At 69.0% G+C, this 113,525-nt stretch carries 106 protein-coding genes and 2 riboswitches (1 of these 108 only partly in view); of the genes, 58 read left to right on the forward strand and 48 right to left on the reverse strand.

What is annotated here, in order from left to right; genetic code table 11:
* Positions 1-94 precede the first annotated feature (94 nt).
* Positions 95-1,264 (forward strand): globin domain-containing protein, encoded by a 1,170-nt coding sequence (locus ACWEOI_RS06820; RefSeq protein ID WP_433669140.1) that lies wholly within the window; start codon positions 95-97, stop codon positions 1,262-1,264.
* Positions 1,265-1,285: 21 nt separating this feature from the next.
* Here the strand turns inward: ACWEOI_RS06820 and ACWEOI_RS06825 are convergent, their stop codons facing one another.
* The 3 genes from ACWEOI_RS06825 to ACWEOI_RS06835 all read right to left on the reverse strand — a co-directional run bounded on the left by ACWEOI_RS06825 (position 1,286) and on the right by ACWEOI_RS06835 (position 4,551).
* Positions 1,286-2,071, reverse strand: coding sequence for an FAD-binding oxidoreductase (locus tag ACWEOI_RS06825; protein WP_433669139.1), 786 nt, complete (start codon positions 2,069-2,071; stop codon positions 1,286-1,288).
* A 210-nt stretch (positions 2,072-2,281) separates the two neighbouring features.
* Entirely contained in the window at positions 2,282-3,442 is a 1,161-nt protein-coding gene (locus ACWEOI_RS06830) for a globin domain-containing protein (protein ID WP_357094304.1), read from the reverse strand.
* Positions 3,443-3,573: 131 nt separating this feature from the next.
* Positions 3,574-4,551, reverse strand: a complete 978-nt coding sequence (locus ACWEOI_RS06835; protein ID WP_452359127.1) for an NADP-dependent oxidoreductase — start codon at positions 4,549-4,551, stop codon at positions 3,574-3,576.
* 214 nt (positions 4,552-4,765) lie between these two features.
* On the opposite strand from ACWEOI_RS06835, the gene clpB reads away from it, so the two are divergent.
* From clpB to ACWEOI_RS06870, 7 genes are all read left to right on the forward strand, one after another.
* Positions 4,766-7,321, forward strand: coding sequence for an ATP-dependent chaperone ClpB (gene clpB, locus ACWEOI_RS06840; protein WP_433669135.1), 2,556 nt, complete (start codon positions 4,766-4,768; stop codon positions 7,319-7,321).
* 115 nt (positions 7,322-7,436) lie between these two features.
* Positions 7,437-8,315 (forward strand): DUF5666 domain-containing protein, encoded by an 879-nt coding sequence (locus tag ACWEOI_RS06845; RefSeq protein WP_433669134.1) that lies wholly within the window; start codon positions 7,437-7,439, stop codon positions 8,313-8,315.
* Positions 8,316-8,374: 59 nt separating this feature from the next.
* A complete protein-coding gene (locus ACWEOI_RS06850) occupies positions 8,375-9,484 on the forward strand; it encodes a hypothetical protein (RefSeq protein WP_433669132.1) in 1,110 nt (369 codons plus the stop codon).
* Between the two features lie 146 nt (positions 9,485-9,630).
* Complete coding sequence (locus ACWEOI_RS06855; protein ID WP_433669131.1) at positions 9,631-10,446, forward strand: SDR family NAD(P)-dependent oxidoreductase; 816 nt, start codon at positions 9,631-9,633, stop codon at positions 10,444-10,446.
* An 8-nt stretch (positions 10,447-10,454) separates the two neighbouring features.
* Complete coding sequence (gene pyrE / locus ACWEOI_RS06860; RefSeq protein ID WP_433669129.1) at positions 10,455-11,000, forward strand: orotate phosphoribosyltransferase; 546 nt, start codon at positions 10,455-10,457, stop codon at positions 10,998-11,000.
* Positions 11,001-11,154: 154 nt separating this feature from the next.
* Complete coding sequence (locus ACWEOI_RS06865) at positions 11,155-12,213, forward strand: beta-ketoacyl-ACP synthase 3 (protein ID WP_452359128.1); 1,059 nt, start codon at positions 11,155-11,157, stop codon at positions 12,211-12,213.
* Positions 12,213-12,899 (forward strand): lysoplasmalogenase, encoded by a 687-nt coding sequence (locus ACWEOI_RS06870; protein WP_433669126.1) that lies wholly within the window; start codon positions 12,213-12,215, stop codon positions 12,897-12,899. The genes ACWEOI_RS06865 and ACWEOI_RS06870 overlap by 1 nt, the downstream gene beginning before the upstream one ends.
* A 110-nt stretch (positions 12,900-13,009) precedes the next feature.
* Here ACWEOI_RS06870 and ACWEOI_RS06875 read toward each other — a convergent pair whose 3' ends face one another.
* From ACWEOI_RS06875 to ACWEOI_RS06900, 6 genes are all read right to left on the reverse strand, one after another.
* A complete protein-coding gene (locus ACWEOI_RS06875) occupies positions 13,010-13,498 on the reverse strand; it encodes a hypothetical protein (RefSeq protein ID WP_433669124.1) in 489 nt (162 codons plus the stop codon).
* A 192-nt stretch (positions 13,499-13,690) separates the two neighbouring features.
* On the reverse strand, positions 13,691-15,139 hold the full coding sequence (locus ACWEOI_RS06880) for a DUF1254 domain-containing protein (protein WP_452359129.1): 1,449 nt from the start codon (positions 15,137-15,139) through the stop codon (positions 13,691-13,693).
* 171 nt (positions 15,140-15,310) lie between these two features.
* Positions 15,311-16,390: a phosphotransferase enzyme family protein gene (locus ACWEOI_RS06885; RefSeq protein ID WP_452359130.1), complete on the reverse strand. Its 1,080-nt coding sequence runs from the start codon at positions 16,388-16,390 to the stop codon at positions 15,311-15,313.
* Entirely contained in the window at positions 16,387-17,706 is a 1,320-nt protein-coding gene (locus ACWEOI_RS06890) for a cytosine permease (RefSeq protein ID WP_433669119.1), read from the reverse strand. The genes ACWEOI_RS06885 and ACWEOI_RS06890 overlap by 4 nt, the downstream gene beginning before the upstream one ends.
* Positions 17,707-17,860: 154 nt before the next feature.
* A complete protein-coding gene (locus ACWEOI_RS06895; RefSeq protein ID WP_379276880.1) occupies positions 17,861-18,307 on the reverse strand; it encodes a hypothetical protein in 447 nt (148 codons plus the stop codon).
* A gap of 112 nt (positions 18,308-18,419) precedes the next feature.
* Positions 18,420-19,031 (reverse strand): Uma2 family endonuclease, encoded by a 612-nt coding sequence (locus tag ACWEOI_RS06900; protein WP_433669117.1) that lies wholly within the window; start codon positions 19,029-19,031, stop codon positions 18,420-18,422.
* A gap of 105 nt (positions 19,032-19,136) precedes the next feature.
* On the opposite strand from ACWEOI_RS06900, the gene ACWEOI_RS06905 reads away from it, so the two are divergent.
* The 3 genes from ACWEOI_RS06905 to ACWEOI_RS06915 all read left to right on the forward strand — a co-directional run bounded on the left by ACWEOI_RS06905 (position 19,137) and on the right by ACWEOI_RS06915 (position 21,457).
* Positions 19,137-19,538, forward strand: coding sequence for a DUF4190 domain-containing protein (locus ACWEOI_RS06905; protein ID WP_433669115.1), 402 nt, complete (start codon positions 19,137-19,139; stop codon positions 19,536-19,538).
* Positions 19,539-19,566: 28 nt separating this feature from the next.
* Entirely contained in the window at positions 19,567-20,250 is a 684-nt protein-coding gene (locus ACWEOI_RS06910) for a TrmH family RNA methyltransferase (protein ID WP_433669113.1), read from the forward strand.
* Positions 20,251-20,314: 64 nt separating this feature from the next.
* Entirely contained in the window at positions 20,315-21,457 is a 1,143-nt protein-coding gene (locus ACWEOI_RS06915) for a glycoside hydrolase family 76 protein (RefSeq protein ID WP_433669111.1), read from the forward strand.
* A gap of 39 nt (positions 21,458-21,496) precedes the next feature.
* On the opposite strand, the gene ACWEOI_RS06920 is transcribed toward ACWEOI_RS06915, so the two are convergent.
* Together ACWEOI_RS06920 and ACWEOI_RS06925 are read right to left on the reverse strand one after the other, a co-directional pair.
* Positions 21,497-22,213 (reverse strand): VTT domain-containing protein, encoded by a 717-nt coding sequence (locus tag ACWEOI_RS06920; protein WP_433669109.1) that lies wholly within the window; start codon positions 22,211-22,213, stop codon positions 21,497-21,499.
* An 8-nt stretch (positions 22,214-22,221) separates the two neighbouring features.
* Positions 22,222-22,875 (reverse strand): VTT domain-containing protein, encoded by a 654-nt coding sequence (locus ACWEOI_RS06925; RefSeq protein WP_433673510.1) that lies wholly within the window; start codon positions 22,873-22,875, stop codon positions 22,222-22,224.
* A 228-nt stretch (positions 22,876-23,103) separates the two neighbouring features.
* Here ACWEOI_RS06925 and fbaA point away from each other — a divergent pair, with 228 nt between their 5' ends.
* From fbaA to ACWEOI_RS06940, 3 genes are all read left to right on the forward strand, one after another.
* Positions 23,104-24,141 (forward strand): class II fructose-bisphosphate aldolase, encoded by a 1,038-nt coding sequence (gene fbaA, locus ACWEOI_RS06930; RefSeq protein ID WP_433669107.1) that lies wholly within the window; start codon positions 23,104-23,106, stop codon positions 24,139-24,141.
* 90 nt (positions 24,142-24,231) lie between these two features.
* Positions 24,232-25,350 (forward strand): BTAD domain-containing putative transcriptional regulator, encoded by a 1,119-nt coding sequence (locus ACWEOI_RS06935; protein WP_433669106.1) that lies wholly within the window; start codon positions 24,232-24,234, stop codon positions 25,348-25,350.
* Between the two features lie 65 nt (positions 25,351-25,415).
* Positions 25,416-26,882: a DUF4185 domain-containing protein gene (locus tag ACWEOI_RS06940; protein ID WP_433669104.1), complete on the forward strand. Its 1,467-nt coding sequence runs from the start codon at positions 25,416-25,418 to the stop codon at positions 26,880-26,882.
* Positions 26,883-27,010: 128 nt separating this feature from the next.
* Here ACWEOI_RS06940 and ACWEOI_RS06945 read toward each other — a convergent pair whose 3' ends face one another.
* Positions 27,011-28,147 (reverse strand): fused (3R)-hydroxyacyl-ACP dehydratase subunits HadA/HadB, encoded by a 1,137-nt coding sequence (locus ACWEOI_RS06945; RefSeq protein ID WP_452359131.1) that lies wholly within the window; start codon positions 28,145-28,147, stop codon positions 27,011-27,013.
* Positions 28,148-28,354: 207 nt separating this feature from the next.
* The gene (locus ACWEOI_RS06950; protein ID WP_452359132.1) at positions 28,355-30,907 is read right to left on the reverse strand and encodes an Rv0361 family membrane protein; all 2,553 of its coding nucleotides are present in this window, start codon (positions 30,905-30,907) and stop codon (positions 28,355-28,357) included.
* Positions 30,908-30,990: 83 nt separating this feature from the next.
* Here ACWEOI_RS06950 and ACWEOI_RS06955 point away from each other — a divergent pair, with 83 nt between their 5' ends.
* Positions 30,991-31,434: a DUF3151 domain-containing protein gene (locus ACWEOI_RS06955; protein WP_379102430.1), complete on the forward strand. Its 444-nt coding sequence runs from the start codon at positions 30,991-30,993 to the stop codon at positions 31,432-31,434.
* Between the two features lies 1 nt (position 31,435).
* Positions 31,436-32,587 (forward strand): FUSC family protein, encoded by a 1,152-nt coding sequence (locus ACWEOI_RS06960; RefSeq protein WP_452359133.1) that lies wholly within the window; start codon positions 31,436-31,438, stop codon positions 32,585-32,587.
* A gap of 1 nt (position 32,588) precedes the next feature.
* Here ACWEOI_RS06960 and ACWEOI_RS06965 read toward each other — a convergent pair whose 3' ends face one another.
* Both ACWEOI_RS06965 and ACWEOI_RS06970 read right to left on the reverse strand, forming a co-directional pair.
* Complete coding sequence (locus tag ACWEOI_RS06965; protein WP_433669097.1) at positions 32,589-33,371, reverse strand: site-2 protease family protein; 783 nt, start codon at positions 33,369-33,371, stop codon at positions 32,589-32,591.
* Positions 33,372-33,431: 60 nt separating this feature from the next.
* The gene (locus ACWEOI_RS06970) at positions 33,432-34,091 is read right to left on the reverse strand and encodes a hypothetical protein (protein WP_433669096.1); all 660 of its coding nucleotides are present in this window, start codon (positions 34,089-34,091) and stop codon (positions 33,432-33,434) included.
* A 276-nt stretch (positions 34,092-34,367) separates the two neighbouring features.
* Here ACWEOI_RS06970 and ACWEOI_RS06975 point away from each other — a divergent pair, with 276 nt between their 5' ends.
* Positions 34,368-35,657, forward strand: a complete 1,290-nt coding sequence (locus ACWEOI_RS06975; RefSeq protein ID WP_433669094.1) for an adenylosuccinate synthase — start codon at positions 34,368-34,370, stop codon at positions 35,655-35,657.
* A gap of 92 nt (positions 35,658-35,749) precedes the next feature.
* Here the strand turns inward: ACWEOI_RS06975 and yczR are convergent, their stop codons facing one another.
* Positions 35,750-37,243, reverse strand: a complete 1,494-nt coding sequence (gene yczR, locus ACWEOI_RS06980; RefSeq protein ID WP_433669092.1) for a MocR-like transcription factor YczR — start codon at positions 37,241-37,243, stop codon at positions 35,750-35,752.
* A 62-nt stretch (positions 37,244-37,305) separates the two neighbouring features.
* Here yczR and ACWEOI_RS06985 point away from each other — a divergent pair, with 62 nt between their 5' ends.
* Entirely contained in the window at positions 37,306-37,608 is a 303-nt protein-coding gene (locus tag ACWEOI_RS06985; protein WP_452359134.1) for a hypothetical protein, read from the forward strand.
* A 52-nt stretch (positions 37,609-37,660) separates the two neighbouring features.
* On the forward strand, positions 37,661-38,221 hold the full coding sequence (locus ACWEOI_RS06990; protein ID WP_433669089.1) for a methylated-DNA--[protein]-cysteine S-methyltransferase: 561 nt from the start codon (positions 37,661-37,663) through the stop codon (positions 38,219-38,221).
* A gap of 69 nt (positions 38,222-38,290) precedes the next feature.
* Here the strand turns inward: ACWEOI_RS06990 and ACWEOI_RS06995 are convergent, their stop codons facing one another.
* The 3 genes from ACWEOI_RS06995 to ACWEOI_RS07005 form a co-directional block, all read right to left on the reverse strand.
* On the reverse strand, positions 38,291-39,292 hold the full coding sequence (locus ACWEOI_RS06995) for a hypothetical protein (RefSeq protein WP_452359135.1): 1,002 nt from the start codon (positions 39,290-39,292) through the stop codon (positions 38,291-38,293).
* Between the two features lie 241 nt (positions 39,293-39,533).
* On the reverse strand, positions 39,534-42,146 hold the full coding sequence (locus ACWEOI_RS07000) for a LuxR C-terminal-related transcriptional regulator (RefSeq protein WP_433669085.1): 2,613 nt from the start codon (positions 42,144-42,146) through the stop codon (positions 39,534-39,536).
* A 64-nt stretch (positions 42,147-42,210) separates the two neighbouring features.
* On the reverse strand, positions 42,211-43,032 hold the full coding sequence (locus ACWEOI_RS07005) for an MmyB family transcriptional regulator (protein WP_404205045.1): 822 nt from the start codon (positions 43,030-43,032) through the stop codon (positions 42,211-42,213).
* 102 nt (positions 43,033-43,134) lie between these two features.
* Between ACWEOI_RS07005 and ACWEOI_RS07010 the strand changes: the two genes are divergently transcribed.
* The gene (locus tag ACWEOI_RS07010) at positions 43,135-43,671 is read left to right on the forward strand and encodes a YceI family protein (RefSeq protein ID WP_433669081.1); all 537 of its coding nucleotides are present in this window, start codon (positions 43,135-43,137) and stop codon (positions 43,669-43,671) included.
* A gap of 84 nt (positions 43,672-43,755) precedes the next feature.
* On the opposite strand, the gene ACWEOI_RS07015 is transcribed toward ACWEOI_RS07010, so the two are convergent.
* The 3 genes from ACWEOI_RS07015 to ACWEOI_RS07025 form a co-directional block, all read right to left on the reverse strand.
* Positions 43,756-44,853, reverse strand: a complete 1,098-nt coding sequence (locus ACWEOI_RS07015) for a CoA transferase (protein WP_433669079.1) — start codon at positions 44,851-44,853, stop codon at positions 43,756-43,758.
* A 100-nt stretch (positions 44,854-44,953) separates the two neighbouring features.
* The gene (locus ACWEOI_RS07020; protein ID WP_452359136.1) at positions 44,954-45,820 is read right to left on the reverse strand and encodes an amidohydrolase family protein; all 867 of its coding nucleotides are present in this window, start codon (positions 45,818-45,820) and stop codon (positions 44,954-44,956) included.
* 91 nt (positions 45,821-45,911) lie between these two features.
* Positions 45,912-47,303, reverse strand: coding sequence for an FAD-dependent oxidoreductase (locus tag ACWEOI_RS07025; protein ID WP_433669076.1), 1,392 nt, complete (start codon positions 47,301-47,303; stop codon positions 45,912-45,914).
* A gap of 222 nt (positions 47,304-47,525) precedes the next feature.
* On the opposite strand from ACWEOI_RS07025, the gene ACWEOI_RS07030 reads away from it, so the two are divergent.
* From ACWEOI_RS07030 to ACWEOI_RS07050, 5 genes are all read left to right on the forward strand, one after another.
* The gene (locus tag ACWEOI_RS07030; protein ID WP_433669074.1) at positions 47,526-47,960 is read left to right on the forward strand and encodes an Rv0361 family membrane protein; all 435 of its coding nucleotides are present in this window, start codon (positions 47,526-47,528) and stop codon (positions 47,958-47,960) included.
* A 63-nt stretch (positions 47,961-48,023) separates the two neighbouring features.
* Positions 48,024-48,139: riboswitch (SAM riboswitch) on the forward strand.
* Positions 48,140-48,153: 14 nt separating this feature from the next.
* Positions 48,154-48,576: a rhodanese-like domain-containing protein gene (locus ACWEOI_RS07035; protein ID WP_433669073.1), complete on the forward strand. Its 423-nt coding sequence runs from the start codon at positions 48,154-48,156 to the stop codon at positions 48,574-48,576.
* A complete protein-coding gene (locus ACWEOI_RS07040; protein WP_452359137.1) occupies positions 48,573-49,787 on the forward strand; it encodes an O-succinylhomoserine sulfhydrylase in 1,215 nt (404 codons plus the stop codon). The genes ACWEOI_RS07035 and ACWEOI_RS07040 overlap by 4 nt, the downstream gene beginning before the upstream one ends.
* Positions 49,788-49,894: 107 nt before the next feature.
* Complete coding sequence (locus tag ACWEOI_RS07045) at positions 49,895-50,533, forward strand: DJ-1/PfpI family protein (protein WP_433669069.1); 639 nt, start codon at positions 49,895-49,897, stop codon at positions 50,531-50,533.
* Positions 50,530-50,991 carry a MarR family transcriptional regulator gene (locus ACWEOI_RS07050; RefSeq protein ID WP_433669067.1) on the forward strand — a complete coding sequence of 154 codons (462 nt, stop codon included), beginning with the start codon at positions 50,530-50,532 and terminating at the stop codon, positions 50,989-50,991. Before ACWEOI_RS07045 ends, ACWEOI_RS07050 begins: the two co-directional genes overlap by 4 nt.
* On the opposite strand, the gene ACWEOI_RS07055 is transcribed toward ACWEOI_RS07050, so the two are convergent.
* Entirely contained in the window at positions 50,992-51,750 is a 759-nt protein-coding gene (locus ACWEOI_RS07055) for an HAD-IIA family hydrolase (RefSeq protein ID WP_452359206.1), read from the reverse strand.
* Positions 51,751-51,943: 193 nt separating this feature from the next.
* Here ACWEOI_RS07055 and fgd point away from each other — a divergent pair, with 193 nt between their 5' ends.
* The 3 genes from fgd (at position 51,944) to ACWEOI_RS07070 (ending at position 56,466) form a co-directional block, all read left to right on the forward strand.
* Positions 51,944-52,957 (forward strand): glucose-6-phosphate dehydrogenase (coenzyme-F420), encoded by a 1,014-nt coding sequence (fgd, locus tag ACWEOI_RS07060; RefSeq protein WP_452359138.1) that lies wholly within the window; start codon positions 51,944-51,946, stop codon positions 52,955-52,957.
* A 233-nt stretch (positions 52,958-53,190) separates the two neighbouring features.
* Entirely contained in the window at positions 53,191-55,269 is a 2,079-nt protein-coding gene (gene pta, locus ACWEOI_RS07065) for a phosphate acetyltransferase (protein WP_433669064.1), read from the forward strand.
* The gene (locus tag ACWEOI_RS07070; protein WP_452359139.1) at positions 55,270-56,466 is read left to right on the forward strand and encodes an acetate kinase; all 1,197 of its coding nucleotides are present in this window, start codon (positions 55,270-55,272) and stop codon (positions 56,464-56,466) included. It begins immediately after the preceding gene.
* Between the two features lie 198 nt (positions 56,467-56,664).
* Here ACWEOI_RS07070 and ACWEOI_RS07075 read toward each other — a convergent pair whose 3' ends face one another.
* Genes ACWEOI_RS07075 through ACWEOI_RS07085 form a run of 3 tightly spaced genes read right to left on the reverse strand, consistent with a single transcriptional unit; the run spans position 56,665 to position 61,384 of the window.
* Entirely contained in the window at positions 56,665-59,067 is a 2,403-nt protein-coding gene (locus tag ACWEOI_RS07075; RefSeq protein WP_452359140.1) for a tetratricopeptide repeat protein, read from the reverse strand.
* A gap of 2 nt (positions 59,068-59,069) precedes the next feature.
* On the reverse strand, positions 59,070-60,056 hold the full coding sequence (locus tag ACWEOI_RS07080) for a transporter substrate-binding domain-containing protein (protein WP_433669058.1): 987 nt from the start codon (positions 60,054-60,056) through the stop codon (positions 59,070-59,072).
* Complete coding sequence (locus ACWEOI_RS07085; RefSeq protein WP_433669056.1) at positions 60,053-61,384, reverse strand: hypothetical protein; 1,332 nt, start codon at positions 61,382-61,384, stop codon at positions 60,053-60,055. Before ACWEOI_RS07085 ends, ACWEOI_RS07080 begins: the two co-directional genes overlap by 4 nt.
* Before the next feature lie 133 nt (positions 61,385-61,517).
* Here ACWEOI_RS07085 and ACWEOI_RS07090 point away from each other — a divergent pair, with 133 nt between their 5' ends.
* Positions 61,518-62,192, forward strand: coding sequence for an NUDIX domain-containing protein (locus ACWEOI_RS07090; RefSeq protein ID WP_452359141.1), 675 nt, complete (start codon positions 61,518-61,520; stop codon positions 62,190-62,192).
* A 3-nt stretch (positions 62,193-62,195) separates the two neighbouring features.
* Positions 62,196-64,379, forward strand: a complete 2,184-nt coding sequence (locus ACWEOI_RS07095) for a molybdopterin-containing oxidoreductase family protein (protein ID WP_452359142.1) — start codon at positions 62,196-62,198, stop codon at positions 64,377-64,379.
* 2 nt (positions 64,380-64,381) lie between these two features.
* Here the strand turns inward: ACWEOI_RS07095 and ACWEOI_RS07100 are convergent, their stop codons facing one another.
* From ACWEOI_RS07100 to thiE, 4 genes are all read right to left on the reverse strand, one after another.
* Complete coding sequence (locus tag ACWEOI_RS07100; RefSeq protein WP_452359143.1) at positions 64,382-64,600, reverse strand: hypothetical protein; 219 nt, start codon at positions 64,598-64,600, stop codon at positions 64,382-64,384.
* A gap of 80 nt (positions 64,601-64,680) precedes the next feature.
* Entirely contained in the window at positions 64,681-64,887 is a 207-nt protein-coding gene (locus ACWEOI_RS07105; RefSeq protein WP_452359144.1) for a hypothetical protein, read from the reverse strand.
* A gap of 124 nt (positions 64,888-65,011) precedes the next feature.
* Positions 65,012-65,395, reverse strand: coding sequence for a hypothetical protein (locus tag ACWEOI_RS07110; protein ID WP_452359145.1), 384 nt, complete (start codon positions 65,393-65,395; stop codon positions 65,012-65,014).
* 139 nt (positions 65,396-65,534) lie between these two features.
* The gene (gene thiE / locus ACWEOI_RS07115) at positions 65,535-66,236 is read right to left on the reverse strand and encodes a thiamine phosphate synthase (RefSeq protein ID WP_433669046.1); all 702 of its coding nucleotides are present in this window, start codon (positions 66,234-66,236) and stop codon (positions 65,535-65,537) included.
* Positions 66,237-66,389: 153 nt separating this feature from the next.
* On the opposite strand from thiE, the gene thiO reads away from it, so the two are divergent.
* The 6 genes from thiO to ACWEOI_RS07145 all read left to right on the forward strand — a co-directional run bounded on the left by thiO (position 66,390) and on the right by ACWEOI_RS07145 (position 71,646).
* A complete protein-coding gene (gene thiO / locus ACWEOI_RS07120) occupies positions 66,390-67,457 on the forward strand; it encodes a glycine oxidase ThiO (protein WP_433669044.1) in 1,068 nt (355 codons plus the stop codon).
* The gene (gene thiS, locus ACWEOI_RS07125) at positions 67,454-67,666 is read left to right on the forward strand and encodes a sulfur carrier protein ThiS (RefSeq protein ID WP_452359146.1); all 213 of its coding nucleotides are present in this window, start codon (positions 67,454-67,456) and stop codon (positions 67,664-67,666) included. The genes thiO and thiS overlap by 4 nt, the downstream gene beginning before the upstream one ends.
* Positions 67,659-68,423, forward strand: a complete 765-nt coding sequence (gene thiG, locus ACWEOI_RS07130; protein ID WP_452359147.1) for a thiazole synthase — start codon at positions 67,659-67,661, stop codon at positions 68,421-68,423. Before thiS ends, thiG begins: the two co-directional genes overlap by 8 nt.
* 119 nt (positions 68,424-68,542) lie before the next feature.
* Positions 68,543-69,487 (forward strand): ABC transporter ATP-binding protein, encoded by a 945-nt coding sequence (locus ACWEOI_RS07135; RefSeq protein WP_379274670.1) that lies wholly within the window; start codon positions 68,543-68,545, stop codon positions 69,485-69,487.
* Positions 69,487-70,305 carry an ABC transporter permease gene (locus tag ACWEOI_RS07140; protein ID WP_357094460.1) on the forward strand — a complete coding sequence of 273 codons (819 nt, stop codon included), beginning with the start codon at positions 69,487-69,489 and terminating at the stop codon, positions 70,303-70,305. Before ACWEOI_RS07135 ends, ACWEOI_RS07140 begins: the two co-directional genes overlap by 1 nt.
* 603 nt (positions 70,306-70,908) lie before the next feature.
* Positions 70,909-71,646: an adenylate/guanylate cyclase domain-containing protein gene (locus tag ACWEOI_RS07145; RefSeq protein ID WP_452359207.1), complete on the forward strand. Its 738-nt coding sequence runs from the start codon at positions 70,909-70,911 to the stop codon at positions 71,644-71,646.
* Here ACWEOI_RS07145 and ACWEOI_RS07150 read toward each other — a convergent pair whose 3' ends face one another.
* Positions 71,647-71,805, reverse strand: coding sequence for a hypothetical protein (locus ACWEOI_RS07150; protein WP_357094463.1), 159 nt, complete (start codon positions 71,803-71,805; stop codon positions 71,647-71,649).
* A 168-nt stretch (positions 71,806-71,973) separates the two neighbouring features.
* Between ACWEOI_RS07150 and ACWEOI_RS07155 the strand changes: the two genes are divergently transcribed.
* From ACWEOI_RS07155 to ACWEOI_RS07185, 7 genes are all read left to right on the forward strand, one after another.
* Positions 71,974-73,689: an acyclic terpene utilization AtuA family protein gene (locus tag ACWEOI_RS07155; protein ID WP_452359148.1), complete on the forward strand. Its 1,716-nt coding sequence runs from the start codon at positions 71,974-71,976 to the stop codon at positions 73,687-73,689.
* 5 nt (positions 73,690-73,694) lie between these two features.
* Entirely contained in the window at positions 73,695-74,843 is a 1,149-nt protein-coding gene (locus ACWEOI_RS07160; RefSeq protein ID WP_452359208.1) for an acyl-CoA dehydrogenase family protein, read from the forward strand.
* Positions 74,840-76,444, forward strand: a complete 1,605-nt coding sequence (locus ACWEOI_RS07165; RefSeq protein WP_433669037.1) for a carboxyl transferase domain-containing protein — start codon at positions 74,840-74,842, stop codon at positions 76,442-76,444. The genes ACWEOI_RS07160 and ACWEOI_RS07165 overlap by 4 nt, the downstream gene beginning before the upstream one ends.
* Positions 76,445-76,452: 8 nt before the next feature.
* Entirely contained in the window at positions 76,453-78,441 is a 1,989-nt protein-coding gene (locus ACWEOI_RS07170; protein ID WP_452359149.1) for an acetyl/propionyl/methylcrotonyl-CoA carboxylase subunit alpha, read from the forward strand.
* A gap of 3 nt (positions 78,442-78,444) precedes the next feature.
* On the forward strand, positions 78,445-79,608 hold the full coding sequence (locus tag ACWEOI_RS07175) for an acyl-CoA dehydrogenase family protein (protein WP_452359150.1): 1,164 nt from the start codon (positions 78,445-78,447) through the stop codon (positions 79,606-79,608).
* A gap of 84 nt (positions 79,609-79,692) precedes the next feature.
* Complete coding sequence (locus ACWEOI_RS07180) at positions 79,693-80,481, forward strand: enoyl-CoA hydratase family protein (protein WP_433669032.1); 789 nt, start codon at positions 79,693-79,695, stop codon at positions 80,479-80,481.
* Positions 80,482-80,487: 6 nt separating this feature from the next.
* Positions 80,488-81,099 carry a TetR/AcrR family transcriptional regulator gene (locus ACWEOI_RS07185; protein ID WP_404205072.1) on the forward strand — a complete coding sequence of 204 codons (612 nt, stop codon included), beginning with the start codon at positions 80,488-80,490 and terminating at the stop codon, positions 81,097-81,099.
* Positions 81,100-81,136: 37 nt separating this feature from the next.
* Here ACWEOI_RS07185 and ACWEOI_RS07190 read toward each other — a convergent pair whose 3' ends face one another.
* On the reverse strand, positions 81,137-81,424 hold the full coding sequence (locus ACWEOI_RS07190) for a hypothetical protein (RefSeq protein WP_433669031.1): 288 nt from the start codon (positions 81,422-81,424) through the stop codon (positions 81,137-81,139).
* Between the two features lie 130 nt (positions 81,425-81,554).
* Between ACWEOI_RS07190 and ACWEOI_RS07195 the strand changes: the two genes are divergently transcribed.
* Complete coding sequence (locus tag ACWEOI_RS07195; RefSeq protein WP_452359151.1) at positions 81,555-82,418, forward strand: alpha/beta fold hydrolase; 864 nt, start codon at positions 81,555-81,557, stop codon at positions 82,416-82,418.
* A gap of 24 nt (positions 82,419-82,442) precedes the next feature.
* Here ACWEOI_RS07195 and ACWEOI_RS07200 read toward each other — a convergent pair whose 3' ends face one another.
* From ACWEOI_RS07200 to thiD, 5 genes are all read right to left on the reverse strand, one after another.
* Positions 82,443-83,135, reverse strand: coding sequence for a hypothetical protein (locus ACWEOI_RS07200; protein WP_452359152.1), 693 nt, complete (start codon positions 83,133-83,135; stop codon positions 82,443-82,445).
* A 74-nt stretch (positions 83,136-83,209) separates the two neighbouring features.
* Positions 83,210-83,362 (reverse strand): hypothetical protein, encoded by a 153-nt coding sequence (locus ACWEOI_RS07205; RefSeq protein WP_452359153.1) that lies wholly within the window; start codon positions 83,360-83,362, stop codon positions 83,210-83,212.
* A 115-nt stretch (positions 83,363-83,477) separates the two neighbouring features.
* A complete protein-coding gene (locus tag ACWEOI_RS07210; protein WP_452359154.1) occupies positions 83,478-85,568 on the reverse strand; it encodes a glycosyltransferase family 39 protein in 2,091 nt (696 codons plus the stop codon).
* 154 nt (positions 85,569-85,722) lie between these two features.
* Positions 85,723-86,967 carry a glycosyltransferase gene (locus tag ACWEOI_RS07215; protein ID WP_357094506.1) on the reverse strand — a complete coding sequence of 415 codons (1,245 nt, stop codon included), beginning with the start codon at positions 86,965-86,967 and terminating at the stop codon, positions 85,723-85,725.
* A gap of 86 nt (positions 86,968-87,053) precedes the next feature.
* Entirely contained in the window at positions 87,054-87,896 is an 843-nt protein-coding gene (gene thiD, locus ACWEOI_RS07220) for a bifunctional hydroxymethylpyrimidine kinase/phosphomethylpyrimidine kinase (RefSeq protein WP_452359155.1), read from the reverse strand.
* 190 nt (positions 87,897-88,086) lie between these two features.
* Here thiD and ACWEOI_RS07225 point away from each other — a divergent pair, with 190 nt between their 5' ends.
* Together ACWEOI_RS07225 and ACWEOI_RS07230 are read left to right on the forward strand one after the other, a co-directional pair.
* The gene (locus ACWEOI_RS07225; RefSeq protein WP_452359156.1) at positions 88,087-89,562 is read left to right on the forward strand and encodes an Ig-like domain repeat protein; all 1,476 of its coding nucleotides are present in this window, start codon (positions 88,087-88,089) and stop codon (positions 89,560-89,562) included.
* A gap of 116 nt (positions 89,563-89,678) precedes the next feature.
* Positions 89,679-90,827, forward strand: a complete 1,149-nt coding sequence (locus tag ACWEOI_RS07230) for a GTP-binding protein (protein ID WP_452359157.1) — start codon at positions 89,679-89,681, stop codon at positions 90,825-90,827.
* A 5-nt stretch (positions 90,828-90,832) separates the two neighbouring features.
* Here the strand turns inward: ACWEOI_RS07230 and ACWEOI_RS07235 are convergent, their stop codons facing one another.
* Positions 90,833-91,456, reverse strand: coding sequence for an NAD(P)H-binding protein (locus ACWEOI_RS07235; protein ID WP_433669016.1), 624 nt, complete (start codon positions 91,454-91,456; stop codon positions 90,833-90,835).
* Between the two features lie 155 nt (positions 91,457-91,611).
* The gene (locus tag ACWEOI_RS07240; protein WP_433669014.1) at positions 91,612-92,772 is read right to left on the reverse strand and encodes an alpha/beta fold hydrolase; all 1,161 of its coding nucleotides are present in this window, start codon (positions 92,770-92,772) and stop codon (positions 91,612-91,614) included.
* An 86-nt stretch (positions 92,773-92,858) separates the two neighbouring features.
* Between ACWEOI_RS07240 and ACWEOI_RS07245 the strand changes: the two genes are divergently transcribed.
* The 4 genes from ACWEOI_RS07245 (at position 92,859) to ACWEOI_RS07260 (ending at position 95,101) form a co-directional block, all read left to right on the forward strand.
* Positions 92,859-93,506: a TetR/AcrR family transcriptional regulator gene (locus tag ACWEOI_RS07245; RefSeq protein WP_452359158.1), complete on the forward strand. Its 648-nt coding sequence runs from the start codon at positions 92,859-92,861 to the stop codon at positions 93,504-93,506.
* 90 nt (positions 93,507-93,596) lie between these two features.
* Positions 93,597-94,052 (forward strand): hypothetical protein, encoded by a 456-nt coding sequence (locus tag ACWEOI_RS07250; RefSeq protein ID WP_433669011.1) that lies wholly within the window; start codon positions 93,597-93,599, stop codon positions 94,050-94,052.
* 192 nt (positions 94,053-94,244) lie between these two features.
* Positions 94,245-94,610 (forward strand): DUF4189 domain-containing protein, encoded by a 366-nt coding sequence (locus ACWEOI_RS07255; protein ID WP_433669010.1) that lies wholly within the window; start codon positions 94,245-94,247, stop codon positions 94,608-94,610.
* Between the two features lie 86 nt (positions 94,611-94,696).
* The gene (locus ACWEOI_RS07260) at positions 94,697-95,101 is read left to right on the forward strand and encodes a VOC family protein (RefSeq protein WP_452359159.1); all 405 of its coding nucleotides are present in this window, start codon (positions 94,697-94,699) and stop codon (positions 95,099-95,101) included.
* Positions 95,102-95,158: 57 nt separating this feature from the next.
* Here ACWEOI_RS07260 and thiC read toward each other — a convergent pair whose 3' ends face one another.
* Both thiC and ACWEOI_RS07270 read right to left on the reverse strand, forming a co-directional pair.
* Positions 95,159-96,817: a phosphomethylpyrimidine synthase ThiC gene (thiC, locus tag ACWEOI_RS07265; protein WP_433669006.1), complete on the reverse strand. Its 1,659-nt coding sequence runs from the start codon at positions 96,815-96,817 to the stop codon at positions 95,159-95,161.
* Positions 96,810-96,920, reverse strand: a riboswitch (TPP riboswitch). Its footprint overlaps the gene before it by 8 nt.
* 92 nt (positions 96,921-97,012) lie before the next feature.
* A complete protein-coding gene (locus ACWEOI_RS07270) occupies positions 97,013-97,219 on the reverse strand; it encodes a hypothetical protein (protein ID WP_452359160.1) in 207 nt (68 codons plus the stop codon).
* A 96-nt stretch (positions 97,220-97,315) separates the two neighbouring features.
* Here ACWEOI_RS07270 and ACWEOI_RS07275 point away from each other — a divergent pair, with 96 nt between their 5' ends.
* Positions 97,316-97,990, forward strand: coding sequence for a TetR family transcriptional regulator (locus ACWEOI_RS07275; protein ID WP_433669004.1), 675 nt, complete (start codon positions 97,316-97,318; stop codon positions 97,988-97,990).
* Here ACWEOI_RS07275 and ACWEOI_RS07280 read toward each other — a convergent pair.
* From ACWEOI_RS07280 to ACWEOI_RS07295, 4 genes are all read right to left on the reverse strand, one after another.
* A complete protein-coding gene (locus ACWEOI_RS07280) occupies positions 97,987-100,245 on the reverse strand; it encodes an MMPL family transporter (protein ID WP_433669002.1) in 2,259 nt (752 codons plus the stop codon). The two genes, ACWEOI_RS07275 and ACWEOI_RS07280, sit on opposite strands and share 4 nt — an antisense overlap.
* 102 nt (positions 100,246-100,347) lie before the next feature.
* A complete protein-coding gene (gene fahA, locus ACWEOI_RS07285) occupies positions 100,348-101,526 on the reverse strand; it encodes a fumarylacetoacetase (RefSeq protein ID WP_452359161.1) in 1,179 nt (392 codons plus the stop codon).
* Position 101,527: 1 nt separating this feature from the next.
* Positions 101,528-102,733: a homogentisate 1,2-dioxygenase gene (locus ACWEOI_RS07290; RefSeq protein ID WP_452359162.1), complete on the reverse strand. Its 1,206-nt coding sequence runs from the start codon at positions 102,731-102,733 to the stop codon at positions 101,528-101,530.
* A gap of 39 nt (positions 102,734-102,772) precedes the next feature.
* Positions 102,773-103,399, reverse strand: coding sequence for a TetR family transcriptional regulator (locus ACWEOI_RS07295; protein ID WP_433668996.1), 627 nt, complete (start codon positions 103,397-103,399; stop codon positions 102,773-102,775).
* A 124-nt stretch (positions 103,400-103,523) separates the two neighbouring features.
* Here ACWEOI_RS07295 and ACWEOI_RS07300 point away from each other — a divergent pair, with 124 nt between their 5' ends.
* The 3 genes from ACWEOI_RS07300 to ACWEOI_RS07310 all read left to right on the forward strand — a co-directional run bounded on the left by ACWEOI_RS07300 (position 103,524) and on the right by ACWEOI_RS07310 (position 108,360).
* Positions 103,524-105,443, forward strand: coding sequence for an acyl-CoA dehydrogenase family protein (locus ACWEOI_RS07300; RefSeq protein WP_452359163.1), 1,920 nt, complete (start codon positions 103,524-103,526; stop codon positions 105,441-105,443).
* Positions 105,444-105,756: 313 nt separating this feature from the next.
* Positions 105,757-107,583, forward strand: a complete 1,827-nt coding sequence (locus ACWEOI_RS07305; RefSeq protein WP_433668993.1) for an acyl-CoA dehydrogenase C-terminal domain-containing protein — start codon at positions 105,757-105,759, stop codon at positions 107,581-107,583.
* 138 nt (positions 107,584-107,721) lie between these two features.
* A complete protein-coding gene (locus ACWEOI_RS07310; protein WP_357094560.1) occupies positions 107,722-108,360 on the forward strand; it encodes a hypothetical protein in 639 nt (212 codons plus the stop codon).
* Between the two features lie 15 nt (positions 108,361-108,375).
* Here the strand turns inward: ACWEOI_RS07310 and ACWEOI_RS07315 are convergent, their stop codons facing one another.
* The 3 genes from ACWEOI_RS07315 to ACWEOI_RS07325 are packed head-to-tail and all read right to left on the reverse strand — an operon-like array spanning position 108,376 to position 110,847.
* The gene (locus ACWEOI_RS07315; RefSeq protein ID WP_357094563.1) at positions 108,376-109,191 is read right to left on the reverse strand and encodes an exodeoxyribonuclease III; all 816 of its coding nucleotides are present in this window, start codon (positions 109,189-109,191) and stop codon (positions 108,376-108,378) included.
* A 51-nt stretch (positions 109,192-109,242) separates the two neighbouring features.
* Positions 109,243-110,217, reverse strand: coding sequence for an N-acetylglutamate synthase, CG3035 family (locus ACWEOI_RS07320; protein WP_433668990.1), 975 nt, complete (start codon positions 110,215-110,217; stop codon positions 109,243-109,245).
* A gap of 6 nt (positions 110,218-110,223) precedes the next feature.
* The gene (locus ACWEOI_RS07325; RefSeq protein ID WP_433668988.1) at positions 110,224-110,847 is read right to left on the reverse strand and encodes a peptide deformylase; all 624 of its coding nucleotides are present in this window, start codon (positions 110,845-110,847) and stop codon (positions 110,224-110,226) included.
* Positions 110,848-111,052: 205 nt separating this feature from the next.
* Between ACWEOI_RS07325 and ACWEOI_RS07330 the strand changes: the two genes are divergently transcribed.
* From ACWEOI_RS07330 to ACWEOI_RS07345, 4 genes are all read left to right on the forward strand, one after another.
* Positions 111,053-111,370, forward strand: coding sequence for a DUF3263 domain-containing protein (locus ACWEOI_RS07330; protein WP_452359164.1), 318 nt, complete (start codon positions 111,053-111,055; stop codon positions 111,368-111,370).
* A 91-nt stretch (positions 111,371-111,461) separates the two neighbouring features.
* A complete protein-coding gene (locus ACWEOI_RS07335; protein WP_452359165.1) occupies positions 111,462-112,034 on the forward strand; it encodes a LytR C-terminal domain-containing protein in 573 nt (190 codons plus the stop codon).
* 151 nt (positions 112,035-112,185) lie between these two features.
* Positions 112,186-112,863, forward strand: coding sequence for a superoxide dismutase[Cu-Zn] (gene sodC, locus ACWEOI_RS07340; RefSeq protein ID WP_433668984.1), 678 nt, complete (start codon positions 112,186-112,188; stop codon positions 112,861-112,863).
* 16 nt (positions 112,864-112,879) lie between these two features.
* A protein-coding gene (locus ACWEOI_RS07345; RefSeq protein ID WP_433668982.1) for a glutamate--cysteine ligase crosses the window boundary here: on the forward strand, positions 112,880-113,525 show its 5' portion. The gene runs 503 nt beyond the window's last position; only the first 646 of its 1,149 coding nucleotides appear in the window; the start codon lies at positions 112,880-112,882; its stop codon lies beyond the right edge, outside the window.

Genomic DNA, 113,525 nt, shown 5'->3' on the forward strand with positions numbered 1-113,525 from the left:
ACACTTGCTTGGCAACGGCTGCTGTCGAGTGTCCCGCAGCACTTCACTCGCCGGTCACGCCTGCGTTCGATTGCGAAATGGGGTTGTGACACAAATGGATTCGCGGACCGTCGCATTGATAAGAACAACGTTCAAGGCGGTTGCTGCGGAAGAAGGTGGCCCCGAGAAACTCGCGCGGTCGTTCTACGCCATCCTCTTCACGGAGTACCCCCACGTGCGGGACTTCTTCCCCGCCGCCCTGGACGCCCAGCGCGACCGGCTGGTGAAGGCCATCGCCTACGTGGTGGACCGGCTGGAGGAACCCGACCGGCTGCTGCCCTTCCTGGCGCAGCTCGGCCGCGACCACCGCAAGTACGGCGTAGTGGCCGATCACTATGCGGCCGTGGGGAAATCGCTCAAGAGCGCGCTCGAGGCCTACGCGGGCACCGAGATCTGGACCGACGAGGTCGGCCGCGCCTGGGACGAGGGCATCGGCATCATCGCCGGCACCATGATCAAGGCCGCCGATGGCGAGAGCACCCCTCCGGTGTGGACCGGCACCGTCATCGAGCACCGCGAAGTGCTGCGCAACCTGGCGGTCGTGCGCTTGAAGCTGGACCAGCCCATGCAGTACGCGGCCGGTCAGTACATGAGCGTGCAGATCCCCTCCCGCCCGCGCATGTGGCGCTACCTGTCCCCGGCCATTCCGGCCAATGCCGACGGCGAACTGGAATTCCACATCCGCGGCGTCACCGGCGGCTGGGTCAGCCCGGCCATCGTCGGGCACAGCCGGGTCGGCGAGCAATGGCTGATCGGATCGCCGCTGGGCGGTCTCGGCGTGCCCCGCAACACCCGCCGCAAGATGCTGATGATCGGCTGCGGCACCGGCATCGCGCCGCTGCGCGCCCAGCTCATGGCCATGACCTCGCGCCGATCCAACCCCAAGGTGGATCTGTTCGTCGGCGGCCACTACCCGTGCGACCTCTACGACCTCGAGGTGCTCAGCCAATTGGCCTGCGCCAACAAGTGGCTCACCGTGCATCCGGTCACCGAGTCCACCGAGAACCCGTGGTGGCACTTCGACAATTCCGAGGAGACCCGCGAATACCCCGGCCTGCAACCGCGGGTGGTCGGTCAGATCGGCAAGATCGTGGCCGGCCACGGCTCCTGGGAGGACCGCGACGTACAGATCGTGGGAGCCCCGTCCATGGTGCAGACCACCAAGTTCCGGCTCATGGCGGCCGGCACCTCCACCGAGAACATCCGCCACGACCCGCTGTTCTGAGACACCCGCCGTCCCGAGGGCTCAGAAGCCTTCGTAGCGAATGGCTTCCGCGGGAGCGCCGATGGCGACGAGCTGGTCGATGGTGTTACGCACCATGGCCGCGCCGCCGCACACCAGGATCTGGTGGTGGTCCAGCGGACCGAACCGCTCCGGGATGTCCGCGATGGTGCCCGGCATCATCTCCTCCGGCCGGAAACCGATGTCGACGCGGCACTGCTCGTACCAGGTGTCGACGAAATCCGGGTCGTACTCGTCCTGCACCACGGGAACCACGGTGAGCCAAGGCATTTCGCCGGTCAGCAGGTAGAGCATGTCGGAGGCGTACAGGTCGCGCGGGTAGCGCGCCCCGACGAAGAGGTGGGTGCGCGGCGGCTGTTCGCGGCGCGAGAGATCCAGCAGCAGTGCGCGCATCGGCGCCAGCCCGACCCCGTCGGCGATCATGACCACCTCGGTGGCGTCCGGCTCCACCGCCAGCCAGCCGCCGGGCGCGCTGATCCGCCATTCGTCGCCGGGATGGGAGTCGGCCACGATGGAACCGCTGCACCACCCGCCCGGCAGGGTCCGCACATGGAATTCCAGCTTGCCGTCCAGCGACGGCGGCAGCGCGCAGTACATGCGGCGCACCATGTTCGGATGCTGCGGCGTGCGCACCTCCACCGACTGTCCCGCCGCGAACGGCACGAACTCGCCGATCAACCGCACCACCGTGGTGTCCTCGCGCAACCGGTGCGCCCCCACCACCGTGGCGGTCCACTCGGTCTGCGCGTCCAGGGGAATCGCGCCGGTCTCATCGGGGCCGATCGTCACTTACAACTCCTCAATATCAATTTGCCTCCGCTCCGCTCCGGCGGGTTCGCGGCCCCTGGTCCCGATTCTTCCCTCCTCCGCTTCGCTCCCCCGCTCCAAGGTGGAGGTCTATCAAGCCGCAGTCCAGAATCGGGACGGCCGTGAACCTTTGAGCTGATCAGCGAGCGTGGGAAGCCGAGCTGGCCAGGGCGGCAAGGTATTTCGATTGTCCTACACCGGATCTGAGCTTATCGCCGACTCCGGTGCTCCCACGGCGAGCAGGGCTCGCTTGGTGTCGGCGATCATGCGGGCCGAACCGGCGATCTGGATCTGCCGATCGGCCCAGGCGCCGAAGCTGGCCACCACCGCGCCCAGGTTCCCGATCAGCCGCCGATGCATGCCGAAGGGCGGGTCGGCGGGCGGGTAGGGGTGCCACCAGGGGTTGGTCTCGTTCTCGCAGACCGGGATCACCGTGAGCCACGGATTGGACTGCGAGAGCTGCCACATGTTCTCCACGTCGTAGAGGTCACACGGGTAGCGGCCGCCCATGAACAGGTGCACGCGCGGGTTGATGCCGCGCCGTCCCATCTCGATGAGCTGGGCCCGCAGCGGGGCGATGCCGGTGCCCGCGCCGATCATGAGCACGTCCTTGCGGCGGCTCAGGTCGACGTGCAGGCCGCCGAGCGGGGCGGCGATCATCCAGCGGTCGCCGACCTGGGTCTCGTTCACGATGCCGGGGCTGACCCAGCCGGTCCGGACCTTGCGCACGTGGAATTCGATCTCGCCGTACGGGTTGGTGGGGATGGCGGGGGACAGGTAGCGCCACATCTTGGGCCGCTGCGGGATGGCGACCGGCACGTACTGCCCGGCCTGGTAGGGGATGGGGGTGTCGGTCTGCAGGCGCACGATGGCCAGATCGTCCACCACCCGCCGGTGCCCGACCACGGTCGCCTCCCAATAGGGCTGCGACTTATCGGAATTCGCTCCGATGGCCATGGACGCCGAGATCAGGATGGTGATGTCACGCCAGCCCGCCTCGAGCGGCCGCGACCAGTTCGCAACCCCGTTGTAGCTCCGGAAGGCATGCAGCAGGGCGCGCCCGGCGATGTCGTAGTGCGCCGCTTCCACCCCGTACTTGCGGTGGTCGCGGGCGAGTTGCTCCAGGAAGCGCTGGGCACGATCCCAGTCCTCCAGGTTGTCGAGGACGAACGAGATGGCCGTGACCAACCGTTTCGCCTGCATGTCCATGGCGGAGGGGAAAAGTTCCCGCAAAGCGGGGATCTCCGCGAAAAGATGACCGTAGAACGCGCTGATCAGCCGTTCCGGCCCGTTGGGGGCCTCGACGACTGTCCGAAAGTTTGCGCGGACCAGCGCTGCCGAACGCGCATCCACGACGTCGAGCTTTCCTTCCTGTCCAACTACCCCGAACCGCCTGCCAGGCGGCCCTCCGCGTCAAGTATCCCTTAAAACCCGGTGGTCGCACGGATATAGCCGGAGGTGGATCGATTTCCGTAACCCGGGGTTCAGATCACCAGCACCGTCTTGCCGCGCGCACCCGACGCGCCGATCATGGCGGGCGCGTCGGCCAGCGGCGGCAGATTGCGGATCGGCACCATCAGATCGCCGGTCGCGACCAAGCGCAGCAGTTCGCTCAATTCGGCCGTGCCGCCGCGGGATTCGAGGTTGCCGCCGATGATGCCACGCGCCTTCAGATCCGCCTCGTCGGCCGATCCGATGGTCGAGTAGGCGTGGCCGCCCGGCTTCACCAGGCTCGCGTTGTCGGCGAACACCGGCGGCGGACTGACCAGATCGAAGACCGCCTCGATACCGCCGGGATCGGTGATCCGCACCGAATCGGCGACGGACAGCCGGGCGGCCTCGGCGTGGGTGGGTGAGTCGGTGGCGGTCATGCGGCCGTAGTTCACCACCTCCATCGCGCCGAGCCGGACCATGCGGTCGGTGTCGTCGGGGCGGGCGGTCGCGATGACGTGCGCCCCGGCCATGGCCGCCAGTTGCACCAGGTAGGAGCCGACGCCGCCGGACGCGCCGACGATCAGCACCCGCTGCCCGCGCTGGACCTCGGCCGCGTGCAGCAGGTCCAGGGCGGTGATGCCCGCGGTCGGCAGCGCGGCCGCGCGCACCGCGGTGACCTCGTCGGGGAGCTTGACCAGGGTGCCGCCGTCGGCGGCCACCAGGTATTCGGCGAAGGTGCCGTGCCCGAGCGGCGGCGACAGGAACTTGCCGACCACCCGGTCGCCGATGTCGAAGTCGTCGACGCCCGCGCCCACCGCACTGACGGTGCCCGCGCCGTCGACGCCGGGAATCATCGGAAAGTCATGGGGGAGTTGGCCGTCCAGGAAGCCGTCGATGATCCGCTGGTCGACGGGGTTCACCCCGGCCGCCTCCAGATGGATCTGGATCTGTCCCGGTCCGGGCTCCGGGACCGGCATGTCGGCGGGTTCGGGGGTGCCACCGAATTCTCGGACGACGATCGCGCGCATTGCTGCTCCATTCGTTCGGGCGAACCGGGATGGATGAGCTGGTGTGATGCGTCAACGAATGGGGCCATCGTACGCGTAGCGTGTGGAGGGGCTCCTGGCCGTGAGAGAAAGGGCCTTGGTCTCTGGTGTCACCGCCGGAAATTAGTCAGACTTGAGCGGAACAGACTCAACTTCTACCGCGTTGTAGACAGCAACGACTAGTAGGAAGGTGACAGTGGACTCGTTCAATCCCACCACCAAGACCCAGGCGGCGCTGACCGCCGCGCAACAGGCGGCCTCGGTCGCCGGTAATCCGGAGATCCGTCCGGCTCACTTGCTGGTGGCGTTGCTGGATCAGACCGACGGCATCGCCGCCCCCTTGCTCAAGGCCGTCGCCGTCGATCCGGCCACGGTCCGGCGTGAGGCCCAGGAGATCGTGGATCGCCTGCCCCGCGCCACGGGGGCCACCACCACACCCAATTTCGGCCGCGAGGCCATCGCCGCGCTCACCTCGGCGCAGCACCTGGCCACCGAGCTCGGCGACGAGTACGTCTCCACCGAGCACCTCGTCTACGGCTTGGCCGCAGGCGATTCCGATGTCCAGCAGCTGCTGCTCAAGTACGGCGCGACCGCGGACGCGCTGCGTGAGGCGTTCACCGCCGTGCGCGGCAACGCCCGCGTCACCTCGCCGGATCCCGAGGGCTCCTACCAGGCGCTGGAGAAGTACTCCACCGACCTGACCGCCGCCGCCCGCGAGGGCAAGCTGGACCCGGTCATCGGGCGCGACACCGAGATTCGCCGCGTCGTGCAGGTGCTGAGCCGCCGCACCAAGAACAACCCGGTGCTGATCGGCGAGCCCGGCGTCGGCAAGACCGCCATCGTCGAGGGCCTGGCCCAGCGCATCATCGCGGGCGACGTCCCCGAATCGCTGCGCGGCAAGAAGCTGGTGTCGCTGGACCTGGGCGCGATGGTCGCGGGCGCGAAGTACCGCGGTGAGTTCGAGGAGCGGTTGAAGGCCGTGCTCGAGGAGATCAAATCCTCGGCGGGGCAGATCATCACGTTCATCGACGAGCTGCACACCATCGTGGGCGCGGGCGCGACCGGCGAATCCGCCATGGACGCCGGCAACATGATCAAGCCCATGCTGGCCCGCGGTGAACTGCGCCTGGTCGGCGCCACCACCCTCGACGAGTACCGCCAGCACATCGAGAAGGATCCGGCCCTGGAGCGCCGGTTCCAGCAGGTGCTGGTCGGCGAGCCGTCGGTGGAGGACACCGTCGGCATCCTGCGCGGGCTCAAGGAGCGCTACGAGAACCACCACCACGTGCGGATCACCGACTCCGCGCTGGTGGCGGCGGCGACCCTGTCCGACCGCTACATCACCTCCCGGTTCCTGCCGGACAAGGCGATCGACCTGGTCGACGAGTCGGCCTCGCGGCTGCGCATGGAAATCGATTCCCGCCCCGTGGAAATCGACGAGATCGAGCGCGTCGTACGACGGCTCGAGATCGAGGAAGTGGCTCTGGCCAAGGAGACCGACGACGCGTCCAAGGCGCGCCTGGAGAAGCTGCGCTCCGAACTCGCCGACGACCGCGAGAAGCTCAACCAGTTGATGACCCGCTGGCAGAACGAGAAGCAGGCCATCGACGCGGTGTCGGTGCTGAAGGAGGAGCTGGAGTCGCTCAAGGGCGAGTCCGAGCGGGCCGAGCGCGACGGCGACTACAACAAGGCCGCCGAACTCCGGTACGGGCGAATCCCCAAGCTGGAGAAGGAACTCGCCGAGGCCGAGGCCAAGGCGAAGACCGCCGCCGACGGCGACGTCATGCTCAAGGAGGAGGTCGGGCCGGACGATATCGCCGAGGTGGTGTCGTCGTGGACCGGTGTCCCCGTGGGCCGCATGATGGAGGGCGAGACCCAGAAGCTGCTGCGCATGGAGGACGAGCTGGGCCGCCGGGTCGTGGGGCAGAAGGAAGCCGTGCAAGCGGTGTCGGATGCCGTGCGCCGGGCGCGGGCCGGGGTCGCCGACCCCAACCGGCCCACCGGTTCCTTCATGTTCGTCGGCCCGACCGGCACCGGTAAGACCGAGCTGGCGAAGGCGTTGGCGGACTTCCTGTTCGACGACGAACGCGCCATGGTCCGCATCGACATGAGCGAGTACGGCGAGAAGCACTCGGTGGCCCGCCTGGTGGGCGCGCCTCCGGGGTACGTCGGCTACGACCAGGGCGGCCAGCTCACCGAGGCGGTGCGGCGACGCCCGTACACGGTGGTGCTCTTCGACGAGATCGAGAAGGCCCACCCGGACGTCTTCGACATCCTGCTGCAGGTGCTCGACGAAGGTCGGCTCACCGACAGCCAGGGCCGCACGGTCGACTTCCGCAACACCATCCTCATCCTGACCTCGAATCTGGGTGCGGGCGGCGACCGGGACACGGTCATGAACGCGGTGCGCCGCGCCTTCAAGCCGGAGTTCCTGAACCGGCTCGACGACGTGGTCATGTTCCACGCCCTCGACGAGGAACAGCTGGAGCGGATCGTCGACATCCAGCTGAACCAGCTGCAGAAGCGGCTCGCCCAGCGCCGCCTCACCCTGGACGTGTCCGACTCGGCCCGCTTCTGGCTGGCCGTGCGCGGCTACGACCCGGCCTACGGCGCGCGCCCGCTGCGCCGGCTGATCCAGCAGTCCATCGGCGACTCGCTCGCCAAGGAACTGCTGGCCGGGGAGGTGCAGGACGGCGACACGGTGAAGGTGAACGTCACCCCGGACGGTGACACCCTCATCGTCGGCCGCTGACCGGCTCGAACACCGGCCCCCGCGCGAACTTCGGCTCGCGCGGGGGCCTCGTCGTTCGAGGACCGTTCGGTCGAGTTCGCGGCTCGGTAGCCGTACTCCGCCTACCCTGGAGGCCATGACTGATCCGAGCGATCCGTGGTCGCGGCGGCCGGAACCGGGCCCCGGGGAGGGGCCCGCCGAGCAGGCCGTCCCCGGCGGCCACACCTCGGACAGCGCCGCGGCGTACGGGCCGACCGAGTCCATACCCGCTGGTCCGACCGACTATTTCGGGCAGCAGCCGGGGCCTGAGGCCACCCGGGTGTTCCCGCCCGCCGACGCCGGCTGGGGTGGGTACGACACCGGCGGCGGCTACGAGCCGACGGCTGTCTACCCGGGGCAACAGGGATACGCGCCGACGGGGGCCTACGGCGCTCCGGGCTATTCCCCCGCGCCCGGCGCACCCGGCTATCCGGGTGGTGCGGGCATGCCGCCGCCGGGCGGCTATCAGCCCGCGGGTTTCCCGCAGAATCCGGCGCCGCCCCCGCCGCCGCGCAAGACCACCATGTGGATCGCGCTGGGTCTGGCCGCGATCATCGCGGTCGCCATCGTCGGGTTGGTCGTGGGAACGCTGATGAGCAGCAACGACTCGTCCGACAGCGCCGCCGGCCCCCGTACCTCCGGTCTCGGCCTGCCCGCCTTTCCGGGCAACACCTCCTCCCTGCCGCTGCCCAGCGGCGTGCCCACGATTCCGGGCCTGGGCGATCTGGACCAGCTCGGCGCGGACATGGGCACCATCGCCTCGAACGACGGCTCGACGCTCACCATCACGGCGCTGTCCGGCAGCACGGTGACGGTGAAGACCGACGACAAGACGCAGGTAATCTCCCTGGGTAGCACCAAAGTCGCGGACCTGCCGGTGGGCGAAGTGGTGATGGTGCAGGGCGACAAGAACTCCGACGGATCCATTCAGGCGAAGTTGATCTTCAGCACGTCCCTGCCGAGCGGGACTCGATGAGCAAGAATGCTGTGGGCGTGCCGGGCATGACGCCCTCACTCTGGATAGGGTAGGCGGCGATGACGGCTATATGGTTCGGGCTGGCGGCGATCGCGCTCGTGGGTGCGATCGTGCTCCTCTATTTCGATCGGCTGCAGCGGCAGCGCACCGGGCATGTGCGACAGGTCTGGGCGAAATCCCAGGGCTACACCTATGTTTCGGTGGAGCCCGCGCTCGCCTCCACCTGGCGGCGCGGCGCGCTCGCCAAGCTGGGTTACCTGTCCGCGGTGGACGTGGTGTCGGGTAACCGCAAGGGCGAGAAGTTCGTGCTCTTCGATCTGGAGGACGCCGCCACCCTGGTCGCGGTGCGCCGTCAGATCGGCTCGGACATCGATATCGACCTGCGGTTGAAAACCGCGGCGCCGCCGAAGGATCACGATCTGGAGCTGCTCGGCGCCATCGGCGACCGGGTGGTCTTCGCGACCAATCCCGATGTCGCGCGGCACGCGGTGGATCAGCGCATGGTGGCGTTCATCGAGTCGCTGCCCGACGAGGTGCAGCAGCTGTGGTCCGAGGGCAACTGGACGCTCGGCATGCTGCCGGTCGGCGCGGTCGCCAAGGACTGGGAGACCGCCATCGACGCGGTGCTGCGGCTGTCCGGCCTGCTGCACGTGCTGCCGCCGGTCATCAATGCCGAGCGCGGTCGCGACGAACTGCCCGAACCCGGTCGCTCGCAAGCGGTTCCCGAGGACGACGGCTACGACGGCCACGACGAGTTCGGCGACTACGGTGACCAGGAGCGCGACCCGCGCGACCAGCGGCCCGCCCGCGACGACCGCCCGCGCGGCGACGACTACGACTCCCCGCTGGTCAGCGATATCGCCGGGGGCGGGGAACCGGACGGCGAGCCCGAAAGCTGGCGTCCCGCACTGAAAGTCGTGCCGGATCCGCGCAACCGCCCGCGCCGAAACTGGCCGCCCGCCCCCGAGGGCGAGCAGGACCACTACGACGCCGACGGCCCCGACCACGAAGACCGTTGGGACGACCAGGAATCCGGCGACCGGCGCGGCGAATCGGATCCGGACCGCGAGCCCGAGGAGGGCTGGCGCCGGGATCAGGGCCGCAGCGCCCCGCCCGGCGGACCCTTCCATCCGGGCTTCCGCCCCTACCAGGGACCCGCGCCGAGGTGACGCCTCGGCCGTGTCTACGCGCGGCGCGCCGCAGCCACAGGGTGTCTGCGCGAATTCGCCGCGTGTGGATCGGCCAGGGACCAGAATGAGGGCGCAGTTCAGGTCATCGCCGACCACTCCCCGATCGTGCGAGTGATGGGCCGTCGATGACCGAGAGTTCCCCTGATCAGGTGCGCCTGCCGGGCGCCCGCCGTCCGGTGGCCTTGGTCACCGGGCCGACCTCCGGTATCGGCAAGGCGTACGCCACCAGGCTCGCCGCCCTCGGCTACGACCTGGTGCTGGTGGCGCGGGATGAGGAGCGGCTGGCCGCGCTGGCCCACGACCTGCGGGTGCGGTTCGCCGCGCGCGCCGAGACGCTGCCCGCCGATCTGAGCCGGGCCGCGGATCGCGACCGGGTGGCCGCACGCCTGGCCGAGGGCGTCGAATTCCTGGTCAACAATGCCGGATTCGGCATGTCAGGGGAGTTCTGGACGCAGGACGCCGACGCTCTGCAGCACCAACTCGATGTGAACGTCACCGCTGTCGTGCAGCTCACCCGGGCGGCCCTGCCGCCCATGCTGCACGCGGCCCGGGGCACCGTGGTGAATGTGGCCAGCATGGCGGGCCTGATCCCCGGACGGGGCTCGACCTATTCGGCCTCCAAGGCGTACGTCGTATCCTTTTCCCAAGGGCTGGCCGGCGGGCTGGCCGGAACCGGAGTCCGGGTGCAGGCCTTGTGCCCGGGATTCGTCCGCACCGAATTCCATGAGCGGGCCGGCATCGAGATGGCCTCGCTACCACGACCCCTGTGGTTGAGCGTGGACGAGGTGGTGGCCGGTTCGCTGCATGATCTGGAGAAAGACCGGGTGATCAGCGTGCCCGGAATGCAGTACAAAGCGATCGTCGCGATCGCCGGGCTCATCCCACGAACCCTGGTGACCCGCCTGAACCGGGGCCTGTTCAACGCACGCGGAAGGACATAGACACAGCAATGCAGGTAACGACGACCGACCGGGACAGACTCGCGGCTCTGGTACGCGAGCTCGCCGTCGTGCACGGGCGGGTGACCCTGTCATCCGGCAAGGAAGCCGACTACTACGTGGACCTGCGCCGCGCCACCCTGCACCACGAGGCCGCCCCGCTGATCGGCAAGCTGCTGCGGGAGCTCTCGGCGGATTGGGACTTCGACGCGGTGGGCGGGCTCACCATGGGCGCCGACCCGGTGGCGGCCGCGGTCCTGCACGCGCCGGGCCGTCCGATCGACGCCTTCGTGGTGCGCAAGGCCGCCAAGACCCACGGCATGCAGCGCCAGATCGAGGGCCCCGACATCGTCGGCAAGCGGGTGCTGGTGGTCGAGGACACGACCACCACCGGCAACTCCCCGATCACCGCGGTGCGCGCACTGCGGGAGGCGGGCGCGATCGTGGTCGGCGTGGCCACCGTGGTGGACCGTGAGACCGGCGCGGACGGCATCATCGCCGCCGAGGGTCTGGAATATCGCTCGATTCTGGGCCTGAAGGACCTCGCCTTGGGGTAGGACTTATGTCCCTGGCGTCAGGGTGTGTCCTTACCGGACGGTTAACAAGACTTGGCTCTGGGCTGAAACCTTGCTCTGGGTTAGCCTGAATCCTGGTCTTACGTCCGACAACGGTGTCGACAAATGATTGTGTGAAGGGTCGTGTGAGTCACCTGTGGTGAGCATTGCAATCAACAAGGGTCCGCAGAATATTGCGATGCTCGGCATCGGTGCCTACCGGCCCCAGCGCGTCGTCAGCAACGCCGAGGTGTGCGAGGTCCTCGACTCCACTCCCGAGTGGATCTTCGAGCGGACCGGCATTCACAACCGGCGCTGGATCTCCGGCGACGAGACGCTGCGCAGCATGGCGGTCGCCGCGGGTGAGCGGGCGCTGAAGAACACCGGCATCGACCGATCCAAGATCGGCGCCCTGATCCTGGCCTCCTCCAGCTGGCTCAAGCTGACCCCGCACGGCGCGCCGACCGTGGCCTCGGACCTGGGCATGAACGGCATCCCCGCCTTCGACCTGGTCTCCGGCTGCGGCGGCTTCGGCTACGGCCTCGGCGTGGCCGCGGACATGATCCGTTCCGGCTCGGCCGAGTACATCCTGCTCATCGGCGCCGAGACGATGACCGTCGGCCTCGACCCGACCGACCGCGGCACCGCCATGATCTTCGGTGACGGCGCGGGCGCGGTCGTGATCGGTCCCGCCGAGGAGAACGGCATCTCCCCGACCGTGTGGGGCTCCGACGGCGAGAACGCCGAGGCCATCGCGCAGGACGTGGACTTCCTGGAGTTCATGAACAAGGCGCAGCGCCTGCAGGGCACCGACCCGTCGGTCGAGGCCGTGGGCCGGATGTCGCTGCACATGGAGGGCCCCAAGGTCTTCCGCTGGGCCGCCGTCACCCTGCCGCGCGCACTGTCCAGCGCGATCGAGCTGTCGGGCGTGGCCAAGGACGACATCGAGGTGTTCGTCCCGCACCAGGCCAACGCCCGCATCAACGAGCTCATGAAGAAGAACCTCGGGCTCCCCGACGATCTGCCGATGGCCAATGACATCGAGAACACCGGCAACACCTCCGCCGCCTCGATCCCGCTGGCCATCGAGGAGATGCTGGTGACCGGCAAGGCCAAGGGCGGTCAGCTGGCGCTGCTGCTCGGCTTCGGCGCGGGTCTGTCCTACGCCGGCCAGGTCGCGGTGCTGCCGCCCGCCCCGGCCGAACCCAGCTTCTGATGGCCCGCCCGTTCCGGGCCGCCTTCGTCGGCGCGGCGGCGGTGACCGTCTACGGCGCGGTCACCGGTCGCGAGAAGCTGCAGTGGTTCGCGAAGCCGTTGCTGATGCCGCTGCTGGCCGCCGACGTGGCCGTGAACGGCAAGCGCCTGGATCCCGCCGACCGCACCGTGCTGCTCGGCTCGCTGGCCGCGGCCACGGTCGGCGACGTGCTGCTCATCGAACCCGACGACGACCGCCGATTGATCGCGGGCGCTTCGTCTTTCGCGGTCATGCAGACCGGTTACTCGTGGCTGTGGTGGCGGCGCGGGGCGCGGCCCCGGCCCGCCATCGCGGGCCAGCGGCTGGCCGCCTGGCTGGGCGCGGCGACGCTCATGCGGTTCAAGGCCCCCACGGTGGCGGTGCCGCTCACCGTGTACGGCGCGACCCTGGGCACCGCGGCCACCCTGGCCTCGGATCCGGAACTCGCCCGCGACGCGAAGAACATTGCGGGCGTGAACGTTCCGAACGCCGATCCGCGCAGCCGATTGGGTCTGGGCGCGCTGCTGTTCACCGTGTCGGACGGATTGATCGTGCTGCGCCGCATTTTCGCGCGCGGTGATAAGTCGCGCCGGATCACCGAGGGCGTCATTCTCGGCACTTATGCCGCCGCGCAATATCTGCTGGCGGATCCGCGCGCGCATCGGTAGGCATATCGGTAACCGAATAGGTCACCGTATCCGTCACCCGTAATTCGATACGAAAGAACCCCATCCGGAAATCTCTGGATGGGGTTCTTCGTGTCTCCGGTGCCCGAGGATCAGGGCAGGATCTGGGGAACGGAATTCGGGGCGATCGCGCCGACGAGCAGACCGACCAGAGCGAGCTGCAGGCCGGGGCCGACCGCGCAGAGCGGGATCAGCGGAATTCCGATAATGGTGACGCCACAGATGACGGCGCCGGTCGCGGCCCCGATCACGAAGCCGAGGGCGGCGGCATTGGCCATCGGATCGTGGTTCTGGGCGTTCGGGTCGGTGGCGATGTCCTGCGGCTGCGAGATCTCGGCCGCGGCCGGGGTGACATCCGAGGTCACGGGCTGTGCGGCCTCGGGTGCGACGGGCTGCGAGACCTCGGCCGCGACCGGGACCGCCGGGGTGAACGCGGCGAGCTGCACGACCGGCGCCGCCTGCGGGGCCTCGATCGGCGCGGTGGCGGAAGCCGTTCCCGCGCTGGCGAAAGTGGCGGCCACCGCCAGCGGCAGAGCCGCGACAACTGCCTTACGACCGAAATTACGAATGGTGCGACGCATGATTATTCCTATCCTCCCGGACCCCCGATGCACGCTGAACTCAGATGGCGTGCAGAACGATTCGTGTTGCCAAAGCAACGGAACAAGTTGTATCGGATGTCGGTCCCGGAATCAAGTTTCGGTTATTCGGCGCCCATGGAAAAGCGAAAGCGCCTCGAACCGCGTTCGGTCCGAGGCGCATTCACGGATGAGTCAGTTGGCGATGGTGACCGCCGGGGGATTCCAGGTCCCGTCGATGATCTTCTCGTCGGGCCAATAGGTGCGGAGCATCAGGTTGAAGTTCCCGGACTCGGGCGCGGGCAGCCAGTTCGATTCCTTTGCCGGTTCCGGCTTTTCACGCTGGATGTAGATGTCGACCGAACCGTCGGGGTTCTTGGACAGCAGTTCACCGCGCACGGCGTAGCGGTTGATCGGGTTCTCGACGAAGAAGCCCTTCCCGTCGTACATGGTGACCGACCAGAATCCGTGCACCGGCGGAATCTGGTCGGCGGGGAAGTGCAGCACGTAGTTGTGGGCGGAGTCGAGCGGCTGGTTCTTCGCGTCGACGTGGGCTCCCGGATACAGGGCGTCCTGCGGCAGGTTCGCGCCCAGACCGGCGTACGCGATGACGGCGCGGACACCGTAATGCGTGCCGTAGTCGCCGATGTCCTTGCGTGCGGTCTTCCAGCCATTGACCGGCTGGTTGCTGATATCGGCCTCGATCTTGCTCAGTGCCGTCGAGAACGCCTGCTCCCACTGGGCACGTTCGGTGCTCGGCAGCGTGGCGAGATCCAGCTTCTTGTCCGGGCTCCATCCGATGTCGGCCAGCTGCTTCAGGATGGCCTTGTCATCCGGCCGGGTCTGGGTGTGCGACAGGGCAGAGTAGTAGAGATCCCAGTACTCCTGCGGGCTCAACTTGTGGATGTAGTCGGCGACCGGCTGTTTCGCGGGCCAGTCCGGGTGGATGTCGGTGTTCTGGGGCGGGGTGTAGGGCTTGCCGTGCGCGCTGAGCGGGACCGCGGTCAGCTTGTTCTGGATGGCGATCACGTTCGGGACGTCGTCGGCGCCGTTGACCTGGATCCGGCCGATCATCCACCCGGCGTCGGTGGGCAGCCGGTACTCGCGGACGCCCGCGGGCAGCTCGCCCTTCCAGTTCGGGCCCACGATGGCGAACTCGTAGCCCTTGCCCGCGTCGTCGATGGTCCGGGTGCCGGGGGAGGCGTCGACATTGGTCCACATGTCGAGGAGGGGGAACAGATGGTAGCGGTCGCCCATGGGCGGCACGCTGACCACGACCGGTTCGGTGGACACATCGAAGAGCATCGAGGTATAGAGGGTGTCCACGTTCGGGCGGACGACATTCTTGAAGCTCGCGTCGGGCAGGAAGGCCAGGGGTGCGAGCTGGTTCATCGGCGCCACGCCCTTGGACGGGTCCGGCGCGGGCACATTGGTTTGCTGTCGCCGCGTTACCTCCACCGACACCAGCGGGTAGGTGTAGACGTAGGCGTTCACCGCGGCCTCGTCCTTGTTCGCCGCGGGGGTGGTGGTGTCGGACGAGGTCGAGGAATTGGATGAGCAGGCTGCCGCGGTGGCGGCGACGGCCATCGTCGCGAGCAGGGCGATCGCGGTGCGCACGTGCGGGAACCTCTTCTTGCTGGCCAACGCAGACCCTCCATCGATGTGGGTATGTGGAGCTCGAGTCACCAACCAGGTCAGCTAATTTTCAGCAAGGTTGGCGAGAGCTAAGTGAACCCGATTTCGTTGGACAATGTTAGGGAAATTTTCGCCCCTGGCCGGGATGGGCACCGGTCGGCATGTACACGCGCCAGTGTTTTAGCGAATTGTTAGCAATCTGTAGTTGTGGTTCCACCAGGCGGTGTGGCCCAGGAAGTAGTCCGTGTAGGCGATCTCGGCGTTCTGCTCGTTGCCGCCGGGGACGACGGCCAGGAAGTAGTCGATCTCGGAGAGCTCGTATTCGCAGTGGACCAGGGGGAGCAGGGCGGGCAGGGCCCGTCGTTCCGCCGCGGACAGCGCGCGCACCGACTCGTATCCGCCGAGCAGGGCGCGGGCCTGATCGGCCCGCACGTTCGCCGGGCCACCCGACCGGATCGAAATCCAGTCCACCGCACAGCGTTCGATGGCGGTGGCCAGATCGTGGACGGCCGTGCTCCGGTCGCACAGGCCGAAGTCGATGACGGCGGTCACGTCGCGGTCGCGCCAGAGCAAGTTGGTGCCGTGCCAGTCATTGTGTGTCCACAGTGGTTCCAGGTCGGCCAGTAGGGGATACAGGCGCTCGTAGGCCGGAAGCTGGACGCGTGCCATATCGCCGCGCCAATCACGCCGCGCCAGGAACGCGCCCAGCGCGGGCCGCTCGACGGCCCGATGCGCCACGGCCGCAAGGGGATCGGCGGAGGAGAAGATGCCGAAACCGGCCAGGAGCGGGCGCGGCGGGCGTCGCGGCGCGTCGTAATCGGCGGCCGCCAGGTGCAACCGCGCCAGGGCGCGTCCGGCCGCGGCCGCCTCGTCGAGGGAACGGTAGGGCGACCAGGAGAAGACGCCCGCGTAGTCGTCGGAGCCGACGCCGAGTTCCTGTACCTCGTAGGCGAATTCGCCGAGGTCGAGCGTGCGCAGTACAGCGGGAACCGGAATCCCGCGCCCGCGTAGGTGATCCATGAACCGGTGTTCCTCGCCGAGCGCGGCGGCGTCCCGCAGTGTGCGGGGCAGGCGTTTGAGGATGACCTCGCGCCCGTCCGGCAGCCGGATCCGCGCGGTGGCCGAGAGCGGTCGCGGACTGCGCCATTCGATGCTCGCGTCCGCGCCGAGCACCGCTTCCACCTCGGCGGGAGTGAGTGCGGGCCAATCGGGTTCGACCAGCGGGTCGAGCCCCATGCCGTAGACCCGGCCGTCGGTCATCCCCGGCGCAGCCGCACCAGGATCGCCGTCACGGCGGCGGCCGCCAGGAACGAGTACAGCGAGGCCGAGGCCCACCAGCCCGGATGGATGCCGAGCGCGTTCTGCGCCTTGGTCCAGAAGTCGCTCCACCAGGTGATCGAACCGGGATTGAAGAGCTGGTAGACGACGAATCCGATCACCCACGGCAGCAGCATGAGCGGGCGGGTGGGGGCGTGTTCGGTGAGATCCCAGCCGGTGCGGCCGCGGCCGAAGAAGTAGTCGACGACCAGGACCGCGCACAGCGGCACGAAGACCGACCCGATCAGGTACAGGAAGTTGGCGTAATTGCCGAAGTCGCGCACGGGCAGCGCCAGCAGCGTCACGAGCGCGCCGACCAGGGTCGCCAGCAGCCGCCGATCCACCCGGGGCAGCAGGTTCTGGATCGACATGGCCGTCGAATAGATATTGGCGAAGGACTGATCCGATTCGCGCAGCACCAGCACCGCGAAGAACAGCCACCCGGCGGTGACGCCGAGGAAGGTATCGAAGATGTGGTCGGCGCTGCCCGCCTGCAGGATCGCGAGGATGCCGAGCAGATAGCACCAGACCTGCGCGACCGAGTAGCCGATCACGGTGGCTCCGGCGGCGGTGCGCGCGGACCGCGAGTGCCGGGTGTAGTCGGCGGCCAGCGGCACGAAGGAGATGGAGACCGCGAGGGTGGCGTCGACGGCGGGCCAGAACCCGCTCCAGCTGGTGTCGGTCGGCATCGGAACCGGTTGCCGCAGCAGCTGAATCGTGAAGTAGATCAGGGCGATGCCGACCGCCACCGACACGTATTTGCGCAGCGCGCGCACCGCGGACAGCGGCCACACGGCCATCACGGTGGACAGCACGCCCGCGCCGACGATGACGATCCAGTGCGGCACCCGATCGTGGGTGAGCGCGGAGACGCCGAGCGTGATGACGGTGAGCTCGTACACGCCCCAGCCGATGCACTGCACGATATTGGCGACCGTCGGCAGATACGACAGGCGCGTGCCGAACAGTCCGCGCAGCACCGCCATGGCGGGCGCGCCGGTGCGGGCGCCGATGGCGGCGGGCCCGGCCACCATGGCCGCGCCGACCACGGTGCCGAGCACGGTGGCCAGCAGGGCTCCGGTCAGCGGCAGGTTCGCGCCGGCGGGGGTGAGCACGACCGCGGCGCCGCTGAACCCGATCAGGCTGACGCCGAGATTCAGCCAGAACGCCGCCTGATCGGTGAAGCCGAGGGTGCGCGGCGGCTCGGTGTCGAGTACCAGCGGCGCTTCCCGGCGGTCCGGTGTGTCGGCGATCGTCATGGTCAGGATGCTACGGGCCGGATCGGGCGAATCCGGCAGACCGTCCTACCGAGCGCACCCGGCTCGGGCACGGTGCCACCCGTGCCGGTGGTCCGGTGAGCACCGGGTCACAGGCTCCGCGGGTCGCGGTTCGCAGGGCCCCGCGGGCCGCGGTTCACAGGCACAGCATGATGCGGTCGCGGTTGCGCGGATCGACGCGGATCGAAATCGTGCCGCCCACAGCGATTCTCGGCTTGACCACGGGTTCCACGTCGAACACGATGCTGCCGTAATAGGTTTCCGACCCCGGCACCACGAGCTCGAGGTCGAGTTCGGTGAGCTCGGTGCAGTGGTCGGTGCGCTGCAGCGGGTGCACGCCCTCGATGTTCGCCCAGCCTTCGAGCCCGTGTCGCAGCAGTTTCCGGTCCGAGCGGGTGGGGCGCTGGGCGAGCAGCATGCCGAGTCCGAGGAAGGTTCCGTACAGACCGACCAGCGTGACGACCTGGACGGGGATGGTTCCGGGCGGGGTGAGCGGGACCAGCCAGCCCAGCCAGAGGCCGAGTGCGACGAGATATGCCGCCGTCACTCCGAGCACGGTTCTGGCTATGCGCGCGTGGTCCATGACACCCTCCAGCCACGGCCTCCGGGATTCCAGGATAGTCCCGAATTTTGTCCCGTGTGACCGATCAAGCGAGGTCAGAGGGTATGCACGGCAAATCGAGAGCTGTCCGGGATCACACCGAGACGCCGGAGGGGCGTAGCGCGGTGAGCGCGTCCAGGTCCAGGGGCAGGCAGATGTCGTCGAGTTCCAGGGTCACCTGCCCGACATGCTCACCGGTCGGTATGTACCGGCCGTCCCGCAATCGAAAGGCGTACAGCCGCAACGTATCCTCGGTCTCCAACAGCCAGTAGTGCCCGATTCCGGCCGCCGCGTACTCCGCGAACTTCATCACCCGGTCCACCCGCCGCGACCCCGGCGCCACGATCTCGATGGCCGCCAGCACATCCGGCGGCCGCACCCGGGTGGCGTGCTCGGCCCCGGCCGCCCCACCGACGATCAGCACGTCCGGCACCCGCACCGTCGGCGGCGTGCCCTCGTCGATCAGCAATTCGATGCGCGCCATGGCGGCCATGCGCCGCGGCAGCGCCCGCTCGAGCTGAGCTGCCAAGCGCCACACCGCGAGTTGATGCCGCGGCGGTTGCGGCGCCACGACCAGCACGCCGTCCACCAGCTCCCGGCAGTGCCGGTTGTTCTCGGGGAGCAGCGACCACTCCGCGATGGACAGCAGGTGATTCGGCCAGTATTCAACCGATTTCAGCAATTCCGCGGAACTCGACCGAGTCATGGTTCCCAGTCTTCCACGCCCGGCAACCGCGCAGCGATGTTTCAAACCTTCGGTCACGGAAGCGCCCGCACCCGTTGTGGCGCACCACCACCTAGGCTTGCGCGCATGACCTACGACGCGCCCCCGCCGGGCTGGGATCCGCAGTCCCAGGGCCAGCAACCGGGCTACTACCAGCAGCCCGGTTATAACCCCGGCTACCAACCGCCGGTCCCCGGCTACTACCCGCCGGGCTATTACGGCGCGCCCGCCCCGGATCATCCGCAGGCGGTGGTGGTGCTGATCCTCGGCGTGATGAGCCTGGTGTTCTGCCAGCTGCTGGGTCCGGTGGCCTGGATCATGGGCGGCAAGGCCCGCCGCGAGATCCGCGACTCGAACGGTGCCATCGGCGGCGCCGGGATGGTGACGGCGGGCTGGATCTGCGGGATCATCGCCACCGCGCTGATCCTGCTGGTGATCCTGTTCGTCGTGTTCGCGATCATCGTGGGTGCGGTCGGGGCGTCCCAGTAGCGATTCGCCCGGCAACTACCATCGCCGGGTGAGTTCCACCCCGATCGCCGACGAATCCGAAGCCCCCGGTCCGACCGAGTGGGGCGAGCATCCGCACGGCGTCGGACCGTGGCGGGACGAGTTCGGCACCGAGCCGCCCGCCGATCCGCGCCTGGATCCGGAGCTGCTGGCGCACGGCGACCGCCGCAATGTGGTGGACGCGTACCGGTATTGGCGGCGCGAGGCGATCGTCGCCGACATCGACAGCCGCCGGCATCCGCTGCACGTGGCCATCGAGAACTTCGGCCACGACGCCAATATCGGCACCGTGGTGCGCACCGCCAACGCCTTCGCCGCGGCGGCCGTGCACATTGTCGGGCGCAAGCGCTGGAATCGGCGCGGCGCCATGGTCACCGACCGCTACCAGCACATTCGCCATCATCACGACACCGCCGAGCTGTTGGGTTTCGCGGCGGAGGCCGGGCTGAGCGTGGTCGCGGTCGACAATGTGCCCGGTGCGGTGCCGCTGGAAACGGTGCAGCTGCCGCGTGATTGCCTGCTGTTGTTCGGTCAGGAGGGGCCCGGGGTGACCGAGGCCGCGAAAGCGGGCGCGTTGCTGACCGTTTCGATCGCGCAGTTCGGTTCCACCCGCAGCATCAATGCCGGGGTGGCCGCGGGCATCGCCATGCACGCCTGGATTCGGCAGCACGCGGACCTCACTCGGGCGTGGTGAGGCGTACGACTCTCGGTAACAAATAAGCCACGAACACTCTTGTCCGATTGGCATTATTAGTCCCATGACATCGCGGACCGGACGCAATATCGAGCCGACGGCTGCCCTCTGGTCGCAGCGGGCCGATCTCGCCGAATCCGCGATTCTGTCCCGTCACCTGCGCAAACTCTGGGGCTGCCCGGGCACGCAGCTCGGGGTGGTGGGCTGGCCCGCCACCAAACGCGAGCGCACGTTCGCGTTCTGGCACTACTGGTGGCAGGCCCATCTGATCGACTGCGCGGTGGACGCCGCCAATCGCGCGCCGACCCCGGCGCGGCAGCGCCGGCTGTGGTCCATCGCGCACGGCATGCGGCTGCGCAATATCACCGGCTGGACCAACAACTACTACGACGACATGGCCTGGCTGACCATCTCGCTGGAACGGGCCGAGCGCACCCAGGGCGTGGAAGAGGTCCGGGGCGCCCTGTTGATTCTGGAGAAGACGCTGGTCAACGGGTTCGAGCCGGAGTTCGGCGCGGTGCCGTGGCGGAAGGGCTCGGATTTCTACAACGCTCCCGCCAACGGGCCGGTCGGGATTGCCATGGCGCGGCTGGGCCGCTACACCCGTGCCCAGGAACTGGCCGACTTCCTCGACGCGAAGCTGCGCGACCAGGAGACCGGTCTCATCTTCGACGGCATCCATCTACCGTCCGGCGAGGTGGAGAAGCCGGTCTACAGCTACTGCCAGGGCGTCACCCTCGGCCTCGAGACCGAACTCGCCGTGCACACCGGAGAACCCCGGCACGCCGACCGCGCGGTCCGGCTGATCGACGCCATCGACGAGCACCTGACCGAGAACGGCATCGTGGTCGGTGACGGCGGCGGCGACGGTGGCCTGTTCAACGGCATCCTCGTCCGCTACCTCGCGCTGGCCGCGCTCATGCTGCCCGGTGACGAACCCGACCGGGTGAACGCCCGCCGCAAGGCCGCCGCCATCGTCCGCGCCTGCGCGACCGCGGCCTGGGAGCACCGCCTCGATGTCGAGGGCGAACCGCTGTTCGGCGCGGACTGGCGGCAGCCCGCCCGGTTGCCCGGCATCGCGGGCGCGGGCGTCTTCGAGGGCGGTTCGGTGAGTGCGTCCAGCAGCCCGGAACGCGACCTGTCGGTACAACTCTCGGGCTGGAAACTGATGGAGGCCGCGCACACGGTGACGGCCGCCGGACTCTAGCGGCCGATCGAACCGGATCGGGCGTTGTACCGCCGGGAATCAGGCGTTGTGCTGCCGCGGGATCGGCACCGTCGCGGGTTCGTCGAGATCCACGTCGAAATCCTCGGCGGGCCGCGCCATTTCGGCCCGGTACTGCCGGACGCCGATCACGGTCCCCAGCACCAATCCGACGACCAGGGTCCCGATCACCGCGGGCATCAGCCAGGAGATGTCCTCGATGAAACTGCCGGCGTAATAGCTGGCCAGCAGGATCACCGGCGCCCAGATCACCGCCCCGATCGACGAGGCGATGGTGTACTTGCGGTGATCCATCCCCGCCGCGCCCGCGACCAGCGGGCACAGCGTGCGCACCCACGGGATCCAGCGGGCCACCAGCACCGCCAGGAATCCGTGCTTGTGCAGCAGTTCCGAGACCCGCGCCAGATTGCGGGTGTTGATGTACTTGCCGTTCTTGCGCGCGACCAGGTGATGCCCGGTGCGCTGCCCGAACACGTATCCGACCTGATTGCCCGCGATGGCCGCGATCATGGTGCCCACCGACAGCGCCCACACGTGGCCCTCGCCATTGACCTGGGAGGCCAGCACCACGCCCGCGGTGATGAGCATGGAGTCACCGGGCAGGAACAGCCCGATGATGAGTGCGCACTCCAGGAACACGAACGTGAGGACGATGGTCCACACGAGCACCGGTCCGGCCGTCTCGAGCGGTCCGAACCCGCCGGAGGCGAGGGTCGTCGTTAGCGGGGTGGTCGGCACCGAATGGCTCAGCGGGTCGACTCGTTCGACGAGGTGGCGTACTCGGCCTGCTCCGGGTGCTGACCGCGGTGCAGCAGGTTCTTACCGACCGCGATGATGCCCGGGAGAATGGACACGAACACGATCAGCAGGAAGATCGCCTCGACGTTCTTGCGAATGAATTCGACATTGCCCAGGAAGTACCCGAGCACGGTCACGCCGCCGCCCCAGAGGACCGCGCCGATGATGTCGACGGTCGCGAACTTGCGGTAGTCCATCTTCGAGACGCCGGCCAGCACCGGCATGAAGGTGCGCACGATGGGCACGAAGCGGGCCAGGACGATGGTCTTGGGGCCGTGCTTCTCGAAGAAGGCGTGCGTCTCGGTGATGTAGCGCTGCTTGAAGAAGCGGGTGTCCTCCTTCTTGAACAGCGCCGGGCCGATGGTCCGCCCGATCCAATAGCCGCTCTGATCGCCCAGCCAGGCCACGAACGCGGTGGCCGGAACCAGCCACCAGATGTTCATGCCGGCCGGCGGGTGCGCCGAGGCAGCCAGCAGACCGCCAGTGAACAGCAGCGAGTCGCCGGGGAGGATGGGGAACAGCAGGCCGGTCTCGATGAAGACGATGGCCAAGATCGCCGGGAGCACCGCGTGGGACAACCACGTCTCCGTGAGGAGGTGCATGGGGTCCAAGATCGCGGGCAGCGCGGCGTTGGTCGTCACGGCATCGGATACGGCCAGCAAGGTCACGGCCACCACAGTACCGGTACCCCGGACATCACACCGAACGTCGAAGCAACCTCACAAAGTTGTCGAGTATCCGAGGCCCCGGGCCGTGGAAAACGACGCTCCCCTATGGTGTGGGCTGACAGAATTTTGTTGTATCGCAGCACACACCCCACGGAGGTCCACGTGCCCATCGCGACTCCGGAGATCTACGCCGAGATGATTGCTCGGGCCAAGCAGAACTCCTTCGCGTTCCCCGCCATCAACTGCACGTCCTCGGAGACGATCAACGCGGCCATCAAGGGCTTCGCGGACGCCGGTTCCGACGGCATCATCCAGTTCTCCACCGGTGGTGCGGAATTCGGTTCCGGCCTGGGCGTGAAGGACATGGTCACCGGCGCGGTCGCGCTCGCGGAGTTCGCGAACGTGGTGGCGGCCAAGTACGACGTCACCATCGCGCTGCACACCGACCACTGCCCGAAGGACAAGCTGGACACCTTCGTGCGCCCGCTGCTGGCCATCTCGGCCGAGCGCGTGAAGAACGGCCTGAACCCGCTGTTCCAGTCGCACATGTGGGACGGTTCCGCGATCCCGATCGACGAGAACCTCGAGATCGCCAAGGAACTGCTGAAGCAGGCGCACGCCGCCAACATCATCCTCGAGGTCGAGATCGGCGTCGTCGGTGGTGAAGAGGACGGTGTCGAGGCCGAGATCAACGAGAAGCTGTACACCTCGCCCGAGGACTTCGAGAAGACCATCGACGCGCTCGGCGCCGGCGAGAACGGCCAGTACCTGCTGGCCGCGACCTTCGGCAACGTGCACGGCGTCTACAAGCCGGGCAATGTGGTGCTGAAGCCCGAGGTGCTGGCCGAGGGCCAGCGCGTGGCCGCCGCCAAGCTGGGCCTGGGCGCGGACGCGCAGCCGTTCGACTTCGTCTTCCACGGCGGTTCGGGCTCGCTGAAGTCGGAGATCGAGGACTCGCTGCGCTTCGGTGTGGTGAAGATGAACGTCGACACCGACACCCAGTACGCCTTCACCCGTCCGGTCGCCGGCCACATGTTCGGCAACTACGACGGCGTCCTGAAGATCGATGGCGAGGTCGGCAACAAGAAGGTCTACGACCCGCGCAGCTACCTCAAGAAGGCCGAGACCTCGATGGCCGCGCGCGTCCTCGAGGCCTGCAACGACCTGAACTCGGCGGGACGCTCGATCAGCGCCAAGTAAGCTCAACGCTCGGGATTCCGCGCAGCGCAGCGGAATCCCGGGCAATTTTCGAGCGGCGGGCGCGCCGCGGTCTCTATCGAGGCAGGTGGCATGACTGTCGATGTACGGGTCCTGGGCCCCGTGCAGCTGTTGGTCGCCGGCCGGTCCATACCGGTCGGCGGTCCCAAGCCCCGCGCACTGCTGGCGGCACTGGCCGTGAATCGGCGGCGTGCGGTGTCCTCCCAGGCCCTGGCCGACATCGTCTGGAACGATGATCCGCCGGACTCCTATCAGGCCAGTCTCCAGGTGTTCGTCTCGAACATCCGTAAGACGCTGCGCACCGCCGGGATCGACCCGGTGGCGTTGCTGCGCACCGAATCCTCCGGCTACCGCCTCGAAATCGAGGACGGCGAGTGCGATCTCGGGCGTTTCGAGACGCTGCGCCGCGAAGGCTCCGAGGCCGCCGCGATCGGCGATCCTGCCTCCGCGTCCCGGCTCTTCGGCGAGGCCCTCGCCGAATGGAGCGGGCGGGCGCTCGACGATCTGTCGGGTCTCGGTTTCGCGGAGAGCTTCGCGACCGCCATGGACGAGGAGCGGCTGCTGGTCGCCTCCGCCCGCATCGACTCCGAAATCGCCCTGGGCCGTGCGTCTTCCGTGGTCGGCGAACTGGTGTCGATGACCAACGCCCATCCGCTGCGGGAACCGTTGTGGGCGCAGCTCATCACCGCGCTGTACCTGTCCGGCCGTCAGGCCGACGCGCTCGACGCCTGCCGCCGGGTGCGGACCGTGCTCGCCGACGAGCTCGGCATCGATCCGGGGCCCGCGCTGATCGCGCTGGAACAGAAGGTGCTGCGCCAGGAACCGTTGAGCACCGGGCAGATTCACGAGGTCGAGCGGATGGCCAAGGCCATGACCGAGACCGTCACCGAGATGCCGCGCGCGGTGCGCGCCGGGCAGCTGCGCCTGGCCGACGGACGCGTGGTGCCGATCGGCGCCAACGGCGTGAAGATCGGTCGCATGACCGACAACGATCTGGTGCTCGATGATCCGAAGGCCAGCCGGTACCACGCGCAGATCACGCCCAGCCGGGCCGGGCTGCTGATCAAGGATCTGCACTCCGCCAACGGGATCTACATCAACGAGCAGACCATCGAGTCGGCCGCGGTGCTCGCCGACGGCGATGTCATCCGGATCGGCACGACCGCGATCACCTTCCAGGCCCTACGCTGACCTTTGGGGTAGGGTCCTTGCCCGGATGATGTCCGGATGACCCTAATGTCGAGAGGGTTGAACGCATGGCCAAGCGGCTCGTGGCGGCTGCGGGAGCGGTGATCTTCGGGGCGGGAGTACTGGTCGGTATGGGCCGGCCGGTGGCGTCGGCGGATTCGGAAACCGGTGCGACACCGGCGGTTCCGGGTATCGGCGCCTGCGCGACCGACCCCAGACCCGTACACGAGTCGGTGGTGCCCAAGACCGTCGAGGTGCCGATGGCCTATCCGGTCGTCACGGTCGACACCGGGCCGCTGCCGGAGAACACCAAGCGCGTGCGGATGGAACTGCCGCCGGACCCGTGCGTGAACCCGTGCCCGGACCTCACCGACACACCCGCCGCGCCACCGGGACTCGCCGAACAACTCGGCATCCCGAAACTCATCGTGCGGCCGCAGCCGTTCAATTTCGCACTGCCCAACCCGAATCCGCCCGCGCTGCCGCCCGGCCCCGAACCCGCGCACCCGTCCAGCGAGCCCGCCGAGCGCACCCCCGCCCGGCCCACGCCGCAGGTCTCCGACGTGCGCGAGGTGTCGAAACTGACCGGCGCGAACTCGATCAACCGCACCGACAAACGCTGGCAGGTGCAGGGCACCGACCTCGGCATCATGTGGCAGAGCGCGCCCGACGAGATCGCCATCGCCTTCGGCGACACCGTCGGCCGGGACTTCCATCCGCCCGGCGGCATGGGCGAGGACTGGCGCTCGAACCTGCTGGCGTTCAGCAAGAATCGCGATCTCGCCAACGGCGTCGTCTTCGACCGCATGGTCACCGACGACCGCTGCCACGCCTCGGAACTGCTGAGCAGCCGCAAGCTGGACAATATCGAGATCACCACCATCCCCACCTCGGGGTTCGCGCTCGGTGACCGGCAGTACATGAGCTACATGTCGATCCGCACCTGGAACAGCCTGCCCGGCAGCTGGTTCACCAACTACGGCGGGCTCGCCTACTCCGACGACCACGGCGAACACTGGACCAAGGACCCGTACGCCAAGTGGGAGAACATCTTCGGCGTCTCCAGCTTCCAGGTCGCGTCCATGGTGCCGCAGGGCGACTGGGTGTACATGTTCGGCATCCCCAACACCCGGTTGGGTGGGGTCGGGCTGGCGCGGGTGCCCAAGGAGCAGGTGCTCAACCCGACCGCTTACCAGTACTGGCAGAACGGCTCCTGGGGTCCCGCGGTGAACGGAAACGTCAGCGCCACACCGATCGTCGACGCGCCCGCGGGGGAACTGTCGGTCCGCTACGACGAGAACCGCGGGGTGTGGCAGATGAGCTACCTCGACACCGCGAAGGCGGCTCTGGTTGTGCGGGAATCGGATTCACCGCAGGGCGCGTGGTCCGACAGCGCGGTCACGGTCAGCGCGCTGCAATTCCCGGAGCTGTACGGCGGATTCATCCACCCCTGGTCGACCGGTGACGACCTGTACTTCACCATGTCGACCTGGAACGACTACAACGTCTACCTGATGCACGCCACGCTGAACTGATCACTGCAGCCTGTAAATCGTTCTCGCACGCGGCAACTGGTTTCGTTGCGGCCGGGGTAACTCCAGGGGTACGACCGAAATTGGTTCGGCACCTGACCGCCGGCCGCATGCGAGACGGTCGACGGCTCTCAGCCGTGCGCTGAAGTTTCGGGGAGGCGGGACAGCCGGACTTCGGCGATGGCGCGGCCGAAGAGCTTCTTGCCTTCCGAGGTCGCGCCCAGCACGACGGTCGCCGCACCGGTGGCCGTGTCCACCGACTTCACCTTGCCGGTGAACTCGACGAAGGTCGGGGCGGTCGGCTCCACCGGCACGAAACCGGAGAAGCGGACGCTGAACTTGCCCAGCGCCGACGGGTCGCCCAGCCAGTCCACCAGGTAGCCGGCGGTCAGGCCCATGGTGAGCATGCCGTGCGCGACGACGGTGGGCAGACCGACCAGGGTGGCGGCGGTGTCGCTGAAGTGGATCGGGTTCGGGTCGCCGGAGACGCCCGCGTAGTTGACCAGGTCGCCCCGGGTGACCGGCACCTTCGCGGCGGGCAGTTCGGTGCCCGCGGCCACGCCCGCGGCGGTCGGGACGGTATTGACCGGCAGCGGCGCGGCGGGGGCGGCCGGCTCGGCCACCTCCTCCGGGGCCAGCAGGATCAGGCCGTTCGGGTCGGTGTCGAACTGTCCGGGCTCGACGACATGGCCGTGCATGACCACGCCCGACACGGTCTCGACCGCGACCGGGTCGATCTCGACGCCCTTGCGGGCCACGATGGTGGTGGTGGCGACCAGCACCGGCCGCACGTCGGCATCGGTCAGGGTGACCTTGACGGTGATGAAGTCGTTGTCGCCGAAGCCGCGGATGTTCTCCACCACCACGTCCACGCCCAGCCGGTCCCCGGCCAGGATCGGGCGGTGGTACTCGAAGACCTGGTCGGTCTGGAGGATCTGCGAGACGTCGTACTCGGTGAGCACCGAGCCGATCAGCGAGCGGGTGGTGGCCGCGCCGATCACCGAGGCAAAGGTCGGCGAGGCCAGCAGGCCGCCGTAACCGAGTTCGGCGGCAACGGTCTCGCGGTGGTGGGCGGCGTGGTCGTTGCGCACGGCGCGGGCGAATTCGCGGATCTTCTCGCGGCCCACGTCGTAGTGATCGCGCACCCGGAAGTGACGGCCGACCAGTTCGGCGGCGGTGGCCTTGGCCGACTCCACGATGGTCTCCGCTGCCAGCGCCGCCAGGGTCTCTGCCGTATCCGGCACGATGTGCTCAGCCGTATCCGGCATCCGTACTCAGCTCCTGCATTCGTAACTTTATGGACGGTGTACAACACCGCTGAAGTGCCGGAATGCCGAAATGGTCAGCCCAGACAACCCAGACACCCTACCGACGTGCAGGTCTATTGACCAGGTGTATGTGATGTTCATCGCGAGCACGGGCGAGAACGTGTCAGGCCATTTCGCCGAAGCTGTGGATACCGGTATTCGCCCCGGTCAGTTCGCGTTCTTGGGCTCGCACACCTTCCACGAACCACCCTCGTTGCGCAGGTCGAAGGTCCGCGAGGAGAACTTCGCCGGATCCGCCTCGGTGAACACCGTCGCCTGGGCCAGCGCGGCATCACCGGTGATCTGGATGGCGTCCACGCTCTTCACCTGCGGGATGCTCTTCTGCTCCTTGGAGGTCTTGTACACGCTCGCGAACTGGTCGGCCGAGATCTTCTGATAGAAGTCGTGCTGCGCACCGCAGGTCACCGCCCGCAGCGTGTCCAGGTTCCCGCTGCCCAGAGCATCGGTGTAGGACGTGATCGTCTGCTGCACCAGCGCTTCCGGCGAATTGTCGTCATTGTGCTTCTTCACGCCGATCACCACACCGACGATCGCCACCACCGCGACCACCGCCGCGGCCACGCCGATCCACAACTTCTTCGACCCGCCACCGGACTTCGCGGCGCCGTCGACCGGCTCGGCCGCCGGAACCCGCTGCGGCTGCGCCAGCCCGCCGATCCCGGGCACGCCCTGCGATCCGCCGATACCGGGCTGCGGCGCACCGAGACCCGGGCCGCCGGGGCCCTGCGGAGCACCCGAACCCGGCTGCCCCTGCGGAGCATTCGGCCCGTGGGGAGCGGTCGGTCCCTGCGGACCCGGGCCCTGCGGAGCGTTCGGCCCCTTCAGCGCATTGGGTCCCTGCGGCCCGCCCGGTCCCTGCGGACCCTGGGGCGCGTTCGGGCCCTGCGGTCCGCGCGGACCCTGCGGCGCACCCGCCCCGACCCGCTGCGGCGACGCGATCCGCGGCCCGCCGATCGGCTGGCCCGGCATGGTCGCCTGGGTGTCCGCCGGAGACGGCGCGGTCGCGGGACGACGCGGGCCCATCGGAGGAGCCATCGGCGGCCGCGGCGGCGACGGCCGCGTCTCCTCGACGGGCGCGTCCGGAGCGTTCCCCTTCGGGCCGATATTCCGGGGACCCGCGTTCACCCGCGGCGTCTGCGGCGGCTTGCTGACCGCCCGACCCTGCGGCCCCGACACCCGGATCTTCTCGGTCCCGGCCTCACCGGATACCACCGGCAGTGCCGTCGTGGCGTCATCCGCCGGATTCGGGACCCGCTTGATCACGACGGTCGCGGCGTCCCCGGAGCCCTCGTCCCCGGAGCCTTTGCCCCCGGACTCGCCGTCCTTCGCATCGGCCGGGGTCTTGGAATCACCGGTACCGCCGGACTTCTCATCGGCCGCGGCGCTGTCGCCCGACTTCTCGTCGTCATCGGCCGAAGCGGCGGGCATCCCCTGCGTCGGAACATCTTTCGGCGCAGCCTTCTCCGACGTTCCGCCCTGACCGGCAGCGTCGCTCGAGGCCGCAGCAGCCGCGCCCGTCGCCCCGACGGCAGCGCCGCCCGCGACGGTCTTCCCGGAATCGCCGGAGCCGGATTGCCCCTGCTCACCGGGCTTCCCGGTTCCGGGACCACTCGCAACCTGTCCGGGCCGCTGAATCTTGATCATCTGCGTGGTGGCATCGGCCTGCGCGTCGGCCGTCTGCGCGCCTTCGCCCGCCTTATCGCCGGCGGGCCGCTGAATCGGAATGAACTGGGTCGGAGCGTCATCGGCGGGCGACGGCGCTCCCGGCCCCTGCCCACGTCCGGCCGGCTGCTCGCCCGCGTCGGATTGTCCAGCGCCGCTGGGCTTTCCACCGCCCGCGGGCTGCGCGGCGGACGCCGCGGAACCCTGCCGTTCCGGGGACTCGGCAGCCGGGGACTGTCCACCCGGTCTGGATTGCGCGCCCTCCGAGGGGCGTCCACCCGCGGCGTTCCCGGAACCGGGTGCGGCAGCGCCGGATTGCGCGGACGCACCCGGCTGTACGCCCGACCCGCCGGGCGAGGGCTGCCCGCTCGGCGTGCTCTGCGGCTTGAACTCACCCGAGCCCTGACGCGCGGCCGACGGCTGTCCGCCGGGCCCACCCTGCGCTCCGGCAGGCGTTCCCTGTAGTCCGCCGGGCGTGCCTTGCGACCCGCCAGGCCCGCCCTGCGGTCCGGCAGGCGTGCCTTGCGGTCCGGCAGGCGTGCCTTGCGGTCCGGCAGGCGTGCCCTGTTGTCCAGCCGACGTGCCCTGCGGTCCAGCCGACGTGCCCTGCGGTCCGGCGGGCGGCTGTACTCGGCCCGCGCCCGCCTTGTCGGCGGGGGACTGACCGCGGTTCGCCGGGGGCTGGACGCGGTTCGCGCCCGGAGTGCCTGCGGGCTTGGAGGTTTCGTAGTGGATGGTGGCGAAACCGGCGGGGCCGGACTTGGCCTGCGGGGTCTTGGGGGCGTCGGGTCGAGGTGCGCCGGTGCGGATTTCCTCGGTCCGTGCGTTGGGGGAGGGGATGGCTTCGGTGGCGGCGGTCGGGGGTGCGGCGTCGGCGGTCGCCGGCGTGCTCGTGCCGTTCGCGGCCTCCGGAGCGGACTGGTCGGCCGGGTTCGCCGGGCGTGCGGGGGTGGCGCTGGTGTCCGTGTCGCCTGCGGCGGGACCCGATGCCTGGTTGGCAGGGCCCTGCTGCTGTTGGTCGTCTTTCGGGTCGGACACGCGCTGCACCCCTCGGATCGGCGGAACTGTGATTCGAAGGTCAGCCTACTGAGCATTCCGGGTACCGGTGCAGAATGATCGGCATGACCTCCTTCGGCGATCTGCTCGGACCGCAGCCGGTCCTCCTTCCGGAAAACATCGACGCGGAGGACGCGCTGCTCCAGAAACAGGACCCGGTGCTGGTCGCCGCGGCCCACCCGACCGCCTCCATCGCCTGGGCCCACCTGGCCGAGGCCGCCCTGGAGCGGGGCGCCGCCGCCGACGGCGACGTCAACCTCGACATCATCTCCGCCTACGCGTTCGCGCGCACCGGCTACCACCGCGGCCTGGACCTGTTGCGCCGCAACGGCTGGAAGGGCTTCGGCCCGGTGCCGTGGAGCCACGAGCCCAACCAGGGCTTCCTGCGCAGCGTGGGCGCGCTCGCCAAGGCCGCCCGGGCCATCGGCGAGACCGACGAGTACGCGCGCTGCCTGGACCTGCTCGAGGACTGCGACCCGCGGGCCGCCGCCGAGCTCGGCCTCGACTGAATTGAGCGGTGGCCTAGGCGAAACCATCGACGCCGCCCGCGAGAGCGGCGTCACCCGCGTGCGCAAGGCCGCCGGACGGGTCCACTCGTCGTTGCTGCCGATCGTGCAGTGCGCCATCGGCGCGGGCGTGGCCTGGTTCATCGCCCACAACGTGATCGGGCACGAACACCCGTTCTTCGCGCCGATGGCGGCCATGATCTCCATCGGCGTCTCGTTCGGGGCCCGGTTACGCCGCTCGATCGAGCTCATCGTGGGCGTGGCCGTCGGCATCGGCATCGGGGACCTGTTCGTGTCCCGGGTCGGCACCGGCGGCTGGCAGATCATGCTGCTGGTGGTGCTGGCCATGTGCACCGCCGTCTTCCTCGACGGCGGTCCGGTCATCACCATGCAGGCGGCCAGCTCCGCGGTACTGGTGGCGACCCTCTACCCGCCCGGCCAGGGCGGCGCGTCCCTGCGCATGATCGACGCCCTGGTGGGCGGACTGGTCGGCATCGTGGTGGTGGCGGCCATTCCGCTGCACCCGGTCCGCCGCGCCCGCGAGCAGGCGGCCGGAATCCTGGAGGTGATGGGCGCCGCCCTCACCGAATGCGCGGACGGCCTGCTCGAACACGATGCCGCCAAGATCAAGGCGGCCCTGGAGGCGGTGCGCGGCACACAGGGCGCGATCGACTCGCTGCGCAACACCCTCGAAGGCAGTCAGGAGATCATTCGAATCTCCCCGCTGTACTGGAACTCTCGCGCTCGCCTGAGCCGGTTGCGCGACGCCGCCGACCCGCTCGACAACGCGGTCCGCAATACCCGTGTGCTGCTGCGCCGCGCCCTCACCTCGGTCCGCGACGACGAGGTGCTCGACCCGGGCCTCATCGTGGAGGTCGAGAAGCTCGGTCAGGCGGTGGACGTGGTGCGGCGCATGATGCTCGCCGACCCGGATGAGAAGCCCGATCCCGCCGAGGCGACCCGCGTGCTCCGGTCGGTCGGCAAGGGCGCGACCAAGGATCTGGTCAACGGGGCGGGGCTGTCCGCGCACGTGGTGTTCGCCCAATTGCGGTCCATCGTGGTGGATCTCATGCAGGTGTGCGGGGTGCGGCGGTTGTCGGCCATGGCGCTGCTGCCCCCGACCGTCGCGCACCCCTACATCACGCCGATCGACTGACTCAGAGCCAGAAGCGCGTCAACCGGCTGCCCATCGACCACCACCCGCCCGGCAGCCCGGACAGCTCGAACAGCGCGTTCACCCCGTCGAAGAACAATCGGTTCACCTGCGGAGTGAACAGCAGCGCGAACAGGATCAGCAGGCCGTAGGGCTTGATCTGATCCAGTGACCGCCGGGTCTGATAGCTCAGCGACGGCTCCAGGATCCCGTACCCGTCGGTGCCGGGAATCGGCAGCAGATTCAGGACGGTCGCCGAAATCTGGAGGAAGGCAAGGAAGCTCAGCCCGAACCAGAACGCGGCGTTCGAATACACACTGCCCCACAGCGACACGATCACCAGCAGCACCACCGCGCACAGCGCGTTCACCGCGGGCCCCGCGCCACTGATCATTCGCTGCGTGCGTGGACTGAAATTGTGCGAGTGCACGTACACCGCGCCACCCGGCAGCGCGAACCCGCCGAGTGCGATGAACACCACCGGCAATCCGATCGACAGCAGCGGATGGCTGTATTTGAGCGGGTTCAGCGTGAGATATCCGCGCATCTCCACTTCCCGGTCCCCGGCCCGCCACGCCACGAACGCGTGCGCGAACTCGTGCAGGCAGACCGTCACGATCCACCCGGCCACCACCAGGATGAACACTCCGAATTGGGCTCGGCGCGAATCGAGGTCGGCGTTCCAGGCGAGCACCCCGCCCAGTACCGCGACCGCCACCACCGCCAGGAATACGGGGCTGGGCCGGACCGCCCCGGAGGCTCGTCTCACCGCGCGCGTGTCATCCACCTGTCACTCCCAACTGGCCCGGCCTCGTGTCGCTGTGCCGACACCCATTCTGGAGGTGAATCAGCGAACCAGCAGCCAAGGCTCGTGGTGTCGATAGAACGTGGAGCGCTTCACCACCCGGTCGGCGGTGATCCCGTCGCGGGTGACCAGCGCGCCCGGCGTGCCGAGCTGCATGGCCCGTCCGGCGACCCAGCGCTTCTTGCGCAGTCCGCGGTGCACGGTGGCGTGCAGGCCCGGCATCTCCAGCATGGGCGAAACATGCAGGGCCGCGACCTTTCCGGTGAACAACCGGGTGTCGTCGACGTAGGCCTCGCCCTCGAGTTTCGCCCCGGCCTCGCCGACGATGGTGGCGCGGCCGATGAGCACCTTGCCGGTGTCGTCGCGGATCAGCGGGGTCTCCACGGCCCGGCCCTCGAGCGCGCGCTTGGCGGCGGCGGACCCGGTGCCGGTCTCGTAGGCGCGGGAGCCGTAGGTGCGGTCGATGGGCACGTAGCCGATCTCGACGCCGAGGCGTTCGGTGCGCATGAGGTGGGTGAGCACGGCGGCCAGTCCGGCGTCCTCACCGAGCACGATGAGGCGCGGCAGACTGTCCGCGGCCATCACCGGCAGCAGCTCGTCCAGGGTCCCGGTGTCGGGAATGGCGGCGGTCTGCGTGAGGGACAGAGAAGCGAGCGCGATGGGAACGGGTGCGCCGTCGCAGCGGAGAACATGGGTACTCAACTGCCGAACACCCTCCTCTGGCCTGCCAACACCTATCCGCCTCGCTGCGTCCCGATGGAACCCCCTGCCGGTCCCTCTCCCCGTGCCACCATAGCCCTGTCTCATTTGCCCTGCTGTCCTCAGTGCGCATCCGTTATGTCTGGTTCACTCGGAGCCGGGGCATGCACCTGGACGTATGTGGTCATCCAGTAAAGTGTGCCCACGGCCACCGCCTTCTGATGGCGGGTGGCTGCAGCAACATGGGTGCTGCGCGTCGAACCCGTAGGAGACACTCGCATGCCGGCAATCGTGCTGATCGGCGCCCAGTGGGGCGACGAAGGCAAGGGCAAAGCCACCGATCTGCTCGGTGACCGGGTCCAGTGGGTAGTTCGATACCAGGGCGGCAACAACGCGGGGCACACCGTGGTGCTGCCGAACGGTGAGAGCTTCGCGCTGCACCTGATCCCGTCCGGCATTCTCACCCCCGATGTGACCAACGTCATCGGCAATGGCGTGGTCGTGGATCCGGGCGTGCTGCTGGCCGAACTCGCCGGTCTGGAAGAGCGCGGCGTGGACACCTCCCGCCTGCTGCTCTCGGCCGACGCGCACCTGATCATGCCGTACCACGTGGCCATCGATAAGGTCACCGAACGCTTCCTCGGCAACAAGAAGATTGGCACCACCGGCCGCGGTATCGGCCCCTGCTACCAGGACAAGGTCGCCCGCGTCGGCGTCCGCGTGGCCGACGTGCTGGACGAGAAGATCCTCACCCAGAAGGTCGAGGCCGCACTGGAATTCAAGAACCAGGTGCTGGTCAAGATCTACAACCGCCGCGCGCTGGACCCGCAGCAGGTGGTTGACGAGGTGCTGGAGAAGGCCGAGGGCTTCAAGCACCGCATCGCCGACTCGCGCCTGCTGCTCAACGAGGCGCTGGAGCGCGACGAGATCGTGCTGCTGGAGGGCTCGCAGGGCACCCTGCTCGACGTCGACCACGGCACCTACCCGTACGTCACCTCGTCCAACCCGACCGCGGGCGGCGCGGCCGTGGGCGCGGGCGTCGGCCCCAACAAGATCACCACGGTGCTCGGCATCCTGAAGGCCTACACCACCCGCGTCGGCTCCGGCCCGTTCCCGACCGAACTCTTCGACGAGTCCGGCACCTACCTGGCCAAGACCGGCGGCGAGGTCGGCGTCACCACCGGCCGCGCCCGCCGCACCGGCTGGTTCGACGCCGTGATCGCCCGCTACGCCACCCGCGTCAACGGCATCACCGACTACTTCCTCACCAAGCTGGACGTGCTCTCCAGCCTGGACACCGTCCCGATCTGCGTCGCGTACGAGATCGACGGCGAGCGCGTCGAGCAGATGCCCACCACCCAGACCGACTTCCACCACGCCAGGCCCATCTACGAGGAGATGCCCGGCTGGTGGGAGGACATCTCCGGCTGCCGCACCTTCGAGGAGCTCCCGGCCAACGCCCAGGCGTACGTGAAGCGCCTGGAAGAGCTGTCCGGCGCGCGGGTCTCGTGCATCGGCGTCGGGCCGGGCCGGGATCAGACGATCGTGCGCCACGACATCCTGGGCTGACACCGACATCCTGGGCTGACACGCCCGAGCTGAAAAGCAATTTCGCCCCCGCCGCATCGAATGCGGCGGGGGCGAAGTCGTTTCCGGCGGCCTCAGTACGTGATGAGCGGCGCCAGTGGGTCGGCCGCGTGCGGCGTCAGGCCCTGATAGGCCGCGGCGATCGACTTCACCGCGATGCGGATATCGGCCTCCTCGTGCGTGAACGGGAGACGGATGAACCGCTCGAACGCGCCCTGGACGCCGAAACGTGGTCCGGCGGCGAGCAATACGCCGTGATTGGGCGCGGTGGCGGCGAGCGCCGTCGAGACCGGAGCGGGGAGCTGGGCCCACAGGGACATGCCGCCCGCGCCGGGGGTGACCCGCCAGTCGGGGAGTTCCTCGGCGAGGGTTTCCAGCAGGACCGCGCGGCGGGAGCGGAGTTGCGCCCGGCGGGTGGTGAGGATCTCGTCCTCGTTGCGGAGCAGGTGGACGGTGGCCAGCTGATCCATCACCGGGGTGCCGAGGTCGACGGTGGAGCGGGTGCCCAGCAGTTTGGTGATCAATGGCTGATTGGCGCGGACCCAGCCGACCCGCAGACCGCCCCAGAACGACTTCGACGCCGAACCGATGGTGACGATCTCCGAACCGCGGGCGAAAGCCGCCGCGGGCGGCGGGGATTCGACACCGGACAGGTTCAGGTCGCCCATCGACTCGTCCACGATCACCGTCATCCGGGTCTCGCGGGCGATGGCGGCCAGCTCGGCGCGGCCCTCCGCGTCCAGCAGATGCCCGGTGGGGTTGTTGAAGTCGGGGATCAGGTACGCCATGCTGGCGGCGGTTTGCCGTGCGGCACTGCGGATTCCGTCCAGATCCCAGCCGTCCGGGCGCATCGGGACCGGCACCGGGCGCGCGCCCACATCGCGGATCGCCTCGATGGCGTTCGGGTAGGTGGGGTGCTCGATCAGCACCCGCTCGGCCGGGGTGGTGAGCACATTGAGCAGCAGGCGCAGGCCGTGCTGCGCGCCCAGGGTGATGAGGATCTGGTCCGGTTCGGTGGGCAGGCCGCGTTCGGTGTAGCGGCGCGCCAGCGCCTCGCGCAGCATGAGCACACCCACCGGGTCCATGCCGTGCGTGCCCAGATAGGTCGGAAGACCTTGCAGGGCAAAGGAGTACGCCTCGGTCATCTGCGGCGGGGCGGCCATGGACGCGTAGGTCATGTCGATGGTCGGCAGTTCCGGCTGCGCCATCATGGCCAGGATGCTGCGGGCCGGCTTCGCGCCGTCGTGCACCACGGTCGGCGGCAGCGCCACCGTGCTGCGCGAACCCTGACGGCTGATCAGGTAACCGTGTTCGCGCAGTAGCGAATACGCGGAGGTGACGGTGGTGCGGCTGACCGCGAGGCTGGTGGACAGGTCGCGTTCGCTGGGCAGGGCCACGCCCAGCGGGGCGCGGCCGTCGTGGATGAGCAGGCGGATGCTCTCCGCCAGGGCCACGTACGCGGGCCGCGCGGACCGTTTGCCGTTGTCTGCGGCCGCGCCCGGTTCGTCGTTTCGCCACCGGCCCAGGTCGCGGGTGAGGCTGGCCGCGCCGATCACTCGTGTCGCCATACAGGCCAGTATCCAGGTACTGGATATTTTCTTCAAGTCCAGGGTGGGTCCACCATGGGGTCATGGTCGCACTACTCGGTTCCTTCGTGATTGTCGCCGCATTCGCCGGTCTCGTGTACCGGTTCGCGCCCGCACCCGGCGAGCGCTGGGGTGTGCTGCTGGAGCGGTATCGCCCGCATGCCCCCATGTCAGACTGGTCGGTCGGCGAATATGAAGCGGCCCGCCAGTATTCGGACCTCGCCGCCATCGCCTCGCTGCGCCCCGATCTGCCCGCGGAGCCCGCGCACCGGAGGTCGGACCGTGGCGCTTCGGCTGCGGCGGCCCTCTCCACCATCCCCTGCCGCAGCGAGTCAGTCCAGTTCTAGCAAACTGGCCTTGAATCCGAGTTCTGTCGGTGCCACCGTGCACACTGGCCTTATGTCCGCCCCGGTCCGCCCCCAGGCGTCGGCGGCGCTCTTCGATACCGCGATCGGCGTCTGCGCCATCGCCTGGAGCGCCACCGGCGTCCTGCGTTTCGCCCTCCCCGACCGCGACTCGGCGGCCACCCGCACCCATATCCTGCGCCGTCACCGCCGCGCCGACCTCCACGAGGCCGCCCCCACCCCCGAGATGGCCGAGGCCATCGCCCGCATCCAGGCCCACCTGACCGGCGACCTCGACGACCTTCGCTGGATCCCCGTGGACCCCACCCTCTTCAACGATTTCGACCGAGCCGTCTACGAGGTCACCCGGGCCATCGACCCCGGCCACACCCTCAACTACGGCGCGGTCGCCAACCGCATCGGCGCTCCCGGTGGCGCCCAGGCCGTAGGCCAATCGTTGGGCCGCAACCCCATCCCGCTGATCATCCCGTGCCATCGAGTGCTCGCCGCCGATCACGCCCTCCACGGCTTCTCCGCCCCCGGCGGCCTCACCACCAAACAGCGCCTCCTCGAAATCGAGCGCACCCCCGGCTTCGGCGAACCCACCCTCTTCTGACCGCCCCCCGAACAACGACGCCCGCACCGAGCAGGTCGGTGCGGGCGTCGCCACGAAATCGGCTGTCGGCTACAGCGCGCCACCCAGGAAGCCGCCGACGGCAGCGCCCGCCGCTCCGGCCACCGCCCCGCCGGCCAAGGCGGCCGGGATGCCTGCGGCCGCCGCTCCGGCGGCCGCGCCGACGCCGCCACCGATGAGAGCTCCGCCGATCATTCCGCCGGGGACGTCGACCGCCGCGAGGCCCGGCATGACCACGACCGCGGCCGCTCCGAGCCCGGCTCCGACGGCAGTGCCGATGGCGGCACCCGCCAGTCCGCCCGCGGCGGCGCCGGCCGCAGCCGCGGGGACGCCCGCGCCCACCGCGCCGAGGCCCGCGCCGATGGCCGCACCGCCGAGGGCGCCCGCGGCGATCTTGTCGGAGCGGGTCGGATTGACGCCGATGGAGTTGAGGCCGGTGGCGAGGCCCGCTTCGGCGTCGGCGGCGACGCCGTTCACGCCATTGAGGATGTTGTCGGGGAGTTCGTCCGGGGCCGGGGTGGTGAAGTCGCCGATGCGGACGGTGCGCGGGGGCGGGGCGATAGGGAGTACCGGAGTGACCGCGGTGGGGGCGTGCAGGGTCTGCACATCCAGGGCCGGGGCCGCGTCGCGGGTGTTGGGGATGGGGCGGAAGTTGGCGGGGACCGGGTAGTCGGCGAGCTGCGACTGCGGCTGCGGCGACGGGGGTCGGGCGGGGACGGTGACACCGGGCTGCACCGTGGTGACGCGGATGGGATGGTCCTGGTCGCCGGTGGGGACCGCGACGCCCGGCTGGGCGGCGGCGGTGCGGGGCGAGGGGAGGATGCCGGGGCCGGTGGCCTCGATGCCCCAGGGGTTCGGGTCGGCGGGTCCGGGCTGCGCGGCATCGTTCGGGGAGCTGTTGCCGCCCGGAGCGATGCTGCCCGTCAGGGGAACAGCGGCCTGGGTTGCGGTGCCGTCGGCGACCTTGACCGGTTCGCCGTTCGAGCAGGCCACGGCCAGTGCCAGTGGGATGGCCCCGACCGCGAGCGCGCGCCGGGCCACACTGCCGTTCATTTCACGAATTCGACCACGCACGCCGAAACACCAACCTTCCGAACATATTTCGTTTCACCGGTCCGGCGGACCGCCCATCGATGCCGGTGATTCGCGGCCGCCCCCGGCAAGAGCGTTGCCGACAGTCCGGTGTGACCGCGTTTACGCACGTCACAGCGCCGGATCGGGGGTGCGAAGTTTCTGACCGTCAGGTTGTGACCCTCATCGGGTGCACACTGCGCGGAAGGGTGCCGATGTCGGGTCAGTTCGCGGTACTGCTGGAAGACGTCCCGCCCCGCATAAGATCCGCCAGCGCCTCACGATCGGTGACATCGAGCTTGATGCACGCCCGGTACAGATGGCCCTCCACCGTCCGCACCGAGACGGTCAGCCGATCCGCGATCTGCCGATTCGACAGCCCGGCCGCGACCAGATTCGCGATCTCCCGTTCCCGCGCGGTGAGCGGCAACGGCTGCGCGGACTGCCGCAGCGCCGGGGTGGAGGCTCCGCCGCAGGCGGCGGCCAGCCGGTTGGCGGTGGCCGCGGATTCCAGCAGGCGGCGGCGATCCCCGGCCCGCTCGTGCGCGGACGCGGCCTGCGCGGCGGCGTCGGCGGCCGACAGCATCGCCCCGATGGATTCGAATTCCGCTGCGGCGGTGTCCAATCCGGGCCCGTCGTGCGCGGCGACCGCGACCGCGTGCCGGGCCTGCACCTGTACCAGCCGCCCGTCGATGCGGGCCGCCAGGTCGGCCAGCCGCCCCGCGACCGAGGGGTCGCCGAATCGGGCCGCGGTGTGCAGCGCCATCGCCTCGACCGCGTGCTGGCGGGAGCGCGCGGCCAGGTCCGCGGCCCCGATGGCGAGCCGGACGGCCGGTGTCGCGGTGCCCTCGGCCCCGGCCTGCATGGCGCGCGCCAGCTCCAGCAGCGCTCCGTACACGGCGCTGTGCCGTCCGCCCCGGAAGGCCGCTGCCGCAATGGCTTCCGAGGCCTCGGCGGGCCGCCCGAGCGCCGAATAGGCTTCGGCGAGCCGCAGTTGCGCGGGGAACATCCAGGCCGCCGCGCCCTCGGTGGTGAGCGCCGCGAGCGCTTGTTCGAGATTGTCGATGCCCTGCGGGAACTTGCCCTGCGCCACGTCCACGGTGCCCTGCAGGATCTTGACCAGCCCCCAGGCCAGGTACTGCCCGGGGGAGGAGAACGGGTAGGGCCGGCTGGCGCACGTCCGCGCGGTGTCGAGCTCCCCGGTGAAGGTGAGCGCCAGCACCTCGGCGTGGGTGAACATGAATCGGTTCAGCCCGTCGATGTGGGGTTCGACGCTGTGTCCGCGCGCGGCGTACTGCCGGGCCGCCTCGCCGCGCCCCATGAGCGCCAGCGCGAGTCCGCCGCCGAACGCCGCCCAGTACACCGCCCACGGCGGCGCCTCGGGGGTGGACATGACCGATTCGGCGAGGGTGATCGCCTCCTCGATCCGGTTCTCGTTGACCGCGCAGGCGGAGGCCAGACCGTCCAGCGCCGCAATGATTTTCGGGTGGCTGACCCGGCTGCGCACCGAATCCAGCACGGCGTCGGCGCGGTCGGCGTCACCCATGGCCCACAGCAGGTTCGAGACCCGGGTGCTGCCCCAGCGCGCCAGCTGGACCTCGGTGAGCTGGTCGGGGTCGAATCCGGCGAGGGTGCGTTCGGCCTCGATGCGATGTCCCTGCCAGAGCAGGGCGCGGGCGAGCAGATCGGCGGCTTCGACGCCGCCCTGTCGTTCCACGGCGGCGCGCGCGAACCGTTCTCCCAGTGGCAGGTTCGCCAGGCTGATGGCGTCGGCGGCCGCGGCCAGGAACAGTTCCAGGTCGGCGGATTTGTCGCTGTCCAAGGCCAATTCGGCGAGCCGGATGCGTTCGGAGGCGGAGTTGACGGGCCGGTCCTTGAGCGAGGAGTACAGCCGTCCGCGCAGTCGCCGCGCCGACGCGATGCCCAGCCGCCGCCGGATCACCTCGCCGAACAGCGGATGGTTGTAGCGCACCAGCAGCTGGTGCCCGTTCTCGACAATCCTGATGAGCCCGCGGGTTTCGGCCGATTCGACGGCTTCCTCACCCGCGATCTCGGACAACACGTCCAGGTCGATGGGCTCGCAGAAGGTGAGCAGTTCCAGCACCCGCAGCACCGTTTCGGGCAGCTGTTCCACCCGATCCTCCAGCAGCGCAGCCAGTTCCGAGGTGACGGCGGCCCGGCCGCGCAGCTGCCACACCCCGTTGACCTGCCGCAGCGTGCCCGCCTCGAGCGCGCCGTCGACGAGGTGGCGCAGGAAAAGCGCGTTGCCGCCGGAGGATTCCCACATCAGGTTGGCGGTGAAGCCCTCCAGCTGCCCGCCCAGCATGGATTCCACGAGTTCGACGCTCTGCCGCTGGGTGAAGGGGGCGAGGTCGATGCGCAGCAGGTGCCCGTCCTTCCACAGCGAGGTGATGGCGTCGGGCACCTGCACCCCGCTGCGCACGGTGGCCACGATGTGGGCGGCCCTGTCGATGGCCAGCTGCAGCAGCAGGGTGGCGGAGAGCTGGTCGAGCAGGTGGGCGTCGTCGACGCCGATGATGGTGTGCCCGTCGGCGAGCAGCGCTTCGCGGGCGGCGGCCATGAAGGTCACCGGGTCGTGGGCGGTGTACACCCCCACCATGTGCGCGAAGACTCCGAGCGGAATGCTGCGGGCGGATTCGGTGCCGGCCACCCAGCGGACATTTCCGGCGGCGGCGGTGGCCATCCGCGCCAGCGTGGTTTTCCCGACCCCCGCGTCACCCGTGAGCACCACACCGACGAAGTCGCCGCCGGTGAGCGCCGACCTGATCGATTCGAGCTCGTTCTCCCGTTCGACCATCGGCCAATTCCGAGCCATGGATCAACTGTAGTTCGCCGGGCCCGCCCCGGCGGTCGGAACGCGGGCGTGCGAGCTGCGGTTTTTATTCGTTGACCAGCCGCAATCCAGGGGTTCGGGCGTGTCGGCGGTCGACCAGCCAGATCATGACCGTCTGGTCCGCGGCCGGATCCAGGGTCTCCACTTCGACCTCCACCTCGCCGCGCAGCGGGTGCTGCAGGCGCACCACGACGGAACGGAAGTCGGTGAGCCGGTGCTCACGCCAGCGCCGCTCGAACTCGGGATTGCGGCTCAGCGTCTCGATGGTCCCGGCGACCGAGGGGTCGTCGGGGAATCGGGTGGCGGCGGCCCGCAGCGCCGAGGTGGCCATGTCGGCGACGTCGGTCCAGTTGAGGAAGGTTTTCCGGGCGGCCGGATGGTCGAAGACGTAGATCGCGAAGTTGTTGTGCGCCTCGGTGTCGAACATGCCGAGCGGTTCGGTGAAGTCGCGGAAGGACGGGTTCCAGGACAGCAGGTTCAGCCAGCGGCCGAGCACGAAGGCGGGTGTGGGCTGCAGCGCGTCGATGACGGCCTGGATGGTGTCGGAGACCTGTTCGCGGGCCTGTCCGGCGGCCGGGCAGGTGGTCTTCTGTTCCAGGCCCAAGGCCAGCTTGCCGAAGTGGTGTTTCTCGACTTCGTTGAGCCGCAAGGCATCCGCGAGCGCGGCGAGCACGGCGGTGGAGGGGTTGGTGTCGCGTCCCTGTTCCAGCCGGGCCAGGTAGTCTGCGCTGACGCCGGCGAGCGCGGCCACCTCCTCGCGGCGCAGGCCGGGTGTGCGCCGGCGGCGGCCGCTGGGCAGGCCGACGTCCTCGGGCTGCAGCTGGGCGCGTCGGGCGATCAGGAACTCGGCGAATTCGGAACGGGACACTCTTCCATACTGCCTGGTCCGTGTTCCGTTATCCCAGCCCTGCCAATCCCCGGATAACCACGGTGTGGATAAACGGACCGGAGTCCACTTACGGTAGGTGACATGACGACTTCCGAGCAGACCACCCTCGCCCCCGGCTCCTGGACCCTGGACGCCGCCCACTCCTCGGTCAACTTCACCGTGAAGCACCTGGGCATCTCCAAGGTCCGCGGCCGCTTCAACCGCTTCGAGACCGGCTTCGTGGTCAACGAGGCCGGCGAGGCCGCCATCGAGGCCACCATCTACTTCGACTCCTTCGACACCGGCAACGAGATGCGCGACGGCCACGTCCGCAGCGCCGACATCCTGGATGTCGCCAACCGCCCGCACCTGACCTTCCGCATCCCCGAGCCGATCGCCCTCTCGGACGAGTTCGAGGTCACCGGTGAGGCCACCATCGGCGGCATCACCAAGCCGGTCACCCTCGCGGTCGAGTGGGGCGGCGTGCAGGTCTTCCCGCAGGACAACAAGGAGCACGCGGGCTTCAACGCCACCGGCTCCATCAAGCGCAGCGACTTCGACGTCGCGCCGGGCATGCCGAACGCCATGCTGAGCGACAAGATCGCCATCGAGCTGGACATCCAGCTGGTCGCCCCGTAATCCCCGAGCCACGCTCCGCCGCATCGGAAAAGTCAACGCCCCCTGTGGAATTCCACAGGGGGCGTTCGGCCGTGCACGGGAAGGTCAGTCGGCCCAGACGGTCTCGATCGGGGTGCCCTCGTTCGGCGGCGGCGTCGGAACCGCGGCCGGAGTGCGCGAGAAGCGCGGGGCCGGGGCGTGCTGCACGACGCCGTCGATCTCGACCAGGCCGGTGCGGGCCTGGATGTGCGGGTTCTGCTCGGCCTCGGTGAAGGTCAGCACCGGGGTGGTGCAGGCGTCGGTGTGTTCGAAGATCGCCCACCACTCGTCGCGGGTCTTGGTCTTGAACTTCTCGGTGAACAGCTTGCGCAGCTGGTCCTGGCCGTTGGGGTCGAGCTGGTTGGGCAGGCCCTCGGGGGAGATCTCCAGGCCCTGCAGCAGTTCGGCGTAGAACTGCGGCTCGATGCAGCCGACTGCCATGTACTTGCCGTCGGAGGTCTCGTAGGTGTCGTAAAACGCCATGCCGGTGTCGAGCAGGTTGGTGCCGCGCTCGTCCGACCACAGGCCGACGCCCTTCATGCCCCAGATCATGTGCGACAGCGCGAGCGCGCCGTCGATCATGGCGGCGTCGATGACCTGGCCCTTGCCGGAGTTCTGGCGTTCCACCAGCGCGGCCAGGATGCCGAAGACCAGGAACATGGAACCGCCGCCGAAGTCGCCGACCATGTTCAGCGGCGGGACCGGCCGCTCGCCCTTGCGGCCGATGGCGTTCAGCACACCGGTGAGGGAGATGTAGTTGATGTCGTGGCCCGCGCGGTCGGCCATCGGGCCGTACTGGCCCCAGCCGGTCATGCGGCCGTAGACCAGGCGCGGGTTGCGCTCCAGCGCGGCGTCGGGGCCCAGGCCCATGCGCTCGGTCACGCCGGGGCGGAAGCCCTCGAGCAGCACGTCGGCCTTCTCGATGAGGCCGAGCACCTTCTCGATGTCGGCCGGATCCTTGAGGTTGGCCTCGACGATGGTGCGGCCGCGCCACTGCGGGCGTTCCATGAAGCCGGGCAGCATGCCGGGCCGTTGGACCCGGACCACGTCGGCGCCGAGGTCGGCGAGCAGCAGTGCCGCGTGCGGACCGGGGCCGATGCCGGCCAGTTCAACAACCCGGATGCCCGCGAGCGGGCCCTGCTTGGCGGTGGATGGAGTGCTCACGCCCTACCTCGGTTCGTCGTCGAATGCTGCGCACCGGCTCACTCGCCGGTGTTGACGCTATGACAATAACGCGAAGGTTCGGAAGCGCGGAGGGCGCGGCCTATCGATCGATGCGGGGCAGCGGGAGCGTGGCCGGGTGCTGGGGACCGGGCAGTTCCGAGCGCGGCAGCCGCAGCGTCGGCGGTTCCCCGGTCGAGCGGTTCGCGGCCGGGTCCTCGAAGTCGCGGACCTTGGCGGGCAGGCCGTAGAAGGCGCGGGCATTGTCTTCCAGGACCTTGTGCAGATCCGAGCCCACCGAGTCGGCGAGCAGGGAGATGTCGGCGTCGCGGAAGGGCCGCCCGGCCCGGGTGCCCGGCAGATCGGTGCCGAACATCAGGGCTTCGGGGTTGACCGTGTGGATCTTGCGCAGGGCCGAGCCGACGTTCATGGCCACCCGCCCGAAGCCGGAGGCCTTCACCTTGGCTCCCCGATCGACCAGGTTGAGCAGGTACGGCAGGCAGTCGTCGGACATGCCCAGGTGGTCGATGGACAGCTTGGGCAGCTTGGTGATGACCGGTTCCAGCGAGCCCAGCATGGACCCGTCGATGTAGAGCTCGACGTGCCACCCGGCCAGTTCGTAGGCGCGCAGGGCCAGCATGGTGAGCCCGACGATGTCGCCGCCCGCCCGCTTGAGGTTGAACCGGATGGCCCGCACCCCGGCCTTGCTCAGCGCGAGGATCTCGGCGTCGCTCGCGTCGACGTGCAGATTGGTGACGCCGACCCAGCCCTCGCCGAGTTCGGCGAGGGCGGCCAGCAGATAGCTCTGATCGGTGCCCTGGAAGGACCCGCTGACCACCGCGCCACCGTCGATATCGAAGCGGGACATGCGCTTGCGATAGTCGGCGATGGTGTACGGGTCGGGCAGGTAGCCCTCGTTCTCGACCAGCGGGAACCGCGGATCGAAGATGTGGAGATGGGCATCGAACACGTGATCAGCATGCCTCAGAACGGTGACAAGTGTGGACAACCTTGTCCGGCAGGCGGATTCACGCTGGTCAGGACGTCGGGTCGATAACCGCTCAGGAGGCCTTGTCGGGCTCGGAGGCGGCCAGCATCTCGTCGCGCTCGACGACCTTGACCCGCTCGCGACCCTGCGGCTCGCCGAGGGCGCGCTCGTGCGCGTCCAGGCGGTACCAGCCGGCCCAGGTGGTGAACGGGATGCCCTTGCCCTCGAGGAACTCGGTGACGGCCTCGAGCTCCGGCTTGGCGGCCGGGGCGAAGTCGGCGGCGTCGTCGAGCAGGCAGGCGATGGTCTCGTTGGCGTCGCCCTTGGTGTGGCCGATGAGGCCGACCGGGCCGCGCTTGATCCAGCCGGTGACGTAGGTAGCGGGCATGTAGCGAGCCGCGCCGTCGGCGTTCTCGTCGACGATCACGCGACCGGCCTCGTTGGGCACGGTGCCGGCCTGGTCGTCGAAGGGCAGGGCCGGGATGTTCTGCGACAGGTAGCCTACCGCGCGGTACACGGCCTGGATGTCCCAGTCCTTGAATTCGCCGGTGCCCTTGCAGTTTCCGGTGCCGTCGAGCTGGGTGCGCTCGGTGCGCAGGCCCACGACCTTGCCGTCCTCGCCCAGGATCTCCGAGGGGTTCTCGAAGAAGTGCAGGAACAGCTTGTGCGGGCGGTCGCCGACGTCGCGGATGGCCCACTGCTCGAGGGTGTTGCAGATCATGTCGACCTGCTTGGAGTGCCGGCGCGCGGCCTCGGAGCCCTCGTCGTAGTCGATGTCCTCGGGGTCGACGATGACCTCGATGGTCGGCGAGTGGTCGAGCTCGCGCAGCTCGAGCGGGGTGAACTTGGCCTGCGCGGGACCGCGGCGGCCGAACACGTGCACCTCGAGCGCCTTGTTGGCCTGGAGGCCCTCGTAGACGTTCGGCGGGATCTCGGTCGGCAGCAGCTCGTCGCCGGTCTTGGCGAGCACGCGCGCCACGTCGAGGGCGACGTTGCCGACGCCGAGGACGGCGACCTTCTCCGCCTCCAGCGGCCAGGTGCGGGCGACGTCGGGGTGGCCGTCGTACCAGGACACGAAGTCCGCGGCGCCGTAGGAGCCGTCCAGGTCGATGCCCGGGACGCCCAGCGCGCGGTCGGCGTTGGCGCCGGTGGAGAAGATGACCGCGTCGTAGAACTGCTGCAGGTCCTCGAGGGTGATGTCGACGCCGTAGTCGATATTGCCCAGCAGGCGGACCTGCGGCTTGTCGAGCACCTTGTGCAGCGCGGTGATGATGCCCTTGATGCGCGGGTGGTCCGGCGCCACGCCGTAGCGGATCAGGCCGAAGGGCGCGGGCATGCGCTCGTAGAGATCGATGCTCACGTCCGCGTCGGACTTCATCAACGCGTCGGCGGCGTAGATGCCGGCCGGTCCTGCGCCCACGATCGCAATGCGTAGCGGGCGGGTCGCTGCACTCTGTTCGGTCATTCTTCCGCGCACCCTTTGGGTCGAAACTAACTTGCCGTCAAAACTCAGCCGTCGCTCTTAGCTTAGGCTAAGTTGACGCTCTGGCCTCGGCGGCCTCCGTTGGCCCCCGACGCTGCAGCGTTGCTGCGTAGTCTTGCTATTCCCGCGCTGGGGCGGGAAATTCTGCTGATTCTATCGATGGCACGCGGCGGCCCGCACAAGGGGACCAGGCATGATCTACCCATGAGCGACGCCGAGGAGACCCCGATCCGGATCGACCAGAACGAGACCCGCAGCATGTGGCCGTTCCTGGTGGCGGCGGGAATCATCGCGGTGGTGATCCTGGGAATCGTGATCGCGTCGGTCGTGTCGCCGGTTGAGAAGAATGTCACAGATTCCGATCGGCTCTCGCTGGCGGCGACCAAGTTCGTGATGGCCCGCAACGACTCCGGGAAGTACGACCCGGTGCTGTCCTGCAAGGGATTCGACGAGAACGCCTCGCCGCTGAAGGCGGCCACCGCGACCGGCGGCTCGATCGCCTTCGACAAGCTGACCGACGCGTCCGTCACGGGCGACCAGGCCACCGCGCAGGTCACGTTCACCGTCGCCGGGGCGCCGACGACGTCGACGTGGCACTTCGCCAAGGAGAATTCCCGCTGGTTGGTCTGTAATTCGTGACAACGGCCGAATACCTCACTGGGGTTTGACAGTGGGGACGGTTCTTCGGCAATCTCAATCCCAGGTCATGAGTACCAGCGCCAAGCCCCGGCTGGCTGGTCGGCAACCCTCCTCCGCGGTGGGGTGCTCCGGGTGACGACCTGGCCTCGCATCGGACAGCGGTGCGGCAAGTGCGGATTCTCAGGAGGTACAAGTGAGCTACGCAGGTGACATCACGCCCAAGCAGGCGTGGGAGTTGTTGCGCGACAACCCCGATGCGGTCCTGGTGGACGTGCGCACCGAGGCCGAGTGGCGGTTCGTCGGCGTGCCCGACACCGGCGGCATCGGCCGTCCGACCGCGCTGATCGAGTGGGTCGACGTCACCGGTACCCCCAACGCCCGGTTCACCGACCTGCTGAAGCAGTCGCTGGCCCACCGGACCCCGGACTCGGACGCGCCCGTCATCTTCATCTGTCGCTCCGGCCAGCGTTCGATCGGCGCGGCCACCGCCGCCACCACACTCGGCATCACCCCCTCGTTCAATGTGGTCGACGGCTTCGAGGGTGCGCTCGACGGCCAAGGCCACCGCGGCAGCACCGGCTGGCGCGCCGACGGACTTCCGTGGAGGCAGTCATGATCACCGGCGGCTCTTTCGAGAAACCGCTCCCCGAGGGCGTCGGCCCCGCCACCCAGGCGGTCCGCGGCGGCACCCGGCGCTCCGGCTTCGACGAGACCTCCGAGGCGCTGTTCCTCAATTCGGGTTTCGTCTACGAGAGCGCCGAGGCGGCCGAGGCCTCCTTCACCGGCGATATCGAGCACTTCGTGTACTCGCGCTACGGCAACCCGACGGTCGCCATGTTCGAGGAGCGGCTGCGCCTGATCGACGGCGCGGAAGCCTGTTTCGCGACCGCGTCGGGCATGTCGGCGGTGTTCACCGCGCTGGGCGCGCTGCTGTCCGCCGGTGACCGGCTGGTCGCGGCGCGCAGCCTGTTCGGCTCCTGCTTCGTGGTGGCCAACGAGATCCTGCCGCGCTGGGGCGTGGAGACGGTGTTCGTCGACGGCGAGGACCTGAACCAGTGGGGGCAGGCGCTGTCCGTCCCCACCCAGGCCGTCTTCTTCGAGACCCCCTCGAACCCGATGCAGACTCTCACCGATGTGCGCGCGGTCTCGGATCTGGCGCACGCGGCGGGCGCGAAGGTGGTGCTGGACAACGTCTTCGCCACCCCGCTGCTGCAGCGCGGCTTCGATCTGGGCGCGGACATCACCGTCTACTCGGGCACCAAGCACATCGACGGCCAGGGCCGGGTGCTCGGCGGCGCGATCCTGGGTCCGCGGGAGTACATCGACGGCCCGGTGAAGAACCTGATGCGCCACACCGGTCCGGCGCTGAGCCCGTTCAATGCCTGGACCCTGCTCAAGGGTCTGGAGACGATGCCGCTGCGCCTGCGCCAGTCGGTGGACTCGGCGTTGAAGATCGCCCAGTTCCTGGAGTCGCATCCGGCGGTGGCGTGGGTGAAGTACCCGTTCCTGTCCTCGCATCCGCAGTTCGAGCTGGCCAAGCGCCAGATGTCGGGCGGCGGCACGGTGATCACCTTCGAGCTGAAGGCCGGCGACAACGAGGCCAAGAAGCGCGCGTTCGAGGTGCTGAACCGGCTGCGGATCATCGACATCTCCAACAACCTCGGTGACGCGAAGACGCTGATCACCCACCCGGCCACCACCACCCACCGGGCGATGGGGCCGGAAGGCCGTGCGGCCGTGGGCATTACCGATGGCGTGCTGCGCGTCTCCATCGGTCTGGAGGACGTGGAGGATCTGCTCAACGATCTGGATCACGCGTTGAGCTGAGCCGACGAGTAGTCGACAGGGCCGGAACCCATGGGGTTCCGGCCCTTCGTCGTTCATGGACCCGAATGATCTTGACAGCATGCTGTCAAAAATGACAGCATGCTGTCATGATGAAAACAGTGCACATGGCCGTCTACGACACCTTCTCGGACTGGGAGGTCGGCCACGCGACCGCACACATCAATCGCGCACTCTGGCACCGTGACCCGGGAACATGGCAGGTCAAGACGGTCGCCGTCAGCGCCGAACCGATCACCTCGATGGGTGGCATGCGCGTCCTGCCGGACGTCGTCCTCGACGATCTGAAGCCGGGCGACAGTGCCATGCTGATCCTGCCGGGCCTGGAGACCGAGCTTCATCCCGAGGCCCCCGCCGCTTTCGCCCGCAAGGCCCGCGAGTTCGTGACGGCCGGGATCCCGGTGGCGGCGATCTGCGGTGGCACCTTCGCGCTGGCGCAGGAGGGGCTGCTCGACGATCGGCCGCACACCAGCAATGCCGCCGAATACCTGGCCTACAGCGGCTACGCGGGCGGTGAGCACTTCGTCCAGACGCCCGCCGTCACCGGTGGCGACGTGATCACGGCGTCCGGCACCAGCCCGGTCGAGTTCGCGCGCGAGATCCTTGCTCGCCTGGACATTTTCGAGCCGCACGTGCTGGAGGCCTGGTACAAGCTGTACGGAAACAACGATCCCGCGGGCTTCTACACGCTCTACGAGTACGAGCAGCAGCGGGCGGCCGCGCGGTGACGCGCACCGGGCAGGAACTGTTCGCGACGGCGGCGGTCACGTCGTTCAAGCTGAACGGCCAATTCCTCGGCATCGCCGAGGAATTGGCGAGGCCGTCCGGGATCACGGTGGCGTGGTGGCAGGTACTGGGCGCGATCCTGCACCGGCCGTTGCCGGTGGCGGGCATCGCCCGCGAGATGGGCATCACCCGGCAGAGCGTGCAGCGCATCGCGGATGTGCTGGAGGGCAAGGGATTCGTCGAGTACCAGCCGAATCCGGCGCATCGGCGCGCCAAGCTGGTGGCCATCACCGAGTCCGGTCACGACGCGGTCCGCGCGATCGACCCGCAGCACGCGGCGATGGCGAAACGCCTTGTCGCGCAACTGGGCAGGGATGAGCTGGAGCGGGTCGTGGACGCGCTGACGACCCTGTCGGCCGCCCTCGACGCACTCGAGGACGACGCGACGGGCGCCGCCTGACTACAGCGCGAACGGGTCCTTGGTCTTGCCGACCAGCGAGGCGACCGATGGCAGGATGGCGGTCGGGCGGTACGGGAACTGCTCGACCATGGCGGGCGTGGAGATGCCGGTGGTGACCAGGATGGTCCGCATGCCCGCCTCCAGACCGGAGATGACGTCGGTGTCCATGCGATCCCCGATCATGACGGTGGACTGCGAGTGCGCGCCCAGCCGACGCAGCGCTGAGCGCATCATCAGCGGGTTGGGCTTGCCCACGTAGTACGGCTTCTTACCGGTGGCCTGGGTGATCAGGGCCGCGACCGAGCCGGTGGCCGGGAGGATGCCCTCGCGCGAGGGCCCGGTGGCGTCGGGGTTGGTGGCGATGAAGCGGGCTCCCGCCGCGATCAGGCGGATGGCGGTGGTGATGGCCTCGAACGAATAGGTGCGGGTTTCGCCGAGCACCACGTAGTCGGGGTTGGAATCGGTGAGGACGTAACCGATTTCGTGCAGCGCGGTGGTGAGCCCCGATTCGCCGACCACGTAGGCGGTGCCGTCGGGCCGCTGGTCCTTCAGGAAGGTGGCGGTGGCCAGGGCGGAGGTCCAGATGGATTCGACGGGGATGTCGAGGCCGGTGTGCTGGAGCCGGGCCTGCAGGTCGCGCGCGGTGTAGATGCTGTTGTTGGTGAGCACCAGGAACGGGATCTGGTTGTCGCGCAGTTCGGCGAGGAACTCGTCGGCTCCGGGCACCAGGTGGTTCTCGTGGACCAGGACGCCGTCCATATCGGTCAGGTAGGAGAGGATCGGTTCTCGGCTCGCGTTGGTCACGCGCATATTCTCCGCTATCCGCGGATCGAAAGCTCATATATTCCTGCGGTGTGACCGCTGCCGCACCGTCTTCCGGTGCTGACTAGTGTGCGAAGGAGGCCGTTCGCGCCGACCGGCGCGAGCGCAGCATGGCGACAGGAGTGCCCAGGTGAAGGACCTCAAGCTCGGTTACAAGGCGTCCGCCGAACAGTTCGGCCCGCGTGAGCTGGTGGAGCTCGCGGTGGCGGCGGAGGAGCACGGCCTCGACAGCGCCACGGTCTCCGACCATTTCCAGCCGTGGCGGCACAATGGCGGGCACGCCCCGTTCTCGCTGGCCTTCCTGGCCGCGGTGGGGGAGCGCACCAATCGGATTCAGCTCGGCACCTCGGTGCTGACCCCGACCTTCCGCTACAACCCGGCGGTGATCGCGCAGGCGTTCGCCACGCTGGGCTGCCTGTACCCGGATCGCATCATGCTGGGTGTCGGCTCGGGTGAGGCGCTCAACGAGATCGCGACCGGTTTCCAGGGCGAGTGGCCGGAGTTCAAGGAGCGGTTCGCCCGGCTGCGCGAGTCGGTGGAGCTGATGCGCGCGCTGTGGACCGGCGAGCGTGTGGACTTCGACGGCCAGTACTACAAGACCGTCGGCGCCTCCATCTACGACGTGCCCAAGGGCGGCATCCCGGTGTACATCGCGGCGGGCGGCCCGCTGGTGGCCCGGTACGCGGGGCGCGCGGGTGACGGTTTCATCTGCACCTCGGGCAAGGGCATGGACCTCTACACCGAGAAGCTGATGCCGGCCGTCGCGGAGGGCGCGGCCAAGGCGGGCCGTTCGGTCGACGACATCGACCGCATGATCGAGATCAAGATCTCCTACGACACCGATCCCGCTCTGGTGCTGGAGAACACGCGCTTCTGGGCCCCGCTGTCCCTGACCGCGGAGCAGAAGCACTCCATCACCGACCCGATGGAGATGGAGGCCGCCGCCGACGCGCTGCCGATCGAGCAGATCGCCAAGCGCTGGATCGTGGCCAGCGACCCGGATCAGGCCGTCGAGCAGATCAAGCCCTACCTCGACGCGGGCCTGAACCACCTGGTCTTCCACGCCCCGGGCCACGACCAGCGCCGCTTCCTCGACCTGTTCGAGCGCGACCTCGCTCCCCGACTCCGCGCGCTCGGTGTCTAATTGCCTTCCGCTTCGCTACAGGCGGGTTCGGGGCGCTGGAGGTCTCGTTCTTCCCTCCCTCCGCTCCTCCGCTTCGCTCCTCCGCTCCACTCAGTCCAGAACGAGACGCGCCCCGAACACTGGGTGGGCGAGACGTAACTGGATGTGAGGGTGATCTCCATCGGGGACGGGCATCGAACCCGCATGCCCGTCCCTGCGGAAAAGGGCGCATAACGGTCGGTAGGCTTTCGGCCATGGCTGCCACACCGGTCTCCAGTGTGTACATCGCGTCCCCCGAGGGCGACACCGGAAAGTCGACGGTCGCGCTCGGCGTACTCCAGGCCTTGGCGGCCACTACCCCGCGGGTGGGCGTGTTCCGGCCGATCACCCGGTCCGCCACCGCCCGGGACTACATCCTCGAGCTGCTGCTCGAGTATTCGACCGCCGACGTCGACTACGACCAGGCGATCGGCGTCACCTACGAGCAGGTGCACGCGGACCCGGACGCGGCGATCAGCGAGATCGTCATGCGCTATCACGATGTCGCCAAACACTGCGACGCTGTGCTCATCCTGGGTTCGGACTACACCGATGTGGCCAGCCCCAGCGAACTGCGGTTCAACGCCCGCATCGCGGTCAATCTGGGTGCGCCGGTGCTGCTGGTGGTGCGCGGAATCGGCCGCACCCCCGACGAATTGGGCCAGCTGGTGGAGCTGTGCCGCAGCGAACTGGTGGCCGAGCACGCCAAGCTGGTGGCGGTGGTCGCCAACCGCTGCGAGCCCGACCAGCTGGAGGCCGACGCCCAGGCTCTGGCCAAGGCGTGCGCGGTGCCGTCCTGGACGCTGCCGGAGGTGCCGCTGCTGCAGGCCCCCACCATGGAGGAGCTGCGCGAGGCGATCGACGGCGAGATCTACAGCGGCGACCCGGAACTCATGCACCGTGAGGCCCTCGATGTGATGGTCGGCGGCATGACCGCCGAGCACATTCTGGAACGTCTCACCGACGGCGTCGTGGTCATCTCGCCCGGCGACCGCTCCGACGTGCTGCTCGCCCTGGTGAACGCCCATGAGGCGGAGGGTTTTCCGTCGCTGGCGGGCATCATCATGAACGGCGGCATGCTGCCCGATCCGGCGGTGGCCCGGTTGATGGCGGGCCTCAAGCCGCGGTTGCCGATCCTGTCCACCGACCTGCGCACCTTCGATGCCGCCAAGGCCACCGCGTTGACCCGCGGCCGGGTCTCGCTGTCCAGTATGCGCAAGGTGGACACCGCGCTGGCGTTGATGGAGGAGCGGGTCGATCCGCGGGAGCTGTTGCGGCAGATCGAGATTCCCATTCCGAACATCGTGACCCCGCAGATGTTCGAGTACCAGCTCATCGAACGGGCCCGCGCCGACCGCAAGCGCATCGTGCTGCCCGAGGGCGACGACGACCGCATCCTGCGCGCCGCGGGCCGGGTGCTGCAGCGCAAGATCGCCGACCTCACCATTCTCGGCGACGAGGCCGCGGTGCGCGGCCGCGCCGCCGAACTGGGCGTGGACATCGACGCCGCCGAGGTGCTCGATCCCCAGACCTGTCCGCTGCGTGACGAATTCGCCGAGGAGTACGCCCGCCTGCGCGCCCACAAGGGCATGACGGTGGAACGGGCTCGCGAATACATCGGCGACATCTCGTATTTCGGCACCATGATGGTGCACATGGGGGTCGCCGACGGCATGGTGTCGGGCGCGGCGCACACCACCGCGCACACCATCCGCCCGTCCTTCGAGATCATCAAGACCGAGCCGGGCGTGTCCACGGTGTCGAGCGTGTTCCTGATGTGCCTGGCGGACCGGGTGCTGGTGTACGGCGACTGCGCGGTGGTGCCGGACCCGACCTCGGATCAGCTGGCCGATATCGCCATCTCGTCGGCGCGGACCGCCGCCCAGTTCGGCATCGACCCGCGCGTGGCCATGCTCTCCTATTCGACGGGCGAGTCGGGCACCGGCGCGGATGTCGACAAGGTGCGCGACGCCACCAAGTTCGTGCACGATCGAGCCCCGGAGCTGCTGGTGGAGGGCCCGATCCAGTACGACGCGGCGATCGAGCCCGCGGTGGCAAAGACCAAGCTGCCGAATTCCGCGGTGGCCGGGCAGGCGACGGTCTTCATCTTCCCGGACCTCAATACCGGCAACAACACCTACAAGGCCGTGCAGCGCAGCGCGGGCGCGGTGGCGATCGGCCCGGTGTTGCAGGGTTTGAACAAGCCGGTCAATGATCTGTCGCGGGGCGCGCTGGTCGCCGACATCGTGAACACGGTCGCGATCACCGCGATTCAGGCGCAGCAGGAGGCGTAAATGAAGGTCCTGGTGATCAATTCGGGTTCCTCGTCGATCAAGTACCAGCTGCTGGAGCCCGCCACGGCCGACGTGTGCGCGCACGGCATGGTGCAGCGCATCGGCGAGGCGGTCGAGTCGGACGCGGTGACCGTCGAACACCACACGGGCGAGAAGACTTTCGAGTACCAGGGCTCGATCGCCGATCACGCGCAGGGCCTGCGGGTGGTGTTCGACCTGTTCATCGCGAGCGGCCAGGATCTGGCGCACGCCGATCTGGGCGCGGTCGGGCACCGGGTGGTGCACGGCGGCGAGGTGTTCTATGAGCCGACGCTCATCACCGACGACGTCGTGCAGGCCATCACCGACCTGTCCGCCCTGGCGCCGCTGCACAATCCGCCGAATGTGATCGGCATCGAGTCCGCGCGGGCGCTGCTGCCGCGGGTGCCACAGGTCGCGGTGTTCGACACCGCCTTCTTCCACAATCTGCCCGCCGCCGCCAAGACCTACGCCATCGACGCGGAAACCGCCGCGGCGCACGGGGTCCGCAAGTACGGGTTCCACGGCACCTCGCACGACTACGTGTCCGGGCAGGCGGCGGAGTTCCTCGGCAGGGATCGCGCCGAGCTGAACCAGATCGTGCTGCACCTGGGCAACGGTGCGTCCGCCTCCGCCATTCGCGCGGGGCAGGCGGTGGACACCAGCATGGGCTTGACGCCATTGGAGGGCCTGGTCATGGGCACCCGGTCCGGGGATCTGGATCCGGGCATCATCTTCCACCTGATCCGTACCGCGGGCATGGATGTCGACGATGTGGACGCCCTGCTCAACCGGTATTCCGGGATCAAGGGCCTGTCCGGGGTCAATGACTTCCGCGAGCTGGGCCGTCTGATCGAAACCGGCCATCCCGCCGCGAAACTCGCGTTCGATGTCTACATCCACCGGTTGCGGCGCTACATCGGCGCGTACCTGATCGAGCTGGGCCGGGTGGACGCGATCACGTTCACCGCCGGGGTCGGCGAGAACGACGCGCGGGTGCGCGCGGAGGCGCTGGCGGGTCTGGAGCGCTATGGCATCCGGATCGACGCCGACCGGAACACCGCGAAAGACCGGACCGCACGCCGTATTTCGGCCGACGACTCGGAGATCTCGGTGCTGGTGGTGCCGACCAACGAGGAGCTCGCCATCGCCCGCGCGGCCGCGCAGCTGGTCGGCTGAGGCTTCCTCACGAAAACATCATGATGCGGTCGGCACAGTGGTGCCCGGACCGGTTCCCGCCGGTCCACCGGAACCCGTGTCGCACCACGCACGACCGCGGTGGTGGCCGTCAATCCCTCGCCGGTCACATGGTCTCAGGCTGCCCTCGAGACCGCCGCGGGCGGCACGGGGCTCCTCCGGATTCCCCGAGACCGGCTGTCAGAACCAGGATTTGGCGCGCACCGCGTTGGCCAGGTCCACCAGCGCGTACCGGTGATTGCGTTCGGGCGCGGACCGGGCCAGCCCACGTAGCCCCGCCTCGATGCCGCGCCGCAGATCCCGCTCGGTGAACGGCGACCCGAACAGCGTGGAGCCGGCCGACTTCGGCTTGTTCCCCGCCTGCACCCAGCCCAGCGCGATGCCCATCGACAGGATCCGCAGCTGCGCCGCGCGCCCCTCACCCGGCGGCAGGTCCTGCACGCGCGCCGCCGCCACCTGGAGGGTCGACTCGTCCAGTTCCGCGGCCGGAGCGCAGCTCAGCAGCATGAGGATGGCCGTCATCCGGGCTTCCGCGTAGTGCCGGGAGGCGGGCGGCACCTGGTCGAGGGCGTGCACCGCGGCGGTGATGTTCCCGGCCGCCGCCAGCTGCCGGGCCAGGCCGAACGCGGCGCTCACCACGCCCCGGTCGGTGCGCCACACGGTGGCGTAGTAGTTCTCGGCGTAGGAGCGCCATTCCTCGGGGTCCGGCGAATCCCAGTGCTGGAGAATGAGTTCCGCGGTGGCGGCGAGCGCCAGCTTGGGCGCGATCTCGCCCGGCAGCGCCTCGAGCACCGCGTCGAAGCGGGCGAAGGCGCGCTCGTACTCCAGCTCCAGCAGTTCCGTGAGCCCGAGATACCAGTCGATGCGCCAGTCCCAGGCGGGCGGCTCGGGTTCGTCGGTGAGCCGGGCCAGCAGCATGCGCGCCGCCGCGGGCTCGTTCAGGTCCAGGTGCGCGCGGGCCTCAGCGAGGGTGACCTCCAGTTCGAGGGTCTCGGGCGCGCCGCCGGGTTCGGCGGCCCCGCGCTGGCGGGCATGCCGCAGCTCCTCGAGCGAGTGCCGGGGTTCGGGGTGGGCCGCGCCGGCCAGCAGCGGCGCGGACGGGTCGGCCGGATCGATGATGGGCACCGGCAGCGCGGCCACCACGTCACCGGGTCGCAGCAGGGTGCCGCGGCCGACGCCGTCGATGATGCCGTCGGTCTGGGCGATGAGTTCACCGGTGCCGAAGCTGGTGCGCGGCGGGCTGAACAGCGTCGACAGCTGCGGGTGCTCGTTGCCGGTCTCGGCGGCCAGGATCTCGCGCAGCACGCCGGTGAGCTGGGCGGCCAGCACTCGCGCGGACGGGAAGCGGCGGTCCGGATCGGGATCGGTGGCGCGCAGCAGCAGCCGGTAGAGGAACGGATGCTGGGCCAGTATCAGTTCGTCCTTGGGATCCGGGATGCCGTCGACGTACGCTCCGCGCTCCATCGGCAGGTGCAGGGTGAGCACGGCGAGCGCGCGGCCCACGGTGTAGATGTCGGAGGCCACGGTGGGCCCGGTGTGCGCGATCTCGGGAGCCTGGAATCCCCTGGTGCCGTACAGGTTTCCGTACGCCTCGAACTGGCTGACCGCGCCCAGGTCGATGAGCTCCACCCGGTCGGTGGTGATCATGATGTTGTCGGGCTTGAGGTCGTTGTAGGCCAGCCCCACCGAATGCAGATAGTCCAGGGCCGGAAGGATTTCCAGCAGATAGGCGATGGCCACCGAGACCGGCATGCGGGCGGGCGCGTAGTGGTCGAGCAGGTACCGCAGCGAATGCCCGCCCACGTACTCCATCACGATGTAGCCGATCGGCGTCCCGTCCGGGCCCGGATGCTCCACGAAGTTGTGGATCTTCACGATGCTGGGGTGCACCACTTCGGCGAGGAACTGCCGTTCGGCCAGCGCGACCGCCTGGGCTTCGGCGTCACCGGCGTGCAACAGGCCCTTGAGCACCACCCAGCGGTCGCTGACATTGCGGTCGATGGCGAGGTAGATCCAGCCCAGGCCGCCGTGCGCGATACAGCCCTGGATCTCGTACTGGCCCGTCACCCGGTCGCCGGGGTAGAGGGAGGGCCGGAAATCGTAGGGGGCGCCGCAGGTTTGGCAGTCGCCCGCCGTGGTGGACGGCAGCGTCGGGGTGGCGCGGCCGACCGGTTTGCCGCAGCGCCAGCAGAAGCGGCGGCCCTCGGCGACCACGGGATCGTCGAGCACCGCCTGCTCCGGATCCACCGGCTCCACGGTCGGGATCGGCACCAGGCCCGCGCCGAGCCGCCGCACCACCGGGCGCGGGCGAGCCATGCGCGCGGTGCGCTGGGACGGCCGGGTGGGGGTGCGCGGTTCGCCCTCGGAGACCGGAACCTCTTCCGCCGGGGGAACTTCCGGTTCGTCCTCGATGCGAGGTGCGCGCTGGGTCATCTCGGTGCGCGGGGTGGCCTGGGTCGCGTCGGGCTGCCGGGTGGTGACCTCGGTGCGGGCGGGCCAGTGCGGTCCGACGCTGGTGGCATGGGTCGGGACGCCCTCGGCGTCGCCGCGGTCGGGGTGCTGCGGATCGGACGGAGTGCTCATCGTCAGTCCTGATACCTCGGGGGCGGCGGGATGGCGGCGTCGCCGAGTTCGGCGCTGAGCCAGCGGCGGTAGAGCCGGTTCCAGGTACCGTCGGCGCGAATGCGTTCCAGCGTGCCGTTGACGAAGCGCACCAGATCATCAGAGCCCTGCGAGATTCCGATGCCGTACTGCTCGGTGCTCAGGTTGGGCCCGACGACCTCGATGGCCGGATCCTGCTGGGCCAGGCCGGCCAGCACGGTGTCGTCGGTGCTGACCGCGTCGACCTGCCGCTGCTGCAGCACCACCAGGCAGTCGGCCCAGCTGGGGACGGTGAGGATGGAGACGGCGGGCTGGGTGCGCCGCACCAGGTCCAGGGAGGTGGTGCCGTTGACCACGCACAGCCGCTTCCCGGCCAGATCGGCGAGTCCGTTGATCCCGGAATTGCGCACCGCCAGCACGCGCTGATGCGCCTGCAGATAGGAGGTGGAGAACGTGACCCGTTGCCGCCGTGCGCAATTGATGGTCATCGTCTTGACCACGACGTCGACGGAGTGTTCCTGCAACGCCTTCTCGCGGTCGGCGGAGCCGAGGATCCGGTATTCGATGGCGCCCGGATCGCCGAGCAGGTCGCGGGCCAGTTCCCGGGCGATCTCCACGTCGAACCCCGCCAGCGCCCCGGTGGTGGGGTCGCGGAAGCTGAACAGGTTGCTGCCCGGATCCAAGCCGACCAGCAGTCGGCCCCGGGCCCGGATGGCGTCGAGCGTCGGCCCGCTGCGCACGCCGGTGGGGCGCAGGCTGGCGGTGGGGTCGCCGCAGTCGGTCACCTCGGGCGGCGGGGTGGCCTGCGGCTGGGCCGCCACCGCACCGGAGGGCAGCGGCGGTTCGACGTAGCTGGGGACCCGGGTCGAGGGCGCGGGCGGGGGCGGACTGTTGTCCCCGCAGGCGGCGGTACAGGCCACGGCCGCGGTCAGGGCCGCCACGACCAGGGAACGGACCGGTCGGCTGGTCATCGGTACTCCCGCAGTCGCGGCCAGAGCCCGACGGCGATCAGCACGGCGGCGGCGGTGCTCAGCACCAGCGCGCCGGGGCCGAGCAGATCCAGGGTGCGGGCGGCGTGGGATGTGTCGGCGCGCAACTGGTTCCGGGTGTCGGCGATGCCGTCGCCGAGCGCGCGGTCCAGGGCGTCGGTCTGGGCGGTGGCCTCGACCGCGCCCGGCCCGGTGGCCACCGCGGCCGCGCCGATGAAGTCGCCCTTCGAGAGCGCGTCGTTCATCCGCTGGTGAGCGGCCCGCCAGCGGTCCAGGGCGGCCGCCGCGGTCTTCACGTCACCACTGCCCGGCGCGTCGGATCGGTAGCCGGACAGGATGTTCCGCAGTTTCTCGATGGCCTGGTCGTAGGTGCGGTCGTAGTCCGCGCTGGTGTCGCGGCGCACCAGTTTCAGGGTTTCCGCGGTGCGGGCCTGCTGGGCGAGGATGCGGCTCTCGGTGAGCGCGGCCGTCGGCACGCTGCCCTTGTCGCGGGCGTGGGTGGTGTCGACCGCGGAGATGAAGCCCGCGATCACCGTCCAGGACAGCAGCACCACCATGGTCGCGGTGGCCAGCAGCAGTCCGAAGTTCAGCACCCGGTGCCAGCGCCGGAACAGGAACAGCTGGGCCGCGATCAGCGCCGCCACCGCCGCCAGCGGCAGCAGGATGGCGGGCCACGGCGGTCGCACGTGATTGCGCTGGGTCTCGGTGATGGCGGCGGCCCGGTGCTCCTGCAGTTCCTGCGCCATCGGCAGCACGGACTTCTGCATGAGGTTGGAGGCCTCGCTCAGATAGGCCGCGCCGACCGGCTGCCCACTGCGATTGTTGGCCCGCGCGGTCTCGACGACGCCGGTGTAGACCGGCAGCCCGGTCGCGATGCCGGTGCGCAGTTGCGCGTCGGTGTCGGCGTCGCCGCCGGTGGACTGCACCACCAGTTCGGCGGCGGCCTGGCCGACCGCCTGGTTGTAGCGGTCGCGGACCGGCTTCGGTTCCAGCCCACCGGAAATGAAGGCGGTGCCCGCGGAGGCGTCGGCCACCGACAGCGAGGTGTAGAGCCGCTGCGCCGAGTAGGCGTCGGGTTCGGACTGGTCGAGCAGGACGTCGAGCGCGTGTTGCCGATCGGTCACCGCGGTGGCGGTGACGATGCCCGCGGACAAGCACAGCGCGAGCAGAACCAGCCCGATCGCGATCAGCTTCGCGGGCGACGATTCGGCGAAGGCGCGCAGTTCAGTGGTAGCGAACCGTTCGCGCCACGCTGCCGCGGCGGCGCGCGGGGAAAGCTCGTCCAGCCTCAATTCCTCGGCTCGAGCCATCCTCACCTCCCACTGACCGAAATCGAACGACCGACTTGTTCCTGCCGGATGAGCTTATTGTGGACGTACCGCCGCCGTGACGCGGGAATCCCCGCGGTAGTTCTCGGCGCGGTCGGACGATGGGATTGCGAAGATGCGTGGTGACGGCGACGGGTGGGCGGAGAGCGCGGACGGCACCCGCCAATGGGGTCGTTTCGGGGCTGCTGGATTGTTGCTGCGTGCCCCGCTGGCCGATGGTGGTTCTGCAGTGCTGCTGCATCACCGGGCCGCCTGGACCCATCAGGGCGGCACCTGGGCGCTGCCCGGCGGCGCCCGCGACTCGCACGAGACCAGCGTCCACGCCGCGGTCCGCGAGGCCGAGGAGGAGGCGGGCATCGCGTCCGGCTCGATCCGGGTGCGCGGTTCCCGGGTGACCGCGACCGCGCCCAGCGGGTGGACCTACACCACGGTCATCGCCGACGCCGCCGACCGGCTGCGCACCCGCGGCAATCTGGAGAGCCAGGATCTGGTGTGGGTGCCCGAGGACGAGGTCGTGGACCGGCCCCTGCACCCCGGGTTCGCCGCCGCCTGGCCCACCCTGCGCGCCACCCCCACCCGGGTCAGCCTGGCCGGGATCAGCGACAGTGGCGCGGTGGCGGCCGCGTTGCCGCGCACCCTGGATCTGGCCGAATCGGGTTTCCTGTGGCTGCGTTCCACCGGCGACGAGACCGGCCGGACCGCCCGGATCGGGACCGTCGAACCCGGCCTGGAACAGACCGATTTGGCCGGAAATGTGTTGTTCCTCACTCTGGATCAGGTGTTGTCTTGAGGCGTGAGCACGCGCGAGCTTCCCACGTACTGCCGGATCTGTGAGCCGCTCTGCGGCCTGATCGCCACCGTCGAGGACGGCAGGCTGGTGCGCTTGCGCGCCGACAAGGACCATCCGCTCTCCCGCGGCAACGCGTGCCCGAAGGGCATCGCGTTCACCGAGATCCAGAACGACCCGGACCGGGTGCTGTATCCACTGCGGCGCACGGCCTCCGGCGAGTTCGAGCGGGTGTCCTGGGACACGGCGCTCGACGAGATCGGCGAGCGGCTGCGCGCGCTGATCGGCGAGCACGGAATCGACAGTCTCGGCTGGTATTTCGGCAATCCGTCCACCTTCTCCTACTCGCACACGTTGTGGATGGTGGGTTTCCAGCTGGCCGCCGGGCTGAAGCACGTGTATTCGGCGGGCTCGCAGGACATCAACAACCGCTTCGTGGCCAGCGAACTGCTCTACGGCTCGGCGACCTCGGTGCCGGTCCCCGATCTGGACCGCACCGACTTCCTGCTCATGCTGGGCGCGAATCCCCTTGTCTCGCACGGCAGCGCGATGAGCGTCCCGCGGGTCCGCGACAAGCTGACCGCGATCACCAAGCGCGGCGGCCGGGTGGTGGTGGTCGATCCGCGCAAGACCGAGACGGCGAAACTCTTCGAGCACGTCGGCATCCGGCCCGACGGGGATGCCTGGCTGCTGGCCGCGCTGCTCCAGGTGATCTTCGAGGAGGGCCTCCAGGACGAGCAGGCGCTCCGCCGTCAGGCCCGCGGCGTCCGCGAATTGCGGTCCGCTGTCGGCCGTTTCACTCCCGAGTCGACCGCCGGGATCACCGGCCTGGACCCCGACCTCGTCCGCGCCCTGGCTCGTGAGCTGGCCCGCGCCGACTCCGCCGCCGTCTACGGCCGCACCGGCACCTGCCTGGGCCGCCACGCCACCCTGGTGGCCTTCCTCGTCGACGCGCTCGCCCTGGTCACCGGCAATCTCGACAAGCCGGGCGGCAGCGTCTTCGGCAAGGAGCTGGTGGCGGTTTCCGAACTGAGCGCCCGCCTGGGTTTCGCGGGCTACGGCCGCAACCACTCCCGGGTCGGCGGATTCCCCGACGTCCTGGGCACGTTCCCCGCCGCCATCATGGCCAAGGAGATCACCACCCCGGGTCCGGGCCGCCTGCGCGCCCTGTTCACCTCCGCGGGCAATCCGGTCTCCTCGGTCCCGAACGGCCGCGAACTCGCCTCGGCCCTCCCGGAACTGGACCTGTTCGTCTCCATCGACCTCTACATCAACGACACCAACCGCATCGCCGACTACATCCTCCCGGCGACCACCTTCCTCGAACGCGACGACATCCCGCTCCCGTTCACCGCGCTCTCCCCGACCCCGTACACCCAGTACACCGAGCGCGTCGTAGAACCCTACGGTGAGGCCCGCGAGGAATGGCGGATCATCGACGCCATCGCCACCCGAATCGGCGTGCAGCCCTTCGCGGTAGGCCCTGCCCGCCCGCTCGGCCGCGCGCTGAGTTCCCTGCGCCGCCGCGTCCCCGGGTTGGCGTCGGCCCGCCCGACCCCGCCGCTCCTCGCCGATCTCGCCCTGCGGACCGGTCCCTACGGCGACCGTTTCGGTCTCCGCCGCGACGGTCTCAGCCTGCGCATGCTGCGCCGCCACCCCCACGGTGTGGTTCTCGCCGACAGTATCGCCACCGGCGTCCTGCGAAACATCGTGCGGCACAAGGGCGGCCGCGTTCGTCTGGACCCCGACGAGATCATCATCGAACTCCGCACTCTCACCGACCGCCCCGCCGACCCCACCTACCCCCTGCGCGTGATCGGCCTCCGCGAACTCAAGTCCCACAACTCCTGGATGCACAACGTCGAACCCCTCATGCGCGGCGACCGCGAACACGCCGCCCGCATCAACCCCAAAGACGCCGCCGTAGCGGGCATCTCCGACGGCGACCGCTGCCGCGTCACCTCCGCCCACGGCTCCATCGAGGTGACGGCCCGCCTGACCGAGGACCTGACCACCGGCACCATCGCCATCCCCCACGGCTGGGGCCACACCGGCGGCTGGCGCCGAGCCAACGCCGCCGGCGGCGCCAACGTGAACGACCTGATGTCAACCGATCTCGCCGACGTGGAACGCCTGGCCGGCATGGCCAACCTCAACGGCGTCCCGGTCCGCCTGGATCCGGTGAGCTGACCTCACAGCCCGGAGCAGCTGGAACCGGTCGAGTTCTGAGCGACCTGGACCCCGACCTGCGGGTTGGATCCGTCGCGGGTGAATTCGAGCGTCGAGGTGAGCCAGACCGGCCCGAGCTGGACGTTGTACCGGCCGCCGGTCAGGGTGAAGGTGCCCAGGCTGCCCGGAACGCGCAGGCAGGATTCGGCGTAGACCACGACGAAGCTGCCGTCGGTCGGCACGAAGATGTTCTGGGCCTCACCCCACGCCTCGATCCGCAGGGCCTTGGCGCGCGTGGTGTGCTGACCGTCGGCGGGGTTGATCAGCCCGATGGCGCGGCGCCGCCATCGGCATCATCAACCCCTGCCTCCCCAAGACCACCAACTTCTACAGCACCCGATCCGACAACGGATTCACCCTGCGAAGCGCCAATTACGATGTCGCCCTGGGTATCAAGAACAGCCTCGGCGGCGCCCTGATCATGACCCAGGAATACGGCAACCCCGAGAACAACGTCTACGTCAACCACGGCGTCTCCGGCGCCAGCTGCGCGGGCCTGTAACCCGCACCCTCCTGCTCCGCCATTCCCGTGCGGGGCAGGAGGATTCACGCGGCGGTCCCAGCGGCCGGATGGGTGAACCGACCCTGGCGGGTCAGCCCGCGCTGCCGCTGCCGATCTGTTTCGGTTCGCCGCTGCCGGTGGAGAGGAAGGTGGCGGAGAGCTGGGTGTCGCCCTGTTTGACGGTGACGCTGTGGACGCCGCTCGCGAAGATGGGGACGCTGGCCCAGTAGTGCTTGCCGTCGATGGTGACCGGGGTGGCGGGGCTGCCCGGCATGAGTTTGCCGTTGTCGTAGAAGTACACGGGGGCGGTGCTGTCGACGTCCGCGGCGAGGTTGGATTGGACGTCGCTGACCTGCTGGATCCAGATGCGGGTGACCGACGCCTGTGCGGGCGCGGCCGTGATGACGCTGCCGACCGCGGTGGCGGTCAGCAGTAGCGCGCCGAATCCATTGCGTACCACAGAACTTGCGAGCATTGGCGACCTCCGAAGGATGCGGCGATCGGGACTGATCACCATCGCAGCCGAACCTAGGTGATATCCGGATCCTTGAAATGCCGTCAGTTCCAATGGCACGACGGAAGTTCGCGCCGCCCGACGGCACTCGAGATCCGTGCTACCGGTCGTTCTCCAGGATGCGCTGCTTGATCGCGCGGGCGGCGGCTCGGGGGTCGTCGGCGGCGGTGATGGCCCGGACGACGACGATGCGGGTGGCACCGGCGGCGAGGACTTCGGGGAGGGTGTGCTCGTCGATGCCGCCGATGGCGAACCAGGGGCGGGTGGGGTGGGAGTCGGTGGTGGAGCGGACGAAGTCGAGGCCGGCGGGGGTGCGGCCGGGTTTGGTGGGGGTGGCGTAGACGGGGCCGGTGCAGAAGTAGTCGATGTGTTCGTCGATGGCGGCCAGACCGGCTTGGGCGCGGTTGTGGGTCGAGCGGCCCAGGACCACGTCGGGGCCCAGGATCTGGCGGGCGTACCAGGGCGGGAGGTCGCCCTGGCCGAGGTGGAGGACGTCGACGCCGGCGGCGAGGGCGATGTCGGCGCGGTCGTTGCAGGCGACCAGGGCGCCGTGGCGGCGGGCCACCGCCTTCAGTTCGGCGAGGGCGGCGAGTTCGGCCTTCGCCTCGAGCGGGCCGAACTGCTTCTCACCGGCGGAACCCTTGTCGCGGAGCTGGATGATGTCGACGCCGCCGGCGAGGGCCGCGTCGGCGAAGTCCGCCAGGTCGCCCCGGTCGCGGCGGGCGTCGGTGCACAGGTAGAGCCGCGCGGTGGCGAGGCGTTCCCGTGGAGAGGCGGGCCGGTTCGGGTGGGAGGGTTGCACAGGGGTGACGGTAGTCGCGCTACGGTTGTCGGGTCGAAACGACCCGAGGGAAAACGCCCGGTGTGGCGGCTCGCGACTTTTCCTCGCGGCCGATGTTTCGCATCGGATATATGCGGGTCCCCGGGAACGCGGGGACGAGTTAGGTGGATTCACATGCGGACTCTGGCCGTCGTCGGCGGCGGTGTGATCGGACTGTCGGTGGCCTGGCGGGCCGCCGGAGCGGGCTGGACCGTCACCCTCTTCGACCCGGCCTCGGGTACCGGATCCTCCTGGGTCGCGGGCGGGATGCTCGCGCCGCTGTCGGAGGGCTGGCCGGGGGAGGACGCGGCCCTCGCGTTCGGCGCCGCCTCGCTGGTCCGCTGGCCCGGGTTCGCGGGTGATCTGAAGGCCGTCACCGGGACCGATGTCTTCGTCGCCGACGCCACCCTCACCGTCGCCCTGGACGCCGCCGACGCCGCCGACCTGCGCACCATCGCCGACTGGGTGAACGCCCGCGGCCACGAGCTGAGCCTGCTGGATCGCGCGGGCGTCCGGGCGGCCGAGCCGAGCCTGGGGCGCGGCGTGCGCGCCGGACTGCTGGCCGCCGCCGAACCCGCCGTCGACAACCGGGCCCTGGTGAACGCGCTGAAATTCGCCTGCCTCGAGGCCGGGGTCGAGTTCCGCCGGGAGCGGATCGAGGACCTGGCGGCGCTGCCGCACGATCGCGTCGTGCTGTCCGCGGGCGCCGCCTCCGCGCAGCTGTGGCCGGGCCTGCCGGTGCGTCCGGTGAAGGGTGAGATCCTGCGCCTGCGCCGCCGCCCGAGCGCCCCCGTCCCGCCCAGCCGGGTGATCCGGGCCCGCGTGCACGGCCGCCCTATATATCTTGTGCCGAGGGCTGACGGGATCGTCCTGGGTGCAACACAATACGAAGTCGGGTTCGACAACGCCGTCACCGTCGCCGGTGTCCGGGACCTGATCACCGATGCCGAGGCCGTCCTGCCGGGCCTGGGCGAATACGAGTTCGCCGAGGCCGTCGCGGGTTCGCGTCCCGGCTCGCCGGACAATCTGCCGTTGATCGGATACCTCGACGACAAGGTGATCGTGGCCGCGGGCCACGGCCGCAACGGCATCCTGGACACCCCGGTCACGGCGGACGCCGTACTGGCCCTGCTCGCCGACACCGAGCTGCCCGAGGCGCGAGCCGCGGACCCGCACCGTTTCATCTCAGGAGGAGTTCGATGACCGCAATTCCGGTCGGCGTCACCGTCAATGGTGAGGACCACGTGTTCCCGGAGGAGCTCACCGTCCGCGAGCTGCTGGAGCGCCTGAACCTGCCGTGTAAGGGCGTGGCGCTGGCGATCGACGGCGCGGTCTTCCCGAAGTCCCGCTGGGACGAGCCGGTGGGCCGCGGCTGGGAGATCGAGGTGCTGACGGCGGTGCAGGGTGGCTAGCGCGGTCGAGCCGCTGGTCATCGCGGGCCGCGAGTTCGGTTCGCGCCTGATCATGGGCACCGGCGGCGCGGAGAACCTGGCCGTGCTGGAGGAGGCGCTGCTGGCCTCGGGCACCGAGCTGACCACGGTCGCCATGCGCCGGGTGGACGCCGCGGGCGGCACCGGCGTGCTGGACCTGCTCAAGCGCCTGGAGATCGCCCCGCTGCCGAACACCGCGGGCTGTCGCACCGCCGCCGAGGCCGTGCTCACCGCGCAGCTGGGCCGCGAGGCTCTCGAAACCGATTGGGTGAAGCTGGAAGTCATCGCCGACGAGCGCACCCTGCTCCCGGATGCCATCGAATTGGTGTCCGCCGCAGAGCAATTGGTGGACGACGGCTTCACGGTGCTGCCCTACACCACCGACGACCCGGTGCTGGCCAAGCGCCTCGAGGATGTCGGGTGCGCCGCGGTCATGCCGCTGGGTTCGCCGATCGGCACCGGACTGGGCATCGGCAATCCGCACAATATCGAGATGATCGTGGCCGCCGCGGGCGTCCCGGTGATCCTGGACGCGGGCATCGGCACCGCCAGCGATGCCGCCCTGGCGATGGAACTGGGCTGTTCGGCGGTCCTTTTGGCGACCGCGGTCACCCGCGCCCGTCAGCCCGCGGTGATGGCGGCGGCCATGGCTCGCGCGGTGGAGGGCGGCTGGCTGGCCCGCCAGGCGGGCCGCATCCCGAAACGCTTCTGGGCGCAGGCATCCTCGCCCGGTTTCTGATTGCCCGGTCCGCGGCCTGAACCCGGAGCCGGGTCCGGGCCGTAATCATCCCCGAGGATGAGCGACGCGCGACCTTTTAGCGATAGTGCGCGCTCACTACATGGGGAAGACTGGGCAGCATGATCGAACTGAGAGGCCTGACCAAACATTACGGCCAGACCGTCGCGGTGTCGGATCTGTCGTTCACGGTCCGTCCGGGGCAGGTGACCGGCTTTCTCGGCCCGAACGGGGCGGGCAAGTCGACCACCATGCGCATGATCCTGGGGTTGGACACCCCGACCTCCGGGACCGCGCTCATCGACGGCAAGCCGTACCACGACCTGAAACGTCCCCTCGACACCGTCGGCGCGCTGCTGGACGCGAAGTGGGTGCACCCCAATCGTTCCGCGCGCTCGCATCTGCGCTGGCTGGCCGCGTCCAATGACATTCCGCAGTCCCGGGTGGAGGAGGTGCTGCGCCTGGTCGGCCTCAACGAGGTGGCCGGGAAGAGCGCGGGCGGCTTCTCGCTGGGCATGTCGCAGCGGCTGGGCCTGGCGGGCGCGCTGCTCGGCGACCCGCAGGTGCTGCTGTTCGACGAGCCGGTGAACGGCCTGGATCCGGAGGGCATCCTCTGGATCCGCCGTTTCATGCAGCGGCTGGCGTCGGAGGGCCGCACCGTGCTGGTGTCGAGTCACCTGCTCTCCGAGATGGCGCAGACCGCTGAGCATCTCGTCGTGATCGGCCGCGGCCGGTTGATCTCCGACACCTCCACCAAGGATTTCATCGAGAAGGCGTCGGAACAGTCTGTGCGCGTGCGCAGTCCGCAGCTGGATCAGCTGCGCAGCCTGCTCACCTCGAACGGCATGACGGTGCGCGAGGACGGCGCGGAGGCCGACGGCCCGGCGCTGATGGTGGCGGGTGTGACCAGTGACGCGGTCGGAAAGCTGGCCGGGGCCAATGACATCACGCTCTACGAGCTGTCCCCGCAGCGCGCGTCGCTGGAGGAGGCGTTCATGCGCATGACCGGTGGTGCGGTGCAGTACCACGGCGAAGGCTTCGATCAGGTGATGGGAGGTGGCCTCTGATGGGAGTGCTCACCGCGGAACGAATCAAGCTGACCTCGACCAAGTCGCCGGTGTGGTGCACGGTGCTGCTGGCGGTGTTCGCGCTGGGGATCGCCGCCCTGTTCAGCCTGGCGTTGAACGCGTCGTGGCGGGTGTTCCAGGATCAACTGGCCGAGGGCAAGATGCACCCCTCGGACGCCCCGTACGCGGAGAACTCGATCGCGGGCCTGGGTATCACGGGTCTGGCGCAGGGTATGCCGGGCTTCGGCTACCTGATGGTGATGATCCTGGCGGCACTGGCGGTCACCAGTGAGTACCGCTTCGGCACCATCAAGACGACCTTCCTGGCGACCCCGAGCCGGACCACCGTGCTGCTCACCAAAGCGGGCCTAATTGGTGTTGCTATGGGTTTGCTGAGTTTGGTGCTGACCTTCCTCGGCTTCTTCATCTTCAAGGCCATGGTCACCCACGACGCGGGCGCTCACCTCAGCCTCACCAGTGGTGACCTGCGGGTCTTCTACGCCGTCCCGATCTTCATCCTGCTCATCGTCTTCCTGGCGGTGGGTGTCGGCACCCTGATCCGGCAGTCGGCGGGCGCGCTCTCGCTACTGATCGTGTGGCCGGTGATCCTGGAGCCGATGGTCGGCGCGTTCGGCAAGGTGGGCCGCGAAATCCAGGTGCTGCTGCCCTTCCAGAACGCGGGCCTGTTCCTCGGAACCGTGGACGAGAAATCCGAGTATTGGCATTGGGGTCCTTGGGGTGGTCTCATCTACTTTGCGGCCTTCGTCGCAGTCGTGTTCGGAGCCGCGCTCTTCGTGGTGAACAAACGCGATGCCTGACTCGTATTACGAGTGATATAGACCCTGCCCGGGGAGCCGCCGGCCACTGCCCGGCACGGCGGCGCGCATCGGCCCGATACGGATTCCGTATCGGGCCGATGTCATTCGGCGGGGTGGTTCATACCGGGTCGAAAGTGTGGTCCAGCTAACGTTTGATTCGAGCCGTGGTGGTGTGGCGCGTTGTGCTGGACGGTCGGTAGCATCGGTCTAGCAACCAAAACACTCAAACCTTCGGCGGGTCCAACGATGTGGCCGCTAGCACCGATCGGGAGGTGTCCGGTGGCAATCGTTAATCCATCCCATGACGGAGCGCTGGGATACGCTCTGGGCGTGAGCGAACGACCCTCCGACGGCGGAGACCGCGCCAAAGACGCGAACCGCACGGACGGACTGGGGACCGATCGCAACCGCTCGCGAGACGCGGGCGGAAACCGGGGGCGCGACCAACCGCGTATCGACCCGGATGTGGTCATCCCGCTGATCCCCGCAGAACTCTCCGAGGACCCGGAGGACCCGGACGAGCTCGATGGGCAGCCGCGCCGCCGCGGCCGCTTCCCGGGCCAGCTCTCGGCCCTCGTCAATGCCGCCAATCAGCGCGGCGACATCATCGGCGCCATCCGTAAGGCGCGCGAGAACCTGCCCGGTGACCCGGGTTTCGGCGATCCGCTCTCGGTCTCCGGGCCGGGCGGGGTGCGCGCGGTGGCCCGCGCGGCGGACAAGCTGGTCGGCGATTCGCCCAGTGCCGCACGCGAATTGGGGCTGGGTGCGCTGCAGGTGTGGCAGGCCATGCTGGAGCGGGTCGGCAAGGGCCGCGGCAGCGACGAGATCACCATCATGTTCACCGACCTGGTGGCCTTCTCCAGTTGGTCGCTGGCGGCGGGCGACGAGGTGACCCTGGACCTGTTGCGCCGGGTGGCCAAGGCCATCGAGCCGCCGATCGTGGATCGGGGCGGTCAGGTGGTCAAGCGCATGGGTGACGGTGTGATGGCCGTCTTCCCGTCCGCGGACCGGGCCGTCCGAGCCGCTGTCGCGGCCAAGGAGAACCTGTCGGCCGTGTCGGTGGACGGCTACCGCCCGCAGATGCGCCTGGGCCTGCACACCGGCAGCCCCCGCGAGATCGGCGGCGACTGGCTCGGCATCGACGTGAACATCGCGGCTCGCGTCATGGAGGCGGGTGGCAACGGCAACACCATGCTCTCGGGTGCCACCCTGGACGCCCTGAAGCCGGAGACCCTGGAAGAACTCGGCCTGGGCGTGAAGCCCTACCGCCGCAGCTTCTTCGCAGCCCCGCTCAGCGGCGTCCCCGAAGACCTGCGCATTTTCCGCCTCGAAGCGGAATAACTAGTTCGCCATCCACAGGATCGCGCCCACTGCTGCGAGCACGCCACAGACGGCGAGTGCCACGGCCAGTGGGCGCGAGGTCTTGAACAGCGAGTACGCGCCGCCGAAGAGGAATCCGGCGAGGGCGAGCAGGATGAGCGCGCTGACGTCTGTGGACACCCGTTCAGTCTGCCTGACGGTTGCCGGCGCCCCGGTACCCGGCCCTGACCTGGCCTTTCCGCAAATAACAAGCACGCGGGCTTGATTTTTTCTGTTCCTGATGTGACCCTGTAACCGACCGCAGCACCGAGGCTGCGCCGGCTTCGGGCGCACACAGGGAGGCCCTCCATGAGTCAGCTCGCCGACACTCCGGATCTCATCCGGATCGGCAACTGTTCCGGGTTCTACGGCGATCGCATGAGCGCCATGCGGGAGATGCTCGAGGGCGGTCAGCTCGACGTGCTCACCGGCGACTATCTGGCCGAGCTCACCATGCTCATCCTGGGTCGCGACCGCATGAAGGACGCGAACCTGGGCTACGCCAAAACCTTTGTGCGGCAACTGGAGGACAGCCTCGGGCTGGCCCTGGAGTCGGGCGTCAAGATCGTCGCCAACGCGGGCGGCCTCAACCCGGCGGGCCTGGCCCAGCGGGTGCGCGAGGTCGCCGAAAAGCTCGGTCTCGCACCGAAGGTCGCGTACGTGACCGGTGACGACCTGCTCGCCCGCGCCGGTGAACTGGGCCTGGGCGCACCGTTGACCGCCAACGCCTACCTGGGCGCGTGGGGCATCGCCGAATGCCTGACCGCGGGCGCGGACATCGTGGTGACCGGCCGGGTCACCGACGCCTCCGTGGTGGTCGGCCCGGCGGCTGCGCACTTCGGCTGGGCCCGAACCGATTACGACGCCCTGGCCGGTGCGGTGGTGGCGGGTCACGTCATCGAGTGCAGCACCCAGGCCACCGGCGGCAATTTCGCCTTCTTCACCGAGATCGCGGATCTGGGCCGCCCCGGCTTCCCGATCGCCGAGGTGCGCCGCGACGGCAGCAGCGTCATCACCAAGCACGAGGGCACCGGCGGCGCGGTCACCGTGGACACGGTGAAGGCGCAGCTCATGTACGAGATCCAGAGCGCGCGCTACGCGGGCCCGGACGTCACCACCCGCCTGGACAGCATCCAGGTGAGCCAGGAGGCCCCGGATCGGGTGCTGATCAGCGGCGTGACCGGTGAGGCCCCGCCGCCGCAAACCAAGGTGTCCACCAATACCATCGGCGGCTTCCGCAACGAAATGCAGTTCATCCTCACCGGTTTGGACATCGAGGCCAAGGCCGCGCTGGCGCAGCGTCAGCTGGAGTCGTGGCTGACGCTGCGTCCCGCCGAACTGGACTGGACGCTGGCGCGGCTGGACCGCCCCGACGCCGACACCGAGGAGCAGGCCAGCGCGCTGCTGCGCTGCGTGGTCCGCGACCCCGACCCCAACAAGGTGGGGCGCGCGTTCTCCAGTGTCGCGGTGGAATTGGCGCTGGCCAGCTTCCCCGGCTTCTCGCTGACGGCCCCGCCCGGCAATGGCGGTCCGTACGGCGTGTTCACGCCGGGATACGTGGATTCCAAGGAGATCCCGCACACCGCCGTGCTTGCCGACGGTTCCGAGGTGGCGATCGCGCCCGCCGGGGAGACCCTGGAACTGGACGTGGTCGCGGAACCCGAACTGCCGCAGCCGCTTCCGTCCGGCGCCACCACCCGCGCCCCGCTGGGCGCCATCGCTCTCGCCCGCAGCGGCGACAAGGGCGGCAACGCGAATATCGGCGTCTGGGTGCGCACCGACGAGCAGTGGCGCTGGCTGGTCCACACCCTGACCGTCGAGGAGCTGCGCCGCCTGCTGCCCGAGACCGCCGACCTGCCGGTCACCCGGCACGTGCTGCCGAACCTGCGGGCGCTGAACTTCATCGTCGAGGGCCTGCTCGGCGAGGGCGTGGCCTATCAGGCCCGCTTCGACCCTCAGGCCAAGGGGCTCGGGGAATGGCTGCGAGCCCGGCACATCGAGATTCCCGTGGAGCTGCTGCCATGAGTTACGTGAGTCCCTGGAACACCCCGGAGCGCCGCGAATTGCGCGCCACCGTCCGTGGTTTCGCCGAGCGCGAGGTGCTGCCCTACCTGGACGGCTGGGAGCGCGACGGCGAGATCCCGCGGGAGCTGCACAAGAAGGCGGGCGCGCTGGGCCTGCTGGGCATCCAGTTCCCCGAGTCCGCGGGCGGTTCCGGCGGTGACGCCATCGACGCCGCCATCGTGGCCGAGGAAATGCACTACGCGGGCTGCTCGGGCGGCCTGTTCGCATCCCTGTTCACCTGCGGTATCGCGGTGCCGCACATCATCGCCTCCGGCAATGCCGAGCACATCGAGCGCTGGGTGAGGCCGACGCTGGCGGGGGAGAAGATCGGCTCGCTGGCCATCACCGAGCCGGGCGGCGGCTCCGATGTCGGGCATCTGCGCACCGCCGCGGTGCGCGACGGCGACGACTACATCGTGAACGGCTCCAAGACCTTCATCACCTCCGGTGTGCGCGCCGACTACGTGGTGACCGCGGTCCGCACCGGCGGTCCGGGCGCGGCGGGTGTGTCGCTGCTGGCGGTGGAGAAGGGCACGCCCGGTTTCACGGTCAGCCGCAAGCTGGAGAAGATGGGCTGGCTGGCGTCCGACACCGCCGAGCTCTCGTATGTCGACGTGCGGGTGCCGGCCTCGAACCTGGTGGGCCCGGAGAACAGCGGATTCGCCCAGATCGCCTCGGCTTTCGTGAGCGAGCGGGTGGGCCTGGCCGTGCAGGCGTACGGTCACGCGCAGCGCTGCCTGGACCTGACCCTGCAGTGGACCCGCGATCGGGAGACCTTCGGCCGCCCGCTGATCAGCCGCCAGGCGGTGCAGAACACGCTGTCGGAGATGGCCCGCCGCATCGACGTGGCCCGGGTCTACACCCACGTGCTGGCCGAACGCGCCGCACAGGGCGAGACCGATCTGATCGCGGAGGTCTGCTTCGCCAAGAACACCGCGGTGGAGACCGCCGAATGGGTTGCCCACCAGGCGGTCCAGCTGTTCGGCGGGCTCGGCTACATGCGCGAGTCCGAGGTCGAGCGGCACTACCGCGATGTCCGCATCCTCGGTATCGGCGGCGGCACCAATGAGATTCTGACCAGCCTCGCGGCCAAGCGATTGGGGTTCCAGTCTTGAGTATTCTGCGCAGCACCGTCGACCCGAATTCGGCGGACTATCAGGCCGCGGCCGAGGCGATGAGCACCAAGCTCGCCGAGGTCGAGGTCGAGTACGCCAAGAACATCGCGGGTGGCGGCCCGGACAAGATGGCGCGGCATCGCAAGCGCGGCAAGCTGACCGCGCGCGAGCGCATCGAACTGCTCATCGACGAGGATTCGCCGTTCCTGGAGCTGGCCCCGCTGGCCGCCTGGGGCAGTGACTTCCATGTCGGCGCGAGCGTGATCGCGGGCATCGGCATCGTCGAGGGCGTCGAATGCATGATCGTCGCGCCCGACCCGACGGTGCGCGGCGGCACCTCGAATCCGTGGACGCTGCGCAAGACGCTGCGGATGAACGACATCGCGCTGGAGAACCGCCTGCCCTGCATCAGCCTGGTGGAATCAGGCGGCGCGGATCTGCCGACGCAGAAAGAGGTCTTCGTTCCGGGCGGGCGCATGTTCCGCGACCTGACCCGGCTGTCCGCGGCCGGAATCCCGACCGTCGCACTGGTTTTCGGCAATTCGACGGCCGGTGGCGCGTACATCCCCGGCATGTCGGATTACACGGTCATGATCAAGGAGCGCTCCAAGGTGTTCCTGGGCGGTCCGCCGCTGGTGAAGATGGCCACCGGTGAGGAGTCCGACGACGAATCGCTGGGCGGCGCCGAAATGCACGCCCGCGTCTCGGGTCTGGCGGACTACCTCGCCGTCGACGAGCAGGACGCGATCCGGCTGGGCCGCTCCATCGTCAAGCGCCTGAACTGGGAGAAGAAGGGGCCGGCGGCCCGCCCGCTCACCGAGGTGATCGAGCCGCTGTACGACCAGGAGGAGTTGCTCGGCATCGTGCCGGGCGACCTCAAGATCCCGTTCGACCCGCGCGAGGTCATCGCCCGCGTGGTGGACGGCTCGGACTTCGACGAGTTCAAGCCGCTCTACGGTTCCAGCCTGGTGACCGGCTGGGCCGAACTGCACGGCTATCCGGTCGGCATTCTCGCCAACGCGCGCGGCGTGCTGTTCTCGGAGGAAGCGCAGAAGGCGACCCAGTTCATCCAGCTGGCCAACCAGTCGAACACGCCACTGCTGTTCCTGCACAACACCACCGGCTACATGGTCGGCAAGGAGTACGAGCAGAAGGGCATCATCAAGCACGGCGCGATGATGATCAACGCGGTCTCGAACTCCAAGGTCCCGCACATCTCGCTGCTCATGGGCGCGTCCTACGGCGCGGGCCACTACGGCATGTGTGGCCGCGCCTACGACCCGCGCTTCGTCTTCGCCTGGCCCAGTGCGAAATCCGCCGTCATGGGCGGTGCCCAGCTGGCGGGCGTCATCTCCATCGTGGGCCGGGCGGCGAACGAGGCGCGCGGCATCCCGTTCAACGAGGAGCAGGACGCCGGGCTGCGCGCCATGATCGAGGCGCAGATCGAGGCCGAATCGCTGCCCATGTTCATGTCGGGCCGCCTCTACGACGACGGCGTCATCGACCCCCGCGACACCCGCACGGTGTTGGGAATGGCCTTGTCCGCCATTCACAATGCCCCGATCAAGGGCGCCGAGGGCTTCGGCGTCTTCCGGATGTGAGGCCACACATGGAGATCACGAACGTTCTGGTCGCCAATCGTGGCGAGATCGCGCGGCGCGTGTTCGCGACGTGCCGCAGGATGGGTATCGCCACCACGGCGGTCTACTCGGATGCGGACGCCAACGCGCCGCACGTCGCCGAGGCGGACGCGGCAATCCGCCTGCCCGGCAACACTCCTGGCGAGACCTACCTGCGCAGTGAGCTGATCATCGAGGCCGCGCTGGCCGCCGGCGCCGACGCCATCCACCCCGGCTACGGATTCCTGTCCGAGAACGCCGAATTCGCGAAGGCCGTGCAGGCCGCCGGGCTGACCTGGATCGGCCCGCCGGTCGCGGCCATCGAGCAGATGGGCTCCAAGGTCGAGTCCAAGAAGATGATGGACGCCGCCGGTGTCCCGGTGCTGAAGCAGCTGGACCCGGCCGAGGTCACCGCGGACATGCTGCCCGTGCTGATCAAGGCATCCGCCGGTGGTGGCGGTCGCGGCATGCGCGTGGTGCGCGATGTGGCCGAGCTGAACGATCAGATCGAGGCCGCGCAGCGGGAAGCCCAGTCCGCCTTCGGCGATCCGACCGTCTTCTGTGAGCGCTACCTCGAGACCGGCCGCCATATCGAGGTGCAGGTCATGGCCGACACCCACGGCACCGTGTGGGCGGTCGGCGAGCGCGAGTGCTCGATCCAGCGCCGCCACCAGAAGGTCGTCGAAGAGGCCCCATCCCCGCTGGTCGAGAAGATCGACGGGATGCGGGCGCGGCTGTTCGAGGCGGCCCGGCTGGCGTCGGAGGCCATCGGGTACGAGGGCGCGGGCACCGTGGAATTCCTCGCCGACGAGAAGGGCGACTTCTTCTTCCTGGAGATGAACACCCGTCTTCAGGTGGAGCATCCGGTCACCGAGCAGGTCACCGGCCTGGACCTGGTGCGCCTCCAGTTGCAGGTGGCCGCCGGTCGCCCGCTGCCCACGCGGCAGCCGGAGATGCGCGGCCACTCCATCGAGGTGCGGCTCTACGCCGAGGACCCGGCCCACGACTGGCAGCCGCAGTCCGGCCCGGTGCACCGCCTCGACATCCCCGGCACCCTGGGCGAATTCACCGTGCTGACCGAGCCGGGCGTGCGCCTGGACACCGGCGTCGTGGACGGCTCGGTGGTGGGCGTGCACTACGACCCCATGCTGTCGAAGGTCATCTCCTTCGCCGAGACCCGCGACGAGGCCGCGCATCTGCTGGCTTCGGCCTTGCAGCGGGCCAAGATCCACGGCCTGGTCACCAACCGCGATCTGCTGGTGCGGGTGCTGCGGCATCCGGCGTTCCTGGCGGGCGACACCGACACCGCCTTCTTCACCACCCACGATCTGGAGAAGCTGTCCGCGCCACTGGTTTCCGAGGCGGACGAGCAGCTCTCCATCGTGGCCGCCGCGCTCGCCGACGCCGCCGCCAACCGGCGCACGGCCCGGATCGGCGGCGGTCTGCCCAGCGGCTGGCGCAACCTGCCGTCGCAGGCGCAGTCCAAGCCCTACGAGTCCCGCCTGACCGGTCGCCACGACGTGCGCTACCGGATCACCCGGTCCGGTCTGGAGGTCGAGGGCCACGAGGGTCTCGAATTGCTGGAGGCCACACCGGATCTGGTGATCCTCCAGGTGCCCGGTGAGCGCGGCCCGGTGCGGCGCCGCTTCGAGGTCGCCCGCTACGGCGATCTGGTGACGGTGGATTCCCCGCTCGGCCCGGTGGCGGTGCGCCGCCTGCCGCGCTTCGAGGATCCGGCCGACCAGGTGGCCGAGGGCTCGCTACTGGCCCCGATGCCCGGCGCGGTCATCCGCCTGGGCGCGGCCGCGGGTGACCGGGTCGAGAAGGGGCAGCCGATCCTCTGGCTGGAGGCCATGAAGATGGAGCACACCATCGCCGCCCCCGCCGCGGGCGTGCTCACCGAATTGAACGTTTCCGCCGGCCAGCAGGTCGAAGTCGGCACGGTGCTCGCCGTCGTCCACAGCGAAGATCAGGAGTAGGCAATGGGTTTCATCGAGACCGACGAACAGAAGGCGCTGCGGGAGGCGGTGGCCAAGCTGGCCGCCAAGTACAACTTCCGCGACTACGCCGGACCCAAGGCCCGCAAGGGCGAGCCGTTCGACGAGCTGTGGGACGAGGCGGGCAAGCTCGGCTTCCTGGGTGTGAACCTGCCCGAGGAGTACGGCGGCGGTGGCGCGGGCATCTACGAACTCGCGCTGGTCCAGGAGGAATTGGCGGCGCAGGGCTGCGGCCTGCTGCTCATGGTGGTCTCGCCCGCCATCTGCGGCACCATCATCACCAAGTACGGCACCGAGGCGCAGAAGCAGGAGTGGCTGACCAAGCTGGCCGACGGTAGCGGCAAGATGGTCTTCGGCATCACCGAGCCGGACGCGGGCTCCAACTCGCACAAGATCACCACCACCGCCCGCCGTGACGGCGAGGACTGGATCCTCAACGGCCGCAAGATCTTCATCTCCGGCGTGGACCAGGCCGAGGCCGTGCTCATCGTGGCCCGCACCGAGAACGCCAAGACCGGCAACCTGCAGCCCGCCCTGTTCATCGTCCCCACCGACACCCCCGGCTTCGTGAAGACGAAGCAGGAGATGGACATCATCGAGCCGGACAACCAGTTCACCCTGTTCCTCGACGACGTCCGGCTCCCGGCGACCGCGCTGGTCGGCCAGGAGGACGCGGCCATCGCGCAGCTGTTCGCGGGCCTGAACCCGGAGCGCATCATGGGCGCGGCCATGGCGGTCGGCATGGGCCGCTACGCCATCGACCGGGCGGTCTCCTACGCCAAGGAGCGCGCGGTGTGGAAGGGCGTGCCGATCGGTGCGCACCAGGGCATCTCGCATCCGCTGGCCCAGGTCAAGATCGAGCTCGAGCTGGCCAAGGTGATGATGCAGAAGGCGGCGTTCCTCTACGACGCCGGTGACGACTTCGGCGCCGCCGAGGCCGCCAATATGGCGAAATACGCTGCGGCCGAAGCCAGTATCAAGGCGCTCGACCAGGCCATCCAGACCCACGGCGGCTCCGGCCTGACCTCCGATGTGGGCCTGGCGGGCATGCTGGCCGCCTCCCGCATCGCGCGGGTGGCTCCGGTCAGCCGCGAGATGATCCTCAACTTCGTGTCCCAGCACTCGCTCGGTCTGCCGCGGTCGTACTGACCGCGGTGCCGGGTGGCGGTGTGCGCGCGGCCACCGCCACCCGGCTCCCAGTGTTCGAAAGCCACACAGCAGCAGGAGTATTCGATGACCGACCCAGCCGGCGCGGAGGCGCCGTTCGTCCGCTACGCGGTGAGCGACGGATTCGCGGTGCTGACCCTGGACTCCCCGCACAATCGCAATGCCCTGTCCTCGCGGCTGGTCACCGAACTGCTCGCGGGCCTGGAGCGCGCGGCCGCCGATGACGCGGTGCGCGGTGTCGTGCTCACCCACACCGGCAACACCTTCTGCGCCGGCGCGGACCTCAAGGAAGCCGTGGACGCCGACCCGGCGGCCGCCGCCGAGATCCGCACCCGCTGGATGATCTCGGTGCTGCGCGACATCCTGGCCATGCCGAAACCGGTGCTGGCGCAGGTGAACGGCAATGTCCGCGCGGGCGGCATGGGCATCATCGCCGCCTGCGACCTGGTGGTCGCGGGCCGCGACAGCAGCTTCGGCCTCACCGAGGTCCGGATCGGCCTGGCTCCGTTCATGATCTCCCTCACCCTGCTGCCCCGCATGTCCCCGCGCGCCGCCGCCCGCTACTTCTCCACCGGCGAGACCTTCGACGCCGCCGAGGCCGAACGCAACGGCCTCATCACCGTGGCCGCCGACGACCCCGCCGCCGAGGTGGCCCGCCTGCGCGCCGAACTCCGCAAGGGCTCCCCGCAGGGCCTGGCCGAGGCCAAGCGTCTGGTCAACACCGACCTGCTCGAGGTCTTCGACCTGCGGGCCGAGGAACTGGCCAAACGCTCCGCGAGCTACTTCGGCACCCCCGAGGTGATCGAGGGCATGACGGCCTTCCTGCAGCGCCGCCCACCGAGCTGGGCACAATAGGTCACCATGGCGACACCCCACGAACCCAAGCAGGACCGCAGCCGGGCCACCCGGCAGCGGCTGCTGGAGGCGACCATCGACTGCCTGTCCCAGATGGGCTGGGCGGCCGCCACGGTCGCCGTCGTCGCCGAACGCGCCGGGGTGTCCCGAGGCGCCGCCCAACACCACTTCCCCACCCGTGAAGACCTGATCACCGCCGCCCTCGAGTACATGTTCGAGACCCGCATGGCCCAAGCCAAGGCCGATGCCCTCGCGGTAGCGGAGGTAGCCGAGGGCGTAGCCCGCACCGAAGCCGTCGTCGCCGGCTTGGTCGAGTCCTACACGGCCCCCATCTTCAAAGCGGCGTTGCAAGTCTGGACCCACGCCGCCGCCGACCCGGTCCTCCGCGAACGCATCGTCCCCATGGAAGCCCGCTTCGGCCGCATCTCCCACCGCATGGCCATCGAAGCCCTGGGCGTGGACGACGCCGACCCGGTCACCCACCACCTGGTCCAGGCCACCCTCGACCTGGCCCGCGGCCTCGGCCTCGCCGACGTCCTGACCGACGACTCCCTGCGCCGCAAGGAAATCGTTCAGCAGTGGGCCGCCACCCTCCACACCGCCCTCAGCGCACGCTGACCCGCTCGCCGGTCAGCGTGCGCCGAAGGCCGCCGTTTCAGCCCGCGATCAGGTAGTTGTGGACCGGTTCGAAGGAGATCCGGGGCTCGCTGGTCACGCCCGCCTTCTGCAGGGCCGGGGCCAGTCTTTCGTTGGCGAAGCGCTGGAACTCCTCCGGAGAGCTCCAGACATCGGTGACCCGGACTCCATGGTCCGTGGTGGTCGCCCAATGGAATAGGCCGCCCGTAGCCATCGGGCCGCCTGGCGCGAATCCCAAGATCTCGAGAATCGAGTCGTACTCCTCGACCGTTGTGTCGTCGAGTTCGACGATCACGGCGACGGCCATGATGATCTCCTTTCGCGATAGCGGCCCGACGCGGGTGTCAGGCCCTGGGTCGAGCGTAGGGCCACACCGATGACTTTCCGGTCGATTCGTCGTCGGTACATCGGGGTGAACCGACAGACAGGAGTTCGGCATGGCGGAACCGATTCGAAGGGGCGTGACCTCGGTGCGGGCGAACGGTGTGGACCTCGGCGTCGAGAGCTTCGGCCGGGCCGATGATCCGCTCGTCCTGCTGGTCGGCAGCCCGACGATGCTGTCCTGGCCCGACGAGCTGTGCGCGCGGCTCGCCTCCGGCGGTCGGCACGTGGTCCGCTACGACCTGCGCGATTCCGGTGCGTCGGCGACCGCCGACCCGGAGAACCCGAACTATGACCTCCGAGACCTCGTCGCGGACGCGGCCGCGCTGGTCGAGGCGCTCGGCGCCGCGACCGCCCATCTCGCCGGAATCGGCGTAGGCGGCATGGTCGCCCAGGTCGCCGCACTGGACCACCCGGCCGTATTCACCGCACTGACCCTCGTCAACACCCGACCGGTCGCCCCGGGCCCGGTCGACGACGACCTACCCGACCACGACCCCGCCGTCATGGGCGCGCTGTTCTCCCGCCCCCAGCCGGACTGGACCGACCGCGACGCGGTCGCGGCGTTCGCCACCGCGGGAGCCGAGCTGATGAGCAACGACCCGGAAGCCGCGCGCACCACGGCAACCCGGATCTGGGACCGCACACCGTCCAACGATCCCGCGGTCCACCAGGCCAACCAACTCGGAATGGCCTTCGCCCGCATCGATTGCAGCCCGCGCTGGCGTTCCCGACTCGCCGAACTCGCCATACCCACGCTGGTCGTGCACGGCCGCGCCAACCCGTTCTTCCCGGTCGGCAATGGCGAGGCCCTCGCCGCTGAAATCCCTGGGGCGCGACTACTCGTCCTCGATGGCGTGGGTACCGCCCTGCCCGACAACGCATCCGACCGGATCGCCGCCGCGATGCTCCCCCTGTAACCGCCCGATCGGATCTATCCGGGCCTACCGGCTGCTGCCGGTGCCGCTGAGCAGCAAAGGGATTCGGGCTGCCATGTCGACCGGGAGGTAGGTGGTGGCGCTGGTGGTCCAGGCCTGGCCGGATTGGGGGTCGTATCGAGTGGGCATGGCGATTCCGGCGGGGGCGTAGGCGCGGAGGCTGTTGTTGCGGGTGGTGTAGGTGGCGCGCCACAGGTGGTCTTTGAAGGCGATAACGCCTGCCACGTCGGTGGATTCGGTGGTGGCACGGAGCGCGGAGACCTTCTTGGCCACGCCGTCGGTGGACAGGTAGGTCAGTGTGCCGTCGGGCTGGCGGTCCGCCTCGATCGGAATGACGTCGGTCATGCCGTATTTGGTGCGGAGGACGTCGGCGATGACGGTTTGGGCGTAGACGGGGATGGCCCGGGTGCCTCGGGTGGCGATGACGGCATCGGCGAGGGCTTCGTTCACCGGGCCCGGTTCGCCTTCGGTACGGGCGGGGTCGGCCCCGGCCGGGATGCGGTTCCCGAAGCTGTACGCGATCAGATAGGTGAACTGGTCGGCGGACGCGGTGGGGACCGGCCACAGATCACTGGAGCCGGACGCCGACCCGCTGGCCGAGCCGGATGCGGATGAGCCGGTGTCGGCCACGGCGATCGGTGATTGGGCCAGGACGCTCACAATGAGAGCTGCGGCAAGGGCGACCAGTGAGGACCTCATGCCCGCGGAACCTAGCAGCACCCATCCGACCCGCGGTTACTTCACCTGTGCCCGCCCACTCAGCGGGACGGGGGTCAGAAGCCGAAGATCTCTGCCAGGGTGATGGATTCGTCGTCCCAGCGGGATTCGATGACGGACCGGTCCGGGTCGGGGAGGAGGGGGTCCCAGCCGGCTCTGCGCCAGAAGGCTTCTCGGTGCTCATCGGGGAGGGGATGCGGGGTGCTCATGCGGGGTCCCTGAATCGTGACTGGCGTCACATAATTCTATCCAGCAGAGCTGAGCGCCTGGACCGGATCGGTCCAGGCGCTCAGTCCTTTTCGGGGGCGGGGGCAAGCCCGCCGGTCAGTTGGTTTTCGGGGCGGTGAGGTCGTAGAGGGTGATGCCGTCCACGTCCTCGGCGGTGAAGTGGTCCTTGACCCAGGCGGTGATCTGGGAGCTGGTGCCATTGCCGCCGCGTTCGCCGCCCATCTGGCTGCCCGCGATGAAGTAGTGGATGCGGCCCACCTGGACGTACTCCTGGAACTGGGCGAGGGTGGGGGAGGGGTCGCTGCCGTTGAAGCCGCCGATGGGCATGACCGGGAGTTCGGTCGCCAGCTGGAAGCCGGCTGCCGAGTTGGAGCTGACGGTCGCCGCCACCCAGGTGTAGTCGGAGCCGTCGGCCTTCAGGAGGGCGGTGACCTTGGCGCTCGGGCGGCTCGCCATCATCATGTTGCCCGCCGCGCCGCCGAATCCCTCAGGCCCGCCTGGGCTTCCGCCCGGGCCGCTGTTCGTGGAACCGCCGTGGTTCATGCCCGCGCCGTGCTGGCTGCCACCGGGCTGGCCGCCCGGAGCGCCGTTGCGCTGGCCGCCATTACCGCCGGTGCCGGGCGCGAAGCCGTTCCCTTCGCCGAAGACGTTGCCGGGCAGCCCGTTGGGACGGTCGCCGCCGCGCGGTCCACCCGGACCCCAGCCGCCGCGGACCGCCGGACCGGCCGACGGCATCGGTCCCTGGTGTGCGGTGGCGATCCCGTCCACGGCGTACGCGGTAGGAGCCGCCAGACCGAGGATCACCGCGGCCGCCGCGACGGACAGACCGGCCTTGCGGGGCAGGCGGAGGAGCAGCAGCAGGGTGACGGCGATGCCGCCGACCAGCACCGTCCAGCGCAGCCACGGCAGGAAGGAGACGCTGCGGGACAGGATGATCCACGCGGTGGCGGTGGTCAGGGCCATGGCCGCGACCAGGGTCAGCCGCACCCAGAGCAGGTCGCGGCGCCGCCAGGCGAGCACCGAGCCCGCGCCGATCAGCGCGGCCACACCGGGGGCCAGCGCCACCGTGTAATACGGGTGGAAGATGCCCTTCATGAAGCTGAACACCAGTCCGGTGCCGACCAGCCAGCCGCCGAACAGGATGAGGATGGCGCGCTGCGGGTCGGTGCGGGTCAGCTTGCCGCGCAGAACCATTCCCGCGACCAGCAGGACGAGCGCCGCCGGGATGAGCCAGGCGATCTGACCGGCCTGCTGCGGCTCGAACAGTCGTCCGATGCCGGGCGTGCCCCACATGCCGCCCCCGCCGCTCGGCATGTCGCCGCCGAAACCGCCGACGCTGCCGCGCTCCTCACCGTTCAACCGGCCCAGGCCGTTGTAGCCGAGGGTCAGTTCGATGATCGAATTGTGCTGCGAGCCGCCGAAGTACGGCCGGTCCGCGGCGGGCCACAGCTCGGCGAGCAGCACCCACCAGCCCGCACCGGCCACCATGGCCGCGCCCGCCGCGAACAGCTGCGCGATCCGCTTGCCCAGCGCGGGCGGCCCGGCGATCAGGTAGGTCAGCGCCAGCGCGGGCACCACCAGCAGCACCTGCAATTGCTTGGCCAGGAAGCCCAATCCGATGAACGCGCCGGTGAGCACCAGCCAGCGCCACCGCCCGTCGGCGACCGCCCGGGTCATGGCCCAGGCCGAGGCGAGCATGAGGAACACCAGCATGGCGTCGGGGTTGTTGAACCGGAACATGACGGCCGCGATGGGAGTGAGCGCGAGCACCAGTCCCGCCAGCAGTCCGGCGGCCGCCCCGAAGTTCCGGCGCACGATCGCCCACAACAGCGCCACCGACGCCACGCCGAGCAGCGCCTGCGGCAGCAGCATGCTCCAGCTGTGCAGCCCGAAGATCCGCACCGAGATCTCCATGGGCCACAGCGACAGCGGTGTCTTGTCCACGGTGATCGAGTTGGCCGCGTCGGAGGAGCCGAAGAAGAACGCCTTCCACGACACCGAACCCGCCTGCACGGCGGCCGAATAGAAGGAGTTGGCCCAGCCGTTGGCGGACAGGTTCCACAGGTAGGCGACGGCCGTGCCGACCAGCAGGGCGGCCAGGGCCAGATACTCCCGGCGGTCGCCGCGCGCGGCGGGCGGCTCGGCCGGGGGCGGGGCGACCCGGGTCTCGGTCAGTGTCGCGGTCATCGGTCGCCTCCTCGGCTGATTCGATCGGTCTGAGGATCGTCGGGGATGGTCCAGAACGGCAGTTCGCCGTGTTCGGGGCGGTGACGGTACGGGAAGTCGACAGCGGCGAGCCGGAAGCCGTCCGGAAGTCCTTGCCGCGCACGAGAGAACGAGGTCAACGCGTCACCTCGGGCGTGGTGTGCTTCCCGGCATTGCGGAACACCCAGCGCAGTCCGACGAACCGCAGCAGCGTGGCGACCAGGTTGGCCACGACCAGCACCACCAGTTCCAGGTGGACCGCCGCGTCGGGAGCCCAATGGTGCAGGGCGAACAGCGAGCCGGAGGTCAACGCCAGTCCGACGCCGAAGATGGCCAGTCCCTGGAAGTGGTGCGACACAGCCTGATTGGATCCGCGCACCCCGAACGTGAAGGCCCGGTTGGCGGCGGTATTGCCGACCGCGGTGATCAGCAGCGCCAGGAAGTTGGCGGCCTGCGCCCCCGTAATCCCTTGCAGCAGTACATAGAGCAGCAGATACGCCAGCGTCGAGGTGACGCCCACGATGCCGAACCGCACCAGCTGCCCGACCATGCCCAGCGGCACGCCCTCGACCAGCGGTTCACGCCCGATGGCCGCCCGCAGTTCGTTGATCGGCAGCCGTCCGGTGGTGAGCGCGCGCCCGACTCGCCAGATGCCGAGCAGGTCCTTACGCGCGGTGTCGACGATGTCCACCCGCGAGTCCGGGTCGTCGATCCAGTCCACCGGCACCTCGTGGATGCGCAGTCCGATCTTCTCGGCCAGCACCAGCAGTTCGGTGTCGAAGAACCATTCGCCGTCCTCCACCAGCGGCAGCACCAGCTTGGCCACCTGGGAGCGCATGGCCTTGAACCCGCACTGCGCGTCGGAGAACTTGGCCTGCAGCGAGGTCCGCAGGATGAGGTTGTAGCAGCGGGAGATGATCTCGCGCTTGGGTCCGCGCACCACCCGGGACTGGGAGGCCAGCCGGGTGCCGATGGCCACGTCGGAGTGCCCGGACACCAGCGGCGCGACCAGCGGCAGCAGCGCGTTCAGGTCGGTGGAGAGGTCCACGTCCATGTAGGCGACGACCTGCGCGTCGGACGCCTGCCACACCTCGCGCAGCGCCCGGCCGCGGCCCTTGCGGTCCAGGTGCACCACGCGCACCCCGTCCAGCTGGGCGGCCAGCTGCCGTGCCACGGTGAGGGTGGAGTCGGTGGAGGCGTTGTCGGCGATGGTGATTCGCGCCGTGAACGGGAAGTTCAGGGTCAGGAAGGCGTGCAGCCGGCGCACGCAGGGGCCGAGGTCGACCTCTTCGTTGTAGACGGGAACGACCACGTCCACGACGGGCGCGGTCACTGCTGCAGTGGGTTCCGCCGCCCGGACGGCGGTCACGGTGTCGTTCATGGTGACCAACCTCGATCACCAGACTCACATCAGCCTGCGGCCTGCCTGGGAGGTTCCTGGGAGCGGGATTCCGCCAACCGTCGAGCTCAGACGTGCAGCCGCCACAGCGGCGACACCGGTCCGTGCCCCGCGCCCAGGTCGTAGGAGGCTTCCAGGCAGCGGAAGGTCCACTCCTTGGCGAAGGCGACCGCGTCGGGCACCGAGTAGCCGTGGGCGAGCGCGCAGCAGATGGCCGCGGCCAGGGTGTCGCCGCCGCCGTGGTCGTTGCCGGTGGCGAGGCGCCGGGCCGGGAGTTCGTGGAAGGTGTCGCCGTCGAAGAGCAGGTCGGTGGACTGCTCGGAGGTGCGCAGGTGCCCGCCCTTGACGATCGCCCACCGCGGGCCGAGTGCGATCAGCGCCTCGGCGGCCTTGCGCGCGGACCGGTCGTCGACCACCTCGATGCCGGTGATGAGCCGGACCTCGTCCAGGTTCGGGGTGACCACGGTGGCCAGCGGAATCAGCGTGTGCCGCACCGCGTCCAGCGCCTCGGCGTGCAGCAGCGCGTCGCCGTGCATGGAGGCCGCGACCGGATCCACCACCAGCGGGATGCTGCCCTGCCGCCCGATGCCGACCTCGCGGCACACCTCGGCGACCGCCTCGATGATGGCGGTGGAGGCCAGCATGCCGGTCTTGGCCGCGCCGATCCCGATGTCGCCGACCACGGTTCGCACCTGGTCGGCCACGATCTGCGGCGGGATCTCGTGGAACCCGCTGACGCCCAGGGTGTTCTGCACGGTCACCGCGGCGACGGCCACGCACGCGTGCACACCGCACAGGGCCATGGTGCGGGAGTCGGCCTGGATGCCCGCGCCGCCACCGGAGTCGGTGCCCGCGATGGTGAGGGCGCGAACCGGGGTGGTGCCATTCGGGGCAAGCGGTAGGAACTGCACGTCACAGACCCTACCGATACCCGTGCGGACCTCGTCTTCCCGTCCTCCGCGGCCGGTTCCGGGCGGTCCGAAAATTCCTTCCGAATGAAATGATCAAAACTAAAACACGTTCTAGTCAGACCATGCATACTGGCGGCGTTTAGTTCGGATTGTCCGGTTCCATCGATGTGACCGGGCGTAAGGAGTCCCTGTGAACCATTCGTCCAAGCGGCTCGCCGTCGTGCCCGTCACCGGCGCGGCCATGCTCGCCGGGGTGCTGCTCACCCCGGGTATCGCGAGCGCCGGTGACACCAGCTTCACCAGCTCGTGTCAGGCGAAGTCGATCATCACGGTCGACAAGTCCGTGGCCGCCACCATGAGCGTCACCGCGCCCGCCTCGGTCGCGGCGGGGGAAACCTTCACCTATCGCATCCAGCCCAACGCGTCCTCGTACCCGGACAAGGACTCCGGCGCGACCACCACCAACCTGTCGCGCATCAAGTACGACTACGCGATTCCCGACAACACGACCTTCGTCAGCGCGGCGATCGTGCCGGGCACCGCCGTCAATATCGACAATGTGGCCCCGAACGTGCTGCGCGTCAACGATTCCGGCGCCGTCGACAATGCCGGTGGCATCCTGCGGCTGTCGGGGAACAACGAGGTCGTCGGCAACAGTCCGACGACCAGCACCAATTCCGAGGGCGGCATCCGCGCGCCGAAGCTGAAGAAGAACATCGACGGCACCGCGAATTCGTCGGGCGAATCCTGGTACCGGCTGCCCGCCGTCGACGTCACCGTCACCGCCGTCGCGGCCGGTGTGATCACCCCGAAGGTGCGGACCGCGGGCAGCGCCGCCAGCTACGGCAACGACCAGAACTTCAGCACCTCGCTGGCCAAGGCCTCGCTGCTGGGCACCCAGTGGGCCCCGACCCGCTGCATTCCCAGTGACGACAAGAGCACCCTCAACGCCGGGGCGGGCCCGCTGGCCACCATCACCGTCACGCCGCCGGTCAGCACGGTCGTCGACACCACCACGACCATGAACATCCCGAGCACCGCGACCACCGGCCAGCCGGTCGACTTGTGGGCCACCGTGAACGGTCCGGGCAATACCCCCGCGACCGGCGGCACCGTGCAGTTCAAGGACGGCGGCGCGAATATCGGCGGCCCGATCGCTCTCGCCTCCGGCGGTGCGAAGCTGGCCTACACCTTCAATGCCGCTGGCGCGCACTCGATTTCGGCGGTGTACTCCGGCGCCGAGGGCTTCAACCCGTCGACCGGCGCCGCGACCACCGTCACGGTCAGCGATCCGGCTCCCGTCGAGCTGAACACCTCGACCACCCTGACGGTTCCGGCCTCGGCCACCAAGGGCGACGCGGTGGCCTTCACCGCCGAGGTCAAGACCGAGGCCGGCGCGGCCGTCACCTCGGGCACCGTCCGATTCATGGACGGCGGCACGCCGATCGGTGACGCGGTGACCGTGGTCAACGGCAAGGCGACCCTGCAGTACACCGTCGGCCAGACCGGCAACCGGGTGATCACCGCGGTCTACACCGGCGGCACCGGGTACAAGGGCTCGACCTCGTCGCCCTCGACCCTGAACGTCAAGGACGCGACCACGCCCGGCGGGGGCGGCGGTTCCTTCGGGCTGCCCGGTCTGCCGACGGGCTCCCTGGGCAAGTGATCGAACGCTGACCTGATCGAACGCCGAACGCCCGGCCGGACTTGTTCCGGCCGGGCGTTTCGCTTTTTCCGGACACTGCCCCCAACCTGCAAATGAAAACCGTTACCATTAAAGCTATGACTTCGAATCCGCAGACCCGGGCCCTGCCCGTGACCGTGCTGTCCGGCTTCCTCGGCGCGGGCAAGACGACCCTGCTCAACCACATCCTGGCCAATCGGGAGGGTCGCCGGGTGGCGGTCATCGTCAACGACATGAGCGAGGTGAACATCGACGCGGCCCTGGTCGCGGGCCAGGGGCATCTGGACCGGACCGAGGAGAAACTGGTCGAACTCACCAACGGCTGCATCTGCTGCACGCTGCGCGAGGACCTCATCGAATCGGTGGGAAAGCTCGCCCGCGAAGGGCGTTTCGATCAGCTGGTCATCGAATCCACCGGCATCTCCGAGCCCATGCCGGTGGCCGCCACCTTCGAGTGGGAGTTCGAGGACGGCTTCCGGCTCGGCGAGCTCGCGCGACTGGACACCATGGTGACCGTCGTGGACTGCTCCACCTTCCTCGCCGAAGTCGTCAAGGGGCAGGCGCTGGCGGACCGGAATCTGGAGGCGGGGGAGGGAGATGCGCGCACCATCGCCGATCTGCTCATCGAACAGGTGGAGTTCGCGAATGTGCTGGTGCTCAACAAGACCGATCTGGTGAGCGCGAACGCGGTGGGCACGGTGGAGGCGACCGTGCGGCGCCTGAACCCGGGCGCGCGCCTCGTGCGGTCCGCGCGCGGCGTGGTCGATCTCGCCGAGGTGCTCGACACCGGGCGCTACAACCCGGATCTGGCGGCCCAGTTCGACGGCTGGACCGAGGAATTGGCGGGCGGGCACACCCCCGAGACCGAGGAGTACGGCATCGGCAGCCTCACCTTCACCGCCGATCGCCCGTTCCATCCGCAGCGTCTGGACGAGGCCCTCTCCCAGCTGGAACGGCTGCTGCGCAGCAAGGGCTTCTTCTGGCTGGCCAGCCGTCCGGACCTGGCGGCCATCTGGTCGCAGGCCGGTCCGAACCTGACCTTCGAGCCGGGTGCGCACTGGGACGCGCTGGATCTGGCTCCGGGACAGGAGATCGTCTTCATCGGGGTGAAGCTCGACCGCCCGCATGTGCGGGACCTGCTGACGGCCGCGCTGCTCACCGACGCCGAGTGGGAGGCCGGGCCGCAGGCGTGGCTGCGGTACCCGGATCCCTTCCCGTCCTGGGGTGACATGCACGAGCACGCCTGACCTGATCAGTGCGAAATGCCCGGCGTGCGACGCACATACACGGTGTCGGTGAGCTGCTCGACCAGGAACCCGGCCACGTCGGCGCGCGAGATCTTCAGCTTCAGACCGGATTCCGTGCCCGGGAAGCCGCGGCGGTAGTCGCCGGTGGCCGGGCCGTCGGTGAAGGCGCTGGGCCGCACGATGGTCCAGTCCAGATCGCTGGCCAGCACGTACTCCTCCTGGCGCACGTGGTCGGCGAAGGCCGGGCGCAGCAGCATGCCGAACATGATGTACTTCCAGACGAAGTTCAGGTTGCCCGCGCTGTCGCCGACGCCGAGCGAGGACTGGCAGATCAGCCGCTTCACCCCGGTCCGGTTCATCGCCTCGATGACGTGGCGGGTGCCCTCGGCGCGCACCACACCCTTGCGGCCCGCGCCGAGCGCCACGATCACCGCGTCCTGTCCGATGACGGTGCGCTCGACCGCGGCCGGATCCAGGACGTCGCCGGTGACGACCCGCAGCCGCTCGTGGGTGACGGTCAGTTTGGCCGGGTCGCGGACCAGGACGGTGACCTGGTGCCCGGCCGCGAGGGCCTGGGTGACCGCGTGGCGGCCGACGGTTCCGGTGGCTCCGAAAAGGGCGATGTTCATGTCTCTCACCTCGGGTTATTCGTTGTTGCGAAGGTGAAATAAGTACATCAACGGAAGTCGCCGGGGAACATCGCCGCGCGTCTCGCGAACATGCGCGGGGGTCCAGACATGCGACGGGCCCGCAACCCTGGGGGTGCGGGCCCGTCGGAGGCGAATCAGCGCAAACCGGCGAAGAATTCGCGGATATCGGCGACCAGCACGTCGGTCGCCTCGTGCGCGGCGTAGTGCCCGGCGGCATCATTGGCGCTCGTCGACGTGGACGAATTCACGTCGTACGCATGCCAGCTCACGATGTTCTTGTGATCCCGCTCGGCGAAGCGGCGGATCGACTGGAAGTCACCCTTGAACATGGCCAGCCCGGTCGGCACCGTGGTCGGGCCCTGCGGCTGCTCGGCGTGCGCGTCCTCGTAGTAGAAGCGCAGCGACGACCCGGCGGTGCCGGTCAGCCAGTAGATGGCCGTGTTGCCGATGACGAAGTCATCGTCCAAGCCCTCGCTGAACAGCTGCGCGTTCCAACCCAGCAGGCCCACCGGCGAATCCGCCAGCGCGAACGCGATGGTCTGCGGCTGCTGGCTGTGCAGGGTGTTGAAGGCCATCTTGTTCTCGTAGAACCACTGCAGGTGCGCCAGCGCCGCCATGTCCTCCTCGGACAGGCCGGCCATCTCGGCCGGATCGCCGGACGGGAACGAGAACAGCTGCGTCACATGGACTCCGACCACCTGATCCGGGGCGATGCGGCCGATCTCGGGGGAGACCATCGAGCCGCCGTCATTGCCGATCGCGCCGAAACGCTCGTACCCGAGCCGGTTCATCAGTTCCACCCAGGCGCCGGCGGTGCGGTAGCGGCTCCAGCCGGTGGACCGGGTCGGGCCGGAGAAGCCGAAGCCCGGCAGCGAGGGGATGACCACGTGGAAGGCGGGCGTCTCGGCGTCCTCGGGCTCGGTGAGCGGCGCGATCACGTCCAGGTACTCCAGGACCGAGCCGGGCCAGCCGTGGGTGAGGATGACCGGGGTGGCGTCCGCCCGCGAGGACCGCACGTGCAGGAAGTGGATGTCCTCGCCCTCGATCTCGGTGGTGAACTGCGGGTAGGCGTTGAGCTTCGCCTCCAGCGCCCGCCAGTCGAACTCCTCCAGCCAGTACTTCGCCAGCCCGCGCACCCGGTCGTTGGTGACGCCGTAGGCGTCCGCGACGCCGGGGAGTTCGTTCGGCCACAGGGTCTTGCGCAGGCGGTCGGCCAGATCGTCCAGCTGGGCCTGGGGGACGTCGATGCGGAACGGGCGGATCGCGGTGGTGGCGGTGGTGGGCTGGGCGTTCATCATTCTCTCCTTTGTGGAACGGAATGCTTCGTTCTGTTTAAACCATAACGGAACGGATCGTTCCGTTCAAGTGGTATTCTCGATTCATGTCGAAAACAGCCGAAACCACAGCTCAGCGGGCCCTGCCCGGGCGTAAGGCGCAGGCCGCGCGCAATGACGAACTCATCCTGGCCGCCGCCCGCGACGTGTTCCTCGCCGAACCCAAGGCCCCGATCTCGGCGGTCGCCGAGCGCGCGGGCGTCGGCATCAGCGCGCTGTACCGCCGCTATCCCAGCAAGGAGGACCTGCTGCGCACCCTCTGCTACAGCGGGTTGCGCCGCTACAACGCGGAAGCCGAAGCGGCCCTGGAGAATCCCGACGGCTGGGCGGCGCTGGTGGAGTTCCTGCGCAATGTCGTCGACGCCGACGTCCACTCGCTGGCGGTGCACCTGGCCGGCACCTTCACCGCCGACGACTCGATCCTGCCCGATGTGATGCGCAGCGCCGAGCTCAACGACGAACTCCTGCGCCGCGCACAGGAATCCGGCACCTTGCGCCCGGAGGTCACGGTCGCCGATCTGGGTCTGATCCTCGAGGCCTGCGCCGCCGTCACGCTGCCGGATCCCGAGCGCACCGCCCAGCTGCGCCGCCGCGTGCTGGCCCTGCTCGTCGACGGTCTCGCCGCCACCGGCGATCTGCCCGGACCGCCGCCCGCCCCGGGCGAATTCGCGCACCGCTGGCAGCGTCGTGAGTAGTGACCGGTAGCGCTGTGACCAGTGAACGGTAGCGTTGGCCGGGTTCTCGCCGACATTCGTTTGTCCCCGTAATCAATTCGAGGAGTCGCGATGCGCTGGATCCGTCCCCTGTTCGCCCTGCCGCTCGCCGCGGCCGCGCTGTTCGCGGCCACCGGCACCGCCGCCGCCGACCCGGTCACCACCTTCACCCCCGCCTACACCGCCGGATCGGGAGCCTTCCCCTGCTTCGGTCAGATCCAGGCGTTCCACGATCCGCAGAACACCTACTACGGCAAGCAAACCGTCTGGGTGCGAGCCGAATTCACGTTCCTGCCCATCCCCAGCCCGGGCTGCGGCGCGACGGCGACCCTGAGCTGGCGCAATCTGGATACCGGTGCGAGCGGCAGCTTCCCGCCGGTTCCGCTGGGCGACGGCACGCCGTTCGGGCCGAGCAACGCGCTGTGGGTGCCGGAGACGCTGCCGACCGGTCCCGGACGGGTGGAGGTCACCATCGACACCGATCTCCCCCACATCGCGGGCAAGGGCACCTTCTACTCGCCGGAGTGACCCGGAGCGACGGTCGGCGGCGGTGCGGGCCGGACTCGGCGCCACCCCGGCGCCGCCGAGTCCGGCGGCCGCTCCGGCTGTCCGGGGAGTTCCGGTCAGGAATTCCGGTTCCAGCGCGCTGAACTGCGGGGACATCCCTCCTGAGGGTGTCGTGCACTGGGCCGCGCGCCCGTCCGGTTCCATCGTCGAGCCATGTACAAGCTCGTCACCACCCTGGCCATGACCGGCGTCGCCCTGCTCGCCTCGGTCGCTCCCGCCAACGCCTACACCTACAACCACGGCGCGATCTCCATCGGCAACAACGGAACCTACGCCGCCATCGCGGTGGACTACCCGACCTGGGAGGAGGCCGCGACCGCCGCCAACAACCGCTGCGGCTACACCGACTGCGGCTGGGTCATCACCTTCATGAACCAGTGCGCGGCCGCGGCCGTCTCGTCGTCCGGCCACTGGGGCTGGGCGCGGGAATCCTCGCTCGGCTACGCCGACCGGGTCGCGCGGGACTGGGCGGGGGCCGGAGCCTCCGTGGTCGTGCACGGTTGCACGTCCGGCGCCTGAACCGGATCACGGGAGTAGCGTTCGCGACGATTTCCGTGCTGTCGCTCCGACTACTGGGAGAAACACTCGATTCGGAAGGATCCGCCGTGAATTGGACACTCGAAGTGGTGATCGTCCCGGTGTCGGACGTGGACCGCGCCAAGGACTTCTACGCCGGCAAGCTGGGGTTCCACGTCGACCACGACACCCAGCCCGCACCGGGGATCCGGATCTGCCAGCTGACGCCGCCGGGGTCGGGGTGCTCGATCGTGATCGGCGAGGGCGCCATCCCGAAGATGGAGCCCGGGTACCTCAAGGGGTTGCAGCTGGTGGTGCCGGACCTGAAGCGGGCGCACGCCGAACTGGTCGAGCGGGGCGTCGAGGTCAGTGACATCCAGGTGCTGCCGGGGCCGACCACCGAGGGAGATCCGTTGAACAACAACGGGTTCGTCTTCTTCGACGACCCCGACGGCAATAGCTGGGCCATCCAGCAGATCTCGAATCGGGCCTGAGCCGGATCGGGGCGGATGGCCCGCAAGCCACCCGCCCCGATTCGAATTCGATCGTCACTACACGACCGGCAGGTACACCTTGTTGCCCGCGTCGGCGAATTCGGCCGACTTCTCGGCCATTCCGGCCTCGATGGCGTTCACGTCGGTGAGGCCGTGCTTCTCGGCGTAGTCGCGCACGTCCTGCGAGATGCGCATCGAGCAGAACTTCGGACCGCACATGGAGCAGAAGTGGGCGGTCTTGGCGGGCTCGGCCGGCATGGTCTCGTCGTGGTACTCCCGCGCGGTGTCGGGGTCCAGCGAGAGGTTGAACTGGTCGGTCCAGCGGAACTCGAAGCGCGCCTTGGACAGCGCGTTGTCGCGGTCCTGGGCCCGCGGGTGCTGCTTGGCCAGGTCGGCGGAGTGGGCGGCGATCTTGTAGGTGATCACGCCGACCTTCACATCGTCCCGGTTCGGCAGACCCAGGTGCTCCTTGGGCGTCACGTAGCACAGCATCGCGGTGCCGGCCTGGGCGATGATGGCCGCGCCGATGGCCGAGGTGATGTGGTCGTAGGCGGGCGCGATATCGGTGGCCAGCGGGCCGAGGGTGTAGAACGGAGCCTCCTCGCAGAGCTCCTCCTCGAGCCGCACGTTCTCCACGATCTTGTGCATCGGCACGTGGCCGGGGCCCTCGATCATCACCTGCACGCCATAGGATTTCGCGATCTTGGTGAGCTCACCCAGGGTGCGCAGCTCCGCGAACTGGGCCTCGTCATTGGCGTCCGCGATGGAGCCCGGCCGCAGACCGTCACCCAGGGAGAAGGTGATGTCGTACTTCGCCAGGATCTCGCAGAGCTCGCGGAAGTGGGTGTACAGGAACGATTCCTGGTGATGCGCCAGACACCACGCGGCCATGATCGACCCGCCGCGGGACACGATGCCGGTGACGCGCTTGGCGGCCAGCGGCACGTAGCGCAGCAGCACACCCGCGTGCACCGTCATGTAGTCGACGCCCTGCTCGGCCTGCTCGATCACGGTGTCGCGGTAGATCTCCCAGGTCAGCTTGGTGGGATCGCCGTTCACCTTCTCCAGCGCCTGGTAGATCGGCACGGTGCCGATCGGGACCGGGGAGTTGCGCAGGATCCACTCGCGGGTCTCGTGAATGTTCTTGCCGGTGGACAGGTCCATGATGGTGTCGGCGCCCCAGCGGCTGGCCCACACCATCTTCTCGACCTCCTCGGCGATGGAGGAGCTCACAGCCGAGTTGCCGATGTTCGCGTTGATCTTCACCGCGAACTTCTTGCCGATGATCATCGGCTCGGACTCGGGGTGCTTGTGGTTGGCGGGGATCACCGCGCGACCGGCTGCCACCTCGTCGCGCACCAGCTCGGGCGAAACGCCTTCGCGGGCCGCGATGTAGTGCATCTCGCTGGTGACGATGCCCTGGCGCGCCCAGTTCAGCTGGGTCGGCGGGCCGTCGACCTGCGGCTTGGCCCACTCGTCGCGCAGCTTGGGCAGACCCGCCTCGAGATCGATGGTGGCGGTGTCGTCGGTGTACGGACCGGAGGTGTCGTACACGTCGAAGTGCTCGCCGGTGGTCAGGTTGATGCGCCGCACCGGAACCCGCAATGTGGCGCCGTCGACCTCGACCTGTTCGTAGTGCTTGACGCTGCCCTCGATGGGGCCGGTGGTCACGGTGTCGACCGGGGCGGCCGAGCTGGAGACACGACTCGATGACATGGCAGATCCTCCCTACGCCGGCATTACCCGGTCAGGTTCATACGGTCGACGGCCCACTAGCCGTCCTCTCAGCCCGCTGGTGCGAGCCCCCGTTGGCAAACTTTTTCCGAGCCGACCATACCCGGCCCCGGGGTACGGCAACCCCGGGACCGTGGAATATACGATCCGGTCTGCTCCGCGCGGGTGCCCCGCCGCTCAGTTCTCGCGCGGCCCGATCGGCCGGCCCGGCGCGCCGAAGACGGCGTTCAACTGGATCTCGGTTCGGGTCGCGAGCGCGTCCGGACCGCCGAGCATGGTGACCACGTCCTCGGCGCGGTCGATTCGAATCCGTCCGGCGCTCCGTGGAACGGATCCTGATTGACCGGAAGTGGTTGCGCGGCAGCGATTCCCAGCGATTGCCACGTCTCGGTTCCCTTCCTCGATGTGACGGCGATTACAGCACGGCCCCGGGTTACCAACAAGATGTCTCTCTGAAATGTGCTTGGCTATCGTTTAGGTATGTCCCGCAGCAAATCTGCCGCGTCGACCGGCGCGCCCCCCGTCCGGCGTCGCATCCGCGGCCTCGATGCCGGCGAGCGCAGCGCCCAGCGCCGCCGTCAGCTCCTCACTGCCGCCACCGAACTCTTTGCCCGGCAAAGCTATTCGGGCACCTCGATCGAACAGATCTGCCAGCACGCCTTCGTCGGAACCAAGGGCTTCTACGACCACTTCGACAGCAAGGAGGCGTGCTATACCGCTCTGCTGGAACAGATCACCACCGGCATCCAGCAACGCGTCGCCGAGGTGGCCGTCGAGACCGCCGGCGCCGACTGGCCCGCCCGCCGCGCCGCCGTCCTCGCGGCCTTCGTCCACGCCATCGCCGACGACCCCCGCCTCGCGAAGGTCACCTTCGGCGAAGCGGGCGGCATCTCACCCGCCGTCGAGGCCATGCGCCGCGCCAACCGCCGCTGGTCCGCCGAGTTCCTGAAATATCAATGGCTGCAAGCCGACCCGCGCGAGGAACCCCGCCTGCTGGCGCTGGCCCTGGCCACCATCGGCGGCATGTTCGAACTCGTCGCCGACTGGCTGCACCACCACGACGACGGCGGCGCCCCCGAATCCGTCGACACCCTGATCTCGGACCTGGAGAACTTCGTCGCCGTCGTCGACGCGGGCCGCGCCGCCCGCCGCTAGCGGGCCAGTGCGACCTCGCGGTCCTCGTCGGCCGCCGCGGCCGGCTCCTCCTCCAGCCCGATCCGCTTGTGCAGGGCGGCAAGGGGTTTGGGAGCCCACCAGTTGCCGGTGGACATCAGGCGCATGAGGGCCGGGGCCAGCAGCCCGCGGATGACGGTGGCGTCGGAGACGACGGCCAGCGCCAGGCCGATGCCGAACAGCTTCATGGGGGACACCCCGGAGGTGGCCACCGCCAGCAGGACCACGGCCATCAGGCCCGCCGCGGCGGTGAAGATGCGGCCGGTGCGCGCCACGCCCAGCGCCACCGAACGGGTATTGGCCTCGGGCGAGCGATCGGAGGCCAGCCACTCCTCGCGGATGCGGGAGAGCAGGAAGACCTCGTAGTCCATGGACATGCCGAAGGCCAGGCAGATCATCAGGATCGGCATGAACAGGTCGATGCTGCCGGTGGAGGTGAAGCCCAGCAGGCTCGCGCCGTGACCCTGCTCGAAGACCCAGATCATGGCGCCGAAGGTGGCGGTCAGCGACAGCAGGTTCAGCAGGAGCGCCTTCACCGGCAGCACCACGCTGCCGGTGAACAGGAACAGCAGGATCAGGGTGATGATCGCGATGATGGCGCCCGCCAAGGGAAGCCGGGTGATCACCGAATCCATGGTGTCCTCGTTCAGGGCGGCCGCGCCGCCGAAGAGGACGTCACCGGGGGCGGGCACCGCGCGGAGTTCGGCGAGCTGCTGCTTGCCCTCCGCGGAGTACGGGGCGGTCCGGTTGCCGACCGACAGGTACGCGCCGTCGGGTCCGGCCATCTGCGGCACGCCGGGAGCCATCTTCGCGCCGTTCACGTAGACGCCGTCGCTGGACAGCACCGCCGGAACGCCCGGCACCTGCGACAGGCGGGCGGCGTACGCGCCGATCTCCTTGGTGTCCCCGTGGAATCCGGGCAGCGCCACCACCGCGCTGGAGGCCATATCGGCGGTGAAGTCGTGGCGCAGCGCGTCACCGACCTGACGGCTGGAGGCGAAGGTGCCGATCACCCGGTCGTCCGGCGTGCCGAAATGCGCCTTCAGGAACGGGGATCCGAGCGCCAGCAGCACCGCCGCGGTGACCACGGCGACCGGCAGCGCCCGCCGCATGACACCGGTGACCAGCTTGTACCAGAAGGTCTCCTCCGGCTGCTTCGGCGCGGGCTCACCGCGACCCAGCAAGCGGCGCACCGGCTTCCGCAGATCCCAGGCATTGACGCGATCGCCGAGCAGCATCAGCGCGGCGGGCAGCAGCAGCACCGACGCGCCCACGGCCGCGACCACCACGGCGACACCGGCGTAGGCGAAGGATTTGAAGAACGGCTGCGGGAACACCGCCAGCGCCGCCAGCGCCAGCGCGACGGTCAGGCCGGAGAACACCACGGTCCGCCCGGCCGTCTGCACCGAGCGCAGGATCGCCGCCCGGGGATCGCGGCCATTGGCCAGCTCCTCCCGGTACCGGCTGACGATGAACAGGCTGTAGTCGATGGCCAGCGCCAGACCCAGCGCGCTGGTCATGTTCAGCGCGAAGATCGACACGTCCATGAACGTGGTCATGGCGCGCAGGATGCCGAGGGTGGCGGCGATCGCGAACAGTCCCACGCCGACCGGCAGCAGGGCCGCGATCACGCTGCCGAACACCAGCACCAGCAGCAGCGCCGACACCGGCACCGCGATGGACTCGGCCAGCAGCAGATCCTTCTCGACCTGGTGATTGATATCGGCGAACGATCCGGCCATGCCGCCCACCCGCACCTGCACGCCGTCGCGGTCGCCATTGAGCTCGGTGGACAGGACCGCGGCCCGGTTCTGCACCTCGGTGTCGGTGCCGGTCACCGTGGCCATGATCAGGCCGCGCTGCCCGTCCTTGCTTTTCAGCGCGGTGGCCAGATCGGGCCGGGTCGCACTGTTGGCCCAGTAGGACTGCACGCCGGTGACCGTCGAGTCGTGGCTCAAGGTGTCGGTGATGCGCTGCGCCTCCGCGCGCACCTCCGGACTGTTGACGCCGCCGTCACCGCTCACCATGACGATGAGGTTCGGATTGCCGCCGGGGAAGCTCTTCGTGATGAAGTCGTTGGCCTGCACCGACTCCAGCGAGCCGGTCAGATATCCGCCGCCGACCATGTGCGATTTCACGGTGGCCCCGAAGCCGCCACACACCAGCATCAGCAGCAGCGCGGCCACCAGCACGGCGCGTGGGCGCGCCATGGCGAACCGGGCAGAAGTGGTCAACATCGACGCCGCCCTCCGAAAGTCCCAAACTTTCGGAACGGTACTTTCCCTGATCGACCGACCGGTAGGTTCAGTGACCATGCTCATGGTCATGTGAACTGGCTATTACTCGGCTTTCGCGATGCGCCCGCGGACTTCGCCCAGCTCCAGACGCCCGCCGCCGACCGCCGGGGCGGTTGCCGTGAGCACCACCTCATCGCCGTCCTGCAGGAACGTCCGCTGCACGCCGTTCAATTCGAGGGGCTCGGTGCCGCCCCAGCTGATCTCCATCAGCGACCCGCGCTCGCCGCGATCCGCGCCCGAGATCGTGCCGGAGGCGAACAGGTCGCCGGTGCGGGTGGAGGCCCCGTTCGCCGTCAGGTGCGCCAGCATCTGCGCCGGTGACCAGTACATGCGGCGGTACGGGGGAGTGGAGACCAGCTGCCCGTTCCAGGCCACCCGGACCGTGATGTCCAGACCCCAGGCCGCCGCGTCGCGCAGATACGGCAGCGGCTCGGGATGCTGCGGCGGCAGCGGAATACGGGCCGCGGCCAGGGCGTCGAGCGGAGTCACCCACGCCGACAGGCTGGTTGCGAAGGACTTGCCCAGGAACGGGCCCAGCGGCTGACCCTCCCACGCCTGGATATCGCGCGCCGACCAATCGTTGACCAGGGCCACCCCGAAGACGTGGTCGGCGAATTCACCGGTACCGATCGGCGTGCCGAGCGCCGAGCCCGCGCCCACCACGAAACCCAGTTCGGCCTCGATGTCGAGGCGGCGGCTCGGGCCGAAATCCGGTGTGCCGGAGTCGGTCCGGCACTGCCCGTGCGGCCGGATGACATCGGTGCCCGACACCACCACGGTGCCCGCGCGGCCGTGATAACCCACCGGCAGATGCCGCCAATTCGGCAGCAGCGGTTCACCGTCCGGGCGCAGCATGCGGCCCAGGGCGGTGGCGTGGTCGAGGCTGGCGTAGAAGTCGACGTAGTCGCCGATCTCGATCGGCAGGTCCAGGCGGACCGCGCGCACCTCGTGCACGGCGGCCGCGGGGAGTTCCGCCTCGGCGGCGGTCCGCACCCGCTCCCGGATCTCGCGCCAGCACCGCGGCCCCTGGGTCATGAAGGCGTTCAGGCTGGGCTGATGGAACATCGGATCGTCCAGCGCCACCGCCAGATCGATCACGGTGTCGCCCAGCCGCGCGCCCACCCGGGGTTCCCGACCGGCGGGCCGGAATACGCAGTACGGCAAATGGTCCAGGCCGAAACCGGAATCCGCGGGGACCTCGATACGCACCCGGCTGCTCAATTCAGATCCATTCCGACGGCCCCTGACCCGACCAGGTCCACGCGTAGCGCGGGTCCTCACACGCCAGCGCGCCCTCACCCAGCTGCAACGGATGGAAGGTGTCCACCATGACCGCCAGTTCGTCGAAGAAGTCGATCCCGATGCTGCGCTCGTAGGCGCCCGGCTGCGGACCGTGCGCGTACCCGCCCGGATGCACCGACACCGAACCCTGCCCGATCCCGGATCCCTTGCGCGCCTCGTAGTTTCCGCCGCAGTAGAACATGATCTCGTCGGAGTCCACATTCGAGTGGTAGTAGGGCACCGGGATCGACAGCGGGTGGTAGTCGACCTTGCGCGGCACGAAATTGCAGATCACGAAGTTCTGACCCTCGAACGCCTGATGCACCGGCGGCGGCTGGTGCACCCGGCCGGTGATCGGTTCGAAGTCGGCGATGTCGAAGGCGAACGGGTACAGGCAGCCGTCCCAGCCCACCACATCGAAGGGATGGGTGGCGTAAACCATGCTGGTGCCGACGATCTCACCAGCGGGACGGTGCTTGACCAGCACCTCCACCTTCTCGCCGTCGACCTGGACCGGCTCGGTCGGCCCGTGCAGATCGCGCTCGCAGTAGGGCGAATTCTCCAGGAACTGACCGTATTTCGAGAGATACCGTTTCGGCGGGGTGATGTGGCCGGAGCCCTCGATGATGTAGGCGCGCAACGGTTCCGGGCCGTCCGGAATCCAGCGGTGGGTGGTGGCGCGCGGCAGCAGCACCTGATGACCCTGTCGCACCGGCAGCGTGCCGAACACGGTTTCCACTCGCCCCGAACCGGATTCGACATAGGCCAGTTCGTCGCCGATGGCATTGCGGTACAGCATCGACTCCCGCAACGCCGCCACATAGGAGATGCGCACGTCGGCATTGCCGAGCAGCAGCCGCCGCCCGGTCACCACATCGCTGTCGCCCGGCTTGTCGCCCAGGAACAGTTCGTGCAGTTTCAGATGCCGGTGCCGCAGTGGATGATTCGGGAACAGCCGCTGCTGCGGCAGCACCCACACCGACGAATCCACGATGGCCGGGGGCAGTCCGCGGTGATAGAGCAGCGAGGAATCGCCGGAGAAGCCCTCTTCTCCCATCAGCTCTTCGTAATAGAGCCGGCCGCTCTCATCTCGATGCTGCGTGTGCCGCTTGGGCGGCACCGAACCAACCTGCCGATAGAACGTCATGGCGTCCTCCCGCTGACCGATGGTCGGTTTCCATCGTAGTCAGGCGTGACGCAGCGCGCGGTAGACCGCCGCGCCGACGAACTCTCCCAGAGTGTCGGGATTCCAGTCGCCCGGCTCGGTCAGCAGCGTGCGAACCGCGCCCTCACCGGCCGACACCCACAGCTCGACCAGGGCCGGAAGCTTGTGCTCGGCGTCGGCGGTGCCCCAGGCCGCCAGGGTCGGGCGTAGTCGGCGGGTGCAGCGTTCCACCGCCAGCAGCCGGCCCTTGCCGAACGAATCCGCCACGGCCGGATCGGGATTGCCGTACAGCAGCCGCCAAGTGTCGGGGCGCCGGGATACGGTGTGCAGTAGCGCGCGGAAGCCCTCCACGAACACCGCCTCGTCCGCTTCCACCCGGCGGCGGGGCAGCGTCTCCAGCACGCCCTGCACCAGGTAGTCCTCCTCGCGCCGGATGAGCGCCTCGAGCAGCTCGACCCGATCGGCGAAGCAGGCGTAGACGACCGGGCGGGTGACCTTCATGCGGTCGGCCACCGCGGCGATGGTGACCGCCGCGATGCCGTCGGCGACGGCGATCTCCAGAGCGGTGTCGAGGACCTGCGGGCGACGGCGTTCGGGACCCAGATGCCGCGCGCGCTGGCGTGGTCGTGTCGCCGAATCGGTGCCCATGCGCACCGACGATAGCAGCGGCCCCGGAGATCGCTTCCTACAGCTGAGAACAAAAATGCTACATTCACGAATGAAAGCGCTCGGAGGAGCCGGGCGAGCCCACGGCCGGAGGAGACGAAGACCGATGAGTCAGACCCTGTTCAACCCGAAGACCTGCGAATTCACCGAATTCGACGCGGAGACCCGGCGACTGCTGCGGGCCACCGTCGACTACTTCGAGGCGTTCGGCAAGGTCCGGCTGCTGGCCGAGAACCGCGACCGCGTCTGGTACGCCGACTTCCTCGACTTCATCAAGCGCGAACGGATCTTCGCGACCTTCCTGACCCCGGCCGCGCAGGCCGGCGGCGACCCGCACAAGCGCTGGGACACCGCCCGCATCGCCATGATGAGCAAGATCCTCGGCTTCTACGGGATGCAGTACTGGTATGTGTGGCAGGTGACGATCCTCGGCCTGGGTCCGATCTGGCAGAGCGCCAATGCCGAGGCCAAGGCCCGCGCCGCCGGACTGCTGGAATCCGGCGAGATCTTCGCCTTCGGCCTCTCCGAACAGGACCACGGCGCCGACATCTACTCCACCGACATGGTGCTCGAGCCCGCACCGCACGGCGGGTACACCGCCACCGGCGGCAAGTACTACATCGGCAACGGCAATCTCGCGGGCATGGTGTCGGTCTTCGGCCGCCGCGCCGACAAGCCGATCATCGACTCGTCCGACTTCCTGCGGAAGATGACCGACGAGGAGTACTCCGGCTACCTGTTCTTCGCCGCCGACTCCCGGCACAAGAACTACAAGCTGCGCAAGAACGTCGTCGACTCCCAGATGTATGTCGCCGCCTTCGATCTCGACGAGTATCCGGTCGCCGAATCCGACATCCTGCACACCGGCCGCGCCGCCTTCGACGCCGCCATGAACACCGTCAACGTCGGCAAGTTCAACCTCGGCTTCGGCGCGGTCGGGGCCTGCGAGCACGCCATGTTCGAGGCGGTCACGCACGCCGAGAACCGAATCCTGTTCGGGCACCGCGTGACCGAGTTCCCGCAGGTGAAATCGCTGCTCGCGGACAGCTACGCGCGCCTGATCGGCATGAAGCTCTACAGCGAGCGCGCCATCGACTACCTGCGCTCCGCCGACGAGAACGACCGGCGGTACCTGCTGTTCAACGCGATCGAGAAGATGTCGGTCACCCGCCACGGCCAGCGGCTGTACGAGGACCTCGCCGACGTGATCGCCGCCCGGGGGTTCGAGAACGACATGTACTTCCCCATGGCCATGGTCGGCATGTTCGGGCTGCCGCGGCTCGAGGGCACCGTGCACGTGAACATGGCGCTGTCGCTGAAGTTCATGCCCAACTACATGTTCCATCCCGCCGACGCGGGCCTGTCCGCGCTGCGCTACCTGCCCGGCGCGGGCCTCGCCCCCAAGGGCGCGGTGCGCGCGGTATCCGGCGCGCTGAGCTGGACCAGCCGCCGCGCCACCGGTCCGGCCGCCAAGGCCGTGCCCGCGCTGAAGACCGAATTCGCCCGTGCCGCACACGCTCCCGTGCCCACCCGCCGCGATGCCGCCGACGACGAATTCCTGTTCCGGCAGGGTCCGAGCAGCGGGCTGGGCAGGATCCGCTTCGCCGACTGGCGTCCGGTGTTCGAGAAGTTCGCGCACATCCCGAATGTCGCGGTCTTCCTCGAACAGGCCCTCGCCCTCCAAACCCTGCTGGCCGCGGCCACCCCGACCGCCGAACAGCAGCAGGACGTCGACTTCCTCTTCGGCCTCGGCGAGCTGTTCACCACCCTCCCGTACGCGCAGCTCATCCTCGAGCAGGCCGAGATCGCGGGCGCCGACGAGGCCGTCCTCGACCAGCTCTTCGACCTGTTCGTGCGCGAATTCTCCAAGCACGCCCTGACGCTGCACACCAAGCCGACCGCCACCAAGGCCCAGCAGGTCCGCGCCCTGGACCTGATCCGCCGCCCGGTCGCCGACCCCGCCCGCGCCGAGCACGTCCTCACCCAGGTCCGCGCCCTGGCCGGAACCTACGAGATGAACCCCTGATCCGATACCGCACCGTGCATGGAATTGGTCGGATGACCGGTCGGCTTTTGGCGGAACATATGCGAGCCCGGGTTCCCGTGAATCCGGTCACGGTCACTCCACAGCAGGCCAAGGAGTTGCACGGACGCTGGTCCAGCTCGAGCGCATAACGGCACGGTTAACTTTTCGGGATCGGGCCGGGTCGGCGAGGGCCCGAATGGTTAAGACGTCTGCCTACGGTTGCGTAACCGGACAGGCGTACGGCAACGTTCGGGTCGATCCCAGATCTTGATCTGAAGACCCGCGTCGAAAATTCAGCCGAGGAGGCCCTCCCGTGTCCCATTACAAGGCGAACCTACGAGACATCGAGTTCAACTTGTTCGAAGTACTGGGGATCGGGGAACTGCTGGACGGAGGCGCCTACGGCGACCTCGACGGCGACACCGCGCGGGAGATGCTCGCCGAGGCCAAGCGCCTCGCGGAAGGCCCGATCGCGGAGTCCTTCGCCGACGCCGACCGCAACCCGGTCGTGTTCCTGCCCGAGCAGCACACCATCACCGTGCCCGAATCGCTGAAGAAGACCGTGGCCGCGGTCAACGAGGCCGGCTACTCCGGCCTGGGCATGGCCGAGGAGATGGGCGGCGTGGCCGCCCCCAACGCCCTCATCTGGGCCATCCAGGAGATGCTGGTCGCCGCCAACAACTCGGCCTCCTTCTTCAACATGGGCCCGCTCATGCACAAGGTCCTCTTCGACGAGGGCACCGCCGAGCAGCAGCGCTGGGCCGCGCACGCCTGGGAGAGCCGCTGGGGCGGCACCATGGTGCTCACCGAGCCCGACGCCGGCTCCGACGTCGGTATGGGCCGCACCAAGGCCATCGAACAGGCCGACGGCACCTGGCACATCGAGGGCGTGAAGCGCTTCATCTCCGGCGGCGACGTCGGCGACACCGCCGACAACATCTTCCACCTGGTGCTGGCCCGCCCCGAGGGCGCCGGCCCCGGCACCAAGGGCCTGTCGCTGTTCATGGTGCCGCGCTTCCTGTTCGACTCGGAGACCATGGAACTCGGCGCCAAGAACGGCGCGCTGGTCACCGGCGTCGAGCACAAGATGGGCATCAAGTCCTCGCCCACCTGTGAGATCACCTTCGGCGGCGACATCCCGGCCGTCGGCTACCTGGTCGGCGGGGTGCACAACGGCATCGCGCAGATGTTCAAGGTCATCGAGAACGCGCGGATGATGGTGGGCACCAAGGCCACCGGCGCGCTGTCCACCGGTTACCTCAACGCCCTCGAGTACGCCAAGCAGCGCGTCCAGGGCGCGGACCTGACCCAGATGACCGACAAGGCCGCCCCGCGCGTCACCATCACCCACCACCCGGACGTGCGCCGCTCGCTGGCCACCCAGAAGGCGTACGCGGAAGGTCTGCGCGCGCTGTACATGTACTGCGCCTCCTACCAGAACGCCGATGTGGCGCAGGCCAATTACGGCGCCGACGCCGAACTGGCCGAGCGGGTCAACGACCTGCTGCTGCCGATCGTGAAGGGCTGCGGCTCCGACCGCGCCTACGAGTCGCTGACCGAATCGCTGCAGACCCTCGGCGGCTCCGGCTACCTGCAGGACTACCCGATCGAGCAGTACATCCGCGACTGCAAGATCGACTCGCTGTACGAGGGCACCACCGCCATCCAGGCGCAGGACTTCTTCTTCCGCAAGATCATTCGCGACAAGGGCGTGGCGCTCGGACACGTCGCGGGCCTGATCCAGCAGTTCGTCGACGGCGGCCCCGACCAGTTCAAGATCGAGCGCGGACTGCTCGGCGCGGCCCTGGCCGACGTGCAGGCCATGGCGGCCGCGCTCACCGGCTTCCTGATGGCCTCGCAGCAGCAGGTCGACGAGCTTTACAAGATCGGCCTCGGCTCGGTCCGATTCCTGTACGCCGTCGGCGATCTCGTCATCTCGTGGCGACTGCTCGAGCACGCCGCCATCGCCCAGGCGGCGCTGGACGCGGGCGCGGCCGAGAAGGACAAGAACTTCTACACCGGCAAGGTCGGCGTGGCGTCCTGGTTCGCCAAGAACAAGCTGCCGCTGCTCAGCGCCTCGCGTTCGGTGATCGAGAACCTCGACAACGACATCATGAAGCTGGACGAAGCGGCCTTCTGATCCGTGCTCGATCTCCGGCCCCGCACCCGTGGTGCGGGGCCGGATGTCGTTCGGGGATCAGGTGACACACCGTCATGACACGCACACTTCATTTCTGACCCGGCGATACGTGTCGTGCCGAGCGGGTACAACTACGGCATGGTCTTCCCGGTTACCTTCGGCTGGATCCAGATCGTGCTGTTGGTGCTGGGCATCGCGGCCATCGGATTACTGGTCTCGGCCGTGCTGAAAGCCCGCACGGTCGGCTGGCGTGTGCTGGTCGGACGCGGCATGGGCGCGGCGGGTCTGGCGTTCGTCGCGGTCGTGATCCTGTGGATCACCACGCTCCTCCAAGCCTTCCTCGGACTCACCGGCGAAGTGAAGGCCGCGCACATCGAGGTCAAACCCGTTGCGGGGCAGGAACACCTGCTGGACGTGAACCTCACCCTCTACGGCGACGAAGGCCACGACGACCAGCACAAGACCTATCAGGTCGAGGGCGACATGTGGGTGCTGCAGGCCAATATCGTGGAACTCGAGGCGTGGGTGAACGCCCTCGGCTTCAACGCCGGATACAAGGTGACCCGGCTCTACGGCCAGCGCCTCGACGGCGTCGCCACCAAACAGAACCAGATCTTCCTCAACGGCAGCGACGCCGACTTCTTCCAGGACATGAAGGACAAGACCTGGTACACCAGGCCTTTCGTGCGCTCGACCAACGGCAATGCCGTCATCGCCGTCCCGGGCGCCTACGACGTCTTCATCTCCCGCGACGCCATCAAGGCCCGGCCGGTCTAGCCGGGCCCGGCCGGACTAGTCCGCGAGGACGGCCGTCACCGGCGCGTGATCGCTGGCGCCCTTGCCCTTTCGCTCCTCGCGGTCCACGTTCGCGTCGGTGACGCGCGCGGCCAGGGCGGGGGAGGCCAGGATGAAGTCGATGCGCATGCCCTCCTTACGGGGGAAGCGCAGCTGCGTGTAGTCCCAATAGGTGTAGACGCCGGGGCCCGGGTGGAAGGGCCGCATCACATCGGTGAAACCGGTCTCGCCGAACGCGTCGAAGGCATCCCGTTCCCGTTCGGACACATGGGTTTTGCCCTCGAAGAACTCCGGCGACCACACATCCAGATCGGTCGGGGCGATATTCCAGTCACCCACCAGCGCGATCTGCGCGTCCGGATCCTCCGACAGCCACTTGGCGCCCGCGGACCGCAGCGCCGCCAGCCACTCCAGCTTGTAGGCGTAGTGCGGGTCGTCGAGCGCGCGGCCGTTCGGCACGTACAGGCTCCACACCCGAACCCCGCCGCAGGTCGCGCCGATCGCGCGGGCCTCCACCACCGGTGTGCTCAACAGGGATTCGCCCGCGTCCTTGTCGAAACCGGGCTGATCCGGGAAGTGGATCTCGACATCGTCCAGGCCCACCCGGGAGGCGATGGCCACCCCGTTCCACTGGTTCAGGCCCACATGCGCGACCTCGTACCCGGCCGCCTCGAACGCCTCGAACGGGAACTGCTCGTCCTTGCACTTGGTTTCCTGCATGGCCAGCACGTCGATATCGGCGCGGTCCAGCCACGCCAGCACCCGATCCTGCCGGGTGCGGATCGAGTTCACATTCCAGGTGGCGATACGCACGGCGGTAAACCTTTCGGAACTAGTGTCTTACGTGAGGCGGGCGGCGCGCGATCATGGCGCGGCGTACCGGTAGCTGTGATGCTCCACGAAGCCCATCTCCTGGTACAACGCCAGCGCTGCGTCATTCTCGTCCGACACCTGAACATAGGCGTGGGTGGCTCCATGCGTGCGGCCCCAGCGGATCATCTCCGCGCACACCAGCGCGCCCAGCCCGTGCCGCCGATGCCCGGACGCCACCGCCACGCAGGTCAGGCCCACCCAGCGGCGGCCGTCGGGAGCCGTGGTCACCGCGGCCCGGCCGATGGCGATCGGCGCCGGCAAACCCAGTGTGGCGAAGGTGAGCTCGCCGTCGCGGACCGCGGTCAGCACGTCCACCACCGGGCTCGAGCCGATATCGGTGTCCCCGCCCCGATGCCGGTGCATGGACAGCCACGCCCCGTCCGGTTCGGGGGTGAACCGCACCATGGACGGGCCCGACGGCAGCGCCATGGTCTCGATGTCGACCGCCAGCACCCGGGTCTCGTGCCAGGTCCGCCACTCCGCGGGCCGGGTCGCCAGCCGATCGGGCAGCTGCAGTTGCAGCGGCAGGCCGTGCGCGGTGTACCACTCGCCGATGCGGTGCAGGGTCTCGGTGTTCATCAGTGCCGGGCCGTCCGTACCGCCCAGCGGCACCGCGGAATTCGCGCGATAGGTGTAGCCGTCCCCGGCGCGCAGCAGCCAGCCGTCGATCCAGGAACGCATCAGGCCCGGCCAGCCGTCCGCGGCCGCCGCTTCCAGGGACCGGATCTCACTGGTCCGAATGGGCCTGGGGCCGAGCGGTTTCCAGGCCACCACCTGATCCCGGGCGACCGACACCACCTGACCGTCGGCGGTCCGCACGGTCAGCGGGTCGGCGGCGATCAGCTCGCCGATCACATCCGTCAACGGCTGGGGATAACCCGCGGGCAGGCGGTAGCGCACCACCACCCGTTTGCCGAGCGGCGGGAGCGCCCCGGCGCCCTCGGGGCCGGGCTCGGAATCGGTCATGACCGATCAGTCGTCGAGATCGTCGTCGTCGTGTCCGAAGGGGTCCGGCACGGTGCCCGGGACCCAGCTCAAACCCGGCTTGCCCCAGCCGTTCCGCTTGATCGCCTTCTTCGCGGCGCGGGCATTGCGCCCGATCAGCACGTCCACGTAGACGAAGCCGTCCAGGTGACCGGTCTCGTGCTGCAGCATGCGGGCGAAGAAGCCGTGGCCCTCCAGCTCGACCGGCTCACCGTGCTCGTCGGTGCCGGTGACCTTGGCCCAGTCGGCGCGGCCGGTCGGGAACTGCTCGCCGGGGACCGACAGGCAGCCCTCGTCGTCATCATCGGGATCGGGCATGGATTCGGGGATCTCGGAGGTCTCCAGCACCGGATTCACCACGCAGCCGCGGCGGCGGACGGTCTTGCCGTCCTCGGTCTCGTCCGGGCAGTCGTAGACGAAGACGCGCGGGGACAGCTCGTCCTCGTCGGCGATGATCACCTGATTGGCGGCCAGGCCCACCCCGTGCGCGGCGTCCATCGTCTCGTACATATCCGCGATCAGCTGCGCCAGCTCTTCCGGGGTCTGCGTGACCGGAGTGGTCGCGCGGTGCAGAACCGGGTCGCCGACAATGCGAATCGGGAGAATAGCCATGCTCAGCACCCTATAGTGCGGCGTTTACCGGGGTGATCACACCCTGGGGACGTGTCCGGATCGCTGCTCGGAACCCCCGACACGCCGGGGCCTACGTCACATAACACGCCGATCGGTACGCATCCCGTTGTCTGCGGCGCGTGGTTGAATGACACCGACGCACAAGCACCATATTCGTCTGGTGACCACTCGGCGAGGGAGCACTATGGACAGCGCAGCGGCACGCGACATGCCCGCAAGCGAGGACGGTCCTTCCGACGAGGATGGCGCGCACGGGCTTTCCCGCCGTGAGCTCGAGATTCTCGACTTCGAACGCAAATGGTGGAAGTACGCCGGTGCGAAGGAAGAAGCCATCCGCGAACTGTTCGACCTCTCGGCAACCCGCTACTACCAGGTCCTGAACGCGGTCGTCGACAAGCCCGAAGCGCTGGCGGTGGACCCGATGCTGGTCAAGCGCCTGCGGCGGCTGCGCGCCAGCCGCCAGAAGACCAGGGCCGCACGCCGTCTCGGTTTCCAGGTGTGAGCCGCGCCGCGACCGTGAGCCAGGTCTCCGCCGGGCCCGCGTCCGTGCTTGATCCCGCGCGGGCGGCCCTGCACCCATTAGGCTCGACGCCGTGAGCAACCCGAATTCGCCGGCCGGCGGTCCGCCGCTGCGGGCCCTGGCGATGGTCCTGATCGCGCTGGCCATCGTGTTCGCCGGGATCGGCGCGATGTCCCTGTCGAGTTCGGACTCCTCGGACAGCAGCGCCGGATCGACCTCCGAGGCCGCCACCACCACTGCGGCGCAGCAGAATTCGACCCAGGCGAGCACCCCGCCGGTGGCGCCCGCCTCCACCGCGCCCGCGACCACCACGGCCGCGCCCACCACGACCGCCGCCGCGCCGACCACCACCGCGGCCGTCGGCGTCGACAAGTCCCTCCCGATCCGGGTCTACAACAACGGCACCGTCGCCGGACTGGCCAAGAAGACCGGCGACCAGCTCAGCGGTGAGGGTTACAACATCACCGAGGTCGGCAACTATCCCGGCGGCGTCATCCCGAAAACCACCGTGTACTACGGCAGTTCGCCCAAGGAGCAGGCATTGGCCAAGGCCATCGCCGCGGAACTGGGCTGCGCCGCCGAACCCCGCTTCCCCGGGATCTCGGATTCGCCCACCGGCGTCATCGTCATCGTCACCGGCAGCTGAATCGTTGTCCGTCGGCCGCCGGAACGCCGCCCGAAAGAAACCGTGCGGCCCCTCCAAGGAACACAGGCACGGCTCTGGCATCATCTTGTCCGGTACGAACCTTGTCCAGTCAGCTTTCCCGATAAACTCGGACTCGTAAAGGAGTTCCCCGATGGCCTCGTCCTCAACTCGTCGCCCGTCCTGGTGGACTGTTGCTCCGGTGCTCGCGGTCGCGGCCCTGGGGCTCACCGCCTGCTCCAACAGCCAGGAATCGAGTGACGTCAAGGGGACGACCCCGCCGGTGTTCACCAGCTCGCCCGCTCCCGCGGGCGGTGCGACCGGCCATGGCACCGAGGGCGACAACAACGCCCCCCGGGAGTCCACCTCGGTCACCCTCAAGGACCCCTCCGGTGGCACCGTCGGCACCGCGTCCGTCGTGAAGGTGGGCAACCACCTCGAGATCACCGTCGAAGCCCACGGCCTCAAGCCCGGCTTCCACGGCCTGCACATCCACCAGTTCGGCAAGTGCGAGACCAACTCCACCGCCCCCTCCGGCGGCGCGCCCGGCGACTTCCTGTCCGCCGGCGGCCACCTGCAGGTCGGTGAGCAGAACGCGCACCCCGCCAGCGGCGACCTGGACTCGCTCCAGGTGCTCAAGGACGGCACCGCCAAGCTGGTCACCACCACCGACGCCGTCACCCTCGAGGAGATCAAGGGCAAGGCCCTGATCATCCACGCCGGCGCCGACAACTTCGGCAACATTCCCACCCGGTACGCGCCCGCACCGGATGCGGACACCCTCGCGACCGGCGACGCGGGTGCACGGGTCGCCTGCGGCGTCGTCGCCTGAACCCCTTGAGGTGAGCATGGCCGGGGCAGGCATTTCGAAGGTCCCCTTCAATTCATCGCCCCGGCCCACGCTCGGCGTGGAATGGGAGGTCGCGCTCGTCGACAAGACGACGCGTGACCTGTCCAATACCGCCGCCGCCGTTTTCGAAGCCTGCGGTGATCTGCGCGCCTGGGACGGCACCCCGCAGATCACCAAGGAACTCCTGAAGAACACCGTCGAACTGGTCTCCGGCAAGCACGACACCGTGAGCGAGGTCGTCGACGAACTGCGCGCCACCCAGGACGCCGTGCGCCGCGCCGCCGACCAGGTCGGCGTCGACCTGTTCTGCGCGGGCACCCACCCGTTCGCGCAATGGTCCACCCAACAGCTCACGCGCAGTGCGCATTACGACGAACTCATCGAGCGCACCCAGTGGTGGGGCCGCCAGATGCTGATCTGGGGCGTGCACGTGCACGTGGGAATCTCGCACCCGGACAAGGTCTTCCCGATCCTCAACGCCATGCTGCCGGCGTACCCGCACCTGCTGGCGCTGTCCGCCTCCTCACCCATGTGGGCCGGCGTCGACACCGGCTACGCCAGCAACCGGGCGCTCATGTTCCAGCAGCTGCCCACCGCCGGACTGCCCTTCCAATTCGACAATTGGGGCCAGTTCGAGGGTTTCG

The organism is Nocardia sp. NPDC004340 (genome assembly GCF_053602575.1).

Excerpts from the sequence above, each read along its gene's own strand:
- ACWEOI_RS07210 (WP_452359154.1), bottom strand. The coding sequence starts at position 85,568 with ATGACCGCGACACTGACCGAGACCCGGGTCGCCCCGCCCCCGGCCGAG.
- ACWEOI_RS06945 (WP_452359131.1), bottom strand. The coding sequence starts at position 28,147 with ATGCCGGATACGGCTGAGCACATCGTGCCGGATACGGCAGAGACCCTG.
- ACWEOI_RS07180 (WP_433669032.1), top strand. The coding sequence starts at position 79,693 with ATGACCGACCCAGCCGGCGCGGAGGCGCCGTTCGTCCGCTACGCGGTG.
- ACWEOI_RS07010 (WP_433669081.1), top strand. The coding sequence starts at position 43,135 with ATGACGACTTCCGAGCAGACCACCCTCGCCCCCGGCTCCTGGACCCTG.
- ACWEOI_RS07080 (WP_433669058.1), bottom strand. The coding sequence starts at position 60,056 with ATGACCAGCCGACCGGTCCGTTCCCTGGTCGTGGCGGCCCTGACCGCG.
- ACWEOI_RS07155 (WP_452359148.1), top strand. The coding sequence starts at position 71,974 with ATGAGTCAGCTCGCCGACACTCCGGATCTCATCCGGATCGGCAACTGT.
- ACWEOI_RS07250 (WP_433669011.1), top strand. The coding sequence starts at position 93,597 with ATGCGCTGGATCCGTCCCCTGTTCGCCCTGCCGCTCGCCGCGGCCGCG.
- ACWEOI_RS07300 (WP_452359163.1), top strand. The coding sequence starts at position 103,524 with ATGAGTCAGACCCTGTTCAACCCGAAGACCTGCGAATTCACCGAATTC.
- ACWEOI_RS07070 (WP_452359139.1), top strand. The coding sequence starts at position 55,270 with ATGAAGGTCCTGGTGATCAATTCGGGTTCCTCGTCGATCAAGTACCAG.
- thiO (WP_433669044.1), top strand. The coding sequence starts at position 66,390 with ATGCGGACTCTGGCCGTCGTCGGCGGCGGTGTGATCGGACTGTCGGTG.
- ACWEOI_RS07085 (WP_433669056.1), bottom strand. The coding sequence starts at position 61,384 with ATGGCTCGAGCCGAGGAATTGAGGCTGGACGAGCTTTCCCCGCGCGCC.
- ACWEOI_RS06915 (WP_433669111.1), top strand. The coding sequence starts at position 20,315 with ATGACATCGCGGACCGGACGCAATATCGAGCCGACGGCTGCCCTCTGG.
- ACWEOI_RS07200 (WP_452359152.1), bottom strand. The coding sequence starts at position 83,135 with ATGAGGTCCTCACTGGTCGCCCTTGCCGCAGCTCTCATTGTGAGCGTC.
- ACWEOI_RS06895 (WP_379276880.1), bottom strand. The coding sequence starts at position 18,307 with ATGGACCACGCGCGCATAGCCAGAACCGTGCTCGGAGTGACGGCGGCA.
- ACWEOI_RS07295 (WP_433668996.1), bottom strand. The coding sequence starts at position 103,399 with ATGGGCACCGATTCGGCGACACGACCACGCCAGCGCGCGCGGCATCTG.
- thiC (WP_433669006.1), bottom strand. The coding sequence starts at position 96,817 with ATGTCATCGAGTCGTGTCTCCAGCTCGGCCGCCCCGGTCGACACCGTG.
- ACWEOI_RS07185 (WP_404205072.1), top strand. The coding sequence starts at position 80,488 with ATGGCGACACCCCACGAACCCAAGCAGGACCGCAGCCGGGCCACCCGG.
- ACWEOI_RS06975 (WP_433669094.1), top strand. The coding sequence starts at position 34,368 with ATGCCGGCAATCGTGCTGATCGGCGCCCAGTGGGGCGACGAAGGCAAG.
- thiS (WP_452359146.1), top strand. The coding sequence starts at position 67,454 with ATGACCGCAATTCCGGTCGGCGTCACCGTCAATGGTGAGGACCACGTG.
- ACWEOI_RS06855 (WP_433669131.1), top strand. The coding sequence starts at position 9,631 with ATGACCGAGAGTTCCCCTGATCAGGTGCGCCTGCCGGGCGCCCGCCGT.
- ACWEOI_RS07330 (WP_452359164.1), top strand. The coding sequence starts at position 111,053 with ATGGACAGCGCAGCGGCACGCGACATGCCCGCAAGCGAGGACGGTCCT.
- ACWEOI_RS06900 (WP_433669117.1), bottom strand. The coding sequence starts at position 19,031 with ATGACTCGGTCGAGTTCCGCGGAATTGCTGAAATCGGTTGAATACTGG.
- ACWEOI_RS06890 (WP_433669119.1), bottom strand. The coding sequence starts at position 17,706 with ATGACGATCGCCGACACACCGGACCGCCGGGAAGCGCCGCTGGTACTC.
- ACWEOI_RS06925 (WP_433673510.1), bottom strand. The coding sequence starts at position 22,875 with ATGCACCTCCTCACGGAGACGTGGTTGTCCCACGCGGTGCTCCCGGCG.
- ACWEOI_RS07280 (WP_433669002.1), bottom strand. The coding sequence starts at position 100,245 with ATGTTGACCACTTCTGCCCGGTTCGCCATGGCGCGCCCACGCGCCGTG.
- ACWEOI_RS07170 (WP_452359149.1), top strand. The coding sequence starts at position 76,453 with ATGGAGATCACGAACGTTCTGGTCGCCAATCGTGGCGAGATCGCGCGG.
- pta (WP_433669064.1), top strand. The coding sequence starts at position 53,191 with ATGGCTGCCACACCGGTCTCCAGTGTGTACATCGCGTCCCCCGAGGGC.
- ACWEOI_RS07215 (WP_357094506.1), bottom strand. The coding sequence starts at position 86,967 with ATGAACGACACCGTGACCGCCGTCCGGGCGGCGGAACCCACTGCAGCA.
- ACWEOI_RS07290 (WP_452359162.1), bottom strand. The coding sequence starts at position 102,733 with ATGACGTTCTATCGGCAGGTTGGTTCGGTGCCGCCCAAGCGGCACACG.
- ACWEOI_RS06990 (WP_433669089.1), top strand. The coding sequence starts at position 37,661 with ATGTCCGCCCCGGTCCGCCCCCAGGCGTCGGCGGCGCTCTTCGATACC.
- ACWEOI_RS06850 (WP_433669132.1), top strand. The coding sequence starts at position 8,375 with ATGACGGCTATATGGTTCGGGCTGGCGGCGATCGCGCTCGTGGGTGCG.
- ACWEOI_RS07110 (WP_452359145.1), bottom strand. The coding sequence starts at position 65,395 with ATGCTCGCAAGTTCTGTGGTACGCAATGGATTCGGCGCGCTACTGCTG.
- ACWEOI_RS07245 (WP_452359158.1), top strand. The coding sequence starts at position 92,859 with ATGTCGAAAACAGCCGAAACCACAGCTCAGCGGGCCCTGCCCGGGCGT.
- ACWEOI_RS07040 (WP_452359137.1), top strand. The coding sequence starts at position 48,573 with ATGATCACCGGCGGCTCTTTCGAGAAACCGCTCCCCGAGGGCGTCGGC.
- ACWEOI_RS07320 (WP_433668990.1), bottom strand. The coding sequence starts at position 110,217 with ATGACCGATTCCGAGCCCGGCCCCGAGGGCGCCGGGGCGCTCCCGCCG.
- ACWEOI_RS07230 (WP_452359157.1), top strand. The coding sequence starts at position 89,679 with ATGACTTCGAATCCGCAGACCCGGGCCCTGCCCGTGACCGTGCTGTCC.
- ACWEOI_RS06940 (WP_433669104.1), top strand. The coding sequence starts at position 25,416 with ATGGCCAAGCGGCTCGTGGCGGCTGCGGGAGCGGTGATCTTCGGGGCG.
- ACWEOI_RS07195 (WP_452359151.1), top strand. The coding sequence starts at position 81,555 with ATGGCGGAACCGATTCGAAGGGGCGTGACCTCGGTGCGGGCGAACGGT.
- ACWEOI_RS07235 (WP_433669016.1), bottom strand. The coding sequence starts at position 91,456 with ATGAACATCGCCCTTTTCGGAGCCACCGGAACCGTCGGCCGCCACGCG.
- ACWEOI_RS06870 (WP_433669126.1), top strand. The coding sequence starts at position 12,213 with ATGGCCCGCCCGTTCCGGGCCGCCTTCGTCGGCGCGGCGGCGGTGACC.
- ACWEOI_RS07310 (WP_357094560.1), top strand. The coding sequence starts at position 107,722 with ATGGTCTTCCCGGTTACCTTCGGCTGGATCCAGATCGTGCTGTTGGTG.
- ACWEOI_RS06955 (WP_379102430.1), top strand. The coding sequence starts at position 30,991 with ATGACCTCCTTCGGCGATCTGCTCGGACCGCAGCCGGTCCTCCTTCCG.
- ACWEOI_RS06875 (WP_433669124.1), bottom strand. The coding sequence starts at position 13,498 with ATGCGTCGCACCATTCGTAATTTCGGTCGTAAGGCAGTTGTCGCGGCT.
- ACWEOI_RS07030 (WP_433669074.1), top strand. The coding sequence starts at position 47,526 with ATGAGCGACGCCGAGGAGACCCCGATCCGGATCGACCAGAACGAGACC.
- ACWEOI_RS07000 (WP_433669085.1), bottom strand. The coding sequence starts at position 42,146 with ATGGCTCGGAATTGGCCGATGGTCGAACGGGAGAACGAGCTCGAATCG.
- ACWEOI_RS06995 (WP_452359135.1), bottom strand. The coding sequence starts at position 39,292 with ATGAACGGCAGTGTGGCCCGGCGCGCGCTCGCGGTCGGGGCCATCCCA.
- ACWEOI_RS07205 (WP_452359153.1), bottom strand. The coding sequence starts at position 83,362 with ATGAGCACCCCGCATCCCCTCCCCGATGAGCACCGAGAAGCCTTCTGG.
- ACWEOI_RS07190 (WP_433669031.1), bottom strand. The coding sequence starts at position 81,424 with ATGGCCGTCGCCGTGATCGTCGAACTCGACGACACAACGGTCGAGGAG.
- ACWEOI_RS07275 (WP_433669004.1), top strand. The coding sequence starts at position 97,316 with ATGTCCCGCAGCAAATCTGCCGCGTCGACCGGCGCGCCCCCCGTCCGG.
- ACWEOI_RS06935 (WP_433669106.1), top strand. The coding sequence starts at position 24,232 with ATGACTGTCGATGTACGGGTCCTGGGCCCCGTGCAGCTGTTGGTCGCC.
- ACWEOI_RS07255 (WP_433669010.1), top strand. The coding sequence starts at position 94,245 with ATGTACAAGCTCGTCACCACCCTGGCCATGACCGGCGTCGCCCTGCTC.
- ACWEOI_RS06985 (WP_452359134.1), top strand. The coding sequence starts at position 37,306 with ATGGTCGCACTACTCGGTTCCTTCGTGATTGTCGCCGCATTCGCCGGT.
- ACWEOI_RS07075 (WP_452359140.1), bottom strand. The coding sequence starts at position 59,067 with ATGAGCACTCCGTCCGATCCGCAGCACCCCGACCGCGGCGACGCCGAG.
- ACWEOI_RS07135 (WP_379274670.1), top strand. The coding sequence starts at position 68,543 with ATGATCGAACTGAGAGGCCTGACCAAACATTACGGCCAGACCGTCGCG.
- ACWEOI_RS07175 (WP_452359150.1), top strand. The coding sequence starts at position 78,445 with ATGGGTTTCATCGAGACCGACGAACAGAAGGCGCTGCGGGAGGCGGTG.
- ACWEOI_RS07090 (WP_452359141.1), top strand. The coding sequence starts at position 61,518 with ATGCGTGGTGACGGCGACGGGTGGGCGGAGAGCGCGGACGGCACCCGC.
- yczR (WP_433669092.1), bottom strand. The coding sequence starts at position 37,243 with ATGGCGACACGAGTGATCGGCGCGGCCAGCCTCACCCGCGACCTGGGC.
- pyrE (WP_433669129.1), top strand. The coding sequence starts at position 10,455 with ATGCAGGTAACGACGACCGACCGGGACAGACTCGCGGCTCTGGTACGC.
- ACWEOI_RS06845 (WP_433669134.1), top strand. The coding sequence starts at position 7,437 with ATGACTGATCCGAGCGATCCGTGGTCGCGGCGGCCGGAACCGGGCCCC.
- sodC (WP_433668984.1), top strand. The coding sequence starts at position 112,186 with ATGGCCTCGTCCTCAACTCGTCGCCCGTCCTGGTGGACTGTTGCTCCG.
- ACWEOI_RS07055 (WP_452359206.1), bottom strand. The coding sequence starts at position 51,750 with ATGGACGGCGTCCTGGTCCACGAGAACCACCTGGTGCCCGGAGCCGAC.
- ACWEOI_RS07325 (WP_433668988.1), bottom strand. The coding sequence starts at position 110,847 with ATGGCTATTCTCCCGATTCGCATTGTCGGCGACCCGGTTCTGCACCGC.
- ACWEOI_RS07140 (WP_357094460.1), top strand. The coding sequence starts at position 69,487 with ATGGGAGTGCTCACCGCGGAACGAATCAAGCTGACCTCGACCAAGTCG.
- ACWEOI_RS07045 (WP_433669069.1), top strand. The coding sequence starts at position 49,895 with ATGATGAAAACAGTGCACATGGCCGTCTACGACACCTTCTCGGACTGG.
- ACWEOI_RS07025 (WP_433669076.1), bottom strand. The coding sequence starts at position 47,303 with ATGACCGAACAGAGTGCAGCGACCCGCCCGCTACGCATTGCGATCGTG.
- ACWEOI_RS06835 (WP_452359127.1), bottom strand. The coding sequence starts at position 4,551 with ATGCGCGCGATCGTCGTCCGAGAATTCGGTGGCACCCCCGAACCCGCC.
- ACWEOI_RS06885 (WP_452359130.1), bottom strand. The coding sequence starts at position 16,390 with ATGACCGACGGCCGGGTCTACGGCATGGGGCTCGACCCGCTGGTCGAA.
- ACWEOI_RS06905 (WP_433669115.1), top strand. The coding sequence starts at position 19,137 with ATGACCTACGACGCGCCCCCGCCGGGCTGGGATCCGCAGTCCCAGGGC.
- ACWEOI_RS06820 (WP_433669140.1), top strand. The coding sequence starts at position 95 with ATGGATTCGCGGACCGTCGCATTGATAAGAACAACGTTCAAGGCGGTT.
- ACWEOI_RS07240 (WP_433669014.1), bottom strand. The coding sequence starts at position 92,772 with ATGAACGCCCAGCCCACCACCGCCACCACCGCGATCCGCCCGTTCCGC.